The 110,677-nt window shown below is 63.1% G+C and carries 101 protein-coding genes and 2 pseudogenes (1 of these 103 cut by a window edge); 51 read left to right on the forward strand and 52 right to left on the reverse strand.

Going from position 1 to position 110,677, the window contains the following annotated elements; translation table 11 throughout:
• A protein-coding gene (locus tag JOY50_RS08720) for a cation:proton antiporter (protein ID WP_132846281.1) crosses the window boundary here: on the forward strand, positions 1-1,221 show its 3' portion. It extends 540 nt beyond the left edge of the window; the window shows 1,221 of its 1,761 coding nt (coding positions 541-1,761); its start codon lies off the left edge, out of view; it ends in the stop codon at positions 1,219-1,221.
• Positions 1,222-1,417: 196 nt separating this feature from the next.
• Here JOY50_RS08720 and JOY50_RS08725 read toward each other — a convergent pair whose 3' ends face one another.
• From JOY50_RS08725 to zwf, 5 genes are all read right to left on the reverse strand, one after another.
• Positions 1,418-1,825, reverse strand: a complete 408-nt coding sequence (locus tag JOY50_RS08725; protein ID WP_016489874.1) for an SMI1/KNR4 family protein — start codon at positions 1,823-1,825, stop codon at positions 1,418-1,420.
• 115 nt (positions 1,826-1,940) lie between these two features.
• Positions 1,941-2,795, reverse strand: coding sequence for a Tim44 domain-containing protein (locus JOY50_RS08730; RefSeq protein WP_132846280.1), 855 nt, complete (start codon positions 2,793-2,795; stop codon positions 1,941-1,943).
• Positions 2,796-2,927: 132 nt separating this feature from the next.
• Positions 2,928-5,114 carry a DNA helicase II gene (gene uvrD, locus JOY50_RS08735; RefSeq protein WP_019470257.1) on the reverse strand — a complete coding sequence of 729 codons (2,187 nt, stop codon included), beginning with the start codon at positions 5,112-5,114 and terminating at the stop codon, positions 2,928-2,930.
• 118 nt (positions 5,115-5,232) lie between these two features.
• A complete protein-coding gene (locus JOY50_RS08740; RefSeq protein ID WP_132846279.1) occupies positions 5,233-5,550 on the reverse strand; it encodes a hypothetical protein in 318 nt (105 codons plus the stop codon).
• Positions 5,551-5,639: 89 nt separating this feature from the next.
• Positions 5,640-7,082: a glucose-6-phosphate dehydrogenase gene (gene zwf / locus JOY50_RS08745; RefSeq protein WP_132846278.1), complete on the reverse strand. Its 1,443-nt coding sequence runs from the start codon at positions 7,080-7,082 to the stop codon at positions 5,640-5,642.
• A gap of 103 nt (positions 7,083-7,185) precedes the next feature.
• On the opposite strand from zwf, the gene hexR reads away from it, so the two are divergent.
• Both hexR and JOY50_RS08755 read left to right on the forward strand, forming a co-directional pair.
• Complete coding sequence (gene hexR, locus JOY50_RS08750; protein WP_016489869.1) at positions 7,186-8,052, forward strand: transcriptional regulator HexR; 867 nt, start codon at positions 7,186-7,188, stop codon at positions 8,050-8,052.
• A gap of 215 nt (positions 8,053-8,267) precedes the next feature.
• On the forward strand, positions 8,268-8,486 hold the full coding sequence (locus JOY50_RS08755) for a PA3496 family putative envelope integrity protein (RefSeq protein WP_080956833.1): 219 nt from the start codon (positions 8,268-8,270) through the stop codon (positions 8,484-8,486).
• Here the strand turns inward: JOY50_RS08755 and JOY50_RS08760 are convergent.
• Positions 8,428-9,390, reverse strand: coding sequence for a LysR family transcriptional regulator (locus tag JOY50_RS08760; protein ID WP_019470254.1), 963 nt, complete (start codon positions 9,388-9,390; stop codon positions 8,428-8,430). The genes JOY50_RS08755 and JOY50_RS08760 overlap by 59 nt on opposite strands.
• Positions 9,391-9,578: 188 nt before the next feature.
• On the opposite strand from JOY50_RS08760, the gene JOY50_RS08765 reads away from it, so the two are divergent.
• Both JOY50_RS08765 and oadA read left to right on the forward strand, forming a co-directional pair.
• The gene (locus JOY50_RS08765; protein WP_132846277.1) at positions 9,579-10,994 is read left to right on the forward strand and encodes an acetyl-CoA carboxylase biotin carboxylase subunit; all 1,416 of its coding nucleotides are present in this window, start codon (positions 9,579-9,581) and stop codon (positions 10,992-10,994) included.
• A gap of 11 nt (positions 10,995-11,005) precedes the next feature.
• Positions 11,006-12,811, forward strand: coding sequence for a sodium-extruding oxaloacetate decarboxylase subunit alpha (oadA, locus tag JOY50_RS08770; protein WP_132846276.1), 1,806 nt, complete (start codon positions 11,006-11,008; stop codon positions 12,809-12,811).
• Positions 12,812-12,995: 184 nt separating this feature from the next.
• Here the strand turns inward: oadA and JOY50_RS08775 are convergent, their stop codons facing one another.
• Genes JOY50_RS08775 through JOY50_RS08785 form a run of 3 tightly spaced genes read right to left on the reverse strand, consistent with a single transcriptional unit; the run spans position 12,996 to position 14,763 of the window.
• Positions 12,996-13,667, reverse strand: a complete 672-nt coding sequence (locus JOY50_RS08775) for a GNAT family N-acetyltransferase (protein WP_243055113.1) — start codon at positions 13,665-13,667, stop codon at positions 12,996-12,998.
• Positions 13,668-13,674: 7 nt separating this feature from the next.
• On the reverse strand, positions 13,675-14,121 hold the full coding sequence (locus tag JOY50_RS08780; protein WP_132846672.1) for a GNAT family N-acetyltransferase: 447 nt from the start codon (positions 14,119-14,121) through the stop codon (positions 13,675-13,677).
• A gap of 12 nt (positions 14,122-14,133) precedes the next feature.
• Positions 14,134-14,763: an FMN-binding negative transcriptional regulator gene (locus tag JOY50_RS08785; protein WP_132846671.1), complete on the reverse strand. Its 630-nt coding sequence runs from the start codon at positions 14,761-14,763 to the stop codon at positions 14,134-14,136.
• A gap of 90 nt (positions 14,764-14,853) precedes the next feature.
• Here JOY50_RS08785 and JOY50_RS08790 point away from each other — a divergent pair, with 90 nt between their 5' ends.
• Entirely contained in the window at positions 14,854-16,383 is a 1,530-nt protein-coding gene (locus JOY50_RS08790) for a PLP-dependent aminotransferase family protein (protein ID WP_132846670.1), read from the forward strand.
• Between the two features lie 121 nt (positions 16,384-16,504).
• Here JOY50_RS08790 and JOY50_RS08795 read toward each other — a convergent pair whose 3' ends face one another.
• The 4 genes from JOY50_RS08795 to aspA form a co-directional block, all read right to left on the reverse strand.
• Complete coding sequence (locus tag JOY50_RS08795; protein ID WP_132846669.1) at positions 16,505-17,608, reverse strand: polyamine ABC transporter substrate-binding protein; 1,104 nt, start codon at positions 17,606-17,608, stop codon at positions 16,505-16,507.
• On the reverse strand, positions 17,608-18,651 hold the full coding sequence (locus tag JOY50_RS08800; RefSeq protein WP_243055114.1) for a histone deacetylase family protein: 1,044 nt from the start codon (positions 18,649-18,651) through the stop codon (positions 17,608-17,610). Before JOY50_RS08800 ends, JOY50_RS08795 begins: the two co-directional genes overlap by 1 nt.
• A 217-nt stretch (positions 18,652-18,868) precedes the next feature.
• Positions 18,869-19,861, reverse strand: a complete 993-nt coding sequence (locus JOY50_RS08805) for an AraC family transcriptional regulator (protein ID WP_132846666.1) — start codon at positions 19,859-19,861, stop codon at positions 18,869-18,871.
• Positions 19,862-20,033: 172 nt separating this feature from the next.
• Positions 20,034-21,458 carry an aspartate ammonia-lyase gene (gene aspA / locus JOY50_RS08810; RefSeq protein ID WP_024717848.1) on the reverse strand — a complete coding sequence of 475 codons (1,425 nt, stop codon included), beginning with the start codon at positions 21,456-21,458 and terminating at the stop codon, positions 20,034-20,036.
• 182 nt (positions 21,459-21,640) lie between these two features.
• On the opposite strand from aspA, the gene JOY50_RS08815 reads away from it, so the two are divergent.
• The 5 genes from JOY50_RS08815 (at position 21,641) to JOY50_RS08835 (ending at position 25,265) form a co-directional block, all read left to right on the forward strand.
• A complete protein-coding gene (locus JOY50_RS08815; RefSeq protein ID WP_165931662.1) occupies positions 21,641-22,573 on the forward strand; it encodes a LysR substrate-binding domain-containing protein in 933 nt (310 codons plus the stop codon).
• Positions 22,574-22,744: 171 nt separating this feature from the next.
• Positions 22,745-23,236 (forward strand): 5-(carboxyamino)imidazole ribonucleotide mutase, encoded by a 492-nt coding sequence (gene purE, locus JOY50_RS08820; protein ID WP_016489856.1) that lies wholly within the window; start codon positions 22,745-22,747, stop codon positions 23,234-23,236.
• A gap of 10 nt (positions 23,237-23,246) precedes the next feature.
• Entirely contained in the window at positions 23,247-24,329 is a 1,083-nt protein-coding gene (locus JOY50_RS08825; protein WP_243055115.1) for a 5-(carboxyamino)imidazole ribonucleotide synthase, read from the forward strand.
• 108 nt (positions 24,330-24,437) lie between these two features.
• Positions 24,438-24,683: a GlsB/YeaQ/YmgE family stress response membrane protein gene (locus JOY50_RS08830; RefSeq protein ID WP_012054121.1), complete on the forward strand. Its 246-nt coding sequence runs from the start codon at positions 24,438-24,440 to the stop codon at positions 24,681-24,683.
• Between the two features lie 48 nt (positions 24,684-24,731).
• Entirely contained in the window at positions 24,732-25,265 is a 534-nt protein-coding gene (locus JOY50_RS08835; protein WP_161775560.1) for a DUF3299 domain-containing protein, read from the forward strand.
• A 123-nt stretch (positions 25,266-25,388) separates the two neighbouring features.
• Here the strand turns inward: JOY50_RS08835 and JOY50_RS08840 are convergent, their stop codons facing one another.
• Together JOY50_RS08840 and JOY50_RS08845 are read right to left on the reverse strand one after the other, a co-directional pair.
• Positions 25,389-26,285, reverse strand: a complete 897-nt coding sequence (locus JOY50_RS08840) for a D-hexose-6-phosphate mutarotase (RefSeq protein WP_243055116.1) — start codon at positions 26,283-26,285, stop codon at positions 25,389-25,391.
• A 71-nt stretch (positions 26,286-26,356) separates the two neighbouring features.
• Positions 26,357-26,755, reverse strand: a complete 399-nt coding sequence (locus JOY50_RS08845) for an acyl-CoA thioesterase (protein WP_016489852.1) — start codon at positions 26,753-26,755, stop codon at positions 26,357-26,359.
• Positions 26,756-27,115: 360 nt separating this feature from the next.
• On the opposite strand from JOY50_RS08845, the gene JOY50_RS08850 reads away from it, so the two are divergent.
• The 8 genes from JOY50_RS08850 to JOY50_RS08885 all read left to right on the forward strand — a co-directional run bounded on the left by JOY50_RS08850 (position 27,116) and on the right by JOY50_RS08885 (position 37,714).
• The gene (locus tag JOY50_RS08850; protein ID WP_019470241.1) at positions 27,116-28,405 is read left to right on the forward strand and encodes an MFS transporter; all 1,290 of its coding nucleotides are present in this window, start codon (positions 27,116-27,118) and stop codon (positions 28,403-28,405) included.
• 218 nt (positions 28,406-28,623) lie between these two features.
• A complete protein-coding gene (locus JOY50_RS08855) occupies positions 28,624-29,622 on the forward strand; it encodes a phosphate ABC transporter substrate-binding protein PstS (RefSeq protein WP_019470240.1) in 999 nt (332 codons plus the stop codon).
• A gap of 139 nt (positions 29,623-29,761) precedes the next feature.
• On the forward strand, positions 29,762-32,050 hold the full coding sequence (locus JOY50_RS08860) for an ABC transporter permease subunit (protein ID WP_132846664.1): 2,289 nt from the start codon (positions 29,762-29,764) through the stop codon (positions 32,048-32,050).
• A gap of 71 nt (positions 32,051-32,121) precedes the next feature.
• Positions 32,122-33,738 (forward strand): phosphate ABC transporter permease PstA, encoded by a 1,617-nt coding sequence (gene pstA / locus JOY50_RS08865; RefSeq protein WP_192902504.1) that lies wholly within the window; start codon positions 32,122-32,124, stop codon positions 33,736-33,738.
• A 102-nt stretch (positions 33,739-33,840) separates the two neighbouring features.
• Entirely contained in the window at positions 33,841-34,674 is an 834-nt protein-coding gene (gene pstB / locus JOY50_RS08870) for a phosphate ABC transporter ATP-binding protein PstB (protein ID WP_138736692.1), read from the forward strand.
• A gap of 73 nt (positions 34,675-34,747) precedes the next feature.
• Positions 34,748-35,518, forward strand: a complete 771-nt coding sequence (gene phoU / locus JOY50_RS08875) for a phosphate signaling complex protein PhoU (protein ID WP_016502252.1) — start codon at positions 34,748-34,750, stop codon at positions 35,516-35,518.
• Between the two features lie 164 nt (positions 35,519-35,682).
• Positions 35,683-36,579, forward strand: a complete 897-nt coding sequence (locus tag JOY50_RS08880; RefSeq protein WP_138736693.1) for a response regulator — start codon at positions 35,683-35,685, stop codon at positions 36,577-36,579.
• Positions 36,580-36,817: 238 nt separating this feature from the next.
• Entirely contained in the window at positions 36,818-37,714 is an 897-nt protein-coding gene (locus JOY50_RS08885; RefSeq protein WP_132846660.1) for a peptidoglycan DD-metalloendopeptidase family protein, read from the forward strand.
• A 131-nt stretch (positions 37,715-37,845) separates the two neighbouring features.
• Here JOY50_RS08885 and JOY50_RS08890 read toward each other — a convergent pair whose 3' ends face one another.
• The 3 genes from JOY50_RS08890 to phoB form a co-directional block, all read right to left on the reverse strand.
• The gene (locus JOY50_RS08890; RefSeq protein ID WP_132846659.1) at positions 37,846-39,186 is read right to left on the reverse strand and encodes a hemolysin family protein; all 1,341 of its coding nucleotides are present in this window, start codon (positions 39,184-39,186) and stop codon (positions 37,846-37,848) included.
• Positions 39,187-39,358: 172 nt separating this feature from the next.
• Entirely contained in the window at positions 39,359-40,666 is a 1,308-nt protein-coding gene (gene phoR / locus JOY50_RS08895; RefSeq protein WP_019470234.1) for a phosphate regulon sensor histidine kinase PhoR, read from the reverse strand.
• 48 nt (positions 40,667-40,714) lie between these two features.
• Positions 40,715-41,404 (reverse strand): phosphate regulon transcriptional regulator PhoB, encoded by a 690-nt coding sequence (gene phoB, locus JOY50_RS08900; RefSeq protein WP_003253341.1) that lies wholly within the window; start codon positions 41,402-41,404, stop codon positions 40,715-40,717.
• A gap of 172 nt (positions 41,405-41,576) precedes the next feature.
• Here phoB and JOY50_RS08905 point away from each other — a divergent pair, with 172 nt between their 5' ends.
• Complete coding sequence (locus tag JOY50_RS08905; RefSeq protein WP_132846657.1) at positions 41,577-41,948, forward strand: hypothetical protein; 372 nt, start codon at positions 41,577-41,579, stop codon at positions 41,946-41,948.
• 114 nt (positions 41,949-42,062) lie between these two features.
• Here JOY50_RS08905 and ubiA read toward each other — a convergent pair whose 3' ends face one another.
• Positions 42,063-42,959: a 4-hydroxybenzoate octaprenyltransferase gene (gene ubiA / locus JOY50_RS08910; protein ID WP_132846656.1), complete on the reverse strand. Its 897-nt coding sequence runs from the start codon at positions 42,957-42,959 to the stop codon at positions 42,063-42,065.
• The gene (locus JOY50_RS08915; RefSeq protein WP_132846655.1) at positions 42,959-43,516 is read right to left on the reverse strand and encodes a chorismate lyase; all 558 of its coding nucleotides are present in this window, start codon (positions 43,514-43,516) and stop codon (positions 42,959-42,961) included. The genes ubiA and JOY50_RS08915 overlap by 1 nt, the downstream gene beginning before the upstream one ends.
• 130 nt (positions 43,517-43,646) lie before the next feature.
• Between JOY50_RS08915 and JOY50_RS08920 the strand changes: the two genes are divergently transcribed.
• The 4 genes from JOY50_RS08920 to JOY50_RS08935 all read left to right on the forward strand — a co-directional run bounded on the left by JOY50_RS08920 (position 43,647) and on the right by JOY50_RS08935 (position 45,997).
• On the forward strand, positions 43,647-43,814 hold the full coding sequence (locus JOY50_RS08920) for a rubredoxin (protein ID WP_003253349.1): 168 nt from the start codon (positions 43,647-43,649) through the stop codon (positions 43,812-43,814).
• A gap of 16 nt (positions 43,815-43,830) precedes the next feature.
• Entirely contained in the window at positions 43,831-44,979 is a 1,149-nt protein-coding gene (locus JOY50_RS08925) for an NAD(P)/FAD-dependent oxidoreductase (RefSeq protein ID WP_243055117.1), read from the forward strand.
• Between the two features lie 187 nt (positions 44,980-45,166).
• The gene (locus JOY50_RS08930; protein ID WP_132846653.1) at positions 45,167-45,475 is read left to right on the forward strand and encodes an HU family DNA-binding protein; all 309 of its coding nucleotides are present in this window, start codon (positions 45,167-45,169) and stop codon (positions 45,473-45,475) included.
• Between the two features lie 147 nt (positions 45,476-45,622).
• Positions 45,623-45,997, forward strand: coding sequence for an SCP2 sterol-binding domain-containing protein (locus tag JOY50_RS08935; protein WP_132846652.1), 375 nt, complete (start codon positions 45,623-45,625; stop codon positions 45,995-45,997).
• 135 nt (positions 45,998-46,132) lie between these two features.
• Here the strand turns inward: JOY50_RS08935 and JOY50_RS08940 are convergent, their stop codons facing one another.
• The 6 genes from JOY50_RS08940 to exbB all read right to left on the reverse strand — a co-directional run bounded on the left by JOY50_RS08940 (position 46,133) and on the right by exbB (position 52,837).
• Entirely contained in the window at positions 46,133-47,536 is a 1,404-nt protein-coding gene (locus JOY50_RS08940; RefSeq protein ID WP_132846651.1) for an aminoacyl-tRNA deacylase and HDOD domain-containing protein, read from the reverse strand.
• Between the two features lie 78 nt (positions 47,537-47,614).
• The gene (gene recG / locus JOY50_RS08945) at positions 47,615-49,693 is read right to left on the reverse strand and encodes an ATP-dependent DNA helicase RecG (RefSeq protein WP_138736697.1); all 2,079 of its coding nucleotides are present in this window, start codon (positions 49,691-49,693) and stop codon (positions 47,615-47,617) included.
• 3 nt (positions 49,694-49,696) lie between these two features.
• Entirely contained in the window at positions 49,697-50,623 is a 927-nt protein-coding gene (locus JOY50_RS08950; protein WP_019473525.1) for a hydrogen peroxide-inducible genes activator, read from the reverse strand.
• Between the two features lie 94 nt (positions 50,624-50,717).
• The gene (locus JOY50_RS08955; protein WP_016489831.1) at positions 50,718-51,449 is read right to left on the reverse strand and encodes an energy transducer TonB; all 732 of its coding nucleotides are present in this window, start codon (positions 51,447-51,449) and stop codon (positions 50,718-50,720) included.
• On the reverse strand, positions 51,446-51,874 hold the full coding sequence (gene exbD, locus JOY50_RS08960) for a TonB system transport protein ExbD (protein ID WP_003253367.1): 429 nt from the start codon (positions 51,872-51,874) through the stop codon (positions 51,446-51,448). Before exbD ends, JOY50_RS08955 begins: the two co-directional genes overlap by 4 nt.
• Positions 51,875-51,877: 3 nt before the next feature.
• Positions 51,878-52,837, reverse strand: coding sequence for a tonB-system energizer ExbB (gene exbB, locus JOY50_RS08965; RefSeq protein WP_132846649.1), 960 nt, complete (start codon positions 52,835-52,837; stop codon positions 51,878-51,880).
• Between the two features lie 189 nt (positions 52,838-53,026).
• Between exbB and JOY50_RS08970 the strand changes: the two genes are divergently transcribed.
• Positions 53,027-53,884 carry an SDR family oxidoreductase gene (locus JOY50_RS08970; RefSeq protein ID WP_019471054.1) on the forward strand — a complete coding sequence of 286 codons (858 nt, stop codon included), beginning with the start codon at positions 53,027-53,029 and terminating at the stop codon, positions 53,882-53,884.
• 67 nt (positions 53,885-53,951) lie between these two features.
• On the opposite strand, the gene JOY50_RS08975 is transcribed toward JOY50_RS08970, so the two are convergent.
• The 5 genes from JOY50_RS08975 to JOY50_RS08995 all read right to left on the reverse strand — a co-directional run bounded on the left by JOY50_RS08975 (position 53,952) and on the right by JOY50_RS08995 (position 58,688).
• Positions 53,952-54,683: a hypothetical protein gene (locus JOY50_RS08975; protein WP_132846648.1), complete on the reverse strand. Its 732-nt coding sequence runs from the start codon at positions 54,681-54,683 to the stop codon at positions 53,952-53,954.
• A gap of 55 nt (positions 54,684-54,738) precedes the next feature.
• Entirely contained in the window at positions 54,739-55,119 is a 381-nt protein-coding gene (locus JOY50_RS08980; protein WP_016489827.1) for a RidA family protein, read from the reverse strand.
• Between the two features lie 23 nt (positions 55,120-55,142).
• Complete coding sequence (spoT, locus tag JOY50_RS08985; protein ID WP_019471052.1) at positions 55,143-57,251, reverse strand: bifunctional GTP diphosphokinase/guanosine-3',5'-bis pyrophosphate 3'-pyrophosphohydrolase; 2,109 nt, start codon at positions 57,249-57,251, stop codon at positions 55,143-55,145.
• A 59-nt stretch (positions 57,252-57,310) separates the two neighbouring features.
• Positions 57,311-57,574, reverse strand: coding sequence for a DNA-directed RNA polymerase subunit omega (gene rpoZ, locus JOY50_RS08990; RefSeq protein WP_003253383.1), 264 nt, complete (start codon positions 57,572-57,574; stop codon positions 57,311-57,313).
• Positions 57,575-57,815: 241 nt separating this feature from the next.
• Positions 57,816-58,688 carry a LysR family transcriptional regulator gene (locus JOY50_RS08995; RefSeq protein ID WP_132846647.1) on the reverse strand — a complete coding sequence of 291 codons (873 nt, stop codon included), beginning with the start codon at positions 58,686-58,688 and terminating at the stop codon, positions 57,816-57,818.
• 205 nt (positions 58,689-58,893) lie between these two features.
• On the opposite strand from JOY50_RS08995, the gene JOY50_RS09000 reads away from it, so the two are divergent.
• The 3 genes from JOY50_RS09000 to JOY50_RS09010 all read left to right on the forward strand — a co-directional run bounded on the left by JOY50_RS09000 (position 58,894) and on the right by JOY50_RS09010 (position 62,709).
• Positions 58,894-60,276, forward strand: a complete 1,383-nt coding sequence (locus tag JOY50_RS09000) for a glutamine synthetase family protein (RefSeq protein WP_019471050.1) — start codon at positions 58,894-58,896, stop codon at positions 60,274-60,276.
• A gap of 4 nt (positions 60,277-60,280) precedes the next feature.
• Positions 60,281-61,054 carry a gamma-glutamyl-gamma-aminobutyrate hydrolase family protein gene (locus JOY50_RS09005; RefSeq protein WP_019471049.1) on the forward strand — a complete coding sequence of 258 codons (774 nt, stop codon included), beginning with the start codon at positions 60,281-60,283 and terminating at the stop codon, positions 61,052-61,054.
• Positions 61,055-61,167: 113 nt separating this feature from the next.
• Entirely contained in the window at positions 61,168-62,709 is a 1,542-nt protein-coding gene (locus JOY50_RS09010; RefSeq protein ID WP_243055118.1) for an APC family permease, read from the forward strand.
• A 126-nt stretch (positions 62,710-62,835) separates the two neighbouring features.
• Here JOY50_RS09010 and gmk read toward each other — a convergent pair whose 3' ends face one another.
• Complete coding sequence (gene gmk / locus JOY50_RS09015; protein WP_243055119.1) at positions 62,836-63,456, reverse strand: guanylate kinase; 621 nt, start codon at positions 63,454-63,456, stop codon at positions 62,836-62,838.
• 13 nt (positions 63,457-63,469) lie between these two features.
• Positions 63,470-64,333 carry a YicC/YloC family endoribonuclease gene (locus tag JOY50_RS09020; protein ID WP_016489820.1) on the reverse strand — a complete coding sequence of 288 codons (864 nt, stop codon included), beginning with the start codon at positions 64,331-64,333 and terminating at the stop codon, positions 63,470-63,472.
• A gap of 228 nt (positions 64,334-64,561) precedes the next feature.
• Between JOY50_RS09020 and rph the strand changes: the two genes are divergently transcribed.
• On the forward strand, positions 64,562-65,284 hold the full coding sequence (gene rph / locus JOY50_RS09025; RefSeq protein WP_019472532.1) for a ribonuclease PH: 723 nt from the start codon (positions 64,562-64,564) through the stop codon (positions 65,282-65,284).
• Between the two features lie 61 nt (positions 65,285-65,345).
• Here the strand turns inward: rph and JOY50_RS09030 are convergent, their stop codons facing one another.
• Complete coding sequence (locus tag JOY50_RS09030; protein ID WP_003253401.1) at positions 65,346-66,125, reverse strand: exodeoxyribonuclease III; 780 nt, start codon at positions 66,123-66,125, stop codon at positions 65,346-65,348.
• Between the two features lie 80 nt (positions 66,126-66,205).
• On the opposite strand from JOY50_RS09030, the gene pyrE reads away from it, so the two are divergent.
• Positions 66,206-66,847, forward strand: coding sequence for an orotate phosphoribosyltransferase (pyrE, locus tag JOY50_RS09035; protein WP_003253405.1), 642 nt, complete (start codon positions 66,206-66,208; stop codon positions 66,845-66,847).
• A 174-nt stretch (positions 66,848-67,021) separates the two neighbouring features.
• Here the strand turns inward: pyrE and argB are convergent, their stop codons facing one another.
• From argB to coaBC, 4 genes and pseudogenes are all read right to left on the reverse strand, one after another.
• Complete coding sequence (gene argB, locus JOY50_RS09040; RefSeq protein ID WP_004575216.1) at positions 67,022-67,927, reverse strand: acetylglutamate kinase; 906 nt, start codon at positions 67,925-67,927, stop codon at positions 67,022-67,024.
• 30 nt (positions 67,928-67,957) lie between these two features.
• Positions 67,958-69,325, reverse strand: a pseudogene (locus JOY50_RS09045) (phosphomannomutase/phosphoglucomutase); the annotation flags it as partial.
• Positions 69,326-69,469: 144 nt separating this feature from the next.
• On the reverse strand, positions 69,470-69,925 hold the full coding sequence (dut, locus tag JOY50_RS09050) for a dUTP diphosphatase (RefSeq protein ID WP_063422509.1): 456 nt from the start codon (positions 69,923-69,925) through the stop codon (positions 69,470-69,472).
• A 5-nt stretch (positions 69,926-69,930) separates the two neighbouring features.
• Positions 69,931-71,142, reverse strand: a complete 1,212-nt coding sequence (gene coaBC, locus JOY50_RS09055; RefSeq protein WP_019472528.1) for a bifunctional phosphopantothenoylcysteine decarboxylase/phosphopantothenate--cysteine ligase CoaBC — start codon at positions 71,140-71,142, stop codon at positions 69,931-69,933.
• A 128-nt stretch (positions 71,143-71,270) separates the two neighbouring features.
• Between coaBC and radC the strand changes: the two genes are divergently transcribed.
• Positions 71,271-71,951 (forward strand): DNA repair protein RadC, encoded by a 681-nt coding sequence (gene radC / locus JOY50_RS09060; protein ID WP_243055121.1) that lies wholly within the window; start codon positions 71,271-71,273, stop codon positions 71,949-71,951.
• 61 nt (positions 71,952-72,012) lie between these two features.
• On the opposite strand, the gene JOY50_RS09065 is transcribed toward radC, so the two are convergent.
• Positions 72,013-73,620, reverse strand: a complete 1,608-nt coding sequence (locus JOY50_RS09065) for an ABC transporter substrate-binding protein (RefSeq protein ID WP_132846643.1) — start codon at positions 73,618-73,620, stop codon at positions 72,013-72,015.
• Positions 73,621-73,981: 361 nt separating this feature from the next.
• Between JOY50_RS09065 and rpmB the strand changes: the two genes are divergently transcribed.
• On the forward strand, positions 73,982-74,218 hold the full coding sequence (rpmB, locus tag JOY50_RS09070; protein WP_003253504.1) for a 50S ribosomal protein L28: 237 nt from the start codon (positions 73,982-73,984) through the stop codon (positions 74,216-74,218).
• An 11-nt stretch (positions 74,219-74,229) separates the two neighbouring features.
• Entirely contained in the window at positions 74,230-74,385 is a 156-nt protein-coding gene (gene rpmG / locus JOY50_RS09075; protein WP_003253507.1) for a 50S ribosomal protein L33, read from the forward strand.
• A 78-nt stretch (positions 74,386-74,463) separates the two neighbouring features.
• Here the strand turns inward: rpmG and JOY50_RS09080 are convergent, their stop codons facing one another.
• Positions 74,464-74,823 (reverse strand): cupin domain-containing protein, encoded by a 360-nt coding sequence (locus tag JOY50_RS09080; protein WP_243055122.1) that lies wholly within the window; start codon positions 74,821-74,823, stop codon positions 74,464-74,466.
• A 196-nt stretch (positions 74,824-75,019) separates the two neighbouring features.
• Between JOY50_RS09080 and JOY50_RS09085 the strand changes: the two genes are divergently transcribed.
• Both JOY50_RS09085 and JOY50_RS09090 read left to right on the forward strand, forming a co-directional pair.
• Positions 75,020-76,513 carry an aldehyde dehydrogenase gene (locus JOY50_RS09085; RefSeq protein ID WP_019472524.1) on the forward strand — a complete coding sequence of 498 codons (1,494 nt, stop codon included), beginning with the start codon at positions 75,020-75,022 and terminating at the stop codon, positions 76,511-76,513.
• A 202-nt stretch (positions 76,514-76,715) separates the two neighbouring features.
• A complete protein-coding gene (locus JOY50_RS09090; protein WP_132846641.1) occupies positions 76,716-77,855 on the forward strand; it encodes an MFS transporter in 1,140 nt (379 codons plus the stop codon).
• Between the two features lie 122 nt (positions 77,856-77,977).
• Here the strand turns inward: JOY50_RS09090 and JOY50_RS09095 are convergent, their stop codons facing one another.
• Together JOY50_RS09095 and JOY50_RS09100 are read right to left on the reverse strand one after the other, a co-directional pair.
• Complete coding sequence (locus JOY50_RS09095; RefSeq protein ID WP_243055123.1) at positions 77,978-79,531, reverse strand: phospholipase D family protein; 1,554 nt, start codon at positions 79,529-79,531, stop codon at positions 77,978-77,980.
• A gap of 59 nt (positions 79,532-79,590) precedes the next feature.
• Complete coding sequence (locus JOY50_RS09100) at positions 79,591-81,021, reverse strand: PLP-dependent aminotransferase family protein (RefSeq protein WP_165931661.1); 1,431 nt, start codon at positions 81,019-81,021, stop codon at positions 79,591-79,593.
• 178 nt (positions 81,022-81,199) lie between these two features.
• Between JOY50_RS09100 and JOY50_RS09105 the strand changes: the two genes are divergently transcribed.
• Entirely contained in the window at positions 81,200-81,430 is a 231-nt protein-coding gene (locus JOY50_RS09105; RefSeq protein WP_138737054.1) for a DUF1127 domain-containing protein, read from the forward strand.
• 46 nt (positions 81,431-81,476) lie between these two features.
• On the opposite strand, the gene JOY50_RS09110 is transcribed toward JOY50_RS09105, so the two are convergent.
• Positions 81,477-82,769, reverse strand: coding sequence for an FAD-binding oxidoreductase (locus JOY50_RS09110; RefSeq protein WP_132846638.1), 1,293 nt, complete (start codon positions 82,767-82,769; stop codon positions 81,477-81,479).
• 190 nt (positions 82,770-82,959) lie between these two features.
• Here JOY50_RS09110 and JOY50_RS09115 point away from each other — a divergent pair, with 190 nt between their 5' ends.
• Positions 82,960-83,313, forward strand: a complete 354-nt coding sequence (locus JOY50_RS09115) for a YkgJ family cysteine cluster protein (RefSeq protein ID WP_016489806.1) — start codon at positions 82,960-82,962, stop codon at positions 83,311-83,313.
• A gap of 2 nt (positions 83,314-83,315) precedes the next feature.
• Here the strand turns inward: JOY50_RS09115 and dadR are convergent, their stop codons facing one another.
• On the reverse strand, positions 83,316-83,804 hold the full coding sequence (gene dadR, locus JOY50_RS09120; RefSeq protein WP_003258963.1) for a transcriptional regulator DadR: 489 nt from the start codon (positions 83,802-83,804) through the stop codon (positions 83,316-83,318).
• Positions 83,805-83,960: 156 nt separating this feature from the next.
• Between dadR and dadA the strand changes: the two genes are divergently transcribed.
• The 5 genes from dadA to JOY50_RS09145 all read left to right on the forward strand — a co-directional run bounded on the left by dadA (position 83,961) and on the right by JOY50_RS09145 (position 89,785).
• On the forward strand, positions 83,961-85,265 hold the full coding sequence (gene dadA / locus JOY50_RS09125) for a D-amino acid dehydrogenase (RefSeq protein ID WP_019472517.1): 1,305 nt from the start codon (positions 83,961-83,963) through the stop codon (positions 85,263-85,265).
• Positions 85,266-85,411: 146 nt separating this feature from the next.
• Positions 85,412-86,485 carry an alanine racemase gene (alr, locus tag JOY50_RS09130; protein WP_019472723.1) on the forward strand — a complete coding sequence of 358 codons (1,074 nt, stop codon included), beginning with the start codon at positions 85,412-85,414 and terminating at the stop codon, positions 86,483-86,485.
• A 109-nt stretch (positions 86,486-86,594) separates the two neighbouring features.
• A complete protein-coding gene (locus tag JOY50_RS09135; RefSeq protein ID WP_016489803.1) occupies positions 86,595-87,143 on the forward strand; it encodes a cupin domain-containing protein in 549 nt (182 codons plus the stop codon).
• A 154-nt stretch (positions 87,144-87,297) separates the two neighbouring features.
• The gene (locus JOY50_RS09140) at positions 87,298-87,702 is read left to right on the forward strand and encodes a cytochrome c5 family protein (RefSeq protein ID WP_033692624.1); all 405 of its coding nucleotides are present in this window, start codon (positions 87,298-87,300) and stop codon (positions 87,700-87,702) included.
• A gap of 226 nt (positions 87,703-87,928) precedes the next feature.
• Positions 87,929-89,785 (forward strand): acetyl-CoA hydrolase/transferase C-terminal domain-containing protein, encoded by a 1,857-nt coding sequence (locus JOY50_RS09145; protein WP_132846635.1) that lies wholly within the window; start codon positions 87,929-87,931, stop codon positions 89,783-89,785.
• A gap of 123 nt (positions 89,786-89,908) precedes the next feature.
• On the opposite strand, the gene JOY50_RS09150 is transcribed toward JOY50_RS09145, so the two are convergent.
• Together JOY50_RS09150 and rep are read right to left on the reverse strand one after the other, a co-directional pair.
• Positions 89,909-90,481 (reverse strand): xanthine phosphoribosyltransferase, encoded by a 573-nt coding sequence (locus tag JOY50_RS09150; protein ID WP_003253535.1) that lies wholly within the window; start codon positions 90,479-90,481, stop codon positions 89,909-89,911.
• Positions 90,482-90,545: 64 nt separating this feature from the next.
• Positions 90,546-92,555, reverse strand: a complete 2,010-nt coding sequence (rep, locus tag JOY50_RS09155; RefSeq protein WP_016502210.1) for a DNA helicase Rep — start codon at positions 92,553-92,555, stop codon at positions 90,546-90,548.
• 294 nt (positions 92,556-92,849) lie between these two features.
• Here rep and JOY50_RS09160 point away from each other — a divergent pair, with 294 nt between their 5' ends.
• Positions 92,850-94,517, forward strand: a complete 1,668-nt coding sequence (locus tag JOY50_RS09160; protein ID WP_019472728.1) for a bifunctional diguanylate cyclase/phosphodiesterase — start codon at positions 92,850-92,852, stop codon at positions 94,515-94,517.
• Positions 94,518-94,598: 81 nt separating this feature from the next.
• Here the strand turns inward: JOY50_RS09160 and JOY50_RS09165 are convergent, their stop codons facing one another.
• Positions 94,599-95,987: a NorM family multidrug efflux MATE transporter gene (locus tag JOY50_RS09165; RefSeq protein ID WP_132846634.1), complete on the reverse strand. Its 1,389-nt coding sequence runs from the start codon at positions 95,985-95,987 to the stop codon at positions 94,599-94,601.
• 156 nt (positions 95,988-96,143) lie between these two features.
• On the opposite strand from JOY50_RS09165, the gene JOY50_RS09170 reads away from it, so the two are divergent.
• Complete coding sequence (locus JOY50_RS09170) at positions 96,144-97,070, forward strand: LysR substrate-binding domain-containing protein (protein ID WP_132846633.1); 927 nt, start codon at positions 96,144-96,146, stop codon at positions 97,068-97,070.
• A 63-nt stretch (positions 97,071-97,133) separates the two neighbouring features.
• Here the strand turns inward: JOY50_RS09170 and JOY50_RS09175 are convergent, their stop codons facing one another.
• Both JOY50_RS09175 and JOY50_RS09180 read right to left on the reverse strand, forming a co-directional pair.
• Positions 97,134-98,528, reverse strand: coding sequence for a VOC family protein (locus tag JOY50_RS09175; protein ID WP_132846632.1), 1,395 nt, complete (start codon positions 98,526-98,528; stop codon positions 97,134-97,136).
• A 221-nt stretch (positions 98,529-98,749) separates the two neighbouring features.
• The gene (locus JOY50_RS09180; protein WP_132846630.1) at positions 98,750-99,640 is read right to left on the reverse strand and encodes a LysR family transcriptional regulator; all 891 of its coding nucleotides are present in this window, start codon (positions 99,638-99,640) and stop codon (positions 98,750-98,752) included.
• 134 nt (positions 99,641-99,774) lie between these two features.
• Here JOY50_RS09180 and JOY50_RS09185 point away from each other — a divergent pair, with 134 nt between their 5' ends.
• Together JOY50_RS09185 and JOY50_RS09190 are read left to right on the forward strand one after the other, a co-directional pair.
• Complete coding sequence (locus tag JOY50_RS09185; protein ID WP_012274799.1) at positions 99,775-101,265, forward strand: aldehyde dehydrogenase family protein; 1,491 nt, start codon at positions 99,775-99,777, stop codon at positions 101,263-101,265.
• Between the two features lie 163 nt (positions 101,266-101,428).
• Complete coding sequence (locus JOY50_RS09190; protein WP_132846628.1) at positions 101,429-102,715, forward strand: FAD-binding oxidoreductase; 1,287 nt, start codon at positions 101,429-101,431, stop codon at positions 102,713-102,715.
• Between the two features lie 46 nt (positions 102,716-102,761).
• Here the strand turns inward: JOY50_RS09190 and JOY50_RS09195 are convergent, their stop codons facing one another.
• Entirely contained in the window at positions 102,762-104,189 is a 1,428-nt protein-coding gene (locus JOY50_RS09195; protein ID WP_132846627.1) for a mechanosensitive ion channel family protein, read from the reverse strand.
• A gap of 321 nt (positions 104,190-104,510) precedes the next feature.
• Between JOY50_RS09195 and ycaC (JOY50_RS09200) the strand changes: the two genes are divergently transcribed.
• The 4 genes from ycaC (JOY50_RS09200) (at position 104,511) to JOY50_RS09215 (ending at position 108,643) form a co-directional block, all read left to right on the forward strand.
• A complete protein-coding gene (ycaC, locus tag JOY50_RS09200; protein ID WP_019472736.1) occupies positions 104,511-105,140 on the forward strand; it encodes an isochorismate family cysteine hydrolase YcaC in 630 nt (209 codons plus the stop codon).
• A gap of 117 nt (positions 105,141-105,257) precedes the next feature.
• Complete coding sequence (locus JOY50_RS09205; RefSeq protein ID WP_132846626.1) at positions 105,258-105,566, forward strand: hypothetical protein; 309 nt, start codon at positions 105,258-105,260, stop codon at positions 105,564-105,566.
• Positions 105,567-105,605: 39 nt separating this feature from the next.
• A complete protein-coding gene (locus tag JOY50_RS09210; protein ID WP_132846625.1) occupies positions 105,606-106,424 on the forward strand; it encodes an alpha/beta fold hydrolase in 819 nt (272 codons plus the stop codon).
• Between the two features lie 377 nt (positions 106,425-106,801).
• Positions 106,802-108,643, forward strand: coding sequence for an amidohydrolase (locus JOY50_RS09215; protein ID WP_243055125.1), 1,842 nt, complete (start codon positions 106,802-106,804; stop codon positions 108,641-108,643).
• An 89-nt stretch (positions 108,644-108,732) separates the two neighbouring features.
• On the opposite strand, the gene JOY50_RS09220 is transcribed toward JOY50_RS09215, so the two are convergent.
• A complete protein-coding gene (locus tag JOY50_RS09220; RefSeq protein ID WP_016489788.1) occupies positions 108,733-109,644 on the reverse strand; it encodes a LysR substrate-binding domain-containing protein in 912 nt (303 codons plus the stop codon).
• 135 nt (positions 109,645-109,779) lie between these two features.
• On the opposite strand from JOY50_RS09220, the gene ycaC (JOY50_RS09225) reads away from it, so the two are divergent.
• Positions 109,780-110,409 (forward strand): isochorismate family cysteine hydrolase YcaC, encoded by a 630-nt coding sequence (gene ycaC, locus JOY50_RS09225; RefSeq protein ID WP_012274792.1) that lies wholly within the window; start codon positions 109,780-109,782, stop codon positions 110,407-110,409.
• A 186-nt stretch (positions 110,410-110,595) separates the two neighbouring features.
• Here ycaC (JOY50_RS09225) and JOY50_RS09230 read toward each other — a convergent pair.
• A pseudogene (locus JOY50_RS09230) lies at positions 110,596-110,677 on the reverse strand (hydrolase); the annotation flags it as partial.

Consider the following 110,677-nt stretch of genomic DNA (forward strand, 5'->3'; position numbering starts at 1 on the left):
GGCGAAGTGTTCTCCACTGTGGGCAAGCTGTCGCTGTTCATGATCGTTGCCTTGGTCATCGGCATCCTGCTGGTGCCGCGGCTGCTGGCCTACGTGGCCAAGTTCGAAAGCAACGAAATGCTCCTGATCACCGTGCTTGGCCTGTGCTTCGGCTTCTGCCTGTTGGTGGTGAAGCTGGAATACAGCATGGTGCTGGGCGCTTTCCTGATTGGCGCGATCATGGCCGAATCACGTCAGTTGCTGAAGATCGAACGGCTGATCGAGCCGGTCCGCGACCTGTTCAGCGCCATCTTCTTCGTCGCCATCGGCCTTATGATCGACCCTCAAGTGCTCGTCGATTACGCCTGGCCAATCGTGGTCATCACCCTGGCGGTGGTACTGGGCAAAATGCTCTCCTGTGGCATGGGGGCATTCATTGCCGGCAATGACGGCCGCACGTCGCTGCGGGTGGGCATGGGGCTTTCGCAGATTGGCGAGTTCTCCTTCATCATCGCGGCGCTGGGCATGACCTTGCAGGTGACCAGCGACTTCCTTTACCCGGTCGCGGTCGCAGTATCGGCAATTACCACGCTGCTGACGCCTTATCTGATCCGTGCGGCCGACCCGCTGTCGCAGAAGCTTGGCAATGTTGTGCCCAGCCGCCTGGCGCGGGTGCTTTCGTTGTATGGCGAGTGGTTGCGCAACATCCAGCCGCAGGGCGAGAGCGCCATGCTGGCGGCGATGATCCGCCGTATCCTGTTGCAGGTGGGGGTGAACCTGGCGCTGGTGATCGCCATCTTCTTCAGTGGTGGGTACTTTGCAGAGCGGATCGGCAACTGGCTCAGCGAGTGGGTCAGCGACGCCAGCCAACAGAAGGCGGTTATCTGGGGGGCGGCGTTGCTGCTGTCGCTGCCGTTCCTGATCGCGGCCTATCGCAAGCTCAAGGCACTGTCGATGCTGCTGGCAGAAATGGGCGTGAAGCCGGAAATGGCCGGGCGGCATACCCAGCGTGTGCGCCGCGTGATCGCCGAGGTTATCCCGCTGTTGTCGCTGCTGGTGATTTTCCTGCTGCTGTCGGCATTGTCGGCAAGCATTCTGCCCACCAGCGAGTTACTGCTGGTGATTGCCGTAGTGGCCGCGGTGGTGGTGGCCTTGTTGTGGCGCTGGTTCATCCGCGTGCATACGCGCATGCAGATTGCCTTGCTGGAGACGCTGGAAAACAGTCGCGAGAATACGCACTGAAGGGAACAAAGCTCCCTGCGCAAGATTTCATCGTCGTCCGAGGGGATGGAGCGGTAGCAATGTCGCCAGGCGCAGAAAGCCTGGCGATTCTAGCTACATTGATGGCACTGGGCCATAAATTTTCCTGTGCTTGCACCGGCCTCTTCGCAGGCTTGCCGCTCCCACAGGTATCGCACAGGCGCTGCAGAGATTGAAATCAGCTCTCCAGCCAGACATCCCGCGCCCAGTGCCACACCGATTCCCAGCTGTCTTCACCGGCGATTTCCTCTTCTGCATCCCACAGCACCACGGTGCCGTCTTCTTCTACGCAGTAGTAGTTGTCGCCGTCCTGGCACAGCGGAATCAGGTCACGCGGCACGCCGGCATCCCAGGCGTTGGCGGCGACGTCGGGCAGGTAGGTGTGCGATTGTGGGTCGGTGACAGTCACCGGCTCCAGCGAGCCATACACCACGTCGCTGACGGTCAGTAGAAACTCTTTGAACACGAACGGTATGTTGATGAACAGCTCTTCTTCGATTTCGACCAACTGGTCCTCGTCGGGAAGCTCAAGGGGCACCGGCACTGGCTGATTGGCTTCACGGAGTTGTTCGATCACTTCTTCCACGGTTCACTTCCTCTGACCTAGATGACAACGCTGCGCGTTATACCCTAGTAGGCCACTCTGGCAAAAGCAAAAACCCCGGGACAGGCCCGGGGTTTTTTTGTGCAGCACGCAGCGGTTAGCCGTTTTGACGGATACCGGCGACCAGCCAAGGCTGGTTTTCGCCTGGGGCGCGAACCATGTGCCAGCTTTCGCTGAACACCTCGCCCTGGTCGAAGCGCGAGTTTTTCGACACGCCGCGGAAGGTCAAGGTGGCGTCTGTACGGTCGGCGCGGTCGTCGATACCGTCCAGCTGTACTTCGAGGTTGTCGATATAGGTGGACTGGAAGCCGTCACCCAGTTCAGCACGCTCACGCTTGAGGAACTCGAGCATTTGCGGGGTAACGAACTCGGTGATCTTGTCCATTTCGTTGGCATCCCAGTGCTGCTGCAGCGACTGGAAGTGGTTACGGGCAGCAGCCAGGAAGCTTTGCTCGTTGAACCAGGCCGGGGCGTTGATCACCGGGGCGGCGGCGGCAGGTGCGGCCGAACCACCAAACACCGATGGCTGTGCAGGCTGGTTGTGAGCTTCACGCTGCATCGGCGCATGGCCTGGCATGGCCACTTGCGGCTGCTGCTGGCGGCGGCGTGCGGCAATGAAGCGGAACACCAGGAAGGCGATGAGCGCCACGATCAGGAAGTCCATGATCTGGAAGCCTTCGAAACCGTCGCCCATGAACATGGACGCCAGCAGACCACCGGCGGCCAGGCCGGCCAGTGGGCCCAGCCAGCGCGAAGCACCGCTGGCGGCCGGAGCTGCACGACCAGGTGCGGCAGCCGGTGCGGCGGCAGGCGTGGTTGGCGTAGCCTGGCGGGTCTGGTGGATAGGCGCGGAGCCCGAGCTCTTGCCGCCGCCGAAACGCTTGGCGTTGGCGTCCAGGCTCAGCGTCAGGCCAACGCAGAGCGCCAGTGCGATGCTAAGAAAACGTTGCATAAGTGGGATATCCCCTGTTGTGGATTGCACGCGCGTCATGGTGCACAGGTTCCCGCGCACATGACCAGCGACATAGTGTTTCGAGCTTTTGCCTGAATGTTACAAGGCCCCCCGACAGGGCGGCCTTGTTCTTCAGATGGCCTCAAGCTTGGCATACCCCAGCATCAGCCACTTGCTGCCTTCGGCAAAGTTCACCTGCACCCGTGCCTGGGCGCCCGAACCCTCGAAGTTGAGGATCACGCCTTCGCCAAACACCGCATGTTGCACACGCTGACCGAGGTTGAACGCCGTCTGCGGAATGTTGGCATTGGCGAACAGGTTGCTGTTGGTGGCCGTCTTGGCCCCACTGAACGGGCGGCTGACGCTGTTGGACAGGCGCACTTCCTGAATCAGGCCTGCCGGAATTTCACGTACGAAACGCGACACCTTGTTGTAGGTCTCGCTGCCATACAGGCGACGTGTTTCGGCGTAGGTCATGACCAGCTGGCGCATGGCGCGGGTAATCCCCACATAGGCCAGGCGGCGTTCCTCTTCCAGGCGGCCGGGTTCTTCCAGGCTCATCTTGTGCGGGAACAGGCCTTCTTCCATGCCCACCAGGAATACATACGGGAACTCCAGGCCCTTGGCGCTGTGCAAGGTCATCAGCTGGACGCTGTCTTCGTGTTCGTCGGCCTGGGTATCGCCGGCTTCGAGCGAGGCATGGCCGAGGAAGGCCGAAAGCGGCGAAAGATCGGCGTCTTCGTCGGTGGACTCGAAGTTGCGCGCCGCGCTCACCAGTTCCTCAAGGTTTTCTACCCGTGCCTGGCCCTTTTCACCCTTTTCTTCCTGGTGATAGGTAATCAGCCCGGACTGCTCGATGGTGGTCTGGGTCATGGTATGCAGCGGCATGTCCGTGACCTTGGTGGCCAACCCCTCGATCAGCTCGATGAAGGCACCCAGGGCGCTGGCGGCGCGGCCCTTCAGGGCCTTGGCAGCCAGCAGCTGGCACATGGCTTCCCACATCGATACCTGGCTGTGGCGGGCATGCTCGCGGATGGCTTCGACGGTTTTCTCGCCAATGCCGCGTGGCGGCACGTTGATCACCCGCTCCAGGGCTGCATCGTTGCCACGCCCTTCGATCAGCCGCAGGTAAGCCATGGCGTTCTTGATTTCGGCGCGTTCGAAGAAGCGCTGGCCACCATAGATACGGTAGGGGATACGCTCGCGCAGCAGGGCTTCTTCCAGCACCCGCGATTGGGCGTTGGAGCGGTACAGGATGGCGATTTCGTTGCGCGCATTGCCCTGTTTGACCAGGCTTTCGATGGTTTCCACCACGTAGCGCGCTTCGTCGTGTTCGTTGTAGGCCGCGTACAGGGTCAGCGGTTCGCCTTCGCCCATGTCGGTCCACAGTTCTTTGCCCAGGCGCCCGCTGTTGTTGACGATCAGGGCGTTGGCGGCCTTGAGGATGCCGCCGGTGGAGCGGTAGTTCTGCTCCAGGCGGATCATTTCGGCGTCAGGGAAGTCGGCGGTGTACTGGTGAATGTTCTCGATCTTGGCACCGCGCCAGCCGTAGATAGACTGGTCGTCGTCGCCCACCGCCATCAGGCTGGCACCACCGCGCGCCAGCAGGCGCAGCCAGGCGTACTGCACGGCGTTGGTGTCCTGGAACTCATCTACCAGCACATGCTGGAAGCGCCGCTGGTAGTGCTCAAGCAGGCCCGGGTGGTCGCGCCACAGGTCAAGTGCACGCAGCAACAGTTCGGAGAAGTCGATGACCCCGGCGCGCTCACAGGCCTGTTCGTAGGCTGTATACACCTCGCGCATGGTCGCCAGGAACAGGTCGCCCCCCGCCTGTATATGCTGCGGGCGCAGGCCTTCGTCCTTCTGCCCGTTGATGAACCACTGGGCCTGGCGTGCCGGCCACTTCTGCTCGTCCAGGCCCAACTCGCGCATGACCCGCTTGATCAGGCGCTGCTGGTCATCGCTGTCGAGGATCTGGAAGTTCTGCACCAGCCGCGCTTCCTGCCAGTGGGCCCGCAGCAGGCGATGGGCCAGGCCGTGGAAGGTGCCGACCCACATGCCTGCCGGGTTGATCCCCAGCAGTTGCTCGATCCGATGGCGCATTTCTGCCGCCGCCTTGTTGGTGAACGTCACCGACAGGATCGAGTGCGGCGATGCTTGCTCCACCTGGATCAGCCAGGCAATGCGGTGCACCAGCACGCGGGTTTTACCGGAGCCGGCGCCAGCAAGCACCAGTTGACGCCCGAGCTTGGCCGCGACGGCCTGGCGTTGAGCATCGTTGAGGGAGTTCAGCAGGAGGGAGAGGTCATCTGTGTGCATCGGGCCATTCTAGGGCGCAGCAGGGGAAGGGTAAATGGCACTGTATGAATATTCACCCCGCAAGGCCTGCAAAGCGGCCACTGCAGGCCATCCGCCTGCAGTAACCACCGTGTCTACATCAATGGGTTTCCACGATGTCGGTGATGCAGGCGATCAGTTTACCGTCGTGGATAATGTCCACCCTCGGGATCAGGCCGTGCTCGTCTTGCGTTTCGAACGTCACTTCCTTGTCGCACACAACCTGTGTGAAGTTACCGTCCTGTTGCTGCAGTTCAAGCTCCAGGGCCAGTGCAAAGGACTTGTCCTGCCTTCTGCGCTTGACCAGTACCGGCACTATGCCTGGGTGGCTTACGGTGATGGTCCCGTTCACCCGCAGGCGAGTGCCAGGTGGCATTTTGTCGTGCTGGGCTTGCCAGTCTTTGCATTCGATGATCATGGTAAAACTCCTGTCCTGGAAAGCGCGGTGTGCACCTTCCGAACGACAGATTGCTTGCAGCACCTACCGGCAAAGCAGAGCGAAGCGCTTCAGCTGTACCAATGCCTGCCATGCCTGGCCAGCAGGCTAACGGCCTGTTCCGGGCCATTGCTGCCGGCGGCATAGTGGCGTGGCGCCTGAAAGTGTTCCTGCCAACCCTTGATTACCGGGTCGACCCAGTGCCAGGCCGCCTCTACTTCATCACGGCGCATGAACAGTGTCGAATCACCCTCCACGATGTCCAGAAGCAGCCGTTCGTAAGCTTCCCAGCGGCGGGTCTGGCTGAACACCTGAGCCAGGTTCAGGTCCAGCTCGACCGGTTCCAGCCGCATGCCCCTGCCTGGGCTCTTGGTCATCATGCGCAGGCTGATGCGTTCATCCGGTTGCAGCTGTATCAACAGCTGGTTGACCTGGCCACCGCTGAACAGCTCGTGGGGCACTGGCTTGAACTGAATGACGATCTGCGACGAGCGCCGTGCCATGCGTTTGCCGGTGCGCAGGTAAAAGGGCACACCTGCCCAGCGCCAGTTGTCGATGTGCGCTTCGATGGCCACGAAGGTTTCGGTATCGCTGTCGTTGTCGACGTCCTTTTCGAAGTAATAGGCCGGCACCTCCTGGCCGCCGATATGCCCGGCACCGTACTGGCCGCGCACGGTCTTGTCCTGCACGTCCTGGCCGGTGATCGGCTTGAGGGCCCGCAGCACCTTTACCTTTTCGTCGCGCACCGCTTCAGCCTCGAACTGTGCAGGCGGCTCCATGGCCACTAGGCACAGCAGCTGCAGCAGGTGGTTTTGCAACATGTCGCGGGTTGCCCCGGCGCGGTCGTAGTAGCCGCCGCGGTTCTCTACCCCCAAGGTTTCGCAAACGCTGATCTGTACGTGGTCGACCTGATTGTTGCGCCACACCGGCTCAAGCAGGGCGTTGGCGAAGCGCAGAGCCATCAGGTTCTGCACGGTCTCCTTGCCCAGGTAGTGGTCAATGCGAAATACCTGGTTTTCGTCGAACACTGCGCCAATCGCTTCGTTGATGGCGGTGGCCGAGGCCAGCGAGTGACCAATCGGCTTTTCCAGCACGATGCGCGCTTCGGGGTCGGCCAGGCCTGCGTTACGCAGGTGGTTGGCAATCGGCACGAACAGGTTGGGAGCGGTGGCCAGGTAGAAAATGCGCGTCAGCCCGCCAGGTTCGCCCAGGTAGCGCGCCAGGCGGCCGAAGTCGGCGCTTTGCGATGCATCCATGGCGAAGTAGTCGAGGCGCGCGGCAAAGCGTTGCCATACGTCTTCGTCGAAGTCATTGCGGGCAATCTGAGCCCGGCAATGGCGTTCTGCGAGCTTGAGGTATTCGTTACGGCTTATGTTGCGGCGGGCGAGGGCGATGATGCGTACCGCGTTGTTCAGGCGCGCCTCGCGATACAAGTGATAGAGCGCCGGGAGGAGTTTGTGCAGGGCCAGATCGCCGGTGCCACCGAACACCAGAATGTCGCAAGGAATAGTCAAACCGCCACTCTCCACGTTCGTTTAACTGGGCGGGTTGGCGTCCATGTAGTATAACTACAAGAAAGCTACAACCCGGCCAGTCGATCATAACCGAGTCCAGCCCGTGAATCTGTTGCAACATATCGCCCAATCGCGCCACCTGCTGCGCAAATCGGAACTCAAAGTGGCCGACCACGTGCTGCTCGACCCGGCTGCGGTCATGCACAGCTCCATGGCCGACCTGGCGCACAGCGTGGGTATCAGCGAACCGACCATCGTGCGTTTTTGCCGGGCCATCGGTTGCTCGGGCTTCCAGGACCTGAAGTTGAAACTGGCGCAAAGCCTGGCCGCCGGGGCCAGTTTCGGGCAGTTTGCCATCCATGAAGATGACTCGGTTGCCGACTACAGCCTGAAGATTTTCGACACTACCCTGCACACGCTGATGGAAGTGCGCGAGCACCTCGACCCGCATGCGCTGCAGCAGGCCGTGAGCGCCATGGCTCAGGCGCAGCGTGTGGAGTTCTATGGCTTTGGTGCATCCGGCGCGGTCGCGGCGGACGCCCAGCACAAGTTCTTCCGCCTGCTGCTCAGTGCGGCCGCGTATTCCGACCCGCACATGCAGGCGATGTCGGCAGTAACCTTGAGGCCTGGCGATGTGGCGGTGTGCATTTCCCAGTCGGGCCGTTCCAAGGACCTGCTGATCACCGCCAACCTGGTGCGTGAAAGCGGTGCCAACCTGATTACCCTGTGCCCAAGCCAGACGCCGCTGGCCGAGCTGTCGACCGTGAACCTGGCGATCGACGTGCACGAAGACACCGAAATCTACACCCCGCTGACCTCGCGGATCGCTCACCTGGTGGTGATCGACGTGCTGGCCATGGGCGTGGCCATGGCGCGCGGCCCGAGCCTGGTCAACCACCTGAAAAGCGTAAAGCGCAGCTTGCGCAGCCTGCGTTTGTCGCCCAAGTCGATCAAGGCTACAGACGACTGATTTTCTTTCTCTGCGCAGGCCCTTTCGCGGGTAAACCCGCTCCCACAGGTACTGCGCACCTCTTGAAGTCGGCGCTCTCCCTGTGGGAGCGGGTTTACCCGCGAAAGGGCCAGCATAGGCGAAGCAGATTTAACTGTTTTGTCACCATTCCACAGCCAAACCGTAAACCTTCAAGGCCAGTCTGAAACTCCCGCATCCTATCTGGGAGACAGGCAATGGCACGTGACCACGACGGTATCTACCAACCCAACGCCAAAGCTCGCAAGCAGCAGGAAAAGGATCAGCGCCGCATGGAATACCGCCGCGCGATCGAGACCTATTGCGACCAACGTCAACTGCTGCGCGAGTTGGTGGACTATCCCGAGTTGCAAGCACTTACAGTGTGGCAGTCTTCAGGGGCAACTTCCCCGAAAAACGCTCAACCAGCGCACTGATCAACGCACGTTCGCTGCGGATGAACGCCAGAAACGCCAATGCCACCGGCGACTGCCGCTTGGCCTTGGACTGCACCACGCACCAGCTGCGGTACAACGGCAGCTCTTCCACCGGTAACTCCTTCAGCGCACCGGTGGCCAGCTCCAGGTTGACCGCATGGCGCGTCAGCAGGGCAATCCCCAGGCCGGCGATCACGCATTCGCACTGGGCATCGGCCGAGGCCACTTCCAGGGTCTGGGTGAAATGCACGCGCTTGTCTTTGAAATACTCCTCGCAGGCCTTGCGCGTGCCTGAGCCTTGCTCGCGTACCAGCAGGGTATGAGGCTCCAGGTCCTGAAGGCGCAGCTGCTCAAGCTTGCACAGCGGGTGCTCGGGCGGTGCCACCGCGATGATCGGGTTGTTGAGGAACGGCAGAAACTCCAGGCCCATGTCCTGCGGCACCATCGACATGATGATGATGTCGTCGCGGTTGTCCGAAAGGCGGCGGATGGCCTGGGCACGATTGACCACCGTCAGGGTCAGGTTGACCTCCGGGTGACGCTGCTTGAAGGCGGCGAACAGGTGTGGCACGAAGTACTTGGCGCTGGACTCGATCGCCAGTTTGAGTTGGCCCTGCAGTGAGCCCTGCATATCCGACAGCTGCATGTCCAGGCTCTCGAGCCGCCCGAAGATGTCGCGGCTGGCACGTTGCAGGGCTTCGGCCGCTTCGGTCAGGTAGAGCTTTTTGCCCACGTACTCGAACAACGGCTGGCCGATCAGTTCTTCGAGCTGGCGGATCTGTAGACTAACGGCGGGTTGCGTCAGGGACATCTCCTCCGCCGCACGGCTGTACGAGCGCAAATCGCACACCTCATTGAAGATCTGCAATTGACGCAAAGTCATACGCATCAAGGACTTACGCATTTTACACCCGCCCTTTGGCAATACCTTGTTACCGCACTATAAGCTTTTGCTAATACTGCCTCTAACAAATATTGATTTTTGTTTATCGACCCACAGCGCTAGGGTGAATACGCGACTGGCCAGCAACGTCTGGTCACGCCGACCGGTAGAACCGGCTCGACTGTTCCTACGGCTTTGGGAAGACTCCAGTGATAAAAAAAATCCTGATCGCCAACCGAGGTGAAATCGCAGTTCGGATCGTGCGTGCCTGCGCCGAGATGGGCATACGCTCGGTAGCGATCTATTCCGACGCCGATCGGCACGCCTTGCACGTCAAGCGCGCCGACGAAGCCCACAGCATTGGTGCCGAGCCGCTGGCCGGTTATCTGAACCCGCGCAAGCTGGTGAACCTGGCTGTGGAAACCGGCTGTGATGCCCTGCACCCGGGCTATGGTTTCCTGTCGGAAAACGCTGAACTGGCAGAGATCTGCGCCGAACGCGGGATCAAGTTCATCGGCCCTGCCGCCGACGTCATTCGCCGCATGGGCGACAAGACCGAAGCGCGCCGCACCATGATTGCCGCCGGTGTGCCGGTAACCCCGGGCACCGAAGGCAACGTTGCCGATATTCATGAAGCCCTGAGCGAAGGTGAGCGCATCGGTTACCCGGTGATGCTCAAGGCCACCTCCGGTGGCGGCGGCCGCGGTATTCGCCGTTGCAACAGCCGCGAAGAGCTGGAACAGAACTTCCCACGGGTGATTTCCGAGGCCACCAAGGCCTTTGGTTCGGCCGAAGTGTTCCTGGAAAAATGCATCGTCAACCCCAAGCATATCGAGGCACAGATCCTCGGTGACAGCTTCGGCAACGTGGTGCACCTGTTCGAGCGCGACTGCTCGATCCAGCGCCGTAACCAGAAGCTTATCGAAATTGCCCCAAGCCCACAGCTCACGCCCGAGCAGCGCGCCTACATCGGCGACCTGGCGGTGCGTGCAGCCAAGGCGGTGAACTACGAGAACGCCGGCACCGTGGAGTTCCTGCTCGCCGATGGCGAGGTGTACTTCATGGAAATGAACACCCGGGTGCAGGTGGAGCACACCATCACCGAGGAAATCAGCGGTATCGACATTGTCCGTGAGCAGATTCGCATCGCCTCGGGCCTGCCGCTGTCGGTCAAGCAGGAAGACATCCAGCACCGCGGTTACGCGTTGCAGTTCCGCATCAACGCGGAAGACCCGAAGAACAACTTCCTGCCCAGCTTCGGCAAGATCACCCGTTACTACGCCCCCGGCGGCCCAGGTGTGCGTACTGATACAGCGATCTACACCGGCTACACCATTCCGCCGTTCTACGACTCCATGTGCCTGAAACTGGTGGTGTGGGCGTTAACCTGGGAAGAAGCCATGGACCGCGGCCTGCGAGCCCTGGACGACATGCGCGTGCAAGGGGTGAAGACCACTGCCGCCTACTACCAGGAAATCCTGCGCAACCCGGAATTCCGTAGCGGCCAGTTCAATACCAGCTTCGTCGAAAGCCACCCTGAACTGACCAACTACTCGATCAAGCGCAAACCCGAAGAGCTGGCCCTGGCCATCGCCGCCGCCATCGCCGCCCACGCAGGCCTGTGAGGAAACCTATAATGTCCAAGAAAATTCACGTAACCGACACGATCCTGCGCGACGCCCACCAGTCCCTGCTGGCCACCCGCATGCGTACCGAAGACATGCTGCCGATCTGCGAAAAGCTCGACAAAGTCGGCTACTGGTCGCTGGAAGTCTGGGGCGGCGCCACCTTCGACGCCTGCGTGCGCTTCCTCAAGGAAGACCCATGGGAGCGCCTGCGCAAGCTGCGCGCAGCCCTGCCCAACACCCGCCTGCAAATGCTGCTGCGCGGCCAGAACCTGCTGGGCTACCGCCACTACAGCGACGACGTGGTCAAAGCCTTCGTCGCCAAGGCCGCAGTCAATGGCATCGATGTGTTCCGCATCTTCGACGCCATGAACGACGTGCGTAACCTGCGCGTGGCCATCGAAGCGGTCAAGGCCGCCGGCAAGCACGCCCAGGGCACCATCGCCTACACGGTCAGCCCTGTGCACACCATCGACGCCTTTGTTGCCCAGGCCAAGCAGATGGAAGCCATGGGTTGCGACTCGGTGGCAATCAAGGACATGGCCGGCCTGCTGACCCCATTCGCCGCTGGTGAACTGGTCAAGGCGCTGAAGGCCGAGCAGTCGCTGCCGGTGTTCATCCACTCCCACGACACCGCCGGCCTGGCCGCCATGTGCCAGCTGAAAGCGGTGGAAAACGGCGCCGACCACATCGACACCGCGATCTCCAGCTTCGCCTGGGGCACCAGCCACCCGGGTACCGAGTCGATGGTTGCTGCGCTCAAGGGCAGCGAGTTCGACACCGGCCTGGACCTGGAGCTGCTGCAGGAAATCGGCTTGTACTTCTACGCCGTGCGCAAGAAGTACCACCAGTTCGAAAGCGAGTTCACCGCCGTGGACACCCGCGTGCAGGTCAACCAGGTGCCCGGCGGGATGATTTCCAACCTGGCCAACCAGCTCAAGGAACAGGGCGCGCTCAACCGCATGAACGAAGTGCTGGCAGAGATCCCGCGTGTGCGTGAAGACCTCGGCTTCCCGCCGCTGGTGACGCCGACCTCGCAGATCGTCGGCACCCAGGCGTTCTTCAACGTGCTGGCCGGCGAGCGCTACAAGACCATCACCAACGAAGTGAAGCTGTACCTGCAAGGGGGTTACGGCAAGGCCCCGGGTGTGGTCAACGAGCAGCTGCGCCGCCAGGCCATCGGCAGCGAAGAAGTGATCGACGTGCGCCCGGCCGACCTGCTGAAACCAGAGATGGCCAAGCTGCGTAACGACATCGGCGCCCTGGCCCGCAGTGAAGAAGACGTGCTGACTTTTGCCATGTTCCCGGACATTGGCCGCAAGTTCCTCGAAGAACGCGAAGCCGGTACCCTCACCCCGGAAGCCCTGTTGCCGATTCCGGAGGCTGGCGCCGTTTCTGCGCCAGGCGGCGAAGGCGTACCGACCGAATTTGTCATCGACGTGCACGGCGAAACCTACCGCGTCGACATCACCGGCGTGGGTGTGAAGGCTGAAGGCAAGCGCCACTTCTACCTGTCTATCGACGGCATGCCGGAAGAAGTGGTGTTCGAGCCACTCAACGAGTTCGTCGGCGGCGGCAGCAAGCGCAAGCAAGCCACCGACCCAGGCCACGTCAGCACCAACATGCCAGGCAACATCGTCGATGTACTGGTCAAGGAAGGTGACGTGGTCAAGGCTGGCCAGGCCGTGCTAATCACCGAAGCCATGAAGATGGAAACCGAAGTGCAGGCGGCCATCGCCGGCAAGGTCGTGGCCATCCATGTGGCCAAGGGCGATCGCGTGACGCCGGGTGAGATCCTGATCGAGATCGAAGGCTGAAATAAGCCCTCATCTACAAGCAGTTAACCTCTGGGGAGCGGATGCTCCCCTTTTTTTGTGCTGTATTTGCCGGCCTCTTCGCGGGTAAACCCGCTCCCACAGGATTTCCACAAGCCTTGAGGTCAGTGGTGAACCTGTGGGAGCGGGTTTACCCGCGAAGAGGCCAGCTGATCAGCCACATTTGTCAGCTTTTACGGCATGCCTCAAGCGTTTCTACCTGGCCTCCCGGCTGCTGATTTTCCTCGCTCAACCACCGCTCGAACCCGGCAGCCACCGCCGGCCACTCATCATCGGTGATCGAATACCACGCCGTATCGCGGTTATGGTCCTTCACCACCAGGTGCTTGCGGAATACCCCTTCGTAGACGAAGCCGAACCGTTGCGCCGCGCGCTTGGAGCGGGCATTGGCGTTGTTGCACTTCCACTCCAGCCGGCGGTTGCCCAGTTCGAAGCCCAGCTTGCCCAGCAGGTACACCGCCTCGGTGCCCTTGGGTGTGCGCTGCATGGCGGCGCCGAAAGCGATGTGGCCGATTTCGATGCGGCCGTGGTCGGGCACGATCGACATCAGGCTGAGAATGCCTTGGGCCTGGCCGCTGGGGCGGTCGATGACGGTATAGAACAGCGGGTCGCGCCCCGCGGCGTTGCCTTCCAGCCAGCGGTCGAAGGCAGCACGTTCGGCGAACGGGCCGTAGGGCAGGTAGTCCCACAGCACCGGATCGGCGGTTGGGCCTTGCAGCACTTCCCAGAGGTCGTCGCCATGGCGCGCCGGGTCGAGCTTTTCCAGGCGGATGAAACGACCTTCAATGGGCTCGGCCTGGGGCGTTGCAGCTGGTTTCCAGTTCAATGCGTCTGTCATGTTCGGCCTACAAGCCTTTGCGGAATTGGATGAAGCCCGAGCGCTCGGCAACCTGCTGATACAGGCTGATGGCGGTGGCATTGGTTTCGTGGGTCAGCCAGTGCACCTTGATGCAGTTGTCGGCCTTGGCTGTGGTGTAGACGTGCTCGATCAGCTGGCGACCAATACCCAGGCCGCGTTGCGAGCTGTCCACGTACAGGTCCTGCAGGTAGCAGGAGTTTTCGATGCTCCAGTTGGAACGATGGTAGATGAAGTTGACCATCCCCACCGCCTTGCCATCGACCCAGGCCAGTGCCGAATGGGTCGGCTCACTTGGGTCGAGCAGGCGCTGCCAGGTGCTCAGGCTGACTTCATCGGCCAACTCGGTTTCATAGAAGTGCAGGTAGGCCTGCCACAGGGCGAGCCAGGCGGCATGGTCTTGGGCGCTGACGGGGCGCAGGGTAACGCTGGGCATGGGGCTATTCCTTCACAGTTGACGCATGTGCGCCGCGAGTTGGTTGTCCAGTTGATCGGGGCTGGCGCTCAGGCCTTCGCGCACGCCCGAGATGTCTTGCTCGGAGCGGTTCTGGCTGAGCTTGCGCGCACCTTGCAGGCGGGCGATAGGCAGGCGGATACCGACGATGGCGCGGAGCATGCCCTCGATGTAGTCAGCCGGGGCGTCGGTGACGCTCCACGGTTCGTTGCGGCCTTGTTCGTGGCGCTCGGTCAGGCGGCTGACGATAGCGAGCAGAGACTCGGCTTCATGGATGACTTCGGCCGGGCCATAGGCGTGTACGGCCAGGTAGTTCCAGGTCGGCACGACCTTGGGGTTATCGGCTTTGCTTGGGTAGTAGCCGGGGCTGACATAGGCATCGGCGCCGGGGAAGACCAGCAGGGCTTCGCCACCTTGTGCCAGGTCCTGCCATTGGCGGTTGGCCCGTGCCAGGTGCGCATAGACGGTGCCGAACTCGCCTTCGGTGGTATCGACCAGCACCGGCAGGTGGGTGGCCAGCAGGCCTTGCTCGCCTTGGCTGACCAGCATGGCCAGGCGGGTGTCGAGCATGTGCTGGTGCAGGCGGCCGAGGTCGTGTTCCTGGTGGGGTTTGCTGTTGTACATGCTCGGTTTCCTTGTGCAATGGTGCCATCCTAGGCAGGCTATTGGTTCTGGGTAAGAGCCATTACTGCCTGTTTTCGTAGGTCCAATGCCATGAGTGATAGCCCCCTTGTTTTGCCCTTCGACCCTTCCGGGATCGCCCTGGACCGCCGCCGCGGGCTCAGCCAGCAGCTGTACCAGGCGCTGCGCGCGCGAGTGCTGGACGGCCGCCTGAGCAGCGGTACCCGGCTGCCGGCCACCCGCGAGTTGGCCACCATGCTGGTGCTGTCACGCAACAGCGTGGTGCGGGCCTATGATCAGTTGTACGCCGAGGGCTACATCGAAAGCCGGGTGGGCGATGGCACCTATGTAAGCCGGCTACCAAAACTATCCACACAAGTATCCACAGGGTTATCCCATGGGTTATCAACAGACTTATCCACATTTTCAGTAAAAGACACTGAGGATTTATCCAGCAACCGATGTTCCAGTGAAGCTTTGCAGCGGCTGAAAACCAACCACTTGCCGCCGCCAAGGAGCGGTCAGCCTCGTGCTTTTCGCGTGGGTATTCCAGCATTCGACCTGTTCCCGTTTGACGTCTGGGCCAAGCTGCAGGCGGGTTTCTGGCGTAATCCGAGCCCCGCACAACTGGGTTATGGCGACCCGGCGGGCGAGCCGGTGCTGCGCGAACTGATCGCTGCCTACTTGCGTCGCTCGCGTGGGTTGAGTTGCATGGCTGAACAAATTGTGATCACCAGTGGTGCACAGCAGGCCATCAGCCTTTGTGCACAGTTGCTGTTGCAGCCAGGTGACGCGGTGGCTGTGGAAAACCCGGGCTATCGGGCGGCTGGCCATGCCTTCGCACTGGCGGGTGGCCGAGTGCTTGGCGTACCGGTGGATGGAGAGGGGATGGACTGCGGCCGGCTCGGGCAGTTGGAGGATTGCCGGCTGGCGTACGTGACGCCTGCTCATCAATACCCGACCGGGGTAACCATGAGCCTGGCGCGTCGCTTGGAACTGCTGGCCTGGGCTGACCGCAACGATGGCTGGATCATCGAGGACGACTACGACGGCGAGTACCGATACAGCGGCGCGCCTTTGGCTCCGTTGGCGGCGCTCGACCGGCACGGGCGGGTGCTGTACGTCGGCACCTTCGGCAAGATTGCCTTCCCGGCGCTGCGCCTCGGCTATCTGGTACTACCACCACAGTTGGCGCAGGCGTTCAGCCAGGGCAAGGCGCTTGCGGTGCGCCATTCTGAGGTCAGCAGCCAATGCGTGATGGCCGAGTTCATCGCCCGCGGGCACTTTCAGCGGCATATCCGGCGCATGCGCAAGGCAGCGTTGAGCCGACGCAATGTGCTCAAGGCAGGCTGGCCTGTGGATATTCCAGGTTTGGGCGCCATGCCGGCAGTGGCGGCCGGGCTGCATGTGAAGGTCGATGTGGATAACTTTGCGCGTGAGCAGGAACTGGTGGCCAAGGCTGAAGCGGTGGGTGTGGAGGTTACGCCGCTGAGTAATTTCTGGTTGGCGGACAGCGCGGTGCCTGTGGATAAGCGGGCGGGGCTGGTGCTGGGCTTCGCGGCGGTGCCAGAGGGGGAGATTGCCGAGGCGCTGATGAAACTGCGTAAGGCCTGGAGAAGGTGAATGGGGCCGCTGTGCGGCCCAATCGCCGGCAAGCCAGCTCCCACAGAGTCCGCGTGGCATGCAATCAATGTGGGAGCTGGCTGGCCGGCGATTGGGCTGCAAGGCAGCCCACGGCGCTATATCAGGTGCCGGACTTGATCCGCGTCCAGGCCCGGGTCCTGGCCCGCTCTGCATCCCTCGCCAATGGCTTGAGGGTATACAGCTTGGCCATCGCCTCTGCCGTCGGGTACAGGTTGGGGTTGTTGCGAATCGCCGGGTTCACCTTGTCGGTCGCATCCTTGTTCGGGTTGGGGTACCCGACAAAGTCGCTGATCGGCGCAATCACCTCCGGCCGCAGCAGGTAGTTGATGAACGTATGGGCATCTTCCGGGTTGGCCGCATTCTTTGGAATCGCCAGCATGTCGAACCAGATCGGCGCGCCTTCCTTGGGCAGGCGCATGTCCACCACCACGTCGTTCTTGGCTTCGCGGGCGCGGTTGGCGGCCTGCGAGAAGCTGCCGCTGTAGCCCACCGCCACGCAGATATCGCCATTGGCGATGTCTGCCATGTACTTCGAGGAGTGGAAGTAGGTGATGTACGGGCGAATCTTCAGCATCAGTGCCTCAGCCTTCTTGTAGTCGGCCGGTTTGTCACTGTTCGGTGGCAAGCCCAGGTACTGCAGGGCCAGCGGCAGAATTTCCGAAGGCGAGTCGAGCAGGGCCACGCCGCACTGCTTGAGCTTGGCGATGTTCTCTTCCTTGAAGATCAGGTCCCAGCTGTCTACCGGCGCGCTGTCGCCGAGTGCCGCCTTGACCTTGGCCGGGTTGAAGCCGATCAGCACGGTGCCGTACATGTACGGTACGGCAAACTTGTTGCCCGGGTCGTTTGCCTCGATCAGTTTCATCAGCGCCGGGTCCAGGTGTTGCCAGTTCGGCAGCTTGCTGCGGTCCAGCGGCTGGAATACCCCGGCCTCGATCTGCTTGGCGAGGAACACGTTGGACGGCACCACCACGTCATAGCCGGAGTTGCCGGTGAGCAGCTTGGCCTCCAGCGCTTCGTTGGTGTCGAAGATGTCGTAGATCAGTTTGACGCCGCTGTCCTTCTGGAAGTCGGTCAAGGTCTGCGGGGTGATGTAATCGAACCAGTTATACACACGCAAGGTGCGCTGCTCGGCCTGGGCTTGCAGGGCGCCGGTGAACAGGGTGGCAGCGATGAACGGGGCGAGCAGACGCTTGAGTCGGACCATTACCGGGCTCCTGGCTGGGCGCGCTGGAAGCCTTCCAGCACATTGACCGCGTTGATACCGATTTCTTCCACAGCGTAGCCGCCTTCCATCACGAACAGGGTCGGCTTGCCGAGCTGGCCGATGCGCTTGCCCATTTCCAGGTAGTCCGGGCTGTCCAGCTTGAACTGTGAGATGGGGTCATCCTTGAACGTGTCCACACCCAACGAGATGACCAGCACGTCGGCGTCATAGCGGGCGATGCGCTGGCAGGCATCTTCCAGCGCAGCGTTCCAGGCGCCCCAGTCGCTGCCGGCCGGCAAGGGGTAGTTGATGTTGCAGCCCTCGCCGGCACCTTCGCCGGTTTCGTCGGCGTAGCCGAGGAAGAACGGGAACTCGTCCTGCGGGTCGCCGTGGATCGAAGCGAAGAACACGTCGTCGCGGCTGTAGAAGATGTCTTGAGTGCCGTTGCCGTGGTGGTAGTCGACGTCAAGGATGGCGACCTTGCGTCGGCCTTGGTCGATGAAAGCCTGAGCGGCAATGGCGGCGTTGTTCAGGTAGCAGTAGCCGCCCATTACTTCGCCGGCGGCGTGGTGCCCTGGCGGACGGCACAGGGCAAAGGCCGAATGGGCGCCTTGCTGGATCGCTGCCTGAGCGGTAAGGGCGACCTGGGCGGCGCTGTAGGCCGCTTGCCAGGTGCCAGCGGTGATCGGCGCACCGGCATCGAAGCTGTAATAGCCCAACTCACCGTGCAGGCCAGTGGGTTTGACCTGGCGCAAGGTGCGAGCAGGCCAGGTGAACGGCAGCAGGTCGCCTTCCTGGCCCAGTGCAGCCCAGCGGGCCCAGGCGCCTTCGAAGAAATTCAGGTAATCGGCGCTGTGGACGCGCAGCAATGGCGCCCGTCCGAAGTCGGTTGGGCCCTGGATATCGCCGAGGTTGCGCTTTTTCACCTGGTCGAGCACATGGTCGGCGCGCGAAGGCATTTCAAAACAGGGCATCAGCTTGCCGTCGATCAGCTCGCAGCGGCCATGGTGCAGGCGGTGGTCATCGGAATAGATCGTCAGCATTGTTGTTCTCCGTTGGGTACTGGCGTGGGTCCATTGTCATGGGCGGGTCAGTAGCGGAGAACGACGCAAGTGGCCAAAAGGGGATCGATGTGGCCAAGGTTGATTGGTCTGTGCTGGCCCTATCGCCGGCAAGCCAGCTCCCACAAGTACCGCACAGGCCTTGAATGCAGCGCAGTACCTGTGGGAGCTGGCTTGCCGGCGATAGGGCCGGAACAGGTCAACCGCGGAAGTGGCTGGGTGCCACACCACTCCAGCGTTGGAAGGCATGGCGGAAGCTGGCTGTCTCGCTGAATCCCAACGTTTCGGCAATACGGTAGATGGGCATCTGCTCATCGGCCAGCAACTGCTTGGCCCGTTCGAACCTGAGCTCGTCCAGCAGCTGTTGATAACTGCTGCCCAGCGCCTGTAGATGCCGGCGCAAGGTGCGCGACGAGCAGTTCATCTGCCGTGCCAGGCCTTCCAGCCCAGGCGCGGCATCCAGTTGCTGCGTAAGCAACTGACGGATCCGCCCCAGCCAGGCCTGACGGCCGGTGAACTCAAGGTTCAGGCGCCGGCAGCGCTCGCTCATGGCCTTGTGGGTAATTGGGTCGGCCAGCGGCAGCGGCGTATCCAGCCAGCGCCGTTCGAAGGCAAAGGCATTGTCCTGGGCGGCAAAACCGACCGGGCACTGGAATGCATCGGCATAGCGCGCGTGGTAGCCGGGTCGTGGGTGCTCGAAGCGGGCGCCCAGCAATGGTAGCGGGCGGCCAAGCAGGTCATCGCAGATGACTTTCAGCGACACCAGGCAGAACTCGGCGTTGAAAGCGCTCAGCGCCGGGCTGTCGTGGTACTCGCTGGCGCTGAACCAGACGCGCTGGCCATCGTCGAGCAAGCGCAGCTTGAAGACTGTTCCCAGCAGTGCCGGATACTGCAGCGCCAGGCGCAAGGCGTCACCCAAAGTGGCACTGGAGAGCAGGGCGTAACCGAGCATGCCGTAGCACGACACGTGCATACGGCGGCCCAGTTCCAGGCCGATGTCCTCGCGCCGGGCCACGGCGTTGGCGCACACCTGCAGTTCCTGCTGGGTGGTGATGCGCGCATCGGCGTGCCCCAGGTCTGCCGGGCCAATGCCGCTGCCGGCCAGCAGCGCCGAAGCCTCGCAACCGTCTGCCTGGAACACGTTGAGGATCAGCGAAACTGCGTTAAGGGTGGTCAGGTGGCTGTGCAGCATGCTGGGTAATCCCGTGGGCCTGGGACGCATTATGGAGCAAGTTGTGTGCCGATAACCGGGCTTCCAGGCAAAATCCATCAGGCAAAAAAAGGCCCGAAGCAATCGCTCGGGCCTTGAAAGGTTGAGAGGTGTCTAGTCCCTTAACCTGGTGAGACTGTTTGCAGCGGTCGGGTTACGCCTTCAGCGGAACCAGACGTGGAGCGATCATGTTTTCCGGACGCAGGATGTCGTTGAGCATCTCTTCGTCCAGCAGCTTCTCTTCGCGCACCAGTTCCAGCACGCCGCGGCCGGTTTCCAGGGCAACGCGGGCGATACGGGTGGCGTTTTCGTAGCCGATGTACGGGTTCAGGGCGGTGACCAGGCCGATCGAGTGCTCAACCAGTTCACGGCAGCGCTGTTCGTTGGCAGTGATGCCGACGATGCAGTGCTCGCGCAGCATGTCCATGGCGCGTTGCAGCAGGCGGATCGAGTCGAAGATCTTGTAGGCGATCAGCGGCTCCATCACGTTCAGCTGCAGCTGGCCACCTTCGGCGGCGACGGTCAGGGCCAGGTCGTTGCCCATGATGGCGAAGGCGACTTGGTTGACGGCTTCCGGGATAACCGGGTTGACCTTGCCTGGCATGATCGAGCTGCCTGGCTGACGCGCTGGCAGGTTGATCTCGTTGATGCCGGTGCGTGGGCCGCTGGACAGCAGGCGCAGGTCGTTGCAGATCTTCGACAGCTTGACTGCGGTACGCTTGAGCATGCCGGAGAACAGCACGAAGGCGCCCATGTCGGAGGTGGCTTCGATCAGGTCGGCAGCCGGTACCAGCGGCTGACCGCTGATGATTGCCAGGCGTTGTACGGCGAGCATCTGGTAGCCCGGGTCGGCGTTGATGCCGGTACCGATGGCAGTACCACCCAGGTTGATTTCGGTCAGCAGCTCAGGCGCCAGCGAACGCAGACGGTTGAGGTCTTCGGTCATGGTGGTGGCGAAGGCGCGGAATTCCTGGCCCAGGGTCATCGGCACGGCGTCCTGCAGCTGGGTACGGCCCATCTTCAGTACGTGGTCGAACTCTTTACCTTTGGCTGCGAAGGCCTGGATCAGGCTGTCGAGGCTGGCCAGCAGGGCGTCATGACCCAGCAGCAGGCCCAGACGGATAGCGGTCGGGTAGGCGTCGTTGGTCGACTGCGCCATGTTCACATCGTTGTTCGGGTGCAGGTACTGGTACTCACCCTTCTGGTGGCCCATGGCCTCCAGCGCGATGTTGGCGATGACTTCGTTGGCGTTCATGTTGGTAGAAGTACCAGCACCGCCTTGAATCATGTCCACCACGAACTGCTCGTGGTAGTCGCCCTTGATCAGTCGTGCGCAGGCTGCGCTGATCGCGGCGTGCTTGGCATCGCTCAAGTGCCCCAGCTCACGGTTGGCGTCAGCAGCTGCCTGCTTGACCATCGCCAGGCCCACTACCAGTTTCGGGTAGTGCGACAGCGGAACGCCGGAGAGGTGGAAGTTGTTGGCAGCGCGCAGGGTCTGGATGCCGTAGTAGGCATCAGCAGGAACTTCAAGGGTACCCAACAGATCTTTTTCGACGCGGAACGATGCAGCGGAGGACATGATGTATATCATCTCGATTTTGACCCGGCACATGCCGGAATGGCGCCAATCCTAGGCCCGAAGGTGATTTTGCGGCCAATGCTGTTGCACGCTAACCTATGCACAAACGGCATAGTGTTTCATGTGACGCCAATTGACATTCGAGCGTGTTCCATTTTGGTGCACGCCGGGAGATGTGCTTCGTGAACCTTGAAAGCAAATGGCTGGAAGATTTCAGCGCACTTGCCGCCACCCGCAGTTTTTCCCAGGCGGCAGAGCGGCGTTTCGTCACCCAACCGGCCTTCAGCCGGCGCATTCGCAGCCTTGAAGCGGCATTGGGCCTGCAACTGGTGAATCGTTCCCGCACGCCCATCGAACTCACCGAAGCCGGCCAGCTGTTTCTCGTTACAGCGCGCACGGTTGTCGACCAGTTGGGCGAAATTCTTCGCCATTTGCATCATCTTGAGGGCGGGCAGGGCGAAGTGGTGCAGGTGGCTGCGGCACACTCCCTGGCATCGGGCTTTTTCCCCCGTTGGGTGGCCCAGTTGCGCAATGACGGTTTGAACATCGCCACCCGCCTGGTTGCGACTAACGTCGGAGATGCCGTGCATGCATTACGCGAAGGTGGCTGCGACCTGATGCTGGCTTTCTATGACCCGGACGCGGCTCTGCAGATGGACGCCGAGATCTTCCCGTCGCTGCACATGGGCACCACCGAAATGTTGCCGGTGTGTGCCGTGGATGCCGAGGGCAAGCCGTTGTTCGACCTGGAAGGTGAGGGCAGCGTACCGTTGCTGGCCTATACCGCCGGCGCCTTCCTGGGCCGCTCGGTCAATTTGCTGCTGCGCCAGCGCAACCTGCGCTATACCACCGTCTATGAAACCGCCATGGCCGACAGCCTCAAGAGCATGGCGCTGGAGGGCATGGGTATTGCCTGGGTACCGCGCCTGTCGATGCGTGGCGAGCTGGAACGAGGCGAGCTGGCCGTATGTGGCGGCAGCCAGTGGCATGTGCCACTGGAAATTCGCCTGTACCGCTGCGCCCTGGTGCGCAAGGCCAACGTCAGGCTGTTGTGGCGTAAGCTGGAGGGCGCGGCGGCGGTTGACCCAAAAGTCAGCCAAAGCCCCGAAAAATAGGGCCCGACAGTTGGTCGCCGGGGTGCCTTAAACCGCCCACCTTACGGTATACTGCGCGGCCTTTCGACCGGATGCGTCCGGTCCTGATCAGCAAACAAGCCACGCCGGTCGTCCCGCGTGGCTTGTTGTTTTTTGACGCGCCCACGGGCGCACAAGCGAAGAGGCTCGACGATGAGTGCACTGGTTGGCGTGATCATGGGCTCCAAGTCCGATTGGTCCACCCTTAGCCACACCGCCGATATGCTGGAAAAACTCGGCATTCCCTACGAAGTGAAGGTGGTTTCTGCCCACCGCACCCCGGATCTGCTGTTCCAGTATGCCGAGGAGGCCGAAGGCCGCGGCATCGAGGTGATCATCGCCGGTGCCGGTGGCGCAGCCCACCTGCCAGGCATGTGCGCCGCCAAGACCCACCTGCCGGTGCTGGGTGTGCCGGTGCAGTCGTCGATGCTGTCGGGCGTCGATTCGCTGCTGTCGATCGTGCAGATGCCAGCCGGCGTGCCGGTTGCCACGCTGGCCATCGGCCGTGCCGGTGCGATCAACGCTGCGCTGCTGTCGGCCAGCATCCTGGGCGCCAAGTACCCGCAGTACCACGCGGCGCTCAAGCAGTTCCGCACCGAACAGACCGACACTGTGCTGGACAACCCAGACCCGCGCCAGGCTTGAGGCTTAACCCATGAAGATCGGTGTAATCGGTGGCGGCCAGCTGGGCCGCATGCTGGCCCTGGCGGGTACCCCGCTGGGCATGAACTTCGCCTTCCTCGACCCGGCACCGGACGCCTGTGCCGCGCCGTTGGGCGAGCACCTGCGTGCCGACTACGGCGACCAGGACCACCTGCGCCAGCTGGCCGACGAAGTCGACCTGGTCACCTTCGAGTTCGAAAGCGTCCCGGCCGAGACCGTGGCTTTCCTCTCGCAGTTCGTCCCGGTCTACCCCAGTGCCGAAGCGCTGCGTATCGCCCGTGACCGCCTGTTCGAAAAAAGCATGTTCCGCGACCTGGGTATCCCGACCCCGGCCTTCGCCGACATCCTTTCCCAGGCAGACCTGGACGCTGCGGTGGCCAGCATCGGCCTGCCGGCCGTGCTGAAAACCCGTACCCTGGGCTACGACGGCAAGGGTCAGAAAGTGCTGCGCACGCCAGAAGACGTGGTAGGCACCTTCGCCGAGCTGGGCAGCGTGCCGTGCCTGCTGGAAGGCTTCGTGCCGTTCACTGGCGAAGTGTCGCTGGTGGCCGTGCGTGCCCGTGATGGCGAAACCCGCTTCTACCCGCTGGTGCACAACACCCACGAAAGCGGCATCCTGCGCCTGTCGGTAGCCAGCCAGGCGCACCCGCTGCAGGCACTGGCCGAAGATTACGTTGGCCGTGTGCTGCAGAAGCTGGACTACGTCGGCGTCATGGCCTTCGAGTTCTTTGAAGTGGACGGTGGCCTGAAGGCCAACGAAATCGCCCCGCGTGTGCACAACTCCGGGCACTGGACCATCGAAGGCGCCGAGTGCAGCCAGTTCGAGAACCACCTGCGCGCCGTTGCCGGCCTGCCGCTGGGTTCCACGGCCAAGGTGGGCGAGAGCGCGATGCTCAACTTCATCGGTGAAGTGCCGGCCGTGGACAAGGTTGTCGCCATCGGCGACTGCCACCTGCACCACTACGGCAAGGCCTTCAAGGTCGGCCGCAAGGTTGGCCACGCCACCCTGCGCTGCCATGACATGGCCACCCTCGAGCGCAAGATTACCGAAGTAGAGGCTCTGATCAGCAACTGATCGGGCTTCAAATCGAACTTCTGCAAGCGGCTTGCCCTCTGAACATGGCAACAAGCCAAAGCCCGTCTAGGCTTTGGCTTGCTCCATATTCACTGCAGAGGGATTGCCATGGGCATCATTGGAACCATCTTCATCGGCCTCATCGTCGGCCTGCTGGCCCGCTTCATCAAGCCGGGCGACGACAGCATGGGCTGGATCATGACCATCCTGCTGGGTATTGCCGGCTCCTTGCTGGCGACCTACGGCGGCCAGGCACTGGGCATCTACCAGGCCGGGCAGGCGGCGGGCTTCCTTGGCGCGCTGATCGGTGCCGTGGTCCTTCTGGTGATCTACGGATTCATCAAGAAACGCTGAATACTGGTTAGAATGCCCGGCAATTCATTCGAGTTGCCGAGCATTGCCATGCGAGCCTTTTTCCTCGTCCCCCTCCTGTTGGCCAGTACCCTGGCCCATGCCGAACTGCCTGAAACCGACTGGCTGGAGCTGATGCCCAAGTCGGATCAGAAGGCGCTCGAGCAAATGCCCGAAATCGACCACAACTCGCCAGAAGCCATGGGCACCTTTACCGACAAGGGCGGGCTGAAACAGAGCAAGGGCCTGCCAGCGGTGATGTATTCGACCAAGACTGTGGCGGCCATGAACGGCAAGGACATTCGCCTGGGCGGCTACCCGGTGCCACTGGAAAGCGACGCCAAGGGCAACAGCACGCTGTTCTTCCTGGTGCCATACCCAGGCGCGTGCATTCATGTGCCGCCACCGCCGCCGAACCAGCTGGTGCTGGTGCGCTACCCGAAAGGGTTGAAGATCGATGACATCTACACACCGCTGTGGGTCAGCGGCAAGCTGAAGGTGGAAAAGGTCAGCAATGACCTGGCCGATGCGGCCTATGCGCTGGATGCGGGCAAGGTGAGGGTGGTGGAAGACGCAGACCTCTGATACCTGGCCCGGCCTCTTCGCGGGCTTGCCCGCTCCCACAGGTAACCCACAATTTTCGAGGCTTGTGGAGAACTTGTGGGAGCGGGCAAGCCCGCGAAGAGGCCGGCAAAAACATTGCGGGCCTCAGATCATTTCACAATCGATCTGTACACCCAGGGAATGACTCGCGCCAGGCTTCAATTCCACCAGGTCATCCCACGCATTCGCCGTCTCGATGCACAGCATCCGCTGCCAGCCGTCGTCAGCCATATCCGCCAGCTCCCTGGCCCGCTCGGTCCATGGGTTCCAGATCACCGCCGACCGCGAGCCACTGCTGGTCAGGGTAATCCGCCGGTTCCAGTGCGGGTCGACAATGCTCAGGGTCTGCGGGGTGTCGAGGTAGATCCGGTCAGTCTCCCCCGCAAACGCCAGTGCCCCCTGCTGCTGACGCTGTTCCCAGTCCGCCAGCGTTTCGATATAGCCCAGGCCTTCGACGCCTTCGACCCGCGCCTGGCGCACATCGCTGACCGCGAAGTAGCTGTGCAGGGCCTGGCTGATGGTAACGGGGGTATTGCCCATGTTGCGGCTGGTCAGGTTCAGCTTCAGCGCTTCATCCAGCTCTATCACCAGCTTCAGTTCGACATCATGAGGCCAGCCGGCTAGATCGCCCTGCGCTTCAGGCAACTGGAATTCGATGCGCAGGCCGGTGCCTGCTTCCTCGATACCCAGCAGCTGCCAGTCACGCGAGCGCGCCAGCCCGTGAGCAGGCGCCTGCTCGCCGTGGTACATGGCCTGAACGGCCTGGGGGTTGCGCTGCAGGTTGCCGAACCACGGCCAGCACACCGGCACACCGGCGCGTACCGACTTGCCCTGGCGGAAGACGGCCTGGTCGCTCAGCCACAGCAGCGGCGGCTCGCCGACCCGCTGGTAGCTGAGGATCTGTGCGCCCTGCTGGGCGATCAGGAGTTCGGCGCGGTCGCTGCTGATACGCCAGCAGTTGAGTTCGCCATGTTGCTCGGTTACGACCTGGAAGGTAGCCATTGCGTTCGTCTCATTGATTGCCAGTGGGCCTTGGACCCGGGCACATGCAATGAGTTTACCGCCCGCGTGGCTCAGCGACGAGGCACGGAACGGGTGCGGCCACTGCCGTCGATGGCAACGAAGACGAATGCCGCTTCGGTAACCTTGCGCCATTCACTGGACAACGGGTCGTCGCTCCACACTTCGACCATCATCTGGATCGAGCTGCGGCCGATTTCCAGGGTCTGGGTGTAGAACGACAGCTGTGCGCCCACCGCGACGGGTACCAGGAACGCCATGCGTTCGATGGCCACGGTCGCCACACGGCCTCCGGCGACGCGGCTGGCCATGGCGGTGCCGGCCAGGTCCATCTGGGCAACCAGCCAGCCGCCGAAGATGTCGCCAAACCCGTTGGTTTCGCGCGGGAGTGCGGTGATCTGCAAGGCCAGGTCGCCTTGGGGGATTGGATCTTCTTGTTCGAGCTCAATCATGCGATGGGGCCTCTGACCCGTGACGCTTTTCGTTGGTGTGGCGCAAAGGCCGGGTAAACGATTCAGCTTGAAACATACTACGCCGATTTCGTTTCACTGGACGGCCGTAGGGAAACTCTGCGAAACCGTCTGACATAAAGACCGGCGTTTTCGCACAACATCCCACGCTGGCAGCAACCTTTTCCTACGAATCGCCAGTATATAGAGCATAACCGCCAGCGACGACCGCGCATTCATGAATATCTGTATGGATTTTGTATCGCTTTCGGCGCGGCTCGGCAATTTGCTATCTTCGCCTGTCTCCCAATCCAGAAGCCGCGCGCCAAGCGGCCTGCATGCCCTACAAGAGAACAACGAGCGATGACTTCCGTGCCGAGCAGTATCGAGCAGCCCCCGCGGCCGCTGACCCGCAGTGATTACAAGACACTCTCACTGTCCGCCCTGGGTGGCGCACTGGAGTTCTACGACTTCATCATCTTCGTGTTCTTCGCCACGGTGGTTGGCAAGCTGTTCTTCCCGGCCGACATGCCCGAGTGGTTGCGCCTGATGCAAACGTTCGGCATTTTCGCCGCCGGCTACCTGGCGCGGCCGCTGGGCGGCATCATCATGGCTCACTTTGGTGACCTGCTCGGGCGCAAGAAGATGTTCACCCTGAGCATTTTCATGATGGCCCTGCCGACCCTGATCATGGGCCTGCTGCCAACCTATGCCCAAATCGGCATGTGGGCGCCGATCCTGCTGCTGCTGATGCGGGTGATCCAGGGCGCGGCGATTGGGGGCGAGGTGCCGGGGGCCTGGGTATTCGTCTCCGAGCACGTACCGGCGCGCAACACCGGCTATGCCTGCGGCACCCTCACCGCAGGCCTGACGGCGGGCATTCTGCTGGGCTCGCTGGTGGCAACCCTGATCAACAGCGTGTACAGCGCTGAAGAAGTGGCCGATTACGCCTGGCGTATTCCGTTCCTGCTCGGCGGTGTGTTCGGCCTGTTCTCGGTGTACCTGCGCCGCTGGCTGCATGAAACCCCGGTGTTCGCCGAGATGCAGCAACGCAAGGCGCTGGCCGAGGAGCTGCCGCTGCGCGCCGTGCTGCGCGACCACCGTGGCCCGATCATCCTGTCGATGCTGCTGACCTGGTTGCTGTCGGCCGGCATCGTGGTGGTCATCCTGATGACCCCGGCGCTGCTGCAAAGCTTCTACCACATCAGCCCGATCGACTCGCTCAAGGCCAACAGCATGGCCATCGTGCTGCTGAGTTTCGGCTGCATCGGCGCCGGCAGCCTGGCCGACCGCTTTGGTGCGGGCCGGGTGTTCGTGATCGGCAGCCTGTTGCTGCTGGCCAGCTCCTGGACCTTCTACCACAGCCTGCCGACCCGGCCCGAGCTGCTGTTCCCGCTGTATGCGCTGACCGGCCTGTGCGTGGGCGTGATCGGCGCGGTGCCTTATGTAATGGTCAAGGCATTCCCGGCGGCGGTGCGCTTCAGCGGGCTGTCGTTCTCGTACAACGTGGCCTACGCGATCTTCGGTGGTTTGACGCCGATGGTGGTGACCGCGCTGCTGAAAGTAAGCCCGATGGCGCCTGCCTACTATGTGGCAGGGCTGTGCGCCGTTGGTCTGGCCGTAGGCCTGTACCTGCTCGCCAACAAGCGCTGATCTGTTTCGGGGCTGCTGGCCTCTTCGCGGGCACGCCCGCTCCCACAGGGCTCAGCACAACCCCTGTGGGAGCGGGCGTGCCCGCGAAGAGGCCAGACCTGCTATCAGTGATGGCCTTTCATCCAATTGTCACAATGAAGTCATATCGTGTTCATGCGGCCTGCCGATACTTGGGCCCGTTCCATCCAACACCCCAATATTCCTGCTAGGAGCAAGGCATGAAACTGAAGCGTTTGATGGCGGCCCTCACCTTTGCCGCCGCTGGCGTTGCAACCGCCAACGCGGTAGCCGCTGTCGATCCTGCAATCCCGACTTACACCAAAACCACCGGTGTTTCGGGCAACCTCTCCAGCGTCGGTTCCGATACCCTGGCGAACCTGATGACTCTGTGGGCCGAGGCCTACAAGAAGGAATATCCGAACGTAAACATCCAGATCCAGGCTGCCGGCTCTTCCACCGCGCCACCCGCGCTGACCGAAGGCACCGCCAACCTCGGCCCGATGAGCCGCAAGATGAAGGACGTCGAACTGCAGGCCTTCGAGCAGAAGTACGGCTACAAGCCGACCGCCATCCCGGTCGCCGTCGACGCCCTGGCCGTGTTCGTGCACAAGGACAACCCGATCAAAGGCCTGACCATGGAGCAGGTCGACGCAGTCTTCTCCTCCACCCGCCTGTGCGGTGGCAAAGCAGACGTGAAAACCTGGGGCGACCTGGGTGTGACCGGCGACCTGGCCAACAAGCCAGTGCAGCTGTTCGGCCGCAACTCGGTATCGGGCACCTACGGCTACTTCAAGGAAGAAGCCCTGTGCAAAGGCGACTTCAAGCCTAACGTGAACGAACAGCCTGGCTCGGCTTCGGTCGTGCAGTCGATCAGCAGCTCGCTGAACGGCATCGGCTACTCGGGTATCGGCTACAAGACCGCCAGCGTGAAGACTGTTCCGCTGGCCAAGAAAGGCAGCACCGAGTACATCGAAGACAACGAAGAAAACGCCCTGAACGGCAAGTACCCGCTGTCGCGCTTCCTCTACGTCTACGTCAACAAGGCCCCGAACAAGCCTCTGGCCCCGCTGGAAGCCGAGTTCGTCAAGCTGGTACTGTCGCAAGCTGGCCAGCAGGTCGTGGTGAAGGATGGCTACATCCCGCTGCCGTCCAAAGTCGTCGACAAGACCTTGGCTGACCTGGGCCTGTCCCACACGGGTAACGTCGCAAAGAAGTAAGTAACTGAAGAAGGGGCCGGTGCTGATGCCCGGCCTCTTCCACGAATTTCCAGTCCGAAGCCAGGTCCCCTGTGCGGCGGGCTTTCGCGCGTCACCACTTTGTAATGTTTTTGTCACACGGGACCGCTAGGGTGTGCGCATGAATGATCTGGCCAATTCAAACATGACCCAAAACTCCCAGCCCGTGCGCATTGATTTCAATACGCCCGAGCTGCAACGCAAGCGCCGCATGCGTGCGCTGAAGGACCGCCTGACCCGCTGGTATGTACTGGTGGGCGGGCTTGCCGTATTGGCGGCAATCACCTTGATCTTCTTCTACCTGGCCTATGTGGTGTTGCCACTGTTCCAGGGCGCCGAGCTGACCAGCAAGAAAGCCCTGGAGCCGGCTTGGCTGCAGCAGGATGCCGGCAAGCCGCTGATGATCGCGCTTGAAGAACAGAACCTGGTGGGGATGCGAGTTTCGGACAAGGGCCAGGCACTGTTCTTCGATACCAAGACCGGTAACGAGCTCAAGCGGGTCGACCTGCCAGTGCCGGCAGGCACCCAGGTAACCTCGATCAGTAGCGACCAGCCGGGCAGCCCGCTGGTGGTACTGGGCTTGTCCAATGGTCAGGCGCTGGTGTTCCACCACACCTACAAGATCACCTACCCGGACAACAAGAAAACCATCACCCCCGGCATCGACTACCCCTACGGCGAGCAGCCGTTCGTGCTCGACGAACAGGGCCGTGCGCTGGAGCACGTCAACGTCAACGTCAATGGCGACACCTTGGTACTGGCCGGGTCCACCGGCGCGCACCTGCAGGTAGTGCAGCTTACCCGCAGCGAAAACATGATGACCGAAGAGGTCACCACCGAGCAGAACCGTATCGTGCTGCCGCAGATGACCGAAGCGGTGAAGAACATCTTCATCGACCCACGTCAGCAGTGGCTCTACGTGATCAACGGCCGCGCCACCGCCGACGTGTTCAGCCTGCGTGACAAGAGCCTCAACGGCCGCTACAAGCTGGCCGAAAGCGCCGACACCGAAATCACCGCCAGCGCCCAGTTGGTCGGCGGCATATCACTGATCATCGGTGACTCAAAAGGTGGCCTGGCCCAATGGTTCATGGCCCGTGACCCGGACGGCGAATCGCGCTTCAAGCAGATCCGTACCTTCCAGATGGGCAAGGCCCCGGTTGTGCAGATTGACGCCGAAGAGCGCCGCAAGGGCTTCATCGCCCTGGACGCCGACGGCAAGCTGGGCGTGTTCCACAGCACCGCGCACCGCACCCTGCTGGTCGAGCCGGCTGCCGAAGGCCCAGGCACCTTGGCCCTGTCGCCGCGTGCCAACCGCATCATCATCGAAGAGGGCGGCAAGCTGCTGCCGCTGAGCCTGCGCAACCCGCACCCTGAAGTGTCCTTCAGCGCGCTGTGGGGCAAGGTGTGGTACGAGAACTACGACGAACCGAAATACGTCTGGCAATCGACCGCTTCCAATACCGACTTCGAACCCAAACTGAGCCTTTCGCCGCTGACCTTCGGTACGCTGAAAGCCGCGTTCTACGCGATGATCCTGGCCGCGCCGCTGGCGATTGCCGCCGCCATCTACACCGCCTACTTCATGGCCCCGGGCATGCGCCGCAAGGTCAAGCCGGTGATCGAGCTGATGGAAGCGATGCCGACGGTGATCCTCGGCTTCTTCGCCGGCCTGTTCCTGGCCCCGTACCTCGAAGGCCACCTGCCTGGCGTGTTCAGCCTGTTCCTGCTGATGCCGCTCGGCATCCTGCTGGCCGGCTTCACCTGGAGCCGCCTGCCCGAGTCGATCCGCCTGCGTGTGCCAGATGGTTGGGAAGCCGCGATCCTGATACCGGTCATCCTGTTCACCGGCTGGTTTGCCCTGACCATGAGCCCACACCTGGAAAACTGGTTCTTCGGCGGTGACATGCGCCTGTGGATTACCAACGACCTGGGCATCACCTACGACCAGCGCAACGCCCTGGTCGTGGGTATCGCCATGGGCTTTGCGGTCATCCCGAACATCTATTCCATTGCCGAAGACGCCGTGTTCAGCGTGCCGCGCAGCCTGACCCTGGGCTCGCTGGCCCTCGGCGCCACGCCTTGGCAGACCCTGACCCGCGTGGTCATCCTCACCGCCAGCCCGGGCATTTTCTCGGCGCTGATGATCGGCATGGGCCGTGCGGTGGGCGAGACCATGATCGTGCTGATGGCCACCGGCAACACCCCGGTGATGGAAATGAACCTGTTCGAGGGCATGCGCACCCTGGCCGCCAACGTGGCCGTGGAAATGCCGGAATCGGAAGTCGGTGGCAGCCACTACCGCGTGCTGTTCCTGGCCGCGCTGGTGCTGCTGATGTTCACGTTCGTCATGAACACCTTGGCCGAGCTGATTCGCCAGCGTCTGCGCAAGAAATACTCGTCGCTTTGATAGAAAGGTAGCGATCCGTGAAAAAGGATTCCCTCAAAGGCTGGTTCAAGAGCGGCGCCCCAGGCGTCTGGATGAGCGGCGGCGCCGTGGCCATGGCGGTGATCATGACCGTTGGCCTGCTGGCGGTGATTGCCGTGCGCGGCCTGGGCCACTTCTGGCCGGCCGATCTTGTCCAGGCCACCTACAAGGTACCGGGCCAGGCTGACCACATCGTCATCGGCGAAGTGGTGCAAAAGGAAGAGGTACCCCGTGCCCGCCTGAAGGGGGCCGGCCTGCCGGTACCGGAGCAGGGCCCGGAGTTCATGACCCGCGAGCTGATCAAGGTGGGTAACCGCGACCTCAACGGCAGCGACTTCACCTGGGTGGTCGGCGAATGGCTGGTCGATGAACAGCGCCCGGCCGACCTGATCGCCCTGGAGCGCCGCGAGTGGGGCAACTTCTATGGCTACCTGGTCAGCGTCAAGGAAGAAGGCCGCGTGGTTGCCCAAGGCCCTGCTGCCTGGAACGAACTGCAGGCCCGCCTCAAGCGTGCCAGCCAGCTCAACGGTGAGCTGCAGCAGCTGGAGAAGAAGGACATCGGTGCCATCAACCATGGCCTTGAGCGCCTGCGTCTGCAGGCCCGCAAGCTGGAGCTGGACGGCAAGCTTGACGCCGCCGCCCAGGCCGACATGGACGCCGACCGCGCCGAGCTGAACAGCCGCTACAAGGCCATCGAAGACCGCTTGAGCGGCCTGCACCAGGCCTTCGCCCGCGACAGCCTGGTGGCCCGCGATGGCAACGGCCGTGAAGTGGAAATCAACCTCAGCAAGGTGGTGCACGCCATCCAGCCGAATGGCATGTCCGGCTTCACCAAGCTGGGTACCTACTTTGCCAAGGTGTGGGAGTTCCTCAGCGACGACCCGCGTGAGGCCAACACCGAAGGCGGTATCTTCCCGGCCATTTTCGGTACCGTGATGATGACCCTGATCATGGCCGTGATCGTCACCCCGTTCGGTGTGCTGGCTGCCGTCTACCTGCGCGAATACGCACGGCAAGGCCCGGTGACCCGCCTGATCCGCATTGCGGTGAACAACCTGGCTGGCGTGCCGGCGATCGTCTACGGCGTGTTCGGCCTGGGCTTCTTCGTCTACGTGCTGGGTGGTTCTATCGACCGCCTGTTCTTCCCCGAAGCACTGCCGGCGCCTACCCTGGGTACCCCGGGCCTGCTGTGGGCATCGCTGACCCTGGCCCTGCTGGCCGTACCGGTGGTGATCGTGGCCACCGAAGAAGGCCTGGCGCGTATTCCGCGTACCGTGCGCGAGGGCTCGTTGGCCCTGGGCGCGACCAAGGCCGAGACGCTGTGGAAGATTGTCTTGCCCATGGCCAGCCCGGCAATGATGACCGGCATGATCCTCGCCGTGGCCCGCGCCGCCGGTGAAGTGGCGCCGCTGATGCTGGTGGGTGTGGTGAAGCTGGCGCCTTCGCTGCCAGTGGACGGCAACTACCCGTACCTGCACCTGGACCAGAAGATCATGCACCTGGGCTTCCACATCTATGACGTCGGCTTCCAGAGCCCGAACGTCGAGGCCGCGCGGCCGCTGGTGTACGCCACGGCACTGCTGCTGGTGCTGGTGATCGCCTCCCTCAACCTGTCGGCCGTGTGGATCCGCAACCACCTGCGCGAGAAGTACAAGGCGCTCGACAGCTGATCAAAGCTTTAAGTCACAAGCGGCAAGCTCCAAGCAGATTGCCGCTTTGCCCTAACTTGCAGCTTGCAGCTTCAAGCTCGCAGCTACAAACGGAGTGAGACCATGCAGCAAGATTCTCATACCCACGGCATCGACATGTCTGCCCTGGGCCGCAACAAGCAGGGCCTGCAACTGGCCAACGAAACCGTGGCCATCGAAGTGCCGGGCCTGAGCCTGTTCTACGGCGACAAGCAGGCGCTGTTCGACGTCAGCATGAACATTCCCAAGCAGCGCGTGACTGCCTTCATCGGCCCGTCCGGCTGCGGCAAGTCGACCCTGCTGCGCACCTTCAACCGCATGAACGACCTGGTTGACGGCTGCCGCGTTGAAGGCGCCATCAACCTGTACGGCCACAACATCTACCGCAAGGGCGAAGACGTGGCCGAGCTGCGCCGCCGTGTGGGCATGGTGTTCCAGAAGCCCAACCCGTTCCCCAAGACCATCTACGAGAACGTGGTCTACGGCCTGCGTATCCAGGGTATCAACAAGAAGCGTGTGCTCGACGAAGCCGTCGAGTGGGCGCTGAAGGGCGCGGCCCTGTGGGACGAGGTCAAGGACCGCCTGCACGAGTCGGCGCTGGGCCTGTCCGGTGGCCAGCAGCAGCGTCTGGTCATCGCCCGCACCATTGCCGTGGAGCCCGAAGTGCTGTTGCTCGACGAACCGTGCTCGGCACTGGACCCGATATCGACCCTGAAGGTCGAAGAGCTGATCTACGAATTGAAATCCAAGTACACCATCGTCATCGTGACCCACAACATGCAACAGGCGGCCCGGGTTTCGGACTACACCGCGTTCATGTACATGGGCAAACTGGTCGAATTCGGGGACACCGACACCCTGTTCACCAACCCGGCGAAGAAGCAGACCGAAGACTACATCACCGGTCGCTACGGCTAGCAGCCACGCGGCCCGCTCCCACAGGGAATGACACGAACTACATGATGCTTGCAGCCTCTTCGCGGAGCGAACGATGATCAACAAAGAAAGCCTTACACACCATATTTCCCAGCAGTTCAACGCCGAGCTCGAAGAGGTGCGCAGCCACCTGCTGGCCATGGGTGGCCTGGTGGAAAAACAAGTCAACGACGCCGTTACTGCGCTGATCGAGGCCGACTCGGGCCTGGCCCAGCAAGTGCGCGAAGTCGACGAGCAGATCAACCAGATGGAGCGCAACATCGACGAGGAATGCGTGCGCATCCTCGCCCGTCGCCAGCCGGCGGCGTCCGACCTGCGCCTGATCATCAGCATTTCAAAGTCGGTGATCGACCTTGAGCGCATCGGCGACGAGGCGACCAAGATCGCCCGCCGCGCCATCCAGCTGTGCGAAGAAGGCGAGTCGCCACGCGGCTACGTCGAGGTGCGCCACATTGGCGACCAGGTGCGCAACATGGTCCGCGATGCGCTGGACGCCTTTGCCCGCTTCGATGCCGACCTGGCGTTGTCGGTGGCCCAGTACGACAAGACCATCGACCGCGAGTACAAGACTGCCCTGCGCGAGCTGGTGACCTACATGATGGAAGACCCGCGCTCGATCTCGCGGGTACTGAGCGTAATCTGGGCGCTGCGCTCGCTGGAGCGTATCGGTGACCACGCGCGCAACATTTCCGAGCTGGTGATCTACCTGGTGCGCGGCACCGACGTGCGCCACATGGGCCTCAAGCGCATGACGGCAGAAGTGCAGGGTACCGCTGTCGCTGACGCCGAAAAGGCTAATGTTCCGGGCGAATCTGACGATAAGTAAGGTTGCTCCCGAGCTTCGACGCCCGGCCTTGGCCGGGCGTTTTCGTTTGCGGTCGAGGAGCCGGCAGGCACCCGCGAACGATGTGAAGAAGTCCCGGCGTGACCAGGTTGTAGCAAATAGCCATTATTTGGCAGTAGGCTAGTCGGGATTCAGAAGGAGTATTGATGAGTAAAGTGAATGTGCTGGTCGTGGATGACGCCCCGTTTATCCGTGACCTGGTCCGCAAGTGCCTGCGCAATGCCTTCCCGGGTATGGCGATCGACGACGCCGTCAATGGTCGCAAGGCCATGGCCATGCTCGGCAAGGAAGCCTTCGACCTGGTCCTGTGCGACTGGGAAATGCCCGAAATGTCCGGCCTGGAACTGCTCACCTGGTGCCGTCAGCAGCCAGCGCTGAAGAACCTGCAGTTCATCATGGTGACCAGCCGTGGCGACAAGGAAAACGTCATTCAGGCGATCCAGGCGGGCGTATCCGACTTTGTCGGCAAGCCGTTCACCAACGAGCAACTGCTGACCAAAGTGAAAAAGGCGCTGACCAAGATCGGCAAGCTCGATAGCCTGATGGCCATCGGCCCCACGCGGGCCAACTCGGCATTCGCCAACGATTCGCTGGGTGCCCTGACAGGTGGCAAGCCAGAGGCGGCCAAGGTCACGGCCCCCGCGCCAGCGCCGGGCGCTGCCAAGCCATTGGTCAACGCACCCACGCCGTCGCCCCCTGCGCCTACGGGGCGTGGCCAAGGCCAGTTGCGCCTGGCCAGCGGCATGCAACCGTGCGTGATCAAGGCGCTGAGCCTGAAAGAGGCGCTGCTGGTGGTACGCCGCAGCGAAGCGCTGCCGCAGGTGCTGGAGGGCGCCGTGCTGGACCTGGAGCAGGGCGAGAACGCTGAAGTTGCGCGTTTGAACGGCTACCTGCATGCCGTCGCAGCGTTGGAGCCCAAGCCCGACAGCGACTGGCTACAGTTGACCTTCAAGTTTGTCGACCAGGACGCCCAGAAGCTCGATTACCTGTCGCGCCTGATTGCTCGCGGGACGGCGCAGAAACACTTCACACCCGGCGCCTGAGCCCGGTACCGCGTGCTTTGTGTAGGAGCGGCCTTGTGTCGCGATAGGGCCGCAGAGCGGCCCCGGCAATTCATGCGGCGAAGCTGAAATCCTGGGTCTGCTACCGCAGCCCTATCGCGACACAAGGCCGCTCCTACAAAAAGCCCGCGCAGCCCTGAGCCATCCGACCAACTGCAATACCTGTCACAAAACCCGCTGCTAGGCTTCGACAGATCACAACTGTCAAAAAGCCACTATCATGCCCGCCCGCCTGCTGCTGTTCTGTGCATTGCTCATGGCCTCGGCGTCGAGCCTGGGTGTGACGCTCTACAAGATCACCGACGACTTCGGTGTCATCTCCTATTCCGACCGGCCAGGCCCGGGCGCCAAACCGTTGGTGCTGCGCGAGCCCATGGTCGAAACCCTCGAAGGCCAAGTGCTGCTGAACGCGAAAACCTTCGACGGCGGCGTGAGCTTTTCCGCACGCAACGAGCTGCATGTGCCGGTAGAGGTGGAATTGCGCCTGGACAACCTGGTAAACGCGCAAGGCGGCGATGCCCCGCGTATCGTGCGCCGGCTGCTGCCGCCGCGCACCACGCAAATGCTCAGCGTGCTCAGGGGGCGGCCCGGGCTGTTGCTGAACTACCGTTCGACCCTGCTGCAGGCCATGGGTGACCCGGGCAAGCGGCCCCAGGGCTTCCGGTATGCGTTCCCCTGGGTCGGTGGGCCGTTCCGCGTCACCCAGGGCCCCAACGGCCGGGTCAGCCATTTTGGGCCCAAGGGGCGCTACGCCATGGATATCGCCATGCCCGAAGGCACTACCATCGTCGCGGCGCGAGAGGGCGTGGTGGTGAAGACGGAAAACAGCCAGAGCGGGCGCGCGCCCAACCCCTCAGGTAACTTTGTCAGGATCCTGCACGCGGACGGCACCATGGGCGTGTACCTGCACCTGATGCGTGGGTCGGTGGTGGTGGCGGAGGGGCAACGGGTACGCCAGGGGCAGATGCTTGCCAAGTCGGGTAATACCGGCAACAGCACAGGGCCGCACCTGCATTTTGTGGTGCAGCGCAATGTGGGGTTGGCGCTGGAGTCGATACCTTACCGGTTCGACAGGCCGATCAGCGGGTTGCCCGACTTTACTGCGGGTAACCCGTGAGATTGCCGGGCCTGCTTTGCAGGCCTTTCCGACCGGTCCGGCGCCCCGGCAAGGCCGCTCCCACAGGATTACGCGAACCCTTGTAGGAGCGGCCTTGCGTCGCGATGGGCTGCGCAGCAGCCCCATGGCCCTCAATCGAGCTTGAGCACCTTGGCCAGCACGATCTTGGGCCCTTTCATCTTCTTGATGATGATGCGCAGCCCTTCGACCTCCAGCACTTCCTCTTCTTCGGGCACACGCTTGAGCGTCTCGTAGATCAGCCCCGCCAAGGTTTCCGCCTCGATGTGATCAAGGTCGATGCCGAGCAGGCGCTCCACCTTGAACAGCGGCGTATCACCCCGTACCAGCAGCTTGCCCGGCTGATAGGCGAGGATGCCGCGCTCGGTCTTGCGGTGTTCGTCCTGGATATCGCCCACCAGCACTTCCAGCACGTCTTCCATGGTCAGGTAGCCGATGACCTTGCCGTCGGCTTCCTCCACCAGCACGAAGTGCGCGCCGCCCTTGCGGAACTGCTCCAGCAGCTGCGACAGCGGCATGTGCCGCGATACGCGCTCCAGCGGCCGGGCGAGGTCGTCCAGGTCGATGGTTTCGGGCAAGTGCTCCAGTTCGGCAAGCTCCAGCAGCAGGTCCTTGATGTGCAGCAGGCCGGTGAATTCTTCACGCTCGGCGTCATACACCGGGTAGCGGCTGAATTTGTGGCGGCGTATCAGCCCCAGGATCTGCTTCAGCGGCGCATGAGCATCGATGCTGACCATGTCTTCACGCGAATTGGCCCAGTCGACCACTTCCAGCTCGCCCATTTCCACGGCCGAAGCGAGCACACGCATGCCTTGGTCGCTTGGGTCCTGGCCACGGCTGGAGTGCAGGATCAGCTTCAGCTCTTCACGGCTGTAGTGGTGCTCGTGGTGCGGGCCCGGCTCGCCCTGGCCGGCAATGCGCAGGATGGTGTTGGCGCTGGCATTGAGCAGGTAGATGGCCGGGTACATCGCCCAGTAGAACAGGTACAGCGGCACCGCAGTCCACAGCGACAGCAGCTCGGGCTTGCGGATGGCCCAGGACTTGGGCGCCAGCTCACCGACCACGATGTGCAGGTAGGAAATGACAAAGAACGCGACGAAGAACGAAACGCCCTTGATCAGTTCGGGCGAGTCGACACCGAAGTATGCGAGCAGCGGCTCGAGCAAGTGGGCAAAGGCCGGTTCGCCGACCCAGCCCAGGCCCAGGGAGGCGAGGGTGATGCCCAGCTGGCAGGCCGACAGGTAGGCGTCGAGCTGGTTGTGTACCTTGCGCAGGATATTGCCGCGCCAGCCATGCTGTTCGGCGATGGACTCCACGCGGGTGGCGCGCAGCTTGACCATGGCGAATTCGGCGGCAACGAAGAAGCCGTTGAGCAGCACCAGCAGCAAGGCAAAGATGATCATGCCGAAATCGGCGAATAACGAGGTGAGGCTGATACCAGGGGAAGGGTCCATGATGGAGTTTTTACGGGGTCCGTCTTGAGATTGGGAGAAAAAAAGTGCCAGCTTTTGCTGGCACAGGGGATCCAATGTAGCGGCTGGGGCCGCAAAAGCAAAGGGTGGCGGGCTTATTGCGATCCCTGTGGCAGCGGGCGTGCCCCCGAAGGGCTGCACGGCAGCCTCGATCTCAAGCCTTTTCGGTGACCAATTGTGCCGGCGCAAAGTGACAGGTAAAGGTGCTGCCATGCCCCGGCACGCTGCTGATGTCCAGCTTGCCGCGATGGCGCATCAGCACATGCTTGACGATCGCCAGCCCCAGCCCTGTGCCACCGGTATTCGAAGCACGGCTGGAGTCCACCCGGTAGAAGCGTTCGGTCAGGCGGGGCAAGTGCTTGGCGTCGATGCCCACCCCCGAGTCCTGCACCGACAAGTGCGCACCCTGGGCATCGGCCCACCAGCGGATGCGGATGTTGCCTTCGTCCTGGGTGTACTTGACCGCGTTGAACACCAGGTTGGAAAAGGCACTGCGCAGCTCCGACTCGCTGCCCTTCAGCTTTACGCCGGGCGCGGCTTCAAGGGTGATGCGCTGGTTACGTGGCCCGGACAGGGCCTGAGCGTCGTTCTTGATCGCAGCGAGCAGGGCTTCGACTGCCACCGGCTGGTTGTCCGACGGGTAGTCGGTGGCTTCCAGCTTGGCCAGCAGCAACAGATCGTTGAGCAGGGTTTGCATGCGCGAGCCTTGCTGGCTCATCTGCTGCAGGGCGCGGCTCCACCGCGGGTTCACATCCTCGACGTTGTCCAGCAGGGTTTCCAGATAACCCGTGATCACCGTCAGGGGCGTGCGCAATTCGTGGGACACGTTGGCGACGAAGTCCTTGCGCATCTGTTCCAGCTGGTGGATGCGGGTGACATCGCGCACCAGCATCAGGTGTTCGTTGTTGCCGTAGCGGGTGATGTGCAGCTGCACGCGCATGCGGTCGTTGATGGGCGAAGGTATTTCCAGCGGCTCGAGGTAGTTCTCTGCCTCGAAGTACTCCTTGAAGCGCGGATGGCGCACCAGGTTGGTTACCTGCTGGCCACCGTCCTGTGGGGTCTTGAAGCCCAGCAGGGTTTCGGCGGCACGGTTCCACCACTCCAGGTTGCCGTCGCTGTCGAGCATGATCACCGCGTCCCGCAGTGCGGCGGTGGACTCCTGCACCCGGTCGATCACTGCCTGCAGGCGGCCACGTACGCGCTGGTCGCGGCGTTGCAGATGGTAAATGCTGTCGAACACCTCGCCCCACAGGCCGTAACCATCGGGCGGTGCTTCATCGGGCTGGTGGTTGCGCAGCCAGTCGTGCAGGCGCAGCAGCTGCTTGAGGGTCCAGCCCAGGTAAAGCGCCAGGCCGATGGCCAGGCTCCAGCCATAGTAGCCGCTGACCAGCCCGCCGATCAGGCAGACGGTAATTAGCAACAACAGATGGCGAATCAGGGTTGCGTGCCAGTTCTGGTTCAATTGACGGTCCTTGTACAACGACGTGCAGCTTGGCGCTCTTGAACTCGATCAGCTCTTGGTCGAGAAGCGGTAGCCAGTGCCCCGGACGGTTTGTACCAGATTTTCGTAGGCCTCACCCAGCGCCTTGCGCAGGCGACGGATGTGCACGTCGACGGTGCGTTCCTCGACATAGACGTTGCCGCCCCACACTTGGTCCAGCAGCTGGCCACGGGTGTAGGCGCGCTCCTGGTGGGTCATGAAGAACTGCAGCAGGCGGTATTCGGTGGGCCCCATTTCGGCGGGCTTGCCATCGATGGTGACGCGGTGGCTGATCGGGTCGAGCAGCAGGCCGCCCACTTCGATCGGCGCTTCGCTGTCGCTCGGGCCGGTGCGACGCAGCACGGCTTTCAGGCGCGCCACCAGCTCACGCGGCGAGAACGGCTTGGTGATGTAGTCGTCAGCGCCCACTTCCAGCCCTTGGATCTTGTTGTCCTCTTCACCCTTGGCGGTGAGCATGATGATCGGGATGTCGCCGGTCAGCTCATCGCGCTTGAGGCGGCGGGCCAGCTCGATGCCAGAGGTGCCGGGCAACATCCAGTCGAGCAGGATCAGATCCGGTTTGCGGTCGACGATGATCGCGTGGGCCTGTTGGGAGTTTTCCGCTTCCAGGCAGTCATAGCCGGCCATTTCAAGGGCAACGGCGATCATCTCGCGAATGGGTGCTTCGTCGTCGACGATCAGAATGTTCCTGCCAACCATGCTCAAAACCTCTCCTGGATTCGGTGTCTTGGCCCGCATTAGATAACGGAATTATTGCAGCTGTGTGACAGGGTGTTGGCCGTTCTGGCGACATTGCGTGACTGAACTAGGCTTGAAAGAGCCGCAATTGTGGCACCCGAACCCAATTTCCCCCGGAACAATGGTGAATCCAATGACACGAAAAACGCTGAGCTGGATGGCCCTTTTCACTGCGCTGGCGCTCCCGGGGGTGGCGTCGGCCCACCATGCCATGGAGAAGGACGGCATGTGGGTCGATCATGCCGGCATGACCCTGTACACCTTTGACAAGGATGCTAACGGCAAGTCGGTGTGCAATGCCGATTGCGCCAAGAACTGGCCGCCGCTGATGGTGAAGAAGGATGATGAAGCGCCGAAAGACAAATGGACGCATGTAACGCGCGATGATGGCTCGATGCAGTGGGCCTACGATGGCAAACCACTGTACACCTTCATCAAGGACAAGAAGGCTGGGGACAAGACCGGTGACGGCGTGAAAGATGTCTGGCATATCGCCAAGCCTTGAGATTGCCGGGGCCGCTTCGCGGCCCATCGCCGGCAAGCCAGCTCCCACAGTTTTTGTGCAGGCCTCGCAGGCAGCGCTGTACCTGTGGGTGCTGGCTTGCCGGCGATAGGGCCATCAGCCTTGACGCAGTGTGTAATCCAGCACCACACCAATGAACACCAGCAACCCCGCCCAGTGGTTGTGCAAAAACGCCTTGAAGCACGACTCGCGGTCCAGCTTGCGCGTCGACCAGTACTCCCAGGCAAAGCACGCCGCCGCACCCAGCAACCCCAGGTGGAACCAGCCCCCCAGCTCGAAGCGGCTGCCCGCCAGCAACAGGCAGCCCAGCGACAGCAACTGCAAGGTGAGGATGATGGTGCGGTCGGCCTCGCCGAACAGGATCGCGGTCGACTTGACGCCAATCTTCAGGTCGTCATCGCGGTCGACCATGGCGTAATAGGTGTCGTATCCGACCGTCCACAGCAGGTTGGCGATATACAGCAGCCAGGCGCTGGCCGGCAGCTCGCCTCCTGCGGCAGTGAAGGCCATGGGAATGCCCCAGGAATAGGCCGCCCCCAGCACCACCTGCGGGTAATAGGTGTAGCGCTTCATGAACGGGTAGCAGGACGCCAGCGCCACCGCGCCAAACGATAGCCACACCGTGCGGCTGTTGGTGCACAGCACCAGCAGGAAGCTGACCCCGACCAGAATCGCAAACAGGGCCAGCGCCTCGCGCGGCTTGACTCGGCCGCTGGCCAGCGGCCGGTCGGCGGTGCGTTTGACGTGGCCGTCCACCTTGCGGTCGGCAAAGTCGTTGATGCAGCAGCCCGCGGCCCGCATCAGCACCACGCCAAGGCCGAAGATCAGCACGTTGGCCAGGGTGGGAGAACCGTTGCCGGCAATCCACACCGCCGACAGGGTTGGCCACAGCAGCAGGTAGATACCGATCGGCCGGTCCATACGGCTGAGCTGGACGAAGTCCCAGGCCCGCGGGTGCAGGCGGTTCAGCGACTTGAGCAGTTGCAGGTACATCAGCGGTTTTCCTCCCTGGCCGCTTGCCACAATGCCGGCAGAAACACTTCTGCCACCAGCAGCTCCAGGCCGCCTCGTTCAAAGCGCGAGCGGCGACCCCACAGCGCTGCATGGGTGGCGTCGGTCGGTAGCCAGGCCTGTGGATAACTGCACACTTCGATCGGGTGGCGGATGAACGCCTGGTCGCAGAACAGCAACTCGCCCAGCGAGCGGCTGCCGAGGGTTTCCAGGTCCAGCCCGCCGCGCTCCAGGGCGCTGCGGCTGGCGACACTGCGGGCGAACACCCAAGGCTGTCCATGGCCGCGCAGGTACACCTCGCGCACCCAGCCTTCGCTGCCGGCAGCAATGCCCAACGCCTGGCATTCATCGTCGCGCAGCGCTTGCCAGCCCTCGAACAGCGGGGTAACGGAGAAGTGATCAGAGGACAGGCGGGTCAGGCGGCGGGTCAGCGAGCCTTCGTCGAACAGCCAGTCAAGGGTAGGCTGGTCGAAGTCGGTCGCCAGCTGTGAATACGGCCGCCACGCGACAGCGGCTGCTTGCGGGGATTCGTACGACACGTCGGTCTGCTTGTTACAACCAATGAGGCGGCGAGCTTAGCATGATTGCCCCGACTGCTTGCATAATGCCTGAAGCAGGGCGAAGACCCGCCAGCTAAAGCCCCCAGCCTGAACCGAGGAAAAAGACCTGATGAAAAAGTGGCAATGTATTGTCTGTGGCCTGATCTACGACGAAGCCGAAGGCTGGCCCGACGACGGCATCGCCCCCGGCACCCGTTGGGAAGATGTGCCTGAAGACTGGCTTTGCCCCGACTGTGGTGTCGGCAAAAGCGACTTTGAAATGATCTCCATCGGCTAATCGAGGAAAGCACGACATGACGTCCCCTGTGGTAATCATCGGTACCGGCCTGGCGGGCTACAACCTGGCCCGTGAATTTCGCAAGCTCGATGCGCAGACGCCGCTGCTGCTGATCACCGCCGACGATGGTCGCTCCTACTCCAAGCCCATGCTCTCCATGGGCTTTGCCAAGCAGAAGGACGCCGACGGCCTGTGCATGGCCGAGCCGGGCGTCATGGCCGAGCAACTGAACGCCGAGATCCGCACCCATACACGCATCAGCGGCATCGACCCCGGCCACCAGCGCCTGTGGATCGGCGAAGAGGCAGTGGAGTACCGCGACCTGGTGCTGGCCTGGGGCGCGCAGACCGTGCAGGTGCCGATCGAAGGCGATGCAAGCCATCTGGTGTTCCCGATCAACGATCTCGAAGACTACGCACGCTTTCGTGCCGCCGCCGTCGGCAAACAACGCGTGCTGATCCTGGGGGCCGGCCTGATCGGCTGCGAATTCGCCAACGACATGAGCCAGGGCGGCTTCCAGGTCGACGTGGTGGCGCCGTGCGAACAGATCATGCCGACCCTGTTGCACCCGGCCGCTGCGGCGGCGGTGCAGGGCGGGCTGGAAGGCCTGGGTGTACGCTTCCACCTGGGGCCTGTGCTGACCCGCCTGCAACAGGTGGCACAAGGCCTGGAGGCGCACCTGTCGGATGGCAGCGTGATTGCCTGCGACCTGGTGGTTTCGGCCATTGGCCTGCGCCCACGCATCGACCTGGCCGCCGCGGCGGGCTTGCAAACCAATCGTGGCGTCAACGTAGACCGCGCGTTACGTACATCCCACGCCAACATCTTTGCCCTCGGCGACTGTGCCGAGGTGGATGGCATCAGCCTGCTCTACGTGATGCCGCTGATGAGCTGTGCCCGGGCGCTGGCGCAAACCCTGGCCGGCAAACCGACGGCGGTGGCCTACGGGCCGATGCCGATCACCGTGAAAACCCCGGCGTGCCCGCTGGTGGTGTCACCGCCGCCCATGGGCCACGAAGGCACCTGGCAGGTGGAGGGGCAGGGCAGTGACCTCAAGGTGCTCTGCTACGGCGCTGACGGCGCATTGCTGGGCTATGCCCTGACCGGGGCAGCTGTCATGGAAAAGCTGGCACTGAATCGTCAGTTGCCACCCGTAATGGCGTAAATAGGGGGCGTTCTGTCGGATTTGTCCTGTTGTTGCCTGCACAATGGCCGGCCTGATACTGGCGCGGCCCCTGAGCACGTGCCATTCTCACTTGCGTCTGCCGCAGATTAGAGCCTGCGGTGCCTTGAGCGCTGCTCCCAAAGGCAGCACGGCATAACAACAAGAATTCCGTCAAAGAGGCTTCATTATGCGCAAACCAGAACTCGCCGCCGTCATCGCCGAAAAGACTGAACTGACCAAGGACAAGGCCAATCAGGTGTTGAACGCGATTCTCGACAGCATCACCGGTGCCCTGGACAAGGACACGGTGACCCTGGTCGGTTTCGGCACCTTCGAAAAACGTCATCGCGGCGCGCGTACCGGTAAAAACCCGCAAACCGGCGAGCCGGTCAAGATCAAAGCCAGTAACACCGTGGCCTTCAAGCCAGGCAAGAACTTGCGCGACGAAGTTAATAAACCCAAAAAAGCCGCAAAACCTGCCAACAAAGGCAAGTGATCGCTCACTGACAAGCCAGTGTCAGCCAAGCGGGCGCCCCAGGGCGCCCGTTGTGCTTTCTGCGGGCAAAATGTTTCGAACTTGCATAAATAGTTCTAGAAAAGGATAGACTGCGCGACTTAGTCACTTTTCATTCGAGGCGCGTTGATGAAGTTCCGCTTTCTTCTCTGGGCCATGGGGCTGTTGATGGCCAGGGCCAGCCGTAACAACCCTGCATTCCAGCAGCAGCTCAAGGGCAAGGACCTGGTGTTCCAGATGCAGACCCTGGACGGCAAGGTTGCACGGCACTTCGTCGTCAACAACGAGCGCATCAGCAGCAAGGGCGGCGCGTATCCGCAGCCGGCCTTTGCCATCGCCTTCAAGGACGCGGCCTACGGCTACGCCACGATGCAGGCGGGCAACAAGCAGTTGGCGTTCATGCAGGGGATTCAGGACAAGAACATCCAGATCAAGGGCAATCCGGCGCTGGTGATGTGGTTCCAAGGCTTGATGAAGTACCTGAAACCGAAGAAGAAAGGCTGAAATTGCCGGGGCTTCTGCGCAGCCCATTCGCCGGCAAGCCAGCTCCCACAGGTAACGCACAGGGTTTGAGGCCAATGCGGTCAATGTGGGAGCTGGCTTGCCGGCGATTGGGCCGCAAAGCGGCCCCTCGTGATATCAGTGCGGTGCTTGAAACTGCGAAGCCAGCTCGCGCAGCAGGTTCTCGGCCTCGAGCACCTTGTTCACCACATCCTCGGCCTTTTCCCGGGTAATCCCCAGGCGCTCCAGCAACTCGTCAGGAATCTCTTCCTGCGGCCCGGAGCCAATCCCCCGCGAGCGCAACAGGCGGGTCGCCAGGCACACCAGGTTGGGAAACGCCGAATACTCGCCGTCGTAAGCCGGGTCGTGCTGGAAGCGCAGCGCGGTCGACAGCTCTTCAGGCATGTCCCACAGCTTCATAAGCCAGGCACCGATCTGTTCGCGGCTGATGCCTAGCAGGTGCTGTTCCACATAGGTGTGGTTCAAGTGCGGGTTCACCTCCAGATGGCGGCAAATCAGCGAAAAGTGGGGCGGGAACACGTGCGCCAGCAACAGGTAGCCAAAGTTGTGCAGCAGCCCGGCCAGGTAGGTCAGCCCGGCTTCGGGGCGTTCTGCCCGCGGCATGGCACGGGTCAGGCCTTCGATGATCGCGGCGGTGTAGATCGACTGCTGCCAGTAGGGCGTGGCCTGCTGCGGTTGGTCTTTCGGCAGGCTCAAGGTCTTGCCCAGGGCCAGGCCAAGGGCCAGGTTGATCACCAGGTCGAAGCCCAGCACGCGCACGATGGCGTCTTCTACCGAGCGGATCTTGCCCGGCGAAGCGTAGTAGGGCGACGCCGCCCAGCTCACGACCTGTGCCGCCAGCGCCGGGTCGGTTTCGACCACGCCGGTGATGTCATCAATGCTCGCGTTGGGGTCTACCCGCAGTTTGATGATTTTCTGTGCGGTATCGGCCAGCGGCGGGATCTCGATGGTTTCTTCCAGGCGCTTCTGGATGCGTCGGGCGGTGAAGGCCTGAACAGCATCGTTGATTTCCTGGGTGTCGTCATGGGGGCGGTCGAGGTTGGGGCTGATGGCCTCGACTTCCTGGCCGAAGCTGCTGGCACTGGCCTTGGCCAACATGCGCTTGAAGTGCGCGCGCTCAATCGCCAGCAGCAGCCCGCTTTCGCCAGACTGGATGTACACGGTCTCGGGGTCGAGCAGGCTCTTTTCGTACTGGCACGGCGAGCTGGTCAGCGCGGGAATGCCGGGCAGGGCCTTGAGGTGATGTTTGTCGAGCATTTGCTTGAGGCGCGGCACCGACACGGCAGTCAGCTTGCGCCCGGTCAGCTCGGTCAGGCGGTTGAGGTCCAGCAGTTGGCTCTGCGGGAACAACACCATGAGGGCGCCGACCTCGTCGTCGAGAAGCACCGCCTGCACCCGCGAAGCCGCAGGCAAGTGCGGGTGTTGGACCACCTCGCGGTAGACGACGCCGATCTTGTCGAGCAGCAGCCTGATTACCGTGGGGGCGTGTGGCGTTGCGGTGTCCAGGGCAACTTCAGTCATGGTCCGTATCCACTGATTCTTTTAAACGCGAAGTATAACCAGCCTGCGAGCAAATCTGGATCCATTCTGGGACTAGCGTCACACTTGGCCATATTGCTGACCATGGCGTAGCCAGCGGTCGAGCAGCGGGCTGACGTGGTCCGGCCAGCGGGCCACCAGGGCCTGGGCGGCATCGCGCACAGCCGGTAACAGGTCGGCATCGCGCATCAGGTCGGCGACCTTGAATTGCAGCAGACCGGTCTGGCGTGTACCCAGCATCTCGCCTGGGCCGCGTAGTTCGAGGTCTTTCTCGGCAATGATGAAGCCGTCGTTGGTCTCGCGCATGATGCCTAAGCGTTCGCGGCCGATCTGCGACAGTGGCGGGTGGTACAACAGCACGCAATGGCTGACGGCACTGCCCCGGCCAACCCGGCCGCGCAGCTGGTGCAACTGGGCCAGGCCCAGGCGTTCTGGGTTTTCGATGATCATCAGGCTGGCGTTGGGTACGTCCACGCCTACTTCGATGACAGTGGTCGCGACCAGCAGCTGCAATTCACCGGCCTTGAACTGCGCCATGATTTCGGCTTTTTCCACAGGCTTCATGCGGCCGTGGATCAGGCCCACACGCAATTCGCCCAAGGCACTGCCGAGTTCTTCGTATGTGCTTTCGGCGGCCTGGCAGGTCAGCTCTTCGGATTCTTCGATCAGGGTGCACACCCAGTAGGCCTGACGCCCCTCGGCGCAGGCGGCGCGAACCCGTTCGACCACCTCGAAGCGTCGGCTGTCGGCTACCAGCACGGTGTTTACCGGGGTGCGCCCAGGCGGCAATTCGTCGAGCACCGAGGTGTCCAGATCGGCGTAGGCGCTCATGGCCAGGGTGCGCGGTATAGGCGTGGCGGTCATGATCAGCTGGTGCGGGCACAACTGGCCGGCCACGCCTTTCTTGCGCAGGGCCAGGCGTTGCTGCACGCCAAAACGGTGCTGTTCGTCAATGATCGCCAGGGCCAGGTGCTTGAACTTCACTTCTTCCTGGAACAGCGCGTGGGTGCCGACCACCATCGGCGCACCGTTGGCAATCTGCTCCAGGGCACTGGCCCGGGCCTTGCCCTTGAGCTTGCCGGCCAGCCAGGCCACTTCGATGCCCAGCGGCTCAAGCCAGCGCTTGAAGGTGATGAAGTGCTGTTCGGCGAGGATCTCGGTGGGCGCCATCAGCGCCACCTGATAGCCGGCTTCCAGCCCTTGCAGAGCAGCCAGGGCGGCGACCACGGTCTTGCCGGCCCCGACATCGCCCTGCACCAGGCGCATCATCGGCTCGTGCTGGCTGAGGTCGTAGGCAATTTCGTTGGCCACCCGCTGCTGTGCGCCGGTCGGCTGAAAGCCCAGGTTGGCCAGGTATTGCGCCTGCAGGCGCGTGGCCTTGGGCAGCACCGGCGCCCGCAGGCTGCGCAGGCTTTCGCGCAGGCGTTGCTGCGACAACTGGTGGGTCAGCAGTTCTTCGAAGGCCAGGCGGTGCTGGGCCCAGTGCTGGCCTTCGGCAAGTTCGTCCAGGTCGGCGTCGGCCGGCGGGTTGTGCAGGTAACGGATGGCATCGTCCAGCGGCGCCAGTTGGTAGTCCCGGGCCAGCTCGTCAGGCAGCCAGTCGGGCAGGCTGCGCGGGCCAAGCAGGCCCAGGCTCTGCTGGCACAACAGTCGCAGGCGTTGCTGGGTGAGGCCCTCGGTGGACGGGTAGATCGGCGTCAGGGTCTGTTCGACCGGTGGCGGCGGCTCGTCACCATTCAGCGCGCGGTACTCGGGGTGGTAGATTTCCAGGCCCGAGGCACCGGGGCGGGCTTCGCCGTAGCAGCGCAGGTGGGTGCCACGTTTCAGCCCTTCCTTTTGCGCGTTGCTGAAGTGGTAGAAGCGCAGGCTCAGCACTCCGGTGCCGTCACCCAGGCGTACCACCAGGCTGCGCCGCTTGCCCATGGTCACGTCGGCACCGCTGACCACGCCCTCGATCACGGCATCCTGGCCTGGGCGCAATTGGCCGATCGGCACCACGCGGGTGCGGTCCTGGTAACGCAGGGGCAGGTGAAACAGCACATCCTGCAGGTTCTCCAGGCCGACCTTGGCGAGTTTTTCCGCCATGGCCTCGCCAACACCCTTGAGTACCGTGACCGGGACCTTCGACAGCTCACTCATGACTCAGGCCGTTTGTTCCGCAGGGGCTTTGGCCACCGAGCACAGGCGGATCGAGTCGGCGAGGATCTCGATGGCCTTGGGCCGCGGGAAGCTGGCGCGCCAGGCGATGGCCACGGTGCGGAACGGTGCCGGTGCCGTCAGGGGGCGAACTTCGATGATGCCAGGGGCGTAGTGATGGCTGTGCACCGCCGACAGCGGCAGGATCGACACGCCAAGGCCCGAGGCCACCATGTGGCGGATGGTTTCCAGCGAGCTGGATTCGACCGTGGTGTGCCTGGCGCCTTCGCCGCCCTTGTTCAGGGTAGGACAGGCTTCCAGTACCTGGTCGCGGAAACAGTGGCCCTCACCGAGCAACAGCAGGCTCTTGTCGTTGAGCATGGCGGTGTCGATGGTCTTTTTCGCCGTCCATGGGTGGTCGGCGGGCATCAGGGCGCAGAACGGCTCATCGTACAGCGGCAGGGTCAGCACGTCGGCTTCGTTGAACGGCAGGGCGATGATCACCGCATCCAGCTCGCCGTTACGCAGCTTTTCACGCAGTACGTGGGTGAAGTTTTCTTCGATGTACAGCGGCATCTGCGGCGCTACGCGGTGCAGTTGCGGGATCAGGTGCGGGAACAGGTAGGGGCCGACTGTATAGATGGCACCGACCTTGAGCGGGGCGGTCAGCTGGTTCTTGCCGGCCTGGGCCAGCTCGCGAATGCCCTGGGCCTGCTCCAGTACCTTCTGTGCCTGGGCGACGATGCTCTCGCCGACCGGTGTCAGGCGTACCGCGCTTTTGCTGCGCTCGAAGATCAGAACGCCAAGCTCGTCCTCGAGCTTCTTCACACCGACCGACAGGGTCGGCTGGCTCACGTGGCAGCGTTCGGCGGCATGGCCGAAGTGCTGTTCCTGGGCGAGTGTGACGATGTAGCGTAATTCTGTGAGGGTCATAACGTGCGTCCATGAAGTTGCGGGCCCAGCATAGCGGCTGCAATCGATAGACGCACGTTATCAGAGTTGCCGATTTGTGACAGAAGCAAAAGTCTTAGCGGCGGTCCAGTGAGTAGACGAACGGTGCCACGACTTCGATCGTGCCATTGTTCAGCAACTCGGGTGGCGGCTTGGGTACCGTGCCGGCTCGACGGATCATTTCCAGGGTCGCCCGGTCCAGTGCCGCACTGCCCGAACCACCTGCCATGGAGTACGAGACCACCTTGCCTTCGGCGTCGACCACGAAGCGCAGGCGGTTGATGCCTTGCAGGCCGCGACGGCGCGCGTCTTCCGGGTAACGCTTGTACTTGGCCAGGTGGCGCAGCAGGTCGCTCTGCCAGGTTGGCAGGGCGTTGCTGTTGGACGCAATGCTCGGCGCCGGTGCCGCGGATTTCTGCGGTGGCGTGTTGCTCGGCGGTGCGTCTACCGTTTGCTCGGTGGGTGGCGCTTCCTTCGGCGGCTCAGGCTTTTTCTCGGGCTTGGGCGGCTGGGGCTTGGCCTTCGGCTTGGGCGGCTTGGGGATGGCGATCTTGGGCTTGGGTGCTTCGGCCAGCTTGGGCAACGGCGGTTCTTCGACCGGTGCCGGTGGCTGTGGCGCCGCTTTCGGTGGCGGTGGTGGCGCTGGCTCCGGTAACGGTGCCAGCTCGACCATCATCGCTGCCGGGGGCAGTTCGATGGCTTGGGGCACCGACCAGTTGAGCGTCAGCAGCACGGCGACCACGTGCACGCCCAGCACGATCGCCAGGCTGCCACCGTAGCGCGCCATGTTTGAGCGCGTTTTCGTCATTTCTTGGCTGCCGTCTCGAGACCTACCAGACCGACCTTGAGGTAGCCGGCCGCGCGCATGTTGTTCATCACTTCCATCAGGTCGCCGTAATCCACGCCTTTGTCAGCCTGGAAGAAGATGGTGGTTTCCTTGTCACCCTTGGTCTTGGCGTCGAGCATCGGGCCAAGCTGGTCGGGCGCAGCAACCTGATCATCGCCGACGTACAGCTTCTGGTCGGCCTTGACGCTGACGAACACCGGTTTCTCGGGCCTCGGCGCCGGTTTGGCGGTTGAGGCCGGCAGGTCGACCTTGATGTCGACCGTGGCCAGGGGGGCAGCGACCATGAAGATGATCAGCAGCACCAACATCACGTCGATGAACGGCGTAACGTTGATTTCGTGGTTTTCGGCGAGGTCGTCGCCACCTTCGTTGAGATGCAGGCCCATGGCTTACCCCACTTTCACCATGTGCGGGGCGGCGCGTTCGCTGCCCTGGTGGTCCAGATCACGGCTGACCAGCAGCAGGACCTGGGCGGAGGCGTCGGACACCTGGGCCTTGTAGCCAGCGATGGAGCGGGCGAAGACGTTGTAGATGACCACAGCCGGGATTGCAGCGACCAGGCCCAGGGCGGTGGCCAGCAGGGCCTCGGCAATACCTGGTGCAACCACGGCCAGGTTGGTGGTTTGGGTCTTGGCGATGCCGATGAAGCTGTTCATGATGCCCCATACGGTACCGAACAGGCCAACGAACGGCGCGGTGGAGCCGATGGTGGCAAGTACGCCGGTGCCGCTGCTCATGGTGCGGCCGCTGGCATGCACCAGGCGCTCCAGGCGGAAGCTGACGCGTTCCTTGATGCCTTCTTTTTCGCGGGCGTTGGCCGAAAGGCGCATCTCTTCAAGGGCATCGTGGACCAGGGTGTGGGCCAAGGTACCTTCCTTGTTGGAGACTTCGCTGGCGTCTTTCAGGGTGGTGGACTTCTTCAGCTGGGCGATTTCACCACGCAGGCGACGCTTGGCGCCCATCAGCTCGAAGCCTTTGGCAATCCAGATGGTCCAGGTGATGATGGAGGCGATGGCCAGGCCGATCATGACGATCTTCACCACGATATCGGCGTTCTTGTACATGCCCCATGGGGACAGGTCGTGAGCCATGCCCAGCGAGGTGTCTTCAACCAAGGCTTCAACGCTCGGGTCTACCGCAGCCGGTGCGTCAGCCGGGGTGGCAGCAGCGTCGGCAGCCGGGGCAGCAGCAGGCGCGGCCGGGGCAGTGGCGGCAGCAGGCGTGGCGGCGTTGGCGGTTGGCTCATCGGCCATGGCCACCGGGGCCAGCACCAGGCTGAGTGTCAGCGCGGCGATGGCGCGCCAGGCGCGCGACGGGGTTGGCGAAGCGGAAAGTTGAGTACGTGTCATGCTGGCCGGACCTGATGAAGAAAAAGTGAGCGTTCTCCAAGGCCTCGAGGTAGGCCGAGAACAAATTGGCGGCCATTATTGCAAGTAATTCTTGTTAACAAAAGTAATCTTGTTGCTTTTTTCGCCTATGGTCTAGCCGCCCATCGTGTAGCGTGGCCGGGCTGATCAATTGGTCTAGGGAGTTTAGAGATGTCAGACCTTTCTGTGATGGTGGTGGGTTGTGGTGATGTGGGTGGGCGTCTGGCCCAGCAAATGATGGCCAAAGGCTGGCAGGTGAGCGGCCTGCGCCGCGCTGTCGGGCAGCTGCCTGCGGGCGTCCAACCGGTTGCCGCGGACTTGGCCGAACCGTCGATCCCGCCAGCATGGCCACAGGGGCCGCTGGATTACCTGGTGTACTGCGTGGCGGCCAGCCAGCACGACGAGGCGGGTTACCAGGCGGCCTATGTTGATGGTTTGCGCCATGTGTTGGCCTGGTTGGCCGAGCGTGGTCAGCGCCCCCGTCGCCTGCTGTTCGTTTCCAGCAGCAGCGTCTATGCGCAAAAGGACGGTGAGTGGGTCGAGGAAGGCGCGGCCACCGAGCCCGAAGGTTATTCCGGGCGGGTGATGCTGGAGGCTGAGCGGCTGGCGCTGGCCAGTGGTATCCCGGCGAGCGTTGTGCGCCTGACCGGCATCTATGGTCCAGGCCGCGAGTGGCTGTTGAGCCAGGTGCGCCAGGGTTACCGTGTGGCCGAGGAGCCACCGCTGTATGGCAACCGCATTCATGCCGAGGATGCTGCCAGCCTGCTGGCGTTTCTGCTGCAGGCCGATGCCGATGGCACGGTGCTGGACGACTACTACATTGGCGTTGATGACGACCCGGCGCCGCTGGCCGACGTGGTGGCCTGGCTGCGGGCATACATGGGGGTTACCGAGTGGTCCGATGAGCAGCGGGTGCGGCGTACCGGCAGCAAGCGCTGCAGCAACGCCCGAGCCCGGGCATTGGGCTGGGCGCCGGTGTACCCAAGCTACAAGGAAGGGTATGCAGCCATCCTGAAAGGAGGGCGTTGAATTTACCGGGCTCTTCGCGGGTTTACCCGCGAAGAGGCCTGTGCATTCAGTGCAAACGCAGCAGGACTCAGCTGCGCTCCAGCACCCACTGGCGCTTGCCCGCGGCCAGTTCCGGCATTTCATCCGGTTGCGCACGGTTTACCGCCTGGAAAATCTCCAGCTTGTCGCCATCACGCTTGATGATGAACGGTGCACCACGCTGGTTACGCTCCAGCCACAGGCTGTCATTGCTGCCGCCCATGGTCGCGCAGTCGCCTGCCAGGCACAGTGCGAAACGGTCTGGCCCCGGCAGGCCGGTGACGTTGCCGGTGTCGCTGAAGCGCACGCTGGCACCTTTGCCCTGGCCTTCGACCACCTTCCAATTGCCGCCCAGGTAGGCCTGGTACAGCGCTTTCTCGAAGCTGCTGCCCAGCGGTGCATTGGCAGTAGCCGGTGCCTTGGCACGCACGAAGGTCTGCTTGGCGCCGCGCTGGTCGACGGCTTGCAGCTCGTCCCCATCAAGCGACAGCTGCTCGGTCTGGCCGCCCGCGAAGCTGGCCTGCCATTGCTTGTCATTGGCGCTCAGCTGGCCGTCAGCGGCCTCGAAACCATTGCTGAAGCTGGCCTGCTGGCTGGCAACGTCGAGCCTCCATTCAAACACTGGGCCGTGTTCATTCAGGGCTTGGCGCAGGCTGCCGCCCTTGACCGCTGCGGTGATGGCCTCCTGGTTGATCCAGGTGCCGTTGTAATCTTCGGGTTTGTGGCTGGCGCAGCCGCCCAGTAGCAGGGCTGCCAGCGCGATAGGCAGTGCTTGACGCATGACGGGGTAACCTTGCAAAGGAGGGGTGACGGGCAGGGCGCCCGTCACCGGAGCATCATTCGATGACCAGGATGGCGTCCATTTCGACCTGGGCGCCTTTCGGCAGCGCGGCAACGCCGATGGCGGCGCGAGCGGGGTAGGGTTGCTCGAAGTAGCGGCCCATCACCTCGTTGACCTTGGCGAAGTGGCTCAGGTCGGTGAGGAAGATGTTGAGCTTGACGATGTCCTTGAACGAACCGCCAGCGGCTTCAGCCACGGACTTGAGGTTCTCGAACACCTGCACGGTCTGGGCTTCGAAGCCTTCGACCAGTTCCATGGTCTTGGGGTCCAGCGGGATCTGGCCCGACATGTACACCGTGTTGCCTGCCTTGATCGCCTGCGAGTAGGTGCCGATGGCGGCTGGGGCCTTGTCGCTAGTGATGACGGTCTTGCTCATGATGACTCCTTGCGGTTGGCGGACTACGTACGCATGCGGGTGATGCGGACCACACCGGTCAAGGTACGCAGCTTCTTGATCACACGCGCCAGGTGCACACGGTCGTGCACGCTGACCACCAGTTGGACCACGCTGATACGGCCGTCGCGTTCGTCCATGCTGATCTTCTCGATGTTGCCGTCGGCAGCGTTGACGCTGCTGGCCAGCAGGGCAATAAGGCCGCGCTGGTGCTCCAGTTCGACACGCAGTTCGACATTGAACTCACCGGTGATGTCCTTGGCCCAGGAAAGCTGCACGCACTTTTCCGGGTTGTGGCGGATTTCACTGATGTTGCGGCAATTCTCCAGGTGCACGACCATGCCCTTGCCGGCCGACAGGTGGCCGACGATCGGGTCGCCAGGGATTGGCGTGCAGCACTTGGCATAGCTCAGCACCAGGCCTTCGGTGCCCCGGATCGCCAGCGGGCCTTCCGGTGCAGGCAACTGCTCGCCTTCGGCCGACAGCAGGCGGCGAGCGACCACGTAGGCCATGCGGTTGCCCAGGCCGATGTCTTCGAGCAGGTCTTCGATCAGTTCCAGGCGGTACTCGGCGAGAATCGCCTGGATACGCTCCTGGGGGATTTTCTCCAGGCTGCTGTCGAAACCGGTGAGCACCTTGTTCAGCAGGCGTTCGCCCAGGCTGATGGATTCGGAGCGACGTTGCTGCTTGAGTGCGTGGCGGATGTGCGTGCGCGCCTTGCCGGTCACCACGAAGTTGAGCCAGGCCGGGTTCGGCCGGGCGCCCGGGGCGCTGACGATTTCTACCGTCGAGCCGCTTTGCAGCGGTTCGGACAGCGGCGCCAGGCGGCGGTTGATGCGGCAGGCGATGCAGCTATTGCCGACGTCGGTGTGCACCGCGTAGGCGAAGTCCACCGCCGTGGAGCCTTTGGGCAGCTCCATGATGCGGCCTTTGGGCGTGAACACGTAGACCTCGTCCGGGAACAGGTCGATCTTCACGCTCTCGATGAATTCCAGCGAGTTGCCGGCACGTTGCTGCAACTCGAGGATACCCTTCACCCACTGCCGCGCGCGGGCGTGGCTGCCCTTGGGCTGCTCATCGTCGTTGGACTTGTACAGCCAGTGCGCGGCGATGCCGTTGTTGGCCATCTCTTCCATTTCGCGGGTGCGGATCTGGATTTCGATGGGCACGCCGTGCATGCCGAACAGCGTGGTGTGCAACGACTGGTAGCCGTTGGCCTTGGGGATCGCGATGTAATCCTTGAAGCGACCGGGCAGCGGCTTGTACAGGTTGTGCACGGCGCCAAGCACGCGGTAGCAGGTGTCGACCTTGTCGACGATGATGCGGAAGGCATACACGTCCATGATCTCGTTGAAGGCACGGCGCTTGCCGCGCATCTTCTTGTAGATGCCATAGAGGTGTTTCTGCCGGCCGCTGACCTCGCCCTCGATGCCGTCGGCAGCCAGGCAGTTGGCCAGCGAGTGCTCGATCTTGGCGACGATCTCTTTGCGGTTGCCCCGTGCGCTTTTCACCGCCCGGTGGATCAGCGACGAGCGCATCGGGTGCATGGCCTTGAAGCCGAGGTCCTCGAACTCCACGCGCACGGTGTGCATGCCCAGGCGGTTGGCGATGGGGGCGTAGATTTCCAGGGTTTCCTTGGCGATGCGCCGGCGTTTTTCGCCGGACAGCACTTCCAGGGTGCGCATGTTGTGCAGGCGGTCGGCCAGCTTGACCAGGATCACGCGAATGTCGCGGGCCATGGCCATGGCCATCTTCTGGAAGTTTTCGGCCTGCGCCTCGGCCTTGGTCTCGAAGTTCATCTGGGTCAGCTTGCTGACCCCATCGACCAGTTCAGCCACCGTCTCGCCAAATTGCTGGCTGAGGGCTTCCTTGGCGATACCGGTGTCTTCGATCACATCGTGCAGCATGGCCGCCATCAGGCTTTGATGGTCCATGTGCATGTCGGCGAGGATGCTGGCCACGGCCAGCGGGTGGGTCACGTAGGGCTCGCCGCTGCGGCGGCGCTGCCCATCGTGGGCCTGTTCGGCGTAGAAATAGGCGCGCCGGACCAGGTTGACCTGTTCGGGGCCAAGGTAGGTCGACAGCCGTTCGGCCAAGGCTTCTATACCCGGCATGGGTTGACCTCCTGCGGAGGAAAAGGGCCTTGCGCCGTGCGACGTCGACCTGGCATCAATCAGACAGCCTCGTTGTTCTCGTCCTCGAAGGCGGCGAAGACCGGATCCTCGGTGACGATCTCTTCAGCGGCGATGAACTCGTTGGTGACGATGCCTTCGGCGATTTCACGCAGGGCAACAACGGTCGGTTTGTCGTTTTCCCACGCAACGCGTGGCTCTTTGCCGCCGGTCGCCAGCTGGCGAGCGCGCTTGGTCGAGAGCATGACCAGCTCGAAGCGGTTATCCACGTGTTCCAGGCAGTCTTCAACAGTTACGCGGGCCATGGTCTTCCTCAGTAGCAAATGCGGTGGGCGTGCAGCCCAGTAATGGGCAGGCGGACTCGATAGTATAAAAATTCACCAGCCAATAGGGAAGCGCTGTTTTGCCGGGCGGTCACCTTGAAGCCCCGTGTTTGCTTCTTCGCGGGTAAACCCGCGCCCACAGGTACCGCCTACCCTGTGGGAGCGGGTTTTCCCGCGAAAGGGCCGGACCAGACAGCCGCAATACTTGACCCCGACGATAACCTCAGAGCATCGCGCCACGCAACCGCGGCGTCAGCTCTTCGAAAAGGGTCTGCACCGAGCGCAGCGCCCGGCAATCCGGACGGGTCAGCAGCCACAGCTGGGTGTCGCAACCCGGCAGCGGTCCGCTCAGCGCATCCACGCCGGGCAGGGCGTGCACCATGTAGTCCGGCAGCGCCGCCACGCCCAGGCCGGCGGTCACCAGCTGGGCGATGGTCGACATGCCACTGCACTGGTAGCGTGGGCTTAGTCCGGGGTGCTGCTGGTTGCGCCAGACCACCGTGGGGTGGTCCTGCATCGAGTCGTCGGGGGCGATCCATGGCACGCTGATGGCCGACTCTGCCAGGCGCTCGCGCCACTGCGGCTGGCCGCAGACCACATAGGAGGTGGACCCCAGGTTGCGACCCACCAGGTGTTCCGGCGGTGTATTGGTCAGGCGCAGGGCAATGTCGGCATCGCGCCGGCTGAGGTTGGCGAAGGTGTTCGAGGTGCCCATCTCCAGCGACAAGGCCGGGTAGTTGGGCATGAACTCGGCCAGCGCCGGCAGCAGCAGGCTGTGCATCACCGCCTCGGTGCAGGTCACCCGCACCGTGCCGCTTACCACCTGCTCGCCACTGGTCATGGCAATGCGCGCCGCCTCCAGCGCCTGTTCGGCGCGCTCGGCCTGCTCGGCCAGGGCCTGGGCGGTGTCGGTCGGCAGGTAGCCCTTGCGGCTCTTGACGAACAAGGCGGTGCCCAGCGCCGACTCCAGCCGGCGGATCGAGCGGAATACCGTCGAAACGTCGACTTTGAGTAGCTCGGCGGCCTTGGCCAGCGAGCGGCCACGCTCCAGTGCCAGGACCAGGGAGAGGTCGGCGTGGGTGATCTGATATTGCATTGGTGCACGCTCTGCTTGCCGAATTGCCAATGTCTGTTGCGTCGGGGCCATTTTATAGTGAAACGGCCCCCCGGAATCAATGCGTCCGGCCGGGTAACCAATCCCCACGATGGGAAAGTGAAAAAAACAACAGCTGCAACCATCGTCGCCCGTGAGGCGCCAGCCGTATCCCCACATCGCCGCAGCACATCAAAGGATGTACACCATGACGTCGGTAACCCCGTGCGCCAGTTCTTCCAGCGAGATGAATGACTTCCTCCAGGCCCATCCGGAAACGCAGTACGTCGACCTGCTGATCTCCGACATGAATGGCGTGGTACGTGGCAAGCGCATCGAGCGGGCCAGCCTGCACAAGGTGTACGAGAAAGGCATCAACCTGCCGGCTTCGCTGTTCGCCCTGGACATCAACGGTTCCACGGTAGAGAGCACCGGCCTTGGCCTGGACATTGGCGATGCCGACCGCATCTGCTTCCCGATCCCCGGTACGCTGTCGGACGAGCCGTGGCAGAAACGCCCCACCGCCCAGCTGCTGATGACCATGCACGAGATCGAAGGCGCGCCGTTTTTCGCCGACCCGCGTGAAGTGCTGCGTCAGGTGGTGAGCAAGTTCGACGATCTGGGCCTCACCATTTGCGCGGCGTTCGAGCTGGAGTTCTACCTGATCGATCAGGACAACCTCAACGGCCGCCCGCAGCCGCCGCGCTCGCCCATTTCCGGCAAGCGTCCGCAGTCGACCCAGGTGTACCTGATCGACGACCTGGACGAATATGCCGACTGCCTGCAGGACATGCTCGAAGCGGCCAAGGAGCAGGGCCTGCCTGCCGATGCCATCGTCAAGGAAAGCGCCCCGGCGCAGTTCGAGGTCAACCTGCACCACGTGGCCGACCCGCTGAAGGCCTGCGACTACGCGATCCTGCTCAAGCGGCTGATCAAGAACGTTGCCTACGACCATGAGATGGACACCACCTTCATGGCCAAGCCCTACCCGGGCCAGGCAGGCAACGGCCTGCACGTGCATATCTCGCTGCTGGACAAGAAAACCGGCAAGAACATCTTCTCGAGCGATGACCCGCTGCAAAGCGACGCGCTGCGCCACGCCATTGGTGGTGTGCTGGAGACCATGCCGGCGTCGATGGCCTTCCTCTGCCCGAACATCAACTCCTACCGCCGCTTCGGCGCGCAGTTCTACGTGCCCAATGCCCCGAGCTGGGGCCTGGACAACCGCACCGTGGCCGTGCGCGTGCCTACCGACAGCAGCGAAAACGTGCGCCTGGAACACCGCGTGGCCGGCGCCGATGCCAACCCGTACCTGATGCTTGCGGCAATCCTTGCCGGCGTGCATCACGGCCTGACCAACAAGGTCGAGCCGGATGCCCCGATCGAGGGCAACTCCTACGAGCAGCTGGAACAGAGCCTGCCGAACAACCTGCGTGATGCCCTGCGCGCGCTGGACGACAGCGAAGTGCTCAACCAATACATCAGCCCGGACTACATCGATATCTTCGTGGCCTGCAAGGAAAGCGAGCTGGCCGAGTTCGAAGTGTCGATTTCCGACCTTGAGTACAACTGGTACCTGCACACGGTGTAAGCCCATGAGCGCAAATGCGGTCCCCTTGATCGGTGTCAGCGCCTGCCGCCAGCAGGTGGGGAAGAACTCGTCGCACACGGTAGGCGACAAGTATGTCGAGGCGGCCGGCTTTGCCGGTTTGCCGCTGATCCTGCCGGCCCGAGACGGGGGCAGCGACACGCAGGCGCTGCTGGCCCGGCTGCACGGCATTGTTTTTACCGGCTCGCCTTCAAATATCGAACCGCATCATTACAATGGCGCCCCTAGCGTAGCCGGGACCCGGCACGATCTGGCGCGCGATCGCCTGACCCTGCCGCTGCTGCAGGCAGCGATTGCCGCCGGCGTGCCGGTGTTCTGCATCTGCCGTGGCTACCAGGAACTGAATGTGGCGCTGGGCGGCAGCCTGCACCAGCGCGTGCAGGAAATGCCCGGTTACCTTGACCACCGCGAACCTGAGGACGCACCCCTGGAGGTGCAATACGGCCCTCGTCACCCTGTCGGCATCGAGCCAGGCGGGTTGTTCGAGCGCCTGGGCCTGGCGGCGCAGTTCGAGGTCAACTCGCTGCACAGCCAGGGTATCGACCGCCTGGCCCCGGGCCTGCGTGTCGAGGCGCGGGCCCCGGATGGCCTGATTGAAGCGGTGTCCATGCCTGCGGCGCCGGGCTTTGTGCTTGGCGTGCAATGGCACCCAGAGTGGCGCTTCACCGAAAACCCGGTCTCGCTGCGCCTGTTCCAGGCGTTTCGCGAGGCCTGCATTGCCTACGCGGCACGGGAGGGCGCACGGCAGGAGACATTCTGACGTCAGCCGAAGGTCTCGGATGACTGGTTCCCGGCAGCAAGCTTTCAATGAGTGAAAGCAGGCCTTGTGCGCAAGGCCTGCGAAAACAATTCCAAAATTTACGGCAAATACTCATGAGCAATTATACAGAAGCCGGCCGCCCACCCGATGTGGCGGCCGACGCAGGCAACACCCAACGCGGCAAGGGCCTGGCCAAAGGCCGCTTGGGCCTGCTGGCCAGCGTGGTGCTGGGCATTTCCACCATCGCCCCGGTCTATACCCTGACCGGCGCCCTTGGCCCGACCGTGCGCGAGGTGGGTGCCCACCTGCCAGCCGTGTTCATCGTCGGCTTCCTGCCGATGCTGCTGGTGGCCCTGGGCTACCGCGAGCTGAACTCGGCAGAGCCGGACAGCGGTACTTCGTTCACCTGGTCGGCGCGTGCCTTCGGCCCGATGATCGGCTGGATCGGCGGCTGGGGGCTGGTGGTCGCCACCACCATCGTGCTGTCGAACCTGGCGGGGGTGGCGGTCGATTTCTTCTACCTGTTCCTTGGCCAGATCACCGGCAAGCATGAACTGGCAGCGTTGGCCGACAACCTGTTGATCAACATCAGCACCTGTTGCGTGTTCATCGGCCTGGCCGTGTGGATCTGCTGTCGCGGCATCGCCACCACCATGACCGTGCAGTACGGCCTGGTGGCCCTGCAGTTGCTGGTGCTGATCGGCTTTGCCTTTGCCGCCTTCGGCGGCACCACTGCGCCGCCACCGCTGGCGTTCGATTTCGCCTGGTTCAACCCGTTCGGTGTCGAGTCGTTCTCGGCCTTTGCCGCCGGGCTGTCGCTGTCTATCTTCATCTTCTGGGGCTGGGACACGTGCCTGACCGTCAGCGAAGAGTCGGTGGGCAGCGAAGAAGTGCCAGGCAAGGCCGCCACCTGGACGGTGATGTTGATCCTCGGGCTGTACCTGTTCACCGCCATCGCCACTCTACAGTTTGCCGGTATCAGCGAAACCGGGCTGGGCCTGAACAACCCACGCATCCAGGAGAACGTCTTCGCCCACCTGGCCGGCCCGGTCATGGGGCCGCTGGCAATCCTGATGTCCATCGCCGTGCTGGCCAGCACCGCGGCGTCGCTGCAGTCCACCTTCGTGGCGCCGGCGCGCACCCTGTTGGCCATGGGTTACTACGGTGCGGTACCGCAGAAGTTCGCCAGCGTCTGTCCGCGTTCGCAAACCCCGCGCTACGCCACCATTTGCGCCGGCCTGGCAGCAGGCCTGTTCTACGTGACCATGCGTACCCTGAGCGAGAACGTGCTGGCGGATACCATCACCGCGCTAGGCATGATGATCTGCTTCTACTATTCGCTGACCGCGTTCGCCTGTGTCTGGTATTTCCGCGACAGCCTGTTTGACAGCGTGCGCCACTTCATCATGCGCGGCCTGTGCCCGCTGGTCGGTGGGGTGATCTTGTCGGTGATCTTCGCGCGTACCGCCATCGACAGCGCCTCGCCGGACTTCGGCAGTGGCTCGCATGTGGGCGGGCTGGGGCTGGTATTCGTGATTGCCGCGATCATCTCGGTGCTCGGCATCGGGCTGATGATGCTGTCGCGCATGCGGGCGCCGGCTTACTTCCTGGGGGCCACCCTGCGTCAGCAGGCTACCCTGCCTTTGCAGGAATAAAGCGGGGGGGCGCTTTGCGCCCCTTTCGCGGCACAAGGCCGCTCCTACAAAGGCACGGCGTACGCTGTCAAATGTAGGAGCGGCCTTGTGTCGCGAAAGGGCTGCAAAGCAGCCCCGTGCGGTATCTCAGGAGAGCAGTTCTTTCAGCAGCCCGCTGTTGCGCTGTTGCTGCTTCTTCAGCAGCAGGCGATTCGAGCGGAACACCGCTTTCAAGTCTTCCAGCGCCGCGTCGAAATCATCATTGATGATCACGTAGTCATACTCGTCGTAGTGCACCATCTCGCTGACCGCTTCCTTCATGCGCCCGGCGATGATCGCTTCGCTATCCTGCCCGCGGCCGTCCAGGCGCTGACGAAGCGCTTCCTGGCTTGGCGGCAGGATGAACACCGACAACGCCTGCGGCATCAGCTTGCGCACCTGCTGGGCGCCTTGCCAGTCGATCTCCAGGATCAGGTCATAGCCCTGGTCCAGGGTCTGCTGCAGCGCGCTGCGCGAGGTGCCGTAGAAGTTGCCGAACACTTCGGCATGCTCCAGGAAGTCGCCTTGCTGGATCAGCGCCTTGAACTCCTCGTGGACCACGAAGTGGTAGTTCACCCCGTGTTCCTCGCCCGGGCGCATGGCGCGGGTGGTGTGCGAGACCGAGACGCGGATTTGCTGGTCGTCCTTGGTCAGGGCCGTTACCAGGCTGGTCTTGCCGGCGCCCGAAGGTGCCGAAACGATGTAGAGGGTGCCGCTGCTGTGGTTCATGGTCGGGGTGGCCTTACTCGATGTTCTGTACTTGTTCACGCATCTGTTCGATCAATACCTTCAGGTTGACCGCCGCTTGCGTACTGCGTGGGTCGAAGGCCTTGGAGCCCAGGGTGTTGGCTTCGCGGTTGAGTTCCTGCATCAGGAAGTCCAGGCGCCGGCCGGCAGCACCGCCACCCTTGAGCACCCTGCGTACTTCGGTGACATGGGTGCTGAGGCGGTCGAGTTCCTCGGCCACGTCGCTCTTCTGGGCCAGCAGCACCATTTCCTGCTCCAGGCGCTGCGGGTCGAGTTCGGCCTGCATGTCGCCGAAACGGTCGAGAATCTTCTGCCGCTGCGCTGCCAGCATCTGCGGCACCAGGGCGCGCAGGGTGGTGACTTCGCTGGTCATGTTATCCAGGCGCTCGTTGATCAGCCGGGCCAGTTCCTGGCCTTCGCGCTGGCGGCCGGCCTTGAGTTCGGCCAGTGCTTCGTCGAACAGGGCCATGGCTTCGGCGTTCAGCGCCTGGGGGTCACTGGTGTCGGCCACCAGCACACCCGGCCACGACAGCACTTCCAGCGGGTTCAGCGGTGCCGGCTGCTTGATCAGGCCGGCCACTTCCTCGGCGGCAGCGACAAGCTGTGCAGCGCGCTCGCGGTCTACCTTCAGCGGCTTGCCGTTGCTGTCTTCATTGAGGCGCAGGGTGCATTCCACCTTGCCCCGCGAAAGGCCCTGGCGCAGGCCTTCACGCACGGCGCCTTCGAGGTCGCGCAGCGCTTCGGGCAGGCGCAGGTGGGGTTCCAGGTAACGGTGGTTGACCGAACGCAGCTCCCAGATCAGGGTGCCTTGGCTGCCGGCGCGCTCGACACGAGCAAAAGCGGTCATGCTGTGCACCATGGGGAGTACCTCGCGTAGATGAATGAACGGTGGGAGCCTCTCGGCTGCAAGGCGCAGGATTGTAGCGCAGTGGGGCCTCGGCGCCCAATCCACCTATGTTACAGAGGGGTGGCCATGGCAGCAGGAAAAGGCGACGGGCTGTGCCGGGCGCGACAATAGGCATGTCTTCCCCGCGCTGCGGGCTCTATAATGCTCGGCAGATTCAAAGTCCCAGTACAGGTATCCCAGATGAAACGTCCAAGTGGTCGCGCCGCCGATCAGCTCCGCTCGATCCGCATCACCCGCAACTACACCAAGCACGCCGAAGGGTCGGTACTGGTCGAGTTCGGTGACACCAAGGTCATTTGCACGGTCAGCGTGGAAAACGGTGTGCCGCGCTTCCTCAAAGGCCAGGGCCAAGGTTGGCTGACCGCCGAGTACGGCATGCTGCCGCGCGCCACCGGTGAGCGTAACCAGCGCGAAGCCAGCCGTGGCAAGCAGGGTGGCCGCACCCTGGAAATCCAGCGCCTGATCGGCCGTTCGCTGCGCGCCGCGCTGGACATGAGCAAGCTGGGTGACATCACCCTGTATGTCGACTGCGACGTGATCCAGGCCGATGGCGGCACCCGTACAGCGTCCATCACCGGTGCCATGGTCGCCCTGTGCGACGCCCTGGCAGTGATCAAGAAACGTGGTGGCCTCAAAGGTGGCAACCCGCTCAAGCACATGATCGCTGCCGTGTCGGTGGGCATGTACCAGGGCGAAGCCGTGCTCGACCTGGACTACCCGGAAGACTCCGCTGCCGAAACCGACCTGAACGTGGTGATGACCAGCGCCGGTGGCTTCATCGAAGTGCAGGGCACCGCCGAAGGCGCACCGTTCCAGCCGGAAGACTTCAACGCCATGCTGGCGCTGGCGCAAAAAGGCATGAACGATATCTTCGAGCTGCAGCAGGCCGCTCTGGCTGACTGACTGTTCCTGTAGATACGAAAAAGCCGACATCAATGTCGGCTTTTTCGTATCTGAACAGCAATCAGATGGTCAACGTCCAGTCATAGTCGACGATCAGCGGCGCATGCTGGGAGAAGCGCGGCTGACGCGGCAGGCGGGCATTGCGCACAAAGCGGCGCAGGCCCGGCGTGAGGATCTGGTAGTCGAACCGGTAGCCCAGGTTGAGCATCTCGGCCTGCTCGTTGTCCGGCCACCAGCTGTACTGGTCACCTTCACGGCTGACTTCGCGCAGGGCATCGACGTAACCCATCTCGCCGGTGATCGCATCCATCCAGGCGCGTTCCGGCGCCAGGAAGCCCGGCGACTGCTGGCTGTCACGCCAGTTCTTGATGTCGAGCTTCTGCTGCGCCACGTAGAACGAGCCGCAATAGATGTATTCGCGACGCTTGCGACGCTGTTTGTCCAGGTACTTGGCGAAGTCGTCCATCAACTTGAACTTCTGGTTCAAGTCTTCGTCGCCGTTCATGCCCGAAGGCAGCAGCAGGCTGGCAATACTGACTTTGTCGAAATCTGCTTGCAGGTAACGCCCGTAGCGGTCGGCTGTCTCGAAGCCCAGGCCGGTGATGACTGCCTTGGGCTGCATGCGCGAGTAAAGGGCCACACCACCTTGGGCAGGCACCTCCGCGTCGCAGGCATAAAGGAAATAGCCATCGAGCTGGAAAGCTGGGTCATCGAGTTCAAAGGCCGAGGCGCGGGTATCCTGAAGGCAGATGACGTCGGCATTCTGGGCTTGTAGCCAGCTGAGCAAACCACGCTCGGCCGCAGCCTGAATGCCATTTACGTTCACACTGATGATCCGCATAAATGGCCCCAAAAATCTCGTGCGTGTATGATACCCGAGCTCAACCCATTTAGCTAAATCCGTGGTGTCCGGGACTATTCATGCAGCCGTATCAGCGCGACTTTATCCGTTTTGCCATCGATCGCGGGGTACTGCGTTTCGGTGAATTCACCCTGAAATCGGGCCGTACCAGCCCGTATTTCTTCAATGCCGGCCTGTTCAACACCGGTTCCGCATTGGCCGAGCTGGGGCGGTGCTATGCCGCAGCCATCGTCGACAGCAAGATCCCGTTCGACGTGCTGTTCGGCCCGGCCTACAAGGGTATCCCTTTGGCGGCGACCACCGCCGTGGCCCTTGCCGATCAGCATCAGCTCGACGTGCCATGGTGCTTCAACCGCAAGGAAGCCAAGGACCACGGCGAAGGCGGCAGCCTGGTCGGCGCGCCGCTGGCCGGTGATGTGCTGATCATCGACGACGTGATCACCGCCGGCACCGCCATCCGCGAGGTCATGCAGATCATCAACGCCCAGCAGGCCAAGGCCGCCGGCGTGCTGATCGCCCTGAACCGCGAAGAGCGTGGCAATGGCGAACTGTCGGCGATCCAGGAAGTGGAACGCGACTTCGGTATCCCGGTGGTCAGCATCGTTTCGCTGACCCAGGTGCTGGAGTTCCTGGCCGATGACCCACAGCTGAAGCAGCACCTGCCAGCTGTCGAGGCTTACCGGGCGCAGTACGGGATCTGATCCTGGCCTGGCAATGAAAAAGGCGACCCTTCATGAGGGTCGCCTTTTTTTGTGCTGCCAGTTCCGGCCTCATCGCCGGCAAGCCAGCTCCCACAGGATTTTCATAGCCCTCAAAGGCTGCGCTGTACCTGTGGGAGCTGGCTTGCCGGCGATGGGGCCGGGACAGGTTAACGATCAGCGTGGTTTGCGATTGGTAATCAGGGTACCCACGCCGCTGTCGGTGAAGATCTCCAGCAGCACCGCGTTCGGTACGCGGCCGTCGATGATGTGCGAGCTGTTCACGCCGCCCTGCACCGCATCCAGTGCGCACTTGATCTTCGGCAGCATGCCGCCGTAGATGGTGCCGTCGGCGATCAGTTCGTTTACCTGCTCGGTGGTCAGGCCGGTCAGTACCTGGCCTTGCTTGTCCATCAGGCCGGCGATGTTGGTCAGCAGCATCAGCTTCTCGGCTTTCAGCGCCTCGGCTACCTTGCCCGCCACCAGGTCGGCGTTGATGTTGTACGACTCACCGTTGGCGCCCACGCCGATCGGCGCGATCACCGGGATGAAGTCACCCTTCACCAGCATGTTCAGCAGGTCAGTGTTTACGCTCACCACTTCGCCGACGTGGCCGATGTCGATGATTTCCGGGGTGGTCATCTCGGGCGTCTGGCGGCTGACGGTCAGCTTGCGGGCGCGGATCAGCTCCGCGTCCTTGCCGGTCAGGCCGATGGCGCTGCCGCCGTGGCGGTTGATCAGGTTGACGATGTCCTTGTTGACCTGCCCACCCAGCACCATCTCGACCACGTCCATGGTCGCCGAGTCGGTGACGCGCATGCCGTCGATGAAGTGGCTTTCGATCGACAGGCGCTTGAGCAGGTCGCCGATCTGCGGGCCACCACCGTGGACCACCACCGGGTTGATGCCCACAGCCTTCATCAGCACGATGTCACGGGCGAAGCCTGTTTTCAGCTCCTCGCTTTCCATCGCGTTGCCGCCGTACTTGATCACCAGGGTCTTGCCGACAAAGCGGCGGATGTAAGGCAGTGCTTCGGACAAAACCTCGGCTACATGGGAAGCGGCATCGCGATCGAGGGTCATGCAGGGCTCCTGTAAGGAACAGATAGTCGGTCAGAACGGCAGTTGCAGCTCAGGCTCAACCCGCAGCAACTGGGTACGGAATACATCCTTGATACGTTGCAATTCGGCGTCGCTGTCGGCCTCGAAGCGCAGCACCAGCACCGGCGTGGTGTTGGAGGCGCGAACCAGGCCCCAGCCGTGGGGGTAGTCGACCCGCACACCGTCGATGGTGGTCAGGCTGGCTTCGCCCCAGTCGGCGTCGCGTTGCAGTGCATCAATGATGCTGAATTTACCCTCGTCGGTCACATCAATATTGATTTCCGGCGTGGAAATATCGTTCGGGAAGGCGGCAAACAGGTTTTCGGCGCTCTGCCCGGCCTTGCTAAGGATCTCCAGCAGGCGCGCAGCGCTGTAGATGCCGTCGTCAAAACCGTACCAGCGTTCCTTGATGAAGATGTGACCGCTCATCTCGCCGGCCAGCAGTGAGCCGGTCTGTTTCATCTTCTTCTTGATCAACGAATGACCGGTCTTCCACATCAGCGCACGGCCGCCATGCTGTTCGATCAGCGGGGTCAGGCGACGGGTGCATTTGACGTCGAAGATGATTTCGGCGCCCGGGTTGCGCGCCAGCACGTCCTGGGCAAACAGCATCAGCAGGCGGTCTGGGTAGACGATGCTGCCGGTGTTGGTCACCACGCCGACGCGGTCGCCGTCACCGTCGAAGGCCAGGCCGATGTCGGCGCCGGTTTCCTTGACCTTGGCGATCAGGTCTTCGAGGTTTTCCGGCTTGCCCGGGTCCGGGTGGTGATTGGGGAAGTTGCCGTCGACTTCGCAGAACAGCGGGATCACTTCACAGCCCAGGGCTTCGATCAACTGCGGCGCGACCACGCCGGCAGCGCCGTTGCCGCAGTCCACCACCACTTTAAGTTTTTTGGCCAGTTTCACGTCGCTGACGATCTGCTGGAAATAACGCTCCAGGATTTCGACTTTTTCCACGCGGCCTTCGGCCAAGGTCAGGTCGTTGGTTTTCAGGCGGGTCAGCAGGGCCTGGATCTGTTCGTTGGCCAGGGTGTCGCCGGCGATGACGATCTTGAAACCGTTGTAGTCCGACGGGTTGTGGCTGCCGGTCAGCATCACGCCCGACTTGCCGGCCAGCACGTTGGCCGCGTAGTACAGCGCCGGGGTGGGCACCAGGCCGACGTCGCTGACATGGCAACCGGCGTCAACCAGGCCCTTGATCAGCTGCTCGACTAGCATCGGGCCCGACAGGCGGCCATCGCGGCCTACAGAAACCTGCGGTTCGCCCTGGGCCAGGCTCTGCGCGCCGATGGCGCGGCCGATCCAGTAGGCGGTATCGGCATGGAGGGTTTTGCCGACCACGCCGCGGATGTCATACGCGCGGAAGATGCTGTCTGGTAGTGCGGCGGGGACCAGGTGGGCCATGTCGTTCATCTCTGGAAGCTCCAATAGTCAAAGGCTTTCTGGGCAGGCGCAAACTGAACGCTTGGACGGTGCTTTCGCCAGAGAGTTCGCCATCCTTGGCCTGAACGGTCATTTGCCGGCTCAGTGGCTGCCGGAGTGACCGAAGCCGCCAGCGCCACGCTGGCTTTCATCGAACGCTTCGACGATGTCGAAGTGGGCCTGTACCACCGGGACCAGCACCAACTGGGCGATACGTTCGCCAACCGCGATGGTGAACGGCGTGTTGCCACGGTTCCAGCACGACACCATCAGCTCGCCTTGGTAGTCCGAGTCGATCAGGCCGACCAGGTTGCCCAGCACGATGCCGTGCTTATGGCCCAGGCCCGAGCGCGGCAGGATCATCGCTGCCAGGCCCGGGTCGCCGATATAGATCGACAGGCCGGTAGGGATCAGCAGGGTCTGGCCTGGCTCGAGGACGGTGTCCTCCTTGAGCAGGGCGCGCAGGTCCAGGCCGGCGGAGCCAGGGGTGGCGTAGGCTGGCAGGGGGAATTCGGTACCCAGGCGTGGGTCGAGGATCTTGGCTTGAAGAGCGTGCATGTAACTTATTGAACCTGATTGAGCCGATCGGCGATGAAGGCGACCAGTTGCCGGGCGATCTTGCCCTTGCTGGTCTGCGCGAAGAGGGTCTGGTGCTGCTGGCGGTCGATCACGGTCAAGGCGTTTTCTTCGCTGTTGAAGCCGATGCTGGGGTTGGCCACATCATTGGCGACGATCAGGTCGAGGTTCTTGTCCTTGAGCTTGCGCGTGGCGTAATCGAGCAGGTGTTCGGTTTCGGCGGCGAAGCCGACGCTGAACGGGCGGTCGTTGCGGCCAGCAATGGTGGCAAGGATATCGGGATTGCGCACCATCTGCAGCAGCATGCCGTCGCCGGTCGTAGGATCTTTCTTCAACTTTTGCGTGGCAACGACTTCCGGGCGGTAGTCCGCAACCGCCGCGGAGGCGATGAACAGGTCGCATGGCATGGCCGCTTCACAGGCCGCGAGCATGTCCCGCGCGCTGACCACGTCGATGCGGCTGACCCGGTCGGGGGTTGGCAGGTGCACAGGGCCGGTGACGAGGGTGACCCGAGCCCCGGCCTCGGCAGCCGCTTCGGCCAGGGCGAAGCCCATCTTGCCGGAGCTATGATTGGTGATGTAGCGCACCGGGTCGATGTTTTCCTGGGTCGGGCCGGCAGTGATCAGCACGTGCTTGCCGGTCAGTGCCTGGCGCTTGAAGCTTTCTGCGGCGCACCAGGCCAGGTCGGTGGCTTCGAGCATGCGGCCCAGGCCCACGTCGCCACAGGCCTGGCTGCCGGACGCCGGGCCGAACACCTGGATGCCACGGCTCTTGAGCAGTTCGAGATTGGCCTGGGTAGCCGGGTCGCGCCACATGGCCTGGTTCATGGCCGGCGCCACGGCGACGGTGGCGTCGGTGGCCAGCACCAGGGTGGTCAGCAGGTCGTCGGCCATGCCTTGGGCCATGCGCGCCATGAGGTCGGCCGTGGCCGGGGCGATCAGCACCAGGTCGGCCCACTTGGCCAGTTCGATATGGCCCATGGCCGCTTCGGCGGCGGGGTCGAGCAGGTCCATGTGCACCGGGTGGCCCGACAGCGCCTGCAGGGTCAGCGGGGTGATGAACTCGGCACCACCACGGGTCATGACGACGCGCACTTGCGCGCCGTGCTCCAGGAGACGGCGGATCAGCTCGGCGCTTTTGTAGGCGGCAATGCCGCCACCTACGCCGAGAACGATGCGCTTGCGATACAGCCGCTGCATAGGCTTGCCTTTTTCCAGTGAGAGCGGGCGGCGACGTTTGAAATTGCCTGCGGCAGTACGTCGCATGTACGAGGCGAAATAGATTAACACAGGGTCGAAATGGGCCGCAGCAAGGGCAGGGGGCGGGGATGAATATCAGGGAATGGCCGGCTGAAGAACGGCCGCGGGAGAAGTTGTTGCAGCGTGGGGCTGGCAGCCTGACCGATACGGAGTTGCTGGCTGTATTTCTCGGTTCAGGTGTGCGCGGGTGCAATGTGGTGGAGCTGTCGCGAGGCCTGCTGGTGAAGTTCGGAAGCTTGCGCCGGTTGTTGGAGGCCGACCGCGAGGCCTTCGTCGGCGAGCTTGGGCTGGGCCCGGTGAGGTACAGCCAGTTGCAGGCGCTACTGGAAATAGGGCGCAGACACCTTGCGACATCGATTGAGCGGGAATCTGCCATGGACAGTCCGGAAACGGTGCGGCGCTATTTGAAAGCGATGCTGCGACATGAGGCCAGTGAGGTGTTCGGTTGCCTGTTTCTGGATACCAAGCACAGGCCGCTGGCGTTTGAAATCTTGTTCAGGGGCACGATAGACCGGGCGAGTGTCTACCCGCGGGAGGTGGTGCGGCGGGCGTTGCTGCATAACGCGGCGGCTTTGATCCTGTGTCATAACCACCCTTCGGGCAACAACGAGCCCAGCCAGGATGATGTGCATCTGACCTTGTCGCTGAAGCGAGGGCTGGCATTGATCGATGTGCGGGTGCTGGACCACATCATCATTGGCGACGGGGAGCCGTTGTCGATGGTCGAGCATGGGTGGATTGTGGCTTAGGCCTTGGTACTGCCTGTGCTGGCCCCTTCGCGGGCAAGCCCGCGAAGGGGCCGGTGCAGGCTTACTTGGTCACCGACACCTTGCTGAAATCCAGCCGTCCGAACGGGCTCACCTGGTACCCCTCAACGCCTTGGCGCAGCAGGGTAGCCGCCGTCGGATGCGCCAGCGGCACCCACAGTGCCTGCTGCTGGATCAGCGTCTGCGCCTGTTGATACAGCCGGCTGCGCACGCTCTGGTCGTTGGTGGTGCGCCCGGCGCTGATCAGTTGGTCCAGGCGGTTGTCGCAGAAACGGGCAAAGTTGGTCCCCGACTCGACCGCAGCGCAGGAAAACTGCGGGCTGAGGAAGTTGTCCGGGTCGCCGTTGTCGCCCGCCCAGCCCATGAACAGCAGGTCATGCTCACCGGCTTTGGCGCGGCGGATCAGCTCTCCCCATTCGATCACGCGGATCTCTGCCTTGACCCCGATCTTGGCCAGGTCGGCCTGCAGCATCTGCGCGCCAAGGCTGGGGTTGGGGTTGAGCAGGCTGCCCGACGGGCGGGTCCAGATGGTGGTGCTGAAGCCATCGCCCAGGCCGGCCTTGGTCAGCAGGGCCTTGGCTTTCTTCAGGTCCAGCGGGTAGCCGGGCAGGTCTTTGGCATAGCTCCAGGTGTTGGGCGGGTAGGGGCCGTTGGCGGCCACTGCGGAGCCTTCGAACACGGCCTTGAGGTAGGCCTGCTTGTCGAAGGCCAGGTTGATGGCCTGGCGCACTTCCGGCTTGTCCAGCGGCGGGTGCTGGCTGTTGATGGCGACGAAGGCAGTCATGAATGCCGGGGTCGTGGCCACCTTGAGGTTGCCGTCCTTGCCTGCTTCGGCAATATCCAGCGGCTTGGGCGACAGGGCCACTTGGCACTCGCCACGCTTGAGCTTCTGCAGGCGCACGTTGGCATCGGTGGTAATGGCGAAGATCAGCGGGTCGACCGCGGGCTTGCCGGCGAAGTAGTCAGGGTTGGCGCGGTAGCGCACCACAGCGTCCTTCTGGAAACGCTGGAACACAAACGGCCCGGTGCCGATCGGCTGGTTGTTGAGCTTCTCTGGCGTGCCGGCCTTCAGCAGCTTGTCGGCATATTCGGCAGAGTAGATCGAGGCGAAGCCCATGCTCAGTGTGGCCAGGAATGTGGCGTCCGGGTGGCTGAGGGTAAAACGCACGGTGTTCGGCGCCGGGGCCTCGATTGCCTTGATCAGGCTGCCCAGTTGCAGCGACTGGGCATGCGGATAGCCACCCGGTGCGGTCTTGTGCCAGGCATGGGCGGGGTAGAGCATGCGCTGGAAGCTGAACAGCACGTCGTCGGCGTTCAGCTCACGGCCTGGCTTGAAGTAGGGGGTGGTGTGGAATTTCACGCCATCGCGCAGGGTGAAATCATACACCAGGCCGTCGGCCGACACCGTCCAGCTGGCTGCCAGGCTCGGCACCACCTTGCCTTGCGCCGCGTCGAACTCCACCAGGCGGTTCATCAGCACGTCGGCCGTGGCGTTGGTAGTGGTCAGCGAGTTGTACTGCACCACGTCGAAGCCTTCGGGGCTGGCTTCGCTGCAAACGCTCAGCGGCGCGGCCTGGGCTACGCCGGCAGCGAACAGAGCGCCGGCAGCGAACAGAGAGTTGAACAATAAGGAAAGGGCGGCGGCACGCATGGTGGCTCCTTGGCTGTCAGTGGCCCATCTGCCAGTGCAGTCTGGAAAACGCCTACCCTAGTGCGCCCGTCGGTAAATGACCACACCCTTTTTTACAAATCTGGCGACGAGTGGTCGACGGCCGACGGGGCCTGCCGCTATGCTGGCCTGGCGCGTTCTGGGTTGCGGCAATGTGTATCTACTGTTGTTGCAGCCAAGTCTTTCTGGTATAAAGCAGCGCTCTTTTCTAGGGGCTCGGCCTGTCGCATAAGCGGATCCGGTCGATAAGACCTCCAGAATCACGGCGCCCAGGCGCCAAAGACTGAGAGATTAAGCGGCCAACCCATGCCGGGTTGGGCATGTGGTTTTAGAGGGCTGAGTCATGTCGAGAGTCTGTCAAGTTACTGGTAAGGGTCCAGTAACCGGGAACAACATTTCCCACGCAAACAACAAAACCCGTCGTCGTTTCCTGCCGAACCTGCAGCACCACCGTTTCTGGGTTGAATCCGAGAAGCGTTTCGTGCGTCTGCGCGTTTCCGCCAAGGGCATGCGTATCATCGACAAGCGCGGCATCGACGCCGTTCTGGTTGACATCCGTAAAGCTGGCGCCAAGGTTTAAGGGAGAACATCATGCGTGAATTGATCCGTCTGGTTTCGAGTGCCGGTACCGGCCACTTCTACACCACCGACAAGAACAAGCGCACCACCCCGGACAAAATCGAGATCAAGAAATATGATCCGGTTGTTCGCAAGCACGTGGTGTACAAGGAAGCCAAGATCAAGTAATTGATCGGCGACCTGAAAAAAACCCGCTTCCGAAAGGACGCGGGTTTTTTTATGTCTGTCAGGGCGTCCTCGCGGGCCTTACTTCTGCTCGAACATCACATAGATCTTGCGGCAAGGTTCCAGCACTTCCCAGGTGCCCGTGAACCCGGCAGGGATGACAAACCGATCACCGGCACGCAGGGTCTTGGCCCCGCTATCCTGGTCGCGCAGCACCGAAACGCCCTGGACGATTTCGCAATACTCATGCTCGGTGTAGTTCACCGTCCACTGGCCCACTTCGCCTTCCCAAACGCCAGCGGCAAACTGCCCGCAAGGGCTGGAGTAGTGGTTGTAGACCGCCTGGTCTGGCTCGCCCTTGAGGATTTTTTCCGCCGCCGGGCGGTAGCGTTCGGCCTCGGTGATGACCTGCGCGAAGTCGATGATGCTGTCGATTCTCATGGTGCGGCTCCTGTTGTTGTTTAATAAAATGAACATCAGTAGGCTTTTGAGCCTTTCGTGTCAAATATATTGATAGTTTACACCGGCTGGTTTAGGGTATCGCTTGCCAGTGTGCGCTCGTCGCCCGGCCAGAATTCTGACAACGCCTGTGAGTCCTCAGTGCGGCGTTGCACCTAAACAAGAGGAGGAGTTTCGTATGACTACCCTGACCCGTGCGGACTGGGAACAACGTGCCCAGCAACTGAAGATCGAAGGCCGCGCCTTCATCAACGGCGAATACACCGATGCCGCATCCGGTGAAACCTTCGAGTGCCTGAGCCCGGTCGACGGACGCTTCCTGGCCAAGGTTGCCAGCTGCGACCTGGCCGATGCCAATCGCGCTGTGGAAAACGCCCGCGCCACCTTCAACGCCGGCGTGTGGTCGCAACTGGCCCCGGCCAAGCGCAAGGCCAAGCTGATCCGCTTCGCCGACCTGCTGCGCAAGAACGTCGAAGAGCTGGCGCTGCTGGAAACCCTGGACATGGGCAAGCCGATCGGCGACTCCTCCAGCATCGACATCCCGGGTGCGGCCCAGGCCATCCACTGGACCGCGGAAGCCATCGACAAGGTCTACGACGAAGTTGCCCCGACCCCTCACGACCAGCTTGGCCTGGTTACCCGCGAAGCCGTGGGTGTTGTGGGTGCCATCGTGCCGTGGAACTTCCCGCTGCTGATGGCCTGCTGGAAGCTCGGCCCGGCGCTGGCTACCGGTAACTCGGTGGTACTCAAGCCGTCCGAAAAATCGCCGCTGACTGCCATTCGCATCGCCCAACTGGCGATCGAAGCCGGTATCCCGGCTGGCGTGCTGAACGTGCTGCCAGGCTATGGCCACACCGTAGGCAAGGCCCTGGCCCTGCACATGGATGTCGACACCCTGGTGTTCACCGGTTCGACCAAGATCGCCAAGCAGCTGATGGTGTATGCGGGCGAATCGAACATGAAGCGCATCTGGCTGGAAGCCGGTGGCAAGAGCCCGAACATCGTCTTTGCCGACGCGCCGGACCTGCAAGCTGCCGCCGAGGCCGCTGCCAGCGCCATCGCCTTCAACCAGGGCGAAGTGTGCACCGCAGGCTCGCGCCTGCTGGTCGAGCGTTCGATCAAGGACAAGTTCCTGCCGATGGTGGTCGAGGCCCTGAAAGGCTGGAAACCAGGCAACCCGCTGGACCCACAGACCACGGTCGGTGCCTTGGTCGACACCCAGCAGATGAACACCGTGCTGTCGTACATCGAAGCTGGCCACAAGGACGGCGCCAAGCTGCTGGCCGGCGGCAAGCGCACCCTGGAAGAGACTGGCGGCACCTATGTCGAGCCGACCATCTTCGACGGCGTGACCAACGCCATGCGCATTGCCCAGGAAGAAATCTTCGGCCCAGTGCTGTCGGTGATTGCCTTCGACACCGCCGAAGAAGCCATCGCCATTGCCAACGACACGCCCTATGGCCTGGCGGCTGGCATCTGGACCTCGGACATCTCCAAGGCCCACAAGACCGCCCGTGCCGTGCGCGCTGGCAGCGTCTGGGTCAACCAGTACGACGGCGGCGACATGACCGCACCGTTCGGTGGCTTCAAGCAGTCGGGCAACGGCCGTGACAAGTCGCTGCATGCGCTGGAGAAATACACCGAGCTGAAGGCGACCTGGATCAAACTGTAATTTCAGGGGGCCGCGTTGCGGCCCAATCGCCGGCAAGCCAGCTCCCACAGGTTCTTCGCAGCCCTCAAGGCCTCTGTTGTACCTGTGGGAGCCCGGCTTGCCGGCGATGGGCTGCACAGCAGCCCCAACAATAGCCGGGTCGGCTCACGCTGACCCGGCTTCGTCGTTTTTGCTGTTCAAGAATTCTGCCTGGGAGGCTGCAATGCGTTGGGGTACCTACTTCGCCGTACTGGCATCGGTGCTCAGTGTCGGGCTGGCGCTTGGCGTGAGCATGCCGCTGGTGTCCCTGCGCTTGGAGGCCTGGGGCTACGGCAGCTTTGCCATCGGCGTGATGGCGGCGATGCCGGCGCTGGGCGTACTGGCCGGTGCCAGCCTGGCCAGCCGCCTGGCAGGCTGGGTTGGCGTGCCCTCGGCGATGCGCCTGTGCCTGTGGGGTGGGGCGCTGTCGATCGGCCTGCTGGCCCTGTTGCCAAGCTACCCGCTGTGGCTGCTGCTGCGGCTGATGATCGGCATGTCCCTGACCGTGGTGTTCATCCTCGGCGAAAGCTGGATCAACCAGCTGGTGGTCGAGCAGTGGCGTGGCCGCCTGGTGGCGTTGTACGGCAGCAGCTACGCCTTGAGCCAGCTGGCCGGGCCGCTGGTGCTGGGCTTTCTCGGCTCCGATGACGACTTCGGTTTCTGGGCCGCGACGGGCCTGCTGCTGGTCGCGCCGCTGATCCTGCTGGGGCGTGGCGGTGCACCGAGCACGGAAGCCTGCAACGTTACCTTCGGCGACTTGTTCCGTTTCTGCCGGCGTTTGCCGGTGATCGCCTGGGCCATTGCCCTGTTCGCTTCGTTCGAGGCGATGATCCTTACCTTGCTGCCGGTGTATTGCCTGCAGCAGGGCTTCACCACCGAGATCGCCCTGTTCATGGTCAGTACCGTGGTGGTGGGGGATGCGGTGCTGCAGTTGCCCATCGGCGCGTTGGCCGATCATATGTCGCGCCGCACCCTGTTCACCGGCTGCGCGGTGACGTTGCTGGTGTCCAGCCTGGCGATTCCGCTCTTGCTGCATACCCCGGCGATCTGGCCATTGTGGGTGTTGTTCGGGGCCAGTGCAGGGGGCTTGTTCACCTTGTCGCTGGTGTTGATTGGCGAGCGCTACCGGGATGATGCGCTGGTGCGGGCCAACGCCCACGTGGCGCAACTGTGGGGTATTGGTTGCCTGCTCGGGCCTTTGCTGGCGGGGGCGGGGAGCCAGTGGGTAAGCGGGCATGCGCTGCTGTGGTTGATGGCGGCGGGGGCTGCGGGGCTGGTGGTGTTGACCCAGCGGCGTGGGGCTTTCGAGGCTGTTTCCGCCTGAGGGATTTTGGGGCCGCTTTGCGGCCCATCGCGACACAAGGCCGCTCCTACAAGGGATCGCGTATCGCCTGTAGGAGCGGCCTTGTGTCGCGATGGGCTGCAAAGCAGCCCCAAAGATGGCGGCTACAACATCTTCTCCAAGCCAACCGCCTTGCTGATCCAGGCATTGAACCGCCGCCACATCCCACCCGGTTCAGACGTCAGCTCGTGCCGTTGGCCATTGTCCTCGGTGGCCCACACCAGCTTGTCACCCATCAGTTTCACCTGATAGCTCAGCGCAGGCGCCATGCCCTGCTGGGCCAGCTCGCGGGTGTATTCGGCCAGCTCCGGGCTGTCTACCAGCACCCCAACCTCGGTGTTCCACAGCACTGAACGCGGGTCGAAGTTGAACGAGCCGATGAAGGTCTTGCGCCGGTCGAACACGATCGCCTTGGTGTGCAGGCTCGAGTCGGAGCTACCACTAAAACTCAACCGCCCCGCGCTGGGGTCGCCTGGCTGGCGGCGAAGCTCAAAAAGCTGTACCCCATGCTCAAGCAAGGCCCGGCGATAGGGCGCATAGCCGCCATGTACTGCCGGCACGTCGGTGGCTTCCAGCGAGTTGGTGAGCAGCTTCACCGAAACGCCAGCGTCGGCGCGGCCGGTCAGGTACAGCAGGCCCGGTTCGCCCGGCACAAAGTAGGCCGATGCCAGGATCAGCTCGCGGTGCACGTTGGCCAAGTCCGGTGCCAGCTGCTGGCTCAACAGCAACTGTGGGTCCGGTTCGTCGTCGGCCAGCACCTTGCTGGGTGCATCCCACAGCACCTGGGCGTGGGCCCAGATCAGCTCGTTGCGCCATACGTCCAGGCGCGGCTGCGACTGGTAGGCCATCAGGCGGTCGTACAGGGCTTTGCGCTGGGTCCTGGCTTCGGCCAGCGACACTTCCAGGCGATGGCGGCTGGCCCGCAGGTCGTTGGCATCCGGCTCACGCCAGAGGAAGTCGGTGATCGGCCGGCTGAGGGCGCTGTTCCAGTACTGGTCGAAGCTGTGCCCCAGCTGCTCGGCCACCGGGCCTATACCCAGCAGGTCGATGTCGGTGAAGTTGAGGTTGGGCTCGGCATCGAAATACTCGTCGCCCAGGTTACGCCCACCGACGATCGCCATGCTGTTGTCCACCAGAAACAGCTTGTTGTGCATACGCCGGTGCTGGCGCGACAGGTTGAACAGCCGCCCCACGGCGCGCGTTACGCCGGTGCTGCGGCCCAGGTGCAGCGGGTTGAACACGCGGATCTGGATGTTGGGGTGGGCATCGAGGGTGCCCATGATGGTGTCCAGGCCGTCGCTGGTGGTGTCGTCCAGCAGGATGCGCACACGCACGCCACGGTCGGCGGCACGCAGCAGTTCATGCACCAGGGCGCGGGTGCTGAGGCCGTCGTGGACGATGTAGTACTGCAGGTCGATGCTGGCCTGGGCGTTGCGGATCAGTTCGGCACGGGCGCGGAACGCTTCATTGCTGTTGGGCAGCAGGCGAAAGCCCGAGCGACCGCCGTAAGGCGCGGCCTGACGCAGCACCGAGCGGCCAAAGGCGGAGTCATTGGCGGGCAGTGCCTGGCTGGTTTCGCGGGGCGCGCTGACGCTGGCGCAGCCGGCAAGGCCGAGCAGCAGCACCAGCAGCAGAGGCAAGGCGTGCTGGAGTCTCAAGGGTGGATCGTCCTGTGCAGCAAGGGCTTTGGGGTTGGACCGTGGCGGGCGGCGCAAAGTTACGCGTCGCCGCTTTCTTCATCCAGTAGACGAAGGGCGGTTTCCCCGACCTTGCGCACGGCGGCCTCGATCTGCGGCGTCGGCCGCGCGGCGAAGTTCATGCGCAGGCAGTGGCGAAACTTGCCCGAGGCCGAGAAGATGCTGCCCACGGCAACTTGCACACCTTGCTCCAGTAAAGCCCGGTTCAGGCGCAGCGTATCGAAATGTTCGGGTAGTTCCACCCACAACATGAAGCCTCCTTGGGGGCGGCTGACGCGGGTGCCCGGCGGGAAGTAGCGGGTTACCCATTCGCTCATCAGGTCTCGGCCACGCTGGTATTGGCTGCGCATGCGCCGCACGTGGGGCTGGTAGTGGCCGCCGGCGATGAAGTCGGCGATGGCCAGCTGCGGCTGGCTGGCGCTGCTGCCGGTGCTGATGTACTTCATGTGCAGCACCCGCTCCAGGTAGCGCCCGGGCGCCACCCAGCCCACCCGCAGGCCGGGGGCGAGGGTTTTGGAAAACGAGCTGCAGAACAGCACGCGGCCATCGTCGTCGAACGACTTGAGGGTACGCGGGCGCGGGTAGGTGTAGGCCAGGTCGCCGTACACATCGTCCTCCAGAATCGCCACGTCGTAGCGCTGGGCCAGGCTCAAAAGGGCCTTCTTGCGGGCCTCGGGCATGATGTAGCCGAGCGGGTTGTTGCAGCTGGGAGTGATCTGGATGAGCTTGATCGGCCACTGTTCCAGCGCCAGTTCCAATGCCTCCAGGCTGATGCCGGTCACCGGGTCGGTGGGGATTTCCAGCGCCTTCATGCCCAGGCCCTTCAGGGTTTGCATGGCGCCGTGGAAGCTGGGCGAGTCGACTGCGACGATGTCGCCTGGCTCGCAGACCGCGCGAATGCTGCACGATAGCGCCTCGTGGCAGCCGGTGGTCACGACCAGGTCAGCCGGGCTCAGGCGGCAGCCGGAGTCGAGCATCAGCCGGGCCACCTGCTCACGCAGGGCCAGGTTGCCGTGGATGTTGTCGTAATACAGGCCAGGCATGTCCTGGCGCCGACTCAACTGAGCCAGGCTACGCAGCAGCGGCTTGAGGGTAGGGCTGTTGATGTCGGGCATGCCGCGGCCGAGCTGGACCACATCCTGACGCGGCGTGCTGCGGATCAGCTCCAGCACCTGCTCCCATTGTGAGATATCCACCGGGCGCTGGGCCGGGCGGCTGACGGCGGGCAGGGCTGGCAGGTGGCGGTGGTCGCTGACGAAGTAGCCGGATTTGGGCCTGGGCGAGACCATGCCGCCGTCTTCCAGCAGGCGATAGGCCTGCTGCACGGTGCTCAGGCTTACCCCGTGTTCCACGCTCAGGGCGCGCACCGAGGGCAAGCGCTGGCCGGGGCGATACAGGCCCTGCTCGATACGGGCACCGAGCAGCTCGGCGAGGTTCAGGTACAGGGTCACGGCATACTCCTGCGCTGCAATCTCGCAGCGACCGGTACAGATTCGCTGAAAATACAGCATTCAGTCGGTCTTCGGCCAATTCTGTATGGAAATAATAAGGCTGTATTGGATCTGTATTGCCGGTATTGCCGACGCGCATGCTTTCTCCACGGTATCAATCGAATGGGAGAACGCAGCGATGGGTGGCATGAGCGATGTGCGCTTGCAACTGTTGGCCAGGGAACTGGAAGCCGGGCAGCAGGCAAAGGTCTTCAACGCGCCGGAAGGGCTTGGGCGTTGGGGGCTGATGCTGCATCGCTGGCATACCCGCAGGGCGCTGTTGCAGCTGACGGATGACGAGTTGCGCGATGTCGGGCTGAGCTGGGAGCAGGCCCGTACAGAGGGACGTAAACCATTCTGGAAAGACTGATCAACGTGACGCTGCGCGGCCCCTGTAGGAGCGGCCGCGTCAGCTTTCAGATCAGCTCTTTGAGGCGATGCCACAGCATGCCCAGCGCCAGCAATGGCGAGCGCAGGTGCTTGCCGCCAGGGAAGGTGATATGCGGCACTTTGGCGAACAGGTCGAACCGCCCGCTTGCCTGGCCACTGATGGCCTCGCCCAGCAGGCGCGCGGCCAGGTGGGTGGCGTTGAGCCCATGGCCTGAATAGGCCTGGGCGTAATACACGTTCGGCTGGCTGGCCAGGCGACCAACCTGCGGTAGGCGGTTGGCGCCAATGCCGATCATGCCGCCCCATTGGTAGTCGATGCGCACGTCGGCCAGCTGCGGGAACACCTTGAGCATCTTGGGCTGCATGTAGGCGGCGATGTTTTTCGGGTCGCGGCCTGAATAGTGGCAGGCACCGCCAAACAGCAGGCGGTGGTCGGCAGACAGCCGGTAGTAATCCAGCGCCACGCGCTGGTCACACACCGCCATGTTCTGCGGCAACAACGCGCGGGCGCGCTCTTCGCCCAGCGGTTCGGTGGCGATGATGTAGCTGCCGGCCGGCAGCACCTTGCCGCCCAGCTCGCGGTTGAGGCCGTTGAGGTAGGCGTTGCAGCACAGCACCAAGGTCTTGGCGCGTACCCGGCCCTGGGCGGTATGCACCTGCACTTCGGGGCCATAGTCGATGCGGGTAACCTCGGACTGTTCGAACAGCTTCACACCCAGGCGGCTGGCCACGGCCGCTTCCCCCAAGGCCAGGTTGAGCGGGTGCAGGTGGCCAGAGCCCATGTCGATCAGCCCGCCCACATAGCAGTCGGCGCCGACCACGCTGTGGATATCGTCCTTGCCGACCAGCCGCAGCTCGTGCGCATAGCCCAGGCTGCGCAGTTCTTCGGCGTCTTCGGCAAAGCCCAGCAGCTCGGCCGGCTTGTTGGCCAGGTCGCAGTAGCCCCAGGTCAGGTCGCAGGCGATGGCATGCTTCTCGACCCGCTCGCGGACGATCTGCACGGCCTCCAGGCCCATCAGCTTCATGCTGCGCACGCCTTCCTCGCCTATTACCGGCAGGAACTGTTCCAGGCCGTGGCCGACGCCGCGGATCAACTGCCCGCCATTGCGCCCACTGGCGCCCCAGCCCAGTTTGCGCGCTTCCAGCAGGATGACCGAGAGGCCGCGTTCGGCCAGCTCGATGGCAGTGTTCAGGCCCGAGTAGCCGCCGCCGACGATACATACATCGGCGCTGTGCTCGCCTTGCAGGAAGGAGTAGTCAGGGTGTGGCGCGCTGCTGGCGGCGTAGTAGGAGGCGGCGTGCTGCGCGCTGTGGACCATTGGTTCGTTCCTGGGTGCTGGTGGGCTAGTGGGGGAGGATAAGCCGGGGCTCTAGGGTGGGCAACCGGCCTCATCGCCGGCAAGCCAGCTCCCACAGGAGCTGTGTGAGACCAGTGGTGCACTTGTGGGCGCTGGCTTGCCGGCGATTGGCCCTATAATCCAACTTCAGTCTTCAATTTTGTACCTAGCCATGTCCTGCAACCGCCACAAGATCCACTTCCTGCGCGAACTCATCCCCTCGTTCGAGTGCGAGCCCGGCTGCCACGACTGCTGCGGCCCGGTCACCACGTCGACAGAAGAAATGGCCCGCCTGCCGCGCAAGTCCCAGGCCGAGCAGGAAGCCGCTCTCGAGCGCCTGGACTGCGTGCACCTGGGCCCCAACGGTTGCACGGTGTATGAAGAGCGCCCGATGATCTGCCGGCTGTTTGGCACCACGCCACGCATGGCCTGCCCGCGTGGCCGTGGCCCTGAGCCGATGATCGAGCCCGCAGCCGAGCAGCTCGTGCACCAGTTCATCGCCACCACCCGCCAGGTGCTGGTCTAGCCTCAGTCCGGGATCGGCAGGCAGAGGCTTTCTTTTACCTCTTCCATCACGATGTAGCTCTTCGATTCGCGCACATGCGGCAGCTTCAGCAGGATGTCGCCAAGCAGCTTGCGGTACGACGCCATCTCCGAAATGCGCGCCTTCACCAGGTAGTCGAAGTCACCTGACACCAGGTGGCATTCCAGCACGTGTGGCAGCTTCAACACCGCGCGGCGGAACTCCTCGAAGGTATCGCCCGACTTGTAGTCCAGGCTGATTTCGACGAACACCAGCAGGCTGCCCTTGAGGTGCTGCGGGTTCAGGCGGGCGTTGTAGCCCATGATGATGCCCTCGCGCTCCAGCCGGCGAACCCGTTCGGTGCAAGGGGTGGTGGACAGCCCAACTTTCTCGCCCAGTTCGGTGAAGGAAATACGCCCGTCATTCTGCAGGATCCGCAGGATGTTACGGTCGATCTTGTCCAGTTCACGCTTGCTCTGGTGCTGGGTTCTCATAGGGGATGCCCCTCCGTGAAAGGCGATTTTGCCGAGAATTCTCGCCAATAATAGGCTTTTATATAGTGAATTGCACTGGTCTCAAATTCCTATACTGCGCCCATTCATGCCATATCAATAAAAGTCTGCGGCGTGCCGCGTGTGAGGGAAATAACGATGCGAGTTCTGGTACTTGGTAGCGGTGTAATCGGAACCGCCAGTGCCTATTACCTGGCCCGGCAAGGTTTTGAAGTGACGGTGGTCGACCGCCAGCCGGCGGTGGCCATGGAAACCAGTTTTGCCAACGCAGGCCAGATCTCGCCCGGCTATGCCTCGCCCTGGGCCGCCCCAGGCGTGCCGCTGAAGGCCATCAAGTGGCTGCTCGAGCGCCACGCGCCCCTGGCCATCAAGCTCACCGGCGACGTCGACCAGTACCTGTGGATGGCGCAGATGCTGCGCAACTGCACCGCCAGCCGTTACGCGGTGAACAAGGAGCGCATGGTGCGCCTGTCCGAGTACAGCCGCGACTGCCTGGACGAATTGCGCGCCGAAACCGGTATTGCCTACGAAAGCCGCTCCCTGGGTACCACCCAGCTGTTCCGCACCCAGGCCCAGGTGGATGCCGCGGCCAAGGACATTGCCGTGCTCGAGCAGTCTGGCGTGCCTTACGAGCTGCTGGACCGCGAGGGGATTGCCCGCGTCGAGCCGGCCCTGGCTGGCGTGAAAGACATTCTGGCCGGCGCCCTGCGCTTGCCTAACGACCAGACCGGCGACTGCCAGATGTTCACCACCAAGCTCGCCGACATGGCCATCAAGCTGGGTGTGGAGTTCCGTTTTGGCCAGGACATCCAACGCCTGGACTTCGCGGGCGACCGCATCAATGGCGTGTGGATCGACGGCAAGCTGGAAACCGCCGACCGCTACGTGCTGGCGCTGGGCAGCTACTCGCCGCAGATGCTCAAGCCGCTGGGTATCAAGGCACCGGTCTACCCGCTGAAGGGCTACTCACTGACCGTGCCGATCACCAACGGCGACATGGCCCCGACCTCGACCATTCTCGACGAGACCTACAAGGTCGCGATCACCCGTTTCGACAACCGTATCCGGGTTGGCGGCATGGCTGAAATTGCCGGTTTTGACCTGTCGCTGAACCCGCGCCGGCGCGAAACGCTGGAGATGATCGTCAACGACCTTTATCCTCGCGGTGGTGACCTGAGCCAGGCCAGCTTCTGGACCGGCCTGCGCCCGGCGACCCCGGACGGCACGCCGATCGTGGGTGCCACGGCGTTCCGCAACCTGTTCCTGAACACCGGTCACGGTACCCTGGGCTGGACCATGGCGTGCGGCTCCGGTCGCCTGCTGGCCGACCTGATTGCGCGCAAGAAACCGCAGATCAGTGCCGAAGGCCTGGACATTTCCCGTTATGGCAACAGCCGGGAAGCGACCAAGCACGGGCAGGGCGCGCCGGTTCACCAGCAGTAAAAGCCTGCACCGGCCCATTCGCGGCTAAAGCCGCTCCCACAGGGATCGCATGGTCTTGGCCATTGTGCGGTCCCTTGTGGGAGCGGCTTTAGCCGCGAAGAACCCAACACCGTTTTCAACCTGTGAACCACCATAAGGCAGCCGCCATGCGTCCCGCCCGCGCCCTGATCGACCTCCAGGCCCTGCGCCACAACTACCGTCTGGCCCGTGAACTGACCGGTGCCAAAGCCCTCGCCGTGATCAAGGCCGATGCCTATGGACACGGTGCCGTCCGCTGCGCCCTGGCCCTGGAGGCCGAAGCCGACGGCTTTGCCGTGGCCTGCATCGAAGAGGCGCTGGAGTTGCGCGCCGCTGGTATCAAGGCCCCGGTGCTGTTGCTGGAAGGCTTCTTCGAAGCCAGCGAGCTGGCGCTGATTGCCGAGCACGACCTGTGGTGCGTAGTGCACTCGCTGTGGCAGCTGGAAGCCATCGAGAAAACCCAGCTGCACAAGCCGCTCACCATTTGGCTGAAGCTGGACAGCGGCATGCACCGCGTCGGCCTGCACCCCAAGGACTACCACGACGCCTACCAGCGCCTGCTGGCCAGCGGCAAGGTTGTGCGCATCGTGCTGATGAGCCACTTCGCCCGTGCCGACGAACTGGATGCCGACGCCACCGCCCAGCAGATCGCCGTGTTCGAGGCCGCCCGCCAGGGCCTGGCCGCCGAGTGCAGCCTGCGCAACTCGCCCGGCGTGCTGGGCTGGCCGCAAGCGCCCGGCGACTGGGTACGCCCGGGCCTGATGCTGTACGGCGCCACGCCGTTCGAAGTGCCCCAGGCCGAAGCCGCGCGGCTGCAACCGGTAATGACCCTGCAATCGCGGGTCATCAGCGTCCGCGAGTTGCCTGCCGGCGAGCCGGTGGGCTACGGCGCCAAGTTCGTCAGCCCACGGCCAACCCGGGTAGGCGTGGTCGCCATGGGCTATGCCGATGGCTACCCGCGCCAGGCGCCCAACGGCACCCCGGTGCTGGTCGCCGGCCAGCGCACCCAGCTGATCGGCCGGGTGTCGATGGACATGCTCAACATCGACCTGACCGACGTGCCGCAAGCCACCGTCGGCAGCCCGGTCGAACTGTGGGGCAAGCAGGTGCTGGCCAGCGAAGTGGCCGCACACGCGGGCACTATTCCTTACCAGATCTTCTGCAACCTGAAGCGGGTACCGCGGGACTACATCGGCGAATGACACGCTGAAGCGGACAGGTTGAGGGGCGGTGTGTTGTAAATACTGAACGGCATTGCCATGATATCGTTCACATCCACCCCCCTTTTCACCGTTTCAGGAGGCTCCAGCTTTGGACGTCGGCGAACGACTGCAAGCCATCCGCAAGCTCAAGGGCCTGTCCCAGCGCGAACTCGCCAAGCGTGCCGGTGTGACCAACAGCACCATCTCGATGATCGAGAAGAACAGCGTGAGCCCCTCCATCAGCTCGCTGCGCAAGGTGCTGAGCGGCATTCCCATGTCGATGGTCGAGTTCTTTTCGGTCGAGCTGGAACCTGAAAGCCCCACTCAGATCGTCTACAAGGCCCACGAGCTGATCGATATCTCGGACGGCGCGGTGACCATGAAGCTGGTGGGCAAGTCGCACCCCAACCGTGCCATCGCGTTTCTCACCGAGGTGTACCCGCCTGGCGCCGACACCGGTGCCGAAATGCTCACCCACGACGGCGAAGAAACCGGCATCCTGCTCGAAGGCCGGCTGGAGCTGGTGGTCGGCAACGAGATCTTCATCCTCGAAGAAGGCGACAGTTACTACTTCGAAAGCACGCGCCCGCACCGCTTTCGCAACCCGTTCAACCAGCCCGCCCGCCTGATCAGTGCGGCGACGCCTTCAAACTTTTGATCCAGCGCAGTGCATTGATTCGGCAATACCCCTTTCCCGTGTAGGGTCGTTTCACGGCTTCTGGGTTCCCGCTATACTTTTCAACGCTCGCCGTTCCGTGGCCGCGAGCGTGATTAGCCACCATGAGGGTGTTCGCGTGAACCAAATCAAGAAGATGCTGGCCGTACCAGCAGCCGTATTCGCCCTCTGGGCAATGAGCGCAACCGCTGCGACCAATGACGACATTGCCAAACGCCTGGAGCCGGTTGGCCAGGTGTGCGTCCAGGGCCAGGAATGCAAAGGCATGGAAGTGGCTGTTGCAGCGGGGGGCGGGGGTGCCAAGACGCCCGATGAGATCATCGCCAAGCACTGCAATGCCTGCCATGGCACCGGGCTGCTTGGTGCGCCTAAAGTGGGCGACACCGCCGCGTGGAAAGAACGCGCCGACCACCAGGGCGGCCTGGATGGCATCCTGGCGAAGGCCATTACCGGCATCAACGCCATGCCGCCCAAAGGCACCTGTGCGGACTGCTCGGATGACGACCTGAAAGGGGCGATCAAGAAAATGTCCGGGCTGTAAGGCACAGCTGAATTGCATCAGGCCCGCCGTTGATGGCGGGCTTTGTTTTTGTGGTGCCTGTGCTGGCCCTTTCGCGGGCCCGCCCGCTCCCACAAGTCCCCCACGGAACCTGAGGATTGTGGTTATCCTGTGGGAGCGGGCGTGCCCGCGAAAGGGCCAGCACAGGCAACCAACCCGCCAGTGCCATGTCCAACCCCTGAACCCATGGATGTCTCAGGAGGCCCCGATGCACCTCTGCTCCATCGACCATGCTGTCGAGCAGGTCTTGTCCCGGCTGCCAAACCATATCCATATGGGCCTGCCATTGGGCCTGGGCAAGCCTAATGCTTTCGTGAACGCCCTCTACGCACGGGTGCGTGAGCTGCCCGAGCGGCGGCTGACTATCTACACGGCGCTGTCCCTCGGCCGCCCGCCATTGGGCGATGGCCTGCAACGGCGCTTTCTCGAACCCTTCGTAGAGCGTATCTTCGCCGACTACGAAGAGCTCGACTACCTTGCCGACCTGCGCAACGACAGCCTGCCGCCGAACATCCGCGTCGAGCAGTTTTTCATGCAGCCCGGCAGCCTGCTGCACAGCGAGGCGGCCCAGCAGGACTACATCAGCAGCAACTACAGCCACGCCGCACGCGACATCAACGCCAAGGGCCTGAACCTGGTCGCGCAACTGGTGGCCGCCACACCTGAAAGGCCTGTGCACCTGAGCCTGGCCTGCAACCCCGACATCACCCTCGACCTGCTGCCGATGATCGCCAAGCGCCGCGCGGCCGGCGAAACCATTCTCATGCTCGGCCAGGTGCATGCCGAGCTGCCCTACATGCCAGGCGATGCGGAACTGCCCATTGATGCGTTCGACCTGCTGCTCGATGAAGCCGAGCAACGTCGCCTGTTCTCCACCCCGAACATGCCGGTGGGCACCCAGGACCACTGCATCGGCTTGCACGCCAGCACGTTGGTACGCGATGGCGGCACCCTGCAGATCGGCATCGGTGCCATGGGCGATGCAGTCGCCGCCGCGTTGCTGGCGCGCCAGGGTGACAACGCAGGCTACCGCGCCTTGCTAGGCGAGCTGGATACGGGCCCATGGCATGCGCTGATCGAGCGCGAAGGGGGGCTGGGCACGTTTGCCCAAGGCCTGTACGGCTGCAGCGAGATGTTCGTCAATGGCCTGCTGGTACTGGCCGAAGCAGGCCTGCTGCGGCGCCCGGCCGATGAGCTCGGACCAGTGGTGCACGGTGGCTTTTTCCTTGGCCCACAGGCGTTCTACCAGCGGTTAAGGGAGATGCCACTCGAACAGCGCGCACGTTTTGCCATGACCCGTATCAGCTTTATCAACGAGCTGTACGGCCAGGAAGAACTCAAGCGGCGCCAGCGCCGCGATGCGCGCTTCCTCAACACTGCGTTTGCCATGACCTTGCTCGGTGCCGGCGTGGCCGATCAGCTGGAAGACGGCCGCGTGCTCAGCGGCGTGGGCGGGCAGTACAACTTCGTCGCCCAGGGCCATGCGCTGGAAGGTGGGCGTTCGATTCTGCTTTTGCGCAGCTGGCGCGAGGCAGGCGGGGAGGTGACCTCGAACCTGTTCTGGACCTACGGCCACTGCACCATCCCCCGGCACCTGCGCGATATCGTAGTGACCGAATACGGCATTGCCGACTTGCGTGGGCAGACCGACAGCGAGGTGATTGCGCGGTTGCTGGCGGTGAGCGATTCGCGGTTTCAGCAGGGGCTCATCGAGCAGGCAAAAGAGGCTGGCAAGCTGCCCAAGGGTTTTGAGCTGGACGCTCGCTTTACCGACAATACGCCGCAGCGGTTGGAGGCGATCAGGGCGCGGCATGCGCGGCTGTTCCCGGAGTATCCGATGGGGACGGACTTTACAGCTGAGGAGCGGGACCTGTTGCGGGCGCTGAACTGGTTGAAGAGCAAGTTCAAGCTGAGCGAGGTGCTTGAGCTGGGCAAGGCAGCGTTGGATGCGCCGGGGCCGGAGGGGTATCAAGGGCACCTGGAGCGGATGGGGCTGGGCGCTCCGCAGGGATTGAAGGAAGAGTTGTATCAGCGGCTTTTGCTGGCAGGGTTGGCGGCGACCTGAAAATTGCCGGGGCTGCTTTGCAGCCCATCGCCGGCAAGCCAGCTCCCACAGGAGTTTCACAGAGGCCGAGCCTTGTGCAGTACCTGTGGGAGCTGGCTTGCCGGCGATGGGGCCGGTACAGGCTTACTCGATGAAGCTGACCACACCGCCTTCCAGCGACTTCACCCGGGCCAGCGATTCAACGCGGTAGCCTTGGCTATCCAGCTCGGCACGGCCGCCCTGGAACGACTTCTCGATCACGATACCCAGGCCAGCCACGGTGGCGCCGGCCTGTTTGATGATCGAAATCAGCGCCTGCGACGCCTTGCCGTTGGCCAGGAAATCGTCGATCACCAGTACGCGGTCGCTGCTGTTGAGGTGGCGTGGCGAAATGGCCACGGTGTTCTCGGTCTGCTTGGTGAAGGAGTACACCGAGGCAGTCAGCAGGTTCTCGGTCAGGGTCAGCGACTGGTGCTTGCGCGCAAAGATCACCGGTACGCCCAGCTTCAGGCCGGTCATCACGGCCGGGGCAATGCCCGAGGCTTCAATGGTGACGATCTTGGTCACGCCGGCGTCGGCGAACAGGCGGGCGAACTCGTCACCGATCAGCTGCATCAGCGCGGGGTCGATCTGGTGGTTGAGAAACGCGTCGACTTTAAGAACCTGGTCGGAAAGCACGATGCCTTCTTCGCGAATCTTCTGATGCAGTGCTTCCACTTTGTTTTCCTCGATGTAGCAAAGGTGGCCGCAAATAGCGGCAAAGTTTAAGAGTAATGGTTGATCAGCGTTTGAGCATTGCCCGGATATCGGCCAGGGCGTTGTTGCCGCGTGCGGCCTTTACCTCGACCGGCGCATCGTCCAGGCCCTCCCAGGCCAGGTCGTCTGGAGGCAGTTCGTCAAGGAACCGGCTGGGCGTGCAGTCGATGATTTCACCGTACTGCTTGCGCTTGGCAGCGAAGGTGAAGGCCAGGGTCTGGCGCGCGCGGGTGATGCCCACGTAGGCCAGGCGGCGCTCCTCTTCGATGGTGTCGGCCTCGATGCTGGAGCGGTGCGGGAGGATTTCCTCTTCCATGCCCATGATGAACACGTAGGGGAACTCCAGGCCCTTGGAGGCGTGCAGGGTCATCATCTGCACACCTTCGGCGTTCTCTTCTTCTTCCTGCTGGCGCTCGAGCATGTCGCGCAGCACCAGCTTGCCGATGGCGTCCTCGATGGTCATGTCACCCTCTTCGTCCTTCTCGAGGGTGTTTTTCAGCGCTTCGACAAGGAACCAGACGTTGCTGATCCGGAACTCCGCCGCCTTGTCGCTGGCGGTCTGCTGACGGATCCAGTTCTCGTAGTCGATGTCGCGGATCATCTCGTGCAGCGCGGCGATCGGGTCTTCCAGGGCAACCTTGTGGCGTACCCCGTCCAGCCAGTGCTTGAAGCGCTGCAAGCGCTCGGTGTAGCGGGCGTCCAGGTGCTCACCCAGGCCCAGCTCCTCGCTGGCGGCGTACATCGAAATGCCGCGCTCGGTGGAATAGTTGCCGAGCTTTTCCAGGGTGGTGGAGCCGATTTCGCGGCGCGGTACGTTGATCACCCGCAGGTAGGCGTTGTCATCGTCCGGGTTCACCAGCAGGCGCAGGTAGGCCATCAGGTCCTTGACCTCCTGGCGGCCGAAGAAGCTGTTGCCGCCCGACAGGCGATACGGCACCTGGTGGTGCTGCAGCTTCAGTTCGATCAGCTTGGCCTGGTAGTTACCGCGGTAGAGGATGGCGAAATCGCTGTACGGGCGGTTGGTGCGCAGGTGCAAGGTGAGGATTTCCATGGCCACGCGTTCGGCCTCGGCTTCCTCGTTCTTGCAGCGGATGACGCGGATCTCGTCGCCCACGCCCATCTCGCTCCACAGCTGTTTCTCGAACGCGTGCGGGTTGTTGGCGATCAACACGTTGGCACAGCGCAGGATGCGGCTGGTGGAGCGGTAGTTCTGCTCGAGCATGACGATCTTCAGGGAGGGGTAGTCCTCCTTGAGCAGCATCAGGTTTTCGGGGCGCGCACCGCGCCAGGCGTAGATCGACTGATCGTCGTCGCCCACCACGGTGAACTGGTTGCGCATGCCGATCAGCATTTTCACCAGCAGGTATTGGCTGGCGTTGGTGTCCTGGTATTCGTCCACCAGCAGGTAGCGCACGCGGTTCTGCCAGCGTTCGAGCACCTCGGGGTGCTCCTGGAACAGCTTGACCGGCTGCAGAATCAGGTCGTCGAAGTCCACCGCGTTGAACGCCTTGAGCGTGCGCTGGTAGTGGGTGTAGACAATGGCGGCGGTCTGTTCGCGCGGGTTGCGGGCCTTTTCCAGGGCCTCTGGCGGCAGGACCAGGTCGTTCTTCCAGGCACCGATCATGTTCTTGATCTCGTCGATGCCGTCGTCGCCGGAGTATTCCTTCTGCATGATGTCCGACAGCAACGCCTTGATGTCGGACTCGTCGAAGATCGAGAAGCCTGGCTTGTAGCCCAGCTTGTCGTGCTCCTTGCGGATGATGTTCAGGCCCAGGTTGTGGAAGGTACACACCGTCAGACCACGGCCTTCCCCCGGGCGCAGCAGGGTGGCGACCCGCTCCTTCATCTCGCGGGCGGCCTTGTTGGTAAAGGTCATCGCCACAATGTACTGGGCACGGATGCCGCAGTTCTGGATGAGGTGGGCAATCTTGCGCGTGATCACGCTGGTCTTGCCCGAACCTGCACCGGCGAGCACCAAAAGAGGGCCGCCGACGTAGTCACGGGCTTCTTGCTGCCGGGGATTGAGTCGGGACATGCTAGAAACCGGGGGTCGCCAGAAAATAGCCGCGCATTCTAACAGGCATGGGGCGGTTGTGGCGCGACCGTCTGACGTCTGAGTCAGACTTTTGTCCGCCTCATTATTAGCGCGACTAATGCTACTAGAGGAAAAAATCATATTTGCCGCTTCCTCTGGTTTCGAGCAGGATGCACGACAAAATACGTCGGGATGCTACGCCCGCAAATGCATGTATAAAAGTGAAAATCATTTTCATTAATGCAGTAGCATACTGGCAGTTATCGTTGCACCGTGAAGTCCTAAGGAGCCCGCTTGTCCACGCCTGTCGAACCTTTGCGTTTGCTGCTGTTGGCTGATGAGCCGCAATGGGCCGCCTTGTTGCACGCCTGCATGCCTGCCCTTAACGGCAGTGCCGTGCTGCTGACCGCGCCTGACTGGGACTCGGTCGATAGCCTGTTCAGCCACGATCGCCAGGCCGTTGTGCTGGCAACCCCGGCCCTGCAGCCGGTGCCCGGGCGCTGCGAGCTGCCAACTATTCTGCTGCTGGATCACGAGCCCGAGGTAGCACCCAGCGCCGTCAGCGACTGGCTGGTACGCGACCAGCTCAACGCTGATACCTTGCGCCGCTCGCTGCGCCATGTGCGCGAACGTGGGGTGCTGGTGGCCACCTTGCAGCGCCTGGCCGAACAGGACCCACTGACCGGCATCGCCAACCGCCAGGGCTTCCAGGCCTTGCTGACCGCGCGCCTGGCCGAGAACGAGGGCCGTGGCATTGCCTTGGGCCACCTGGACCTGGACAACTTCCGCCACGTCAACGATGCGCTCGGCCACCAGAGCGGTGACCGCCTGATCCTGCAAGTGGTGGCGAGGCTGCAAAACCAGCTGGAGGCTGGTGACCAGCTGGCGCGCCTGGGCAGCGACGAGTTTGCCTTGCTGATCGACACCCGCCGCGACGCCAACCGCGCTGAATGGATTGCCGAGCGCATCATCGAGGCCTTGGCCGAACCCTACTGGATCGACGGCGAAAGCCTGCTGCTGGGGTGCAGCCTGGGCTTGGCCCATGCCCGCGCGCACAGCGGTGCCGACCCGTTGATGTGGCATGCGCACATTGCCATGCGCCAGGCCAAGGGCAGCCAGGGCTGCACCTTCCATGTGTTCAATGAACGCATCAATCGCAACGCCCGCAGCCTTGCCGACCTGGAAAGCGAACTGCGCCGCGCGCTGCGCCGTGACGAGCTGGAGCTGCACTATCAGCCGCGGCTCGACCTGGCCGACGGGCGCATCGTCGGCCTGGAGGCGCTGGTGCGCTGGCGTCATGCCGAACGCGGGCTGTTACCGCCTAGCGAGTTCGTGCCCCTGGCCGAGCAGAGCGGCCTGATCGTGCCGCTGGGCTACTGGGTCATCTCCCGTGCCTTGCGCGACATGCAGGCGCTGTGTGAGCGCGGGCTGGAGCCGCTGCACATGGCGGTAAACCTGAGTTTTCGTCAGTTCCAGGACAGCCAGCTGCTGGCCACCCTGAGCCGCCTGATCCTTGAGCATGGTGTGGACGCCCGCTGGCTGGAGTTCGAACTGACCGAGACGGCGGTGATGCGCCGCAACGAGGTGGTGCGCCAGACCATGGACGCGCTCGGCCGCCTGGGCGTGCGCTTCTCGCTCGACGATTTCGGCACCGGATTTTCTTCGTTCGTACACCTCAACAGCTTGCCGATCACTTTGCTCAAGGTGGACCGCAGTTTTGTTGCGGGAATGGAAATGCGCGAGGAAAACCGCAAGCTGGTGCACGCCATGATCAACCTGGCGCACAACCTCAACCTCGAGGTGGTGGCCGAAGGGGTGGAGAGTGAAGAGCAGCTGGCGTTGTTGCGTGGGTTTGGCTGTGACCAGGTGCAGGGCTTTTTGGTCAGCAAGCCGCTGCCGGTCGGGGAGCTGATCGATTTTTTGCTGAAGGTGCCTGGCTGTCAGTTGGATGCTGTCCTTTAGGGCCCTTTCGCGGGCACGCCCGCTCCCACAGGGACCGCGCAATCCTGTGGGAGCGGGCGTGCCCGCGAAGAGGCCCTGAAGTCAGGCCGAAGCAGCAGCCCCTGCGCGCGCCACGGCCTTTCTCAAAAGCCGCTTCATCCGCCACTCAAAGCCAAAGGTCAGCGCCACCGCCGCACATGCCAGCCCCAGCGCCAGCCCCCACCAGATGCCCACCGCACCACCGCCCAGAGTAAAGGTGAACAACCAGGCGCTCGGCGCCCCCACCAGCCAGTAGCACACCAGCCCGATCAGGAAGGTGGTCTTGGCATCTTTCAGCCCACGGATCGAGCCCATGGCAATGGTCTGCATGCCATCGAACAGTTCGAACCACGCCGCCACCATCAACAGCTGCACGGCCACCTGGAAGATCGCGGCAAAGGCCGGGTCATTGCGGTCGATGAACAGCCCCACCAGCGCCTCGGGCAGCAGCAGGAACAGCGCGGCAAACGCAAACATGATCATCGCCCCGAAGCCAATACCGACGCGCCCGGCACTGCGCGCCGCCAGCAGGTTGCCGGCGCCGTAATACAAGCCCACGCGCATGGTCACCGCATAGGACAAGCCCGTCGGCACCATGAACGCCGTGGACACGATCTGCAGGGCGATCTGGTGCGCCGCCAGTTCGGTACTGCCCAGCACGCCCATGCACAGCGCGGCGAAGGCGAACAGGCCCACTTCCACCATGTAGGTGCCGCCAATCGGCAAACCGAGCCGCCACAGCTCGCGCAGGGCCGGCAGCGACGGGCGCGACAGGCCCTTGCGCAGTGGGTAGGCGGCATAGGCCGAATGCCAGCGGATGTACAGCGCAAGGGCGATGGCCATGCCCAGCGATACCACTGCGGTGACCAGGCCGATGCCCATCAGGCCGAGTTTTGGCAGGCCGAACATGCCTTCGATCAACGCTACGTTGAACAGGTAGTTGAGCACCGTGCCGACCACGCTGATCACCATCACCGGGGTCGAGCGGCCCAGCGCGCTGGTAAAGCCACGCAAGGCCATGAAGGTCAGGTAGCTGGGCAGCGCCAGTGGCAGCAGGGTGAGGAATTCGGCGGCCGAGGCAACGTTTTCGGGCTGTTGCCCGAACAGCAGCAGTACCGGCTCAAGGTTCCACAGCGCCAGCGCGGCAACCAGTGACAGCCCCCAGGCCAGCCACAGGCCGTTCTGGGCCAGGCGAGTGGCGCCTTCGATGTCGTTGGCGCCCTTGCGGATCGCCACCAGGGTGCCGACCGCCGCGATCACGCCCAGGCAAAAGATCGACACGAATGAGTAGCTTGCCGCGCCCAGGCCGCCACCGGCCAGCGCTTGCGGGCTGATACGGGCCATCATCAGGGTGTCGGTCAGCACCATCAGCATGTGCGCCAACTGCGAGGCGATCAGCGGCCCGGCCAGGCGCAGCAAAGCCTTGAGTTCTGTGGTGGGCGCGACATGCATGGGGCGGTCCTTTTTCCTGGGGAAAACAACGAAGGGCGATTCTGAGGCTTCGGTCAACTTTGCACAAAAGGATAAAAGCGATCCTTGGCATGAGTCTTACTCATGTATATATGCTCATGGGTGATTCGCTCCACAGTCCCGTATGGCAGGTGCCTCATGTCCCGACAACTTCCTCCGTTGTATGCCCTGCGCGCATTCGAAGCTGCTGCACGGCTTTGCTCCTTCACCCGTGCCGGCGAAGAGCTGTCGATTACCCAAAGTGCTGTCAGCCGGCATATCCGTACGTTGGAAGAGCACTTTGCCTGCCGCCTGTTCGTGCGCAGTGGCCGCAGCCTGCAGTTGACCGAAGCGGCGCGGGTGCTGTTGCCCGGGGTGCGCGAAGGCTTCGCGGCGCTGGAGCGGGCCTGCGATAACTTGCGCGGTGAAGATGACATCGTGCGCATGAAAGCCCCCTCGACTTTGACCATGCGCTGGTTGCTGGCATGCCTGAGCCGGTTCCGGCACCTGCAGCCGGGTAATGAAGTGCAGCTGACCAGCGCCTGGATGGACGTCGATCATGTGGACTTCAACCAGGAACCGTTCGATTGTGCGGTGCTGCTCAGTGATGGCGTGTTCCCGGCGGAGTGGGAAGTGCGCAAGCTGTTCCCGGAATTGCTGATCCCGGTCGGCGCGCCCGACCTGCTCGACGAAGAGCCCTGGGACGTGTGCCGGCTGGCCTCTATCGAACTGCTGCACCCCACGGTGGACAAGCGTGACTGGCGGGAATGGCTGGAGCGGATGGGGCTTGGCGACAAGGTTTCGCTCAAGGGCGGGCAGGTGTTCGACACCCTGGAGCTGGGCATGATTGCGGCTGCGCGTGGCTACGGGATATCCATGGGTGATTTGCTGATGGTGGCCGAAGATGTGGCGCAGGGGCGGTTGAGCCTGCCTTGGCCGACAGCAGTGCCCAGTGGGATGGACTACTACCTGGTATGGCCGCGCACCCGGCCGGGTGGCGAACGGTTGCGGCGCTTGAGTGATTTTCTGGCAGACGAGGTGGCGGCGATGGATTTGCCGGATGTGGAAATCCTGCCGCCCCTCTGATCGCCTGTACCGGCCTCTTCGCGGGCGAGCCCGCGAAGAGGCCGGTACAGAAGATCCGGGCTTTTACATCGAACCCAGGTTCAACGCCTGCGCACAGGCCTGCAGCGAGCGGCGCTCGCTTTGCGCATACAGCGCCAGCTCATCCTGCACCGGCAGCCCCAGCGCCGCTTCGAATGCATCGCGGTTGGCATTGCTGCCGTACTCGGTTTGCGCATCGTCGCCCAGGTTGGACTGGAAGATCCCCGCTGCGCTCACTGGCAGGAAGTCCTCGTACACCAATGCCTCGAAATGCACATGGCCAGCGTCGATCAGCCCTTGCAGGGTGGTGGGGCGGCCTTCCTGGTCGCGCGCAGCCAGGCCTTTTTCAGTGGCAAAGTAGCGGAAGTACGCCAGGCCCTGGTCACGCATCTGCGCCAGGTTATCCGGGAATTCGGCAAAGGTATCTTTGAGCAAGGCCATGTAGCGCTCGGCATTGGCTTCGGCCGGTGCGCCACCCAGGGCGGCGCGGGTGGCGTCGAGCAGCTTGTCGTACAGCTGGCGACCTTTTGGGGTCAGGGCTGCACCGCGTTGCTCGATTTCGCCAAAGCGCGCGGTGTGGCTGCCTTCGCTACCCTGCTGGTCGCTGAACGCGACCTTTTCCTGCAAGGCCTTGAAGCTGGTCTGGCGCAGCAGGATCGGGTGGCGGCGGGTAGGCGGGCCTTCGACCACGGCCTTCGGCGGGATGCCCTTGGCCGGCATGCCGAGCTGGATTGCATCGATGTCCAGGGTGCGTGGGGTCAGGTGGTTGATGTGCGGGCCCTTGAAGGCCACCACATCGGCAATCAGGCGGTGCTGGTCGTGCAGTTGCTGGTACTGCTCGGCGGTGACGGTGGCGTCCTGGTGCCAGCGGAAGGTGTGTAGCGCTTCCTGCACGAACGCTTCGGCATCGGCTGCGTTCAGGCCGCCATCGCGCTCGCACTGGGCGATCAGTTCGAGGGCGCGGGGGGTGAAGATCTGGCGCTTGGCCAGGATGCTCTGTGCCAGCTCGCGCAGCTGCGGGTTGTCGATCAGCTCCAGGCGCAGCAGCGAGGTGAATACACGGAACGGGCTGACGTGCAGCGACTGCTCGTGTACTGCGCGGAAAGCGGTGGAGTGCACCGGCACGCCGGCGGAGCTGAGGTCGTAGTAGCCGACCGGCTGCATGCCCATGACGGCAAACAGGCGGGCGATGGTGGCCAGTTCTTCAGCGGTGCCCACGCGGATGGCGCCGTGGCGCTCGTGGTCCAGGCGCTCGATTTCGCCGGTCCAGCGCAGGGCCTCGGCAACCTTGGGCTGCTGGGCCATGACCTGCTGGTTGATTTCGCTCACCAGCTCCAGCAGCGTGCCGTACAGCGGCACTTCCTGTTTGTACATGAGCGACATGGCGGCAGAGAACTGCGCGCGAATGCTGTCTGGGCTGACGAAATCGTGGGCGGGCATCGCTAGCTTCCTGGTTGGGTTCGGACGCTTACATGAAAGCTGGGAATGCACTTGGCTCACAAGCGAAAAAAAGTGAGTGTGTCATTCCTTTTTTGATCGACCTTCAGGGCCCTATCGCCGGCAAGCCAGCTCCCACAGGCACAGCACAAGTTTCAGCAACTGTGCTGTTCCTGTGGGAGCTGGCTTGCCGGCGATAGGGCCGCAAAGCGGCCTCGGCAATCTCAAGGCTGAAGCTGCTCCTGAATCCACTCCACCAACGCCCGCACCTTGGGCACCTCCGCCGCATGCTCGGCATACGCCAGGTAATGCGCCCCGGCACTGCGCATGGCATGGTTCCAAGGCACCACCAGGCTCCCTTCCGCCAGTTCCTTCGCCGCCAGGTAACGCGGCACCAGCGCCACCCCGCACCCGGCCTGCGCCGCGCTCAAGGCCATATAGAACGTATCAAAGCGTGGCCCGTGGTAGGCGCTGACGCTCTGCAGCCCCAGCTCCAGGAACCACTCATGCCAGGCCTCGGGCCGTGAGGTGCTTTGCAGCAGCACCAGGTCGGCCAGTTCTGCAGCATCGCCCAGCGTGCGCCCGGCCAGCAGCTCCGGCGCACACACCGGCACCACCTCTTCGCGGAACAGCTCCACGCAGGTGGCCCCCGGCCAGGTGCCCTGGCCATAGAAGAACACCACGTCCGCCGAACCCTGCAGCAGGGCGAACGGCTCCATCTCGTTGCGGATGTCCAGGTGGATGTTGGTGTGGCGCTTGCCAAAACCCTTCAGGTGCGGGATCAACCAGCGCACGCCAAAACTCGGTTGAGTGGCTACTTTCAATATCTCGGTCTGCTCGCCATAGGTGAGCACGTAGCGGCTGGACATATCCACCTGGGTGAGGATCTTGTTGACCTCGGCCAGGTACAGGCTGCCGGCCGGGGTCAGTTGCAAGCGCCGGCGGATGCGCAGGAAAAGGTGGTGGCGCAGCATGTCTTCAAGCTGCGCCACCTGCTTGCTGACGGCGCTCTGGGTCAGGTGCAGTTCTTCGGCGGCACGGGTAAAGCTCAAATGACGGGCTGCAGCTTCAAAGCACTGCAGGGCGGTCATGGAAGGCACCAGGCGTTTGGACATAGCGGTCTCTGCGGCTCAAATCATTACCTGACGGAATGATATGCGGAATAAAGGTCGTTTGTTGTACCTATGTGATCGGATTAATACTGATCCACATCATTTTTCCACCCATCACCGATGTAGGAGATGCACAAATGGTTGCTGGATTGCTCGAGCGCCTTGGCGTTGCCGCCGAGGCTTACACCCAGGGCGACTACCCTGTTCACACGCCGATCGACGGCAGCCAGATCGCCTCGGTGAAACTGCTCGGCAAGGCCGAGACCATCGCCCGCATCGACCAGGCCCAGAGCGCTTTCGACGCCTGGCGCACTGTGCCGGCCCCGCGCCGTGGCGAACTGGTGCGCCTGTTCGGCGAAGTGCTGCGTGAGCACAAGGCCGACCTGGGCGAGCTGGTCTCGATCGAAGCCGGCAAGATCACCCAGGAAGGCCTGGGCGAAGTGCAGGAAATGATCGACATCTGCGACTTCGCCGTTGGCCTGTCGCGCCAGCTGTACGGCCTGACCATCGCCTCCGAGCGCCCAGGCCACCACATGCGTGAAACCTGGCACCCGCTGGGCGTGGTTGGCGTGATCAGCGCCTTCAACTTCCCGGTCGCCGTCTGGGCCTGGAACACCGCTCTGGCCCTGGTGGCCGGTAACTCGGTGGTGTGGAAACCGTCTGAAAAGACCCCGCTGACCGCCCTGGCTTGCCAGGCGCTGTTCGAAAAAGCACTGAAAGCCTTCGGCGATGCCCCGGCTGGCCTGGCACAACTGGTAATCGGCGGCCGTGAAGCCGGCGAAGCCATGGTCGATGACCCGCGCGTACCACTGGTCAGCGCCACCGGCAGCACCCGTATGGGTCGCGAAGTCGGCCCACGTGTGGCTGCCCGCTTCGGCCGCAGCATCCTCGAGCTGGGCGGCAACAACGCCATGATCCTGGCGCCGAGCGCCGACCTGGACCTGGCCGTGCGCGGCATCCTGTTCTCGGCTGTCGGCACCGCCGGCCAGCGTTGCACCACCCTGCGCCGCCTGATCGTGCACCGCTCGATCAAGGACGAAGTGGTTGCCCGCGTCAAAGCCGCCTACGGCAAAGTGCGTATCGGCGACCCGCGCAAGGACAACCTGGTGGGCCCGCTGATCGACAAGCTGTCGTTCGACGCCATGCAGGGCGCGCTGGCCAAGGCCCGCGACGAAGGTGGTCAGGTGTTTGGTGGCGAGCGTCAGCTGGCCGACCAGTACCCGAACGCCTACTACGTGTCGCCTGCCATTGCCGAAATGCCGGCGCAGAGCGACGTGGTGCGCCACGAAACCTTCGCCCCGATCCTCTATGTGCTGGCCTACGACGACTTCGAAGAGGCCCTGCGCCTGAACAACGAAGTGCCACAAGGCCTGTCGTCGTGCATCTTCACTACCGACATCCGTGAAGCCGAGCGCTTCCAGAGTGCTTCGGGCAGCGATTGCGGTATCGCCAACGTCAACATCGGTACCAGCGGCGCCGAGATCGGCGGTGCGTTTGGCGGCGAAAAGGAAACCGGCGGTGGTCGTGAGTCGGGTTCGGATGCCTGGAAAGGCTACATGCGTCGCCAGACCAACACCGTGAACTACTCGCGCGAGTTGCCGCTGGCGCAGGGTATCGTGTTCGACTGATATTGATGCTGCATGGCCGGGGGCATAGCCCCCGGTTCGCGGGTAAACCCGCTCCCACAGGGACAACACAGTTTTCGGAACCTGTGATGACCCTGTGGGAGCGGGTTTACCCGCGAATGGGCCGCCCCGCGGCCCCAACAAGAACAAATTGCTGGAGCCGGCCATGTCCGAACTGCGTCAAGAATGCTTGTGGGAATTCGTCAGCAAACCGACCGTTGCCGCCCAGGCCCTGGCCGGTGAGCACAAGGCTGATGTCTGCGTGATCGGCGGTGGCATCACTGGCCTGTCGGCGGCCATCCACCTGCTCGAACAGGGCAAGTCGGTGATCCTGCTGGAGGCCTGGAAGATCGGCCACGGTGGCTCCGGGCGCAACGTCGGCCTGGTCAACGCCGGCACCTGGATCCGCCCCGACGACGTCGAGGCCACCCTCGGCCAGAAGCAGGGCAGCCGCCTGAACAAGGTGCTTGGCGAAGCCCCTGGTGAAGTGTTCGCCATGATCGAGCGCCTGGGCATCGACTGCCAGGCCCAGCACAAAGGCACGCTGCACATGGCGCACAACGCCACCGGCATCGCCGACCTCGAGGCCCGCCACGAACAATGGCGCCGTCGTGGTGCCGATGTGGAGCTGCTGACCGGCGCCCAGTGCCAGGAATACTGCGGTACCAACAAGATTTCCGCCGCGCTGCTCGACCGCCGCGCCGGCACCATCAACCCCATGGGCTACACCCAGGGCCTGGCGGCTGCCGTGGCGCGCCTGGGCGGCAAGCTGTTCCAGCAGTCTTCGGTCGAAGGCCTGGAACGTGATGGCGATGGCTGGCGGGTGAAGACTGCGCGTGGCTCGGTGCGCGCCGACAAGGTGGTGATTTCCACTGGCGCCTACACCGAAGGCGACTGGAGCAACCTGCAAAAGCAGTTCTTCCGGGGTTACTACTACCAGGTGGCGTCCAAGCCGCTGCAGGGTGCAGCAGCCGACAAGGTGCTGCCACATGGCCAAGGCTCGTGGGACACCCGTACCGTGCTCAGCAGCATCCGCCGCGACGACCAGGGCCGCCTGCTGCTCGGCAGCCTGGGCCGGGTCGACAACAAGCCGGCGTGGTTTGTGCGCAGCTGGGCGGACCGTATCCAGAGCCACTACTACCCGGAGCTGGGCAAGGTCGAGTGGGAAATGCACTGGACCGGCTGTATCGACTTTACCCCTGACCACCTGATGCGACTTTTCGAGCCGGCGCCAGGGTTGGTCGCGGTTACGGGTTACAACGGGCGGGGCAACACCACGGGTACCGTGATCGGCCGTGCGTTTGCCGAGTTTCTGCTCAAGGGTGAGGCGGACAGCCTGCCGATTCCGTTCTCGCCAATGAGCGGCGTGAGTGCGCCTTCGCTGCGGACCGCGTTCTACGAGTCCGGCTTCTCGCTGTACCACGCGGGGCAGTGCCTGAGGGTTGTGTTGTAAGTACTGGCCCCTTCGCGGGCACGCCCGCGAAGGGGCCGGCGCAGGCTTACTTGTGCAACCAGCTGAGGAAGCCGCCTTTCTTGATCAGGGCCGGCTTTTGCAGCAATAACGACTCCCGGCTTTGCCGGCGGAACCGCTGCAGTTTGCTCAACGCGTTCTGCACCTCGCCACGCTGCTGCAAACAGCTCTTCACCTGTTCCTTTTCGATGCGGTACAGCACGCAACCGGTCAGCGTGCGGAACTCGGCGAACGAGTCGTCCTCATCGATGATCCCCTCGATCCCCAGCACCTCACCCGGCCCCATGCGCCCGGCTTCGATCCGCTTGTCGCCATCACGCACTGACGCCGACACCACCCCGCTGCCAATCACCAGCAGGTGCTCGGAATGCTCGCCCACGCCCAGGATCACCTGGTCCGCCAGGTACTCCACCGCCGTCATGCGCTGGCTCAGCGCGTCACGCTCCTCATCGCTTAGCGAGCGGAACACCCGCACTTCGTCCAGCACCTCGCGCTGGCGGCTGCGCGGCGGCAGGGCCAGGTCCACGTTCCACATCACCCCGCTGGCCTCCAGGTGCCGATGGGCAAGGTCGAACAGCTGATTGCGTGCGTCGCCCTTGGTGCCCGCGTCGGCCACGAAGCCGCTGGCCTCGTACTCCACGGACTCCAGCGTCGAGGCCTTCACCGTCACTTTCGGTTTTGGGGTGTCGAGAATGGCACTCACGCCCTGTAAGGCTTTTTCCAGCGCATCGAACACTCGCTTGGGCCGCACCTTGGCCGGTACCACCACGCTGATCGACACCCCATGCACATCGGCCGGGCGGCTGTGGTTGAGCAGCCGCGCCTTGGCCGCGACCGAGTTGGGGATCACCGCCAGGCTGCCGGTGCCGGTCAGCAGGCGCGTGGCGCGCCAGTCGATGTCCAGCACCTTGCCTTCGGTGCCGTCGATGGAGATTGAATCGCCAATCTGATAGGGCCGCGTGGTGTTCAGCACGATGCCACTGAACACGTCCGCCAAGGTGCTTTGCAGCGCCAGGCCGATGACGATGGCCATCACCCCGGACGTCGCCAGCAAACCCTTCACCGGCAGTTGCATCACATAGCCCGCCGCAGCCACTACAGCGACCAGGAAGATCAACGCACCCAGCACATCCTGCAGCAACCGCCCGCCATGGCTGCCGCGGGCCACCAGCAGCAGGCCGAACACCACCGTGACCGTGCGCGCGCCAAACAGCCACCAGCCGATGGCCAGCACCGTAGCCATGAGGTTGCGCGAAACATCATCGGGCCAAGGTGGTGGTTGCAGCGGGCTCATGCCGGCGGCCACCAGCACCGAGCTGAACAGCAGGAATATCACCAGGCGCGTGCCGATGCGCCAGGCACGGCGCTGCATGGGGATGACTTGCCAGAGCACGAGGTCGAGCAGGATGAGGGTAGTGCCGAGCAACAACGGGGACGACTGGATGAACGCCAGCATGGTGGTCTCGGGGGTGAGGGGAGGGCTGTGGGTAGTAATAGAGCAGGTTTGCCGAGCAGGCAATGCAAGCCTGTGCTGGCCCCTTCGCGGGCTTGCCCGCTCCCACAGGTAAAGCGCTGGTTGTGAATCTTGTGCGATCCCTGTGGGAGCGGGCGAGCCCGCGAAGAGGCCAGCAAAACCAACGCCAATGTATCGTTCCTAAAACAGAACGCTAAAGCCAAAAACCGCTATCTACCGCTCCAAAGGTGATGGTTTTAATCTTCTCCCATCAACGCGAAACACCCAACTTACTGAAGACATAAACCCTTAGGAGCAACGACCATGACCAACTTCAAATACAACCGCCTGAACAAAGACGACGCCGCCGTACTGCTGGTCGATCACCAGGCTGGCCTGCTGTCCCTGGTCCGCGACATCGAGCCGGACGCGTTCAAGAACAACGTGCTGGCCCTGGCTGACCTGGCCAAGTTCTTCAACCTGCCGACCATCCTCACCACCAGCTTCGAGCAAGGCCCCAATGGCCCACTGGTGCCGGAACTGAAGGCCCTGTTCCCGGACGCCCCGTACATCGCCCGCCCAGGCCAGATCAACGCCTGGGACAACGAAGACTTCGTCAAGGCAGTGAAGGCCACCGGCAAGAAGCAGCTGATCATCGCCGGCGTCGTGACGGAAGTGTGTGTTGCCTTCCCGGCCCTGGCGGCCCTGGAAGAAGAGTTTGATGTGTTCGTGGTGACCGACGCCTCCGGTACCTTCAACGCCATGACCCGCGATGCCGCCCATGACCGCATGAGCCAGGCCGGTGCGCAACTGATGACCTGGTTCGGCGTAGCGTGCGAGCTTCACCGCGACTGGCGCAACGACGTTGAGGGCCTGGCCGCGCTGTGCTCCAACCACATCCCGGACTACCGCAACCTGATGACCAGCTACAACGCCTTCAACGCCGGCAAGTAAGCCGACCGCCCCGGGCACCGCCAGTCGGTGCCCGCCAAAGGGCAGCACACCCATCCAATCCTCCGCCCGTTCACCGTTGCACAGTGGATGCGGGCAAGCTCATCCCAAGGAACGCCGATGAACACCGCACTCCAAGACAACCGTGAAGTGGTGACCGTATGCCTGCAACACCACGTTCTCGCTAGCCCGACGGGCGCGATGCCGGCCCAGCCGCCGCGCTGGAAGCAGGCGCTGCTGACCTACCTGGTGATCTGCCCGATGACCATGGTCATTCCGCAACTGCTGGCGCCGTTGTTTGCACGCTTCCCGCAGCTGGGCGGCCCGATTACCGGCAACCTGATCGTCAACCTGTTCGTCATCCTGCCGGTGGTGTTCTACATCATGCCTTGGGTAACCCGCCGCTGTGCCAACTGGCTGCGCGGCTGAGCGGCGCCTTTACCTCAATACTTTCAAGGAGATACCGACATGAGCACGTTCGTTACCCGCGATGGCACTTCGATCTATTTCAAGGACTGGGGCAGCGGCAAGCCCGTGCTGTTCAGCCACGGCTGGCCGCTGGATGCCGACATGTGGGATTCGCAGATGGAGTTCCTGGCCAGCCGCGGCTACCGCGCCATCGCCTTCGACCGGCGTGGGTTCGGCCGTTCGAGCCAGCCGTGGAACGGTTACGACTACGACACCTTCGCCGATGACATCGCCCAGCTGATCGAACACCTCGACCTGCGCGACGTGACCCTGGTGGGCTTTTCGATGGGCGGCGGCGATGTCAGCCGCTACATCGCCCGCCACGGCAGCGAGCGGGTGGCCGGGTTGGTGCTGCTGGGTGCGGTGACGCCGGTGTTCGGCAAGCGTGAAGACAACCCTGAAGGGGTCGACCTGTCGGTGTTCGAGGGTATCCGTGCCGGCCTGCGTGCCGACCGTGCGCAGTTCATCGCCGATTTCGCGACGCCGTTCTATGGCCTGAACCATGGGCAGCAGGTGTCCCAGGGCGTGCAGACGCAGACGCTGAACATCGCGCTGATGGCGTCGATCAAGGGCACTCTGGATTGCGTGACGGCGTTCTCCGAGACCGACTTCCGACCGGACATGGCCAAGGTCGATGTGCCGACTTTGGTGATTCATGGTGACGACGACCAGATCGTGCCATTCGAGACCACCGGCAAGCAGGCGGCGGAGCTGATTCGTGGGGCTGAGCTCAAGGTGTATGCCGGGGCGCCGCACGGGTTTGCGGTGACCCATGCGCAGCAGTTGAACGAGGACTTGCTGGCGTTTCTCCAGCGGTAATTGTGCGAGGCATTCGCGGGCTCGCCCGCTCCCACCGGTACTGCACAGCATCTGAAACCTGTGATTTCCCTGTGGGAGCGGGCAAGCCCGCGAAGAGGCCAGTCCTGGCAGCACAAATGTTGATCAGGGCTAACCTTCTACAGCCCACCGCACATCCATCCAAGCCCTGACCCAGCATCAACCGGCATGCTCCGCAGTTGCGCCTGCCGCTGCCGCACCCAGAGACGGAGAACACCATGTCCCAGGACCGCAACGACAAGACCCGTCGCCAGTTCCTCGCCACCAGCACCGTGCTCGGTGCTGCCGGCGCGCTCTGGTCCGCATTGCCTTTTACCGGCCAAGCCGGTTCCGCTCACGCATCCATCCAAGGAGGTTCCATGACCGCTGACCTGATTCTGTTCAACGGCAAACTGCACACCGTTGACCGCGAAAGGCCCACCGCGACTGCGGTCGCCATCAAGGACGGCCGTTTCATCGCCGTGGGCAATGACGCCGAGGCCATGGCCCACAAGGGCACGTCTACCCAGATCATCGACCTCAAGCAGCGCACGGTCATCCCCGGCCTGAACGACTCGCACCTGCACCTGATCCGCGGTGGCCTGAACTACAACCTGGAGCTGCGCTGGGAAGGCGTGCCGTCGGTGGCCGATGCCCTGCGCATGCTCAAGGACCAGGCTGCGCGCACGCCCACCCCGCAGTGGGTGCGGGTAGTCGGTGGCTGGAACGAATTCCAGTTCGCCGAAAAACGCATGCCCACCCTGGAAGAAATCAACCAGGCTGCGCCCGACACCCCGGTATTCCTGCTGCACCTGTACGACCGCGCGCTACTCAACCGCGCTGCGCTCAAGGCCGTCGGCTACGACAAGAGCACCCCGAACCCGCCGGGTGGCGAGATCCAGCGCGACAAGTTTGGCAACCCGACCGGCATGCTGATCGCCCGCCCGAACGCGATGATCCTCTACGCTACATTGGCCAAAGGGCCGAAGCTGCCGCTGGAGTACCAGGTCAACTCGACTCGGCAGTTCATGCGTGAGCTGAACCGCCTGGGCCTGACCAGTGCCATCGACGCCGGCGGCGGCTACCAGAACTTCCCCGACGACTATTCGGTGATCCAGGAGCTGGCCGACAACAACCAGCTGACCGTGCGCATCGCCTACAACCTGTTCACCCAGAAGCCCAAGGAAGAGCTGGACGACTTCAAGAAGTGGACCTCCAGCGTAAAGCTGCACAGCGGCACCGACTTCCTGCGCCATAACGGCGCCGGCGAAATGCTGGTGTTTTCCGCCGCCGACTTCGAGGACTTCCTCGAGCCGCGCCCGGACCTGCCACAGACCATGGAAGAAGAGCTGGAACCGGTGGTGCGCCACCTGGTCGAGCAACGCTGGCCGTTCCGCCTGCATGCCACCTACAACGAATCGATCACGCGCATGCTCGACGTGTTCGAGAAGGTCAACCGCGACATCCCGTTCAACGGCCTGCCGTGGTTCTTCGACCACGCCGAAACCATCACCCCGCAGAACATCGAGCGCGTGCGCGCCTTGGGCGGTGGTATCGCCGTCCAGGACCGCATGGCCTTCCAGGGTGAGTACTTTGTCGACCGCTACGGCGCCAAGGCTGCCGAGCAGACCCCGCCGATCAAGCGCATGCTCGACATGGGCGTGCCGGTGGGTGCCGGTACCGATGCCACTCGCGTGTCCAGCTACAACCCGTGGACCTCGCTGTACTGGCTGGTCAGCGGCAAGACCGTCGGCGGCATGGAGCTGTACCCGGAAGGCCTGGACCGCGACACCGCGCTGCAGCTGTTCACCCAGGGCAGCGCCTGGTTCTCCAGCGAGCAGGGCAAGAAGGGCCAGATCAAGGTGGGCCAGCTGGCCGACCTGGCGGCGCTGTCGCTGGACTTCTTCAGTGTCGATGAAGAGGCGATCAAGGGCATCGAGTCGGTGCTGACCATCGTCGATGGCAAGGTGGTGTACGGCGCTGGCGAGTTCGACAGGCTCGGCCCGCCGCAGGTGCCGGTACTGCCGGAGTGGTCGCCGGTGGCCAAGGTGCCGGGGCACTGGCGCGTCGGTACGCCATCGTTGGCAGCCGCCGTGCACCAGTGTAGCGGGCCATGCGGGGTGCATGCGCACAGCCATGAGAAGGCACGGCATTCGAGTGTGCCGGTGAGTGACTTCCAGGGCTTCTGGGGGGCGCTGGGTTGTTCTTGCTTTGCTTTCTAAGCTTCTTTGCCTCGATAAATGACCGCCTCTTCGCAGGACAAGCCCCACGGGCTTGTCCTGCGAAAGGGCCGTTACTGTCAGCCACCGACTCAAGCCATGTCGCTGATCGCGAACTCCTCAGCCAGGTGATCGATCAGCGCCCGCACCGATGGCAGCAACCCCCGCCGCGACGGGAAGATCGCATGCACAATGCCGCAACGCGGGTGCCACTCAGGCAGCAATTCCACCAGGCGCCCCGAAGCTAGGTCCTCGCGAACCGCCACCCGCGGCAAGTGCGCGATTCCCACCCCGGCCACCACGAAATGGCGCAAGGCAAACAGGTCGTCAGTCACCATGCGCGGCGTATGCGGGATGACGATACTGCGGCTGTTGTCCTCACCCTGGAACAGTTCCCACTGGTACTCGCGCTGGGCGCTGCCCCAATGCACGCTGGGTAGCGTGCCCAGCAGCTGTGGGTCAAACCCTTTGGGTAGTTGCGCCAGGTAGTGCGGCTGGCCGACCAGGCACTGGGTGCTGTTGCTCAGTACCTTCATCACCATGTCGGTGTTCTCCAGCGGCGGAAAGCGCACGCGCAGGGCGATGTCGAAGCCCTCATGCAGCAGGTCGACGCGGCGGTTGGTGCTCTCGATGAACAGTTCCACCTGGGGGTACTTGAGCATGTAGCGGGTCAGCATCGGCCCGACCCAGGAGTTGAGCAGGGTGGTGGGGCAACTGATGCGCACCAGCCCGCGTGGCTCGCTGCGGTTGCGCTCGATGATTTCCGCCGCGCCCTCGGCCTCCACGCGCATGGCCAGGCAACGGTTGTAGTAGGCCTGGCCGATTTCGGTCAGCGAGCAGTGCCGGCTGGTGCGGTGCAGCAGGCGCACGCCCAGGCGGTCTTCAAGGTCGGCGATGCGCCGGCTGAGTTTCGACTTGGGCATGTCCAGCGCCCGCCCGGCCGGGGCGAAGCCGCCGTGCTCCACGACTTGGGTGAAGTAGTAGAGGGAGTTGAGGTCTTCCAATGATCGTTCTCCAAACGGAACGCTAAGGACGGTTTTCGCAGTCTAGTGCAGCAAAGGTGATGATTTTAATCTGTGCCCATCAACGCGAAACACCCCGGATTGCTGAAAAATTCATAACCCTTAGGAGCACAGACCATGAGCAAATTCACCTACAACCGCCTGAACAAAGACGACGCTGCCGTACTGCTGGTCGACCACCAGGCTGGCCTGTTGTCCCTGGTGCGTGACATCGAGCCGGACAAGTTCAAGAACAACGTACTGGCCCTGGCTGACCTGGCCAAGTTCTTCAACCTGCCAACCATCCTCACCACCAGCTTCGAGCAAGGCCCTAACGGCCCGCTGGTGCCAGAGCTGAAAGCGCTGTTCCCGGATGCGCCGTATATCGCCCGCCCAGGCCAGATCAACGCCTGGGACAACGAAGACTTCGTCAAGGCGGTGAAGGCCACTGGCAAGAAGCAGCTGATCATTGCCGGTGTGGTGACTGAGGTCTGCGTAGCCTTCCCGGCACTGTCGGCGCTGGAAGAAGAGTTCGACGTGTTCGTGGTGACCGATGCCTCCGGTACTTTCAACGAAATGACCCGCGATGCCGCCCATGACCGCATGAGCCAGGCGGGTGCGCAGCTCATGACCTGGTTCGGCGTGGCCTGCGAGCTGCACCGCGACTGGCGCAACGATGTCGAAGGGCTGGCTGCGCTGTGTTCCAACCACATTCCGGATTATCGCAACCTGATGACCAGCTATAACGCGCTGACTGCGGGTAAGTAAGCAAACCAGTAGCAGTACGCACAAAGGCCGGCTCCCTCTGCAGGGAGCCGGCTTTTTTTGTTTGCTGTACCGGCCTCTTCGCGGGCACGCCCGCTCCCACAGGTACTGCACAGTTTCAGAACCAGTGGTGATCCTGTGGGAGATCACCCAGCCCTTCCGGGCTGCGCTGTCGCGCAGCAAACATTAGATGTACGGCGCATCCGGGAACAGCGCTTTCAGCTCTGGCACCAGCGGGCCGTTAGGGCCTTGCTCGAAGCTGGCGGTGAGG

The organism is Pseudomonas sp. BP01, from assembly GCF_022760795.1.
Lineage (GTDB): Bacteria > Pseudomonadota > Gammaproteobacteria > Pseudomonadales > Pseudomonadaceae > Aquipseudomonas > Aquipseudomonas putida_Q.

Bases quoted from the DNA above. Each gene is read 5' to 3' on its own strand.
- JOY50_RS08730 (WP_132846280.1), bottom strand. From the start codon at position 2,795: ATGCAACGTTTTCTTAGCATCGCACTGGCGCTCTGCGTTGGCCTGACG.
- uvrD (WP_019470257.1), bottom strand. From the start codon at position 5,114: ATGCACACAGATGACCTCTCCCTCCTGCTGAACTCCCTCAACGATGCT.
- JOY50_RS08740 (WP_132846279.1), bottom strand. From the start codon at position 5,550: ATGATCATCGAATGCAAAGACTGGCAAGCCCAGCACGACAAAATGCCA.
- JOY50_RS08755 (WP_080956833.1), top strand. From the start codon at position 8,268: ATGGCACGTGACCACGACGGTATCTACCAACCCAACGCCAAAGCTCGC.
- JOY50_RS08760 (WP_019470254.1), bottom strand. From the start codon at position 9,390: ATGCGTAAGTCCTTGATGCGTATGACTTTGCGTCAATTGCAGATCTTC.
- oadA (WP_132846276.1), top strand. From the start codon at position 11,006: ATGTCCAAGAAAATTCACGTAACCGACACGATCCTGCGCGACGCCCAC.
- JOY50_RS08775 (WP_243055113.1), bottom strand. From the start codon at position 13,667: ATGACAGACGCATTGAACTGGAAACCAGCTGCAACGCCCCAGGCCGAG.
- JOY50_RS08780 (WP_132846672.1), bottom strand. From the start codon at position 14,121: ATGCCCAGCGTTACCCTGCGCCCCGTCAGCGCCCAAGACCATGCCGCC.
- JOY50_RS08785 (WP_132846671.1), bottom strand. From the start codon at position 14,763: ATGTACAACAGCAAACCCCACCAGGAACACGACCTCGGCCGCCTGCAC.
- JOY50_RS08790 (WP_132846670.1), top strand. From the start codon at position 14,854: ATGAGTGATAGCCCCCTTGTTTTGCCCTTCGACCCTTCCGGGATCGCC.
- JOY50_RS08795 (WP_132846669.1), bottom strand. From the start codon at position 17,608: ATGGTCCGACTCAAGCGTCTGCTCGCCCCGTTCATCGCTGCCACCCTG.
- JOY50_RS08800 (WP_243055114.1), bottom strand. From the start codon at position 18,651: ATGCTGACGATCTATTCCGATGACCACCGCCTGCACCATGGCCGCTGC.
- JOY50_RS08805 (WP_132846666.1), bottom strand. From the start codon at position 19,861: ATGCTGCACAGCCACCTGACCACCCTTAACGCAGTTTCGCTGATCCTC.
- aspA (WP_024717848.1), bottom strand. From the start codon at position 21,458: ATGTCCTCCGCTGCATCGTTCCGCGTCGAAAAAGATCTGTTGGGTACC.
- purE (WP_016489856.1), top strand. From the start codon at position 22,745: ATGAGTGCACTGGTTGGCGTGATCATGGGCTCCAAGTCCGATTGGTCC.
- JOY50_RS08825 (WP_243055115.1), top strand. From the start codon at position 23,247: ATGAAGATCGGTGTAATCGGTGGCGGCCAGCTGGGCCGCATGCTGGCC.
- JOY50_RS08830 (WP_012054121.1), top strand. From the start codon at position 24,438: ATGGGCATCATTGGAACCATCTTCATCGGCCTCATCGTCGGCCTGCTG.
- JOY50_RS08835 (WP_161775560.1), top strand. From the start codon at position 24,732: ATGCGAGCCTTTTTCCTCGTCCCCCTCCTGTTGGCCAGTACCCTGGCC.
- JOY50_RS08840 (WP_243055116.1), bottom strand. From the start codon at position 26,285: ATGGCTACCTTCCAGGTCGTAACCGAGCAACATGGCGAACTCAACTGC.
- JOY50_RS08845 (WP_016489852.1), bottom strand. From the start codon at position 26,755: ATGATTGAGCTCGAACAAGAAGATCCAATCCCCCAAGGCGACCTGGCC.
- JOY50_RS08850 (WP_019470241.1), top strand. From the start codon at position 27,116: ATGACTTCCGTGCCGAGCAGTATCGAGCAGCCCCCGCGGCCGCTGACC.
- JOY50_RS08855 (WP_019470240.1), top strand. From the start codon at position 28,624: ATGAAACTGAAGCGTTTGATGGCGGCCCTCACCTTTGCCGCCGCTGGC.
- JOY50_RS08860 (WP_132846664.1), top strand. From the start codon at position 29,762: ATGAATGATCTGGCCAATTCAAACATGACCCAAAACTCCCAGCCCGTG.
- pstA (WP_192902504.1), top strand. From the start codon at position 32,122: ATGAGCGGCGGCGCCGTGGCCATGGCGGTGATCATGACCGTTGGCCTG.
- pstB (WP_138736692.1), top strand. From the start codon at position 33,841: ATGCAGCAAGATTCTCATACCCACGGCATCGACATGTCTGCCCTGGGC.
- phoU (WP_016502252.1), top strand. From the start codon at position 34,748: ATGATCAACAAAGAAAGCCTTACACACCATATTTCCCAGCAGTTCAAC.
- JOY50_RS08880 (WP_138736693.1), top strand. From the start codon at position 35,683: ATGAGTAAAGTGAATGTGCTGGTCGTGGATGACGCCCCGTTTATCCGT.
- JOY50_RS08885 (WP_132846660.1), top strand. From the start codon at position 36,818: ATGCCCGCCCGCCTGCTGCTGTTCTGTGCATTGCTCATGGCCTCGGCG.
- JOY50_RS08890 (WP_132846659.1), bottom strand. From the start codon at position 39,186: ATGGACCCTTCCCCTGGTATCAGCCTCACCTCGTTATTCGCCGATTTC.
- phoB (WP_003253341.1), bottom strand. From the start codon at position 41,404: ATGGTTGGCAGGAACATTCTGATCGTCGACGACGAAGCACCCATTCGC.
- JOY50_RS08905 (WP_132846657.1), top strand. From the start codon at position 41,577: ATGACACGAAAAACGCTGAGCTGGATGGCCCTTTTCACTGCGCTGGCG.
- ubiA (WP_132846656.1), bottom strand. From the start codon at position 42,959: ATGTACCTGCAACTGCTCAAGTCGCTGAACCGCCTGCACCCGCGGGCC.
- JOY50_RS08920 (WP_003253349.1), top strand. From the start codon at position 43,647: ATGAAAAAGTGGCAATGTATTGTCTGTGGCCTGATCTACGACGAAGCC.
- JOY50_RS08925 (WP_243055117.1), top strand. From the start codon at position 43,831: ATGACGTCCCCTGTGGTAATCATCGGTACCGGCCTGGCGGGCTACAAC.
- JOY50_RS08930 (WP_132846653.1), top strand. From the start codon at position 45,167: ATGCGCAAACCAGAACTCGCCGCCGTCATCGCCGAAAAGACTGAACTG.
- JOY50_RS08935 (WP_132846652.1), top strand. From the start codon at position 45,623: ATGAAGTTCCGCTTTCTTCTCTGGGCCATGGGGCTGTTGATGGCCAGG.
- JOY50_RS08940 (WP_132846651.1), bottom strand. From the start codon at position 47,536: ATGACTGAAGTTGCCCTGGACACCGCAACGCCACACGCCCCCACGGTA.
- recG (WP_138736697.1), bottom strand. From the start codon at position 49,693: ATGAGTGAGCTGTCGAAGGTCCCGGTCACGGTACTCAAGGGTGTTGGC.
- JOY50_RS08950 (WP_019473525.1), bottom strand. From the start codon at position 50,623: ATGACCCTCACAGAATTACGCTACATCGTCACACTCGCCCAGGAACAG.
- JOY50_RS08955 (WP_016489831.1), bottom strand. From the start codon at position 51,449: ATGACGAAAACGCGCTCAAACATGGCGCGCTACGGTGGCAGCCTGGCG.
- exbD (WP_003253367.1), bottom strand. From the start codon at position 51,874: ATGGGCCTGCATCTCAACGAAGGTGGCGACGACCTCGCCGAAAACCAC.
- exbB (WP_132846649.1), bottom strand. From the start codon at position 52,837: ATGACACGTACTCAACTTTCCGCTTCGCCAACCCCGTCGCGCGCCTGG.
- JOY50_RS08970 (WP_019471054.1), top strand. From the start codon at position 53,027: ATGTCAGACCTTTCTGTGATGGTGGTGGGTTGTGGTGATGTGGGTGGG.
- JOY50_RS08975 (WP_132846648.1), bottom strand. From the start codon at position 54,683: ATGCGTCAAGCACTGCCTATCGCGCTGGCAGCCCTGCTACTGGGCGGC.
- JOY50_RS08980 (WP_016489827.1), bottom strand. From the start codon at position 55,119: ATGAGCAAGACCGTCATCACTAGCGACAAGGCCCCAGCCGCCATCGGC.
- spoT (WP_019471052.1), bottom strand. From the start codon at position 57,251: ATGCCGGGTATAGAAGCCTTGGCCGAACGGCTGTCGACCTACCTTGGC.
- rpoZ (WP_003253383.1), bottom strand. From the start codon at position 57,574: ATGGCCCGCGTAACTGTTGAAGACTGCCTGGAACACGTGGATAACCGC.
- JOY50_RS08995 (WP_132846647.1), bottom strand. From the start codon at position 58,688: ATGCAATATCAGATCACCCACGCCGACCTCTCCCTGGTCCTGGCACTG.
- JOY50_RS09000 (WP_019471050.1), top strand. From the start codon at position 58,894: ATGACGTCGGTAACCCCGTGCGCCAGTTCTTCCAGCGAGATGAATGAC.
- JOY50_RS09005 (WP_019471049.1), top strand. From the start codon at position 60,281: ATGAGCGCAAATGCGGTCCCCTTGATCGGTGTCAGCGCCTGCCGCCAG.
- JOY50_RS09010 (WP_243055118.1), top strand. From the start codon at position 61,168: ATGAGCAATTATACAGAAGCCGGCCGCCCACCCGATGTGGCGGCCGAC.
- gmk (WP_243055119.1), bottom strand. From the start codon at position 63,456: ATGAACCACAGCAGCGGCACCCTCTACATCGTTTCGGCACCTTCGGGC.
- JOY50_RS09020 (WP_016489820.1), bottom strand. From the start codon at position 64,333: ATGGTGCACAGCATGACCGCTTTTGCTCGTGTCGAGCGCGCCGGCAGC.
- rph (WP_019472532.1), top strand. From the start codon at position 64,562: ATGAAACGTCCAAGTGGTCGCGCCGCCGATCAGCTCCGCTCGATCCGC.
- JOY50_RS09030 (WP_003253401.1), bottom strand. From the start codon at position 66,125: ATGCGGATCATCAGTGTGAACGTAAATGGCATTCAGGCTGCGGCCGAG.
- pyrE (WP_003253405.1), top strand. From the start codon at position 66,206: ATGCAGCCGTATCAGCGCGACTTTATCCGTTTTGCCATCGATCGCGGG.
- argB (WP_004575216.1), bottom strand. From the start codon at position 67,927: ATGACCCTCGATCGCGATGCCGCTTCCCATGTAGCCGAGGTTTTGTCC.
- dut (WP_063422509.1), bottom strand. From the start codon at position 69,925: ATGCACGCTCTTCAAGCCAAGATCCTCGACCCACGCCTGGGTACCGAA.
- coaBC (WP_019472528.1), bottom strand. From the start codon at position 71,142: ATGCAGCGGCTGTATCGCAAGCGCATCGTTCTCGGCGTAGGTGGCGGC.
- radC (WP_243055121.1), top strand. From the start codon at position 71,271: ATGAATATCAGGGAATGGCCGGCTGAAGAACGGCCGCGGGAGAAGTTG.
- JOY50_RS09065 (WP_132846643.1), bottom strand. From the start codon at position 73,620: ATGCGTGCCGCCGCCCTTTCCTTATTGTTCAACTCTCTGTTCGCTGCC.
- rpmB (WP_003253504.1), top strand. From the start codon at position 73,982: ATGTCGAGAGTCTGTCAAGTTACTGGTAAGGGTCCAGTAACCGGGAAC.
- rpmG (WP_003253507.1), top strand. From the start codon at position 74,230: ATGCGTGAATTGATCCGTCTGGTTTCGAGTGCCGGTACCGGCCACTTC.
- JOY50_RS09080 (WP_243055122.1), bottom strand. From the start codon at position 74,823: ATGAGAATCGACAGCATCATCGACTTCGCGCAGGTCATCACCGAGGCC.
- JOY50_RS09085 (WP_019472524.1), top strand. From the start codon at position 75,020: ATGACTACCCTGACCCGTGCGGACTGGGAACAACGTGCCCAGCAACTG.
- JOY50_RS09090 (WP_132846641.1), top strand. From the start codon at position 76,716: ATGCGTTGGGGTACCTACTTCGCCGTACTGGCATCGGTGCTCAGTGTC.
- JOY50_RS09105 (WP_138737054.1), top strand. From the start codon at position 81,200: ATGGGTGGCATGAGCGATGTGCGCTTGCAACTGTTGGCCAGGGAACTG.
- JOY50_RS09110 (WP_132846638.1), bottom strand. From the start codon at position 82,769: ATGGTCCACAGCGCGCAGCACGCCGCCTCCTACTACGCCGCCAGCAGC.
- JOY50_RS09115 (WP_016489806.1), top strand. From the start codon at position 82,960: ATGTCCTGCAACCGCCACAAGATCCACTTCCTGCGCGAACTCATCCCC.
- dadR (WP_003258963.1), bottom strand. From the start codon at position 83,804: ATGAGAACCCAGCACCAGAGCAAGCGTGAACTGGACAAGATCGACCGT.
- dadA (WP_019472517.1), top strand. From the start codon at position 83,961: ATGCGAGTTCTGGTACTTGGTAGCGGTGTAATCGGAACCGCCAGTGCC.
- alr (WP_019472723.1), top strand. From the start codon at position 85,412: ATGCGTCCCGCCCGCGCCCTGATCGACCTCCAGGCCCTGCGCCACAAC.
- JOY50_RS09140 (WP_033692624.1), top strand. From the start codon at position 87,298: ATGCTGGCCGTACCAGCAGCCGTATTCGCCCTCTGGGCAATGAGCGCA.
- JOY50_RS09145 (WP_132846635.1), top strand. From the start codon at position 87,929: ATGCACCTCTGCTCCATCGACCATGCTGTCGAGCAGGTCTTGTCCCGG.
- rep (WP_016502210.1), bottom strand. From the start codon at position 92,555: ATGTCCCGACTCAATCCCCGGCAGCAAGAAGCCCGTGACTACGTCGGC.
- JOY50_RS09165 (WP_132846634.1), bottom strand. From the start codon at position 95,987: ATGCATGTCGCGCCCACCACAGAACTCAAGGCTTTGCTGCGCCTGGCC.
- JOY50_RS09170 (WP_132846633.1), top strand. From the start codon at position 96,144: ATGTCCCGACAACTTCCTCCGTTGTATGCCCTGCGCGCATTCGAAGCT.
- JOY50_RS09175 (WP_132846632.1), bottom strand. From the start codon at position 98,528: ATGCCCGCCCACGATTTCGTCAGCCCAGACAGCATTCGCGCGCAGTTC.
- JOY50_RS09180 (WP_132846630.1), bottom strand. From the start codon at position 99,640: ATGTCCAAACGCCTGGTGCCTTCCATGACCGCCCTGCAGTGCTTTGAA.
- JOY50_RS09185 (WP_012274799.1), top strand. From the start codon at position 99,775: ATGGTTGCTGGATTGCTCGAGCGCCTTGGCGTTGCCGCCGAGGCTTAC.
- JOY50_RS09190 (WP_132846628.1), top strand. From the start codon at position 101,429: ATGTCCGAACTGCGTCAAGAATGCTTGTGGGAATTCGTCAGCAAACCG.
- JOY50_RS09195 (WP_132846627.1), bottom strand. From the start codon at position 104,189: ATGCTGGCGTTCATCCAGTCGTCCCCGTTGTTGCTCGGCACTACCCTC.
- ycaC (WP_019472736.1), top strand. From the start codon at position 104,511: ATGACCAACTTCAAATACAACCGCCTGAACAAAGACGACGCCGCCGTA.
- JOY50_RS09205 (WP_132846626.1), top strand. From the start codon at position 105,258: ATGAACACCGCACTCCAAGACAACCGTGAAGTGGTGACCGTATGCCTG.
- JOY50_RS09210 (WP_132846625.1), top strand. From the start codon at position 105,606: ATGAGCACGTTCGTTACCCGCGATGGCACTTCGATCTATTTCAAGGAC.
- JOY50_RS09215 (WP_243055125.1), top strand. From the start codon at position 106,802: ATGACCGCTGACCTGATTCTGTTCAACGGCAAACTGCACACCGTTGAC.
- ycaC (WP_012274792.1), top strand. From the start codon at position 109,780: ATGAGCAAATTCACCTACAACCGCCTGAACAAAGACGACGCTGCCGTA.